Source organism: Caulobacter sp. SRI_014 (assembly GCF_057586315.1).
On the sequence record NZ_JBYCZQ010000005.1, the window covers coordinates 1 to 108,412 of the forward strand.

A 108,412-nucleotide genomic window follows, 5' to 3' on the forward strand; every position below is an offset into this window, starting at 1 on the left:
TCATCGAGCGCGCGGGCTTGCAGGTTATGGAACGACGCGCTAACACTGAACCACATGGTTCAGTTTCAGCAGACCGGCCTCGACGCCTCCTTTGCCGCCCTGTCGGACCCGACCCGGCGCGGGGTGCTGGAGCAGCTTGGCCGGGCGGACGCCTCGATCACCGATCTGGCGGATCGGTTCGACATGACCCTGACGGGCATGAAGAAGCACATCGGGGTGCTGGAGGGGGTTGGCCTCGTCACGACGCGCAAGGTCGGCCGGGTGCGGACCTGCCAGCTGGGCCGGCGGCGGCTGGAAGAGGCCGCGGACTGGATCGACAGCTATCGACGGCTCTGGGACGCCCGCTTCGCGGCCCTGGACGGGATCATTGAAGAACTCAAGGCAAAGGAGAAAGCCGATGGCCGAGAACCAGGCTAGCCAGAATGGCCCCACCAAGATCGAACGGGTTTCGGACACGGAGCTGGTGGTCACCCGCCTGTTCGACGCGCCGGCAAGGCTCGTCTTCCAGGCCTGGTCGACGGCCGAGCTGTTCAAGCGCTGGTGGTCGCCGAGATCGCTGGGGATGCCGATCCTGGCCTGCGAAATGGATGTGCGGACAGGCGGCGGCTACAAGCTGACCTTCGGCCAGGATGAGGCGTCGTCGTTCAGCTTCTACGGCCGGTACCTCGAGGTGATTCCGAACGCCAGGATGGTCTGGACCAACGAGGAAGGCGACGAGGGGGCGGTGACCACCGTGACCTTCGAGGACCGGGGCGATCAGTGCCTGCTGACCTACAGCGACCGCTTCCCCAGCAAGGCGGCGCTGGAGGCCGAACGCGGCGCCGAGGAAGGCCTGCCCGAACAGTTCGAACAACTGGACGAGCTGTTGGGAACACTGGCCTAGGCTGGCTGCCGGGATGACGGGTTATTCTTTCCAGAGACAGATGCGGACCGGGGCGCCAGGCGCGGTCCAGCCTGCCTCGGTCCAGCCGGTCGCCGTCTTGCCGAGGTAGCAGGCCCCGTCTCGCGTCAGGGTCTCGAAGTGCATCGTGCCGTGGGTCGAGCTGACATCGTAGACGCTGTAGCCATACCAGGTTCCGTCCTCGTCCAGGTTCACCGCCACCCAGTAGTCGGCGGATCGCTGCCCGGCGCCGCCGCCGCCGGGATTTTCGTAGTCGATGCCATCCCAGACCTGCCGAGGCCCGTGGAAGCTGAAGGCTCCGCCCTTGTGGATTTCGTAGGAACAGCGCCCGGCAATCAGCATCTTGTCGGCCACCTTCAGCAGGCATCGGCCCCAGGCGTATCCCTTGTGAAGTCGGCGCTCGGCGGCCACTCCGGTCGGTGCGGATACCGTCCCGAGGAGAAGGGCCAGCAAGGTCGCAGCAACGACGGTGATGCGCATAGTCATTCCCACACGAAGATGGTGCGCAGATCGCAGCCTTCGGGGTCCTCACCCTCGTTGAACAGGCGCACGCGGGCGATGGCCCGGCGCTGTTTGGCCGTGAAGGGGGTCCTGGAGGTGAAGTAGGCGGCGCCGTGTTCGCCGTTCCAGATCGCGATCACGTAGCCATCCTCATCCTTCCGCTCGCCGAAGCGGGCGGGCCTGTCGCCGGCCTTCGGCTGCACGATATGGCCGGGCGGCTTGCTGGCCCAGCCGATGCCGAAGACCTCAAGCGAGCCGAAGGCGCCGTCCCAGCGGAAGCGGCCGCCGTGAATGCCGCCACCCAGCGTCGTCACCGTCTCGCCGGCGCTCAGGTCGATGATCGGCGAGTAGCCGCAGAACCGGGCCGGCCCCTTCAGATCGGAGGCTTGCGCCGCCGTGGCGGCCAGCAGGGCCGCGGCGAGCACGATAGCGCGCAGCATCATTGGCCTGTCTCCCGCGCCGCCGTCCGGCATGCTCCACAACAGGACGTTGCGGCGCGCAGGCCCGTCTTGCAAGGTGCGACGCCTGCGGGAGGGGGATTCCATGAGCGCCTTTGAATTCTTCTTCAGCTTCTACGGCCTGTTGCTCGGCCTGTCGGTGGCGGTGCTGGCGACAGGCGCGGCGCGGGCCTTCAAGCACCGCAAGACGCGGCCCGTCGGGTGGCTGACGCCGCTGTTGGCCGTGTTCGTGGCTCTGGATATCGCCACCTTCTGGGAGGCGGCCTGGGTCAACTACCGCGAGCTGCCGTTCAGTTACGGCCTGCTGATCGGCGGGCTGGTCGATGCGGTGGTCTATTTCATCGCCGCCGCCCTGGTGTTTCCCGACGAGACCGACCCGGAAACGCCGCTGGATGACCATTTCTGGGCCCACCGGCGGGCGGCCCTCTGCCTGCTGATCCTGGCCAATCTGATCGGCGTCTGCGGCATGCTGGCGGTCAATCTGACGCGAGAGAACGGTCAGGCCCTGATCTCTGCCTATTCGACCAATATGGCGATCTACATCGTCCTGGTCGGCGTGGCGGCCTGGACGAAGCGCAAGTGGCTGTTCGCGACGGCCATAGGCGCACACATCCTGCTCTACCTCTACATCGCGGTCGTTTCGGTCGTGTCGCCGCCGCCGAGCCATAAGCTGCTGGGCCAGGCGCCGGCTGACAAGCCGGCGGTGAGCAGCCCTTCGACCGGGCCGTAGACCGCCTCCCGGCTGTCGACAAAGCCGGCCAGGCTCAGGCGGTCTGCCGGGATTTGAGGTGTCCCCGGCGCCAGGCGAGCCACAGGGCCGCGCCGCCCACGGCGGTGCAGATGACGACCGCCGGCAACGACGCCTCCGGACCAAACACACCGCCGGTCAGCCAGGCCGGAAGGCCCGGGCGCGCGGTGCTGCTGGCGATCGCAGGCCCAAAGTCACCGCCAGAGACGGCCGCGCCGAACACATAGCCCTGCGTGAAATTCCAGGCCGCGTGAACGCCGATCGAGACCCACAGCCGGCCGGTCAGGGCGTAGAAGGCCGCCAGCATGATGCCGGCCTCGAGCGCGATACAGACGGCGGCGAACACGGTCGCCCCGGGGTTGGGCAGGTGGCCAAAGCCGAACACGGCCGCCGACACCGCCAGGGCCACCCAGGGTCCGAAGGCCCGCCAGACCAGTCGCAGCAGGATGGCCCGGATCATGATCTCCTCGACCACGCCCGATTGAACGGCCCGGCCGACGGCCATCCAGGCCGGGGCCTCACCCGCGCTGCGGATATCGTAGAGGCCGAAGACGGCCATGACGGCCATCACCGCCGCGAACATCAGGGCGCCGATCAGAAGGCCGGCGGCGAGCTCCGGCGCCAGGGGCCGCAAGGCAAGCTCCGACGGCCATCGCCCCTCTGCCAGCAAGACCGCGATCGCGTAGACCGCCAGGCCGATCAGGGCGCCGATGACGTTGGCGGCCAGTTGCAGGGGCTCCGAGGTTTTCGGCCACAGGTGGCCCAGGGCCTCCCCGGCCGACAGCGAGGTCAGGGCGACGAGGAAGACCAGCGCAAGGATCCAGCCGATGGCCCGCAACCAGCGCAGGGGCCCGGGATGCAGGACCCTTCGCTCACCGAGATCCGGCGGATGCCATCCGAGGGGGCCCCTCGGCGCGTGCGCAATGTCGGCGGCCGAGGATTTCGGGCCCATGGAAGTTCTCCGTTGGTGTCGGGGCTCGGGCTATTCCGAGGCGTTGAGGGTCTCGGCGGCGTCCCTGATGCGCGCGCCAAAGGGGCGCCGGTCGAGGGCGGCGATCGCTTCGGCGAGCGCGGCCGAGAGCGGAAAGGACAGTTCGGCGTCCAGCTGGGCCGCGGCGCGGTTGGTGGCGGCCCATTGGCGTTCGAGCGCCGGCAACATGGCGTCGGCCTTGGGGGTGGTGACCACGATCCGCTCGCGGCCATCGGCGCCGGGCTTGAGGGTCACCAGACCCTCGCGGGCCATCTGGGAAACGGACTGGCTGGCGGCGGAGTGGCTGACGCCCATCCCTTGGGCCAAGGTCTTGATCGAGGCGGGCCCATTGCGCAGCAGACCCCGGAGGATCGGGGTGTATCGCGGCCGCCAGGCGAGGCCGGCGGCGGCGTAGGCGGCCTCGACCTCGCTGTCGAGTCGATCCAGCAGGCTCCGAACGAGGGTGCCGAGGGTGGGCAGGGCGTCTGACATGCCGATAATATATAAGTGCTGTTATATCATGTCAATGAAGCCCAGGCGAGCCCTCCGCATCCTCCACCAGGAATTGCGCGAACCCGCGCCGTGGCTCAGCCTCGACCGGAATACCGATGTGATTCGAATCCGGGGGAGCGAAGCATGAAGTGGAAAGTCCTGGCCGCCGCCGCGGCGGCAACCGTCCTGTCGGCATCCATGGCAATGGCCGGGGGTGATCAGCCGGCCGCCGACCAGCCCGATGTCGTCTACACCACCCTGTTCCTGAAGGACGGCCAGCTGCTGGCCAGGCGGAATGTCGTCGGTCAATACGGTCGCACCGTGCGGATCGAGATCCCCGACCTGATGCGCGTTGAGGTTTCGGCGGAGCGGCCTGACGCCAACGCACAATCCTTCACGACCGCCAAGATGGCGCTGTTCAAGGACGGCGCCTGGCAGGCGCCGAAGGTGATGTCGATGCCGGCGACCCTGACCTCGACACCGTCGTTCGAATACTCGGTGGACGGCACGCCCTACCGCTTCGTGGTCATGCCGCGCCAGCTGTCGCCCGCCGCGAACATCGACCAGCCGTAACGCCTTTCGAGCGCCCGATTCCGCGAGCGTCATGGGTCGTCGCCGAGGGACTCCGCCAGACATGCGCGCGCTCATCATCACCACCCTGGCCGCCCTGCTGTGCGCCAGCTGCTCCCCCTCGCCTGAGCCGAAGGCCGAAATGCCGGCGGCGGCGAAGGACGGTGGCACGAGCTACATCGCTTCCATCACCGTTCCCCTGGGGCCGGAAGAGCGGTTGGACGCTTTCAAGATCGACACCTGGGGCGTCGACGTCCTGGCCGTCTGTCACATCCCCGCGGGGTGGACGATCACGGCGGGCCGCAGCGCCGCCCCGAGCGGCGAAATCAGCGGGCAGAGCAGCCATGGGGTGACCTGGCTCTCGGACATGAAGCCGCTGGAGGGGTTGGTTCTGGTAAGCATCCATGGATCGGTTCAGGCGGCGGAGCGGACGGAAGGCCCGACGACCTGGCCGGCGACGTTCAGCGGCAAGGCCAACATCGAGACGGGTGACGATGCGCAGCGCGAGGCGGTGCTGAGCCATGCCAACGTGCAGCTCGTTGCGGCCGACCGCTGCCCCTAGCTTAGGGTTGATGAGGCCCTTGCCCACGCCGCGCTTCGCTCCAGATCACCATTTACGGTGTAAGCAGAAGCGGCGGAGTCATGATCGACACCCTCTTGCGAGCGGCCTACGGGCTGAACATCCTCATCCTGCTGCCTGTGGTCGGCTCGATGCTGGTCGGAGCCAACGGCGTCACTGTCCAGGCCTTTGAGCACAAGGTCGGCGAGTCACCCGGCCTGCGCCTGCTGGTGGCCAGCCTCTGGGCGGCCATCCTGCTCTGTTCCGCCGCCGGCCTCTTTCAGCCCCGCGTCTTCGTCGGCGTGCTGGTCCTGCAGGTGATCTACAAGAGCCTGTATCTGGGGCTGTTCGTCCTGCCACTGGTTCGGGCGCAGGGCTGGAGCGCGGCGCCGCACGGCGTGACCCTCAGCTTCATCGTGATCATCGCCCTCTGGCCGGCCCTCATCTGGGCCGCCTGGGCCCCTCGCTGACCGTCGGAGCCTGCGATGCCCATCATCCCGGTGTACGCCGCCGCCCTGGCGCCGCTGTTTATCCTGCTCTCGACCCGGGTCATCCTTGCCAGACGCGGCCGGCGCCTGGGGTTTGGCAGCGGCGGCGATGAGGACGTTGAACGCAGGATCCGCGTCCACGCGAACTTCGCCGAATATGTGCCGCTGGCGCTCATCCTGCTGTGGATGGCCGAAACCATGGGCGCCGGTCCGGAGTGGCTGCACCTCTTCGGCGCGACCCTCGTCGCCGGCCGGATCGCGCACGCCCTGTTCCTGTCCTTCAAGGCCACGGACGACCTTGGCCGCATCCTCGGCATGACCGGCTCGCACACAGCCATTCTGGGCGGGGCGGGCCTGATCGTCTGGCAGTTGCTCGGGTGACAACACTTCCGGACCGTCGGTAGAGCGCCGCGGCCCGGACCAGATCAGATCCGGGCGATTCGCAGCAGCTTGGGCCGTTCCAGCACCACCGGCAGGCGTTCCAGGCGGTCGATGGCGTCGGTCAGCACCGACTCCGCCACAGCGTGGGTGGTCAGGACGATGGGGACGCCGCCGACATCTTCCACCGGCTTCTGCAGGAAGCTGTCGATGGAGACGCCGCATTCGGCAAGCGTCTCGGAGACGGCGGCGATGACGCCGGCCTTGTCCTCGACGAGCAGGCGCAGATAGGCCTTGCCGACCCGGCGGGTGGGGGCGACCGCCACGAACGGCGGCAGGTCGCCGGCCGGGGCCTGGAAGACCGGGCGTTTGGCGAGCGTCATCACGTCGGCGATGTCGGCGGCGACCGCGGCGGCGGTCGGGCCCGAGCCGGCGCCGGGGCCCTGGATAAAGATGCGGCCGATGCGCGTCCCCTCGATGAACAGGGCGTTGGTGGCGCCGCGGGTCTCGGCCAGGGGATGGCCGAAGGCGACCAGGCTGGGGTGGACGCGGACGGCGACGCCGTCCTCGGTGCGCTCGGTCGAGGCGATCAGGCGGATGCGGTAGCCGAGGTCCTTGGCCATGGCGATGTCGAGCTGTTCGACGCCGTCGATGCCCTCGATCTCGGCGGCGGCGAAGTTGGGGGCGCAGCCGAAGGCCAGGGCGGCCAGGATGGAGATCTTGTGGGCGGCGTCGAAGCCGCCGACGTCGGTGGTCGGGTCGGCCTCGGCATAGCCCATGGCCTGGGCGTCCTTCAGCACGTCGGCGAAGGCGCGGCCTTTCGATTCCATCTCGCTGAGGATGAAGTTGCAGGTGCCGTTGAGGATGCCGGCCAGGGCAGAGACATCGTCGCCGACCATGGCTTCGCGCAGCATCTTCACAGCCGGGGTGCCGCCCATGACAGCGGCCTCGAACAGCAGGGGCACGCCGGCGGCTTCGGCCAGGGCGGCCAGTTCGGCGCCGTGGACGGCGATCAGGGCCTTGTTGGCGGTGACGACGGGCTTGCCGGCCTTGAGGGCCGCCTCGACGGCCGCCTTGGCCGGGCCGTCGGAGCCGCCGATCAGTTCAACGAAGATGTCGATGTCGGGGCTGGCGGCCAGGGCGACCGGGTCGTCGAACCAGGCGAGGCTGGAGATGTCGACCGGCCGATGGCGGGTGCGGTTGCGGGCGCTGACGGCGGTGATGACGGCGCGGTCGCCGGCGGGAGCGAAGTCAGGGCGTTCGGCGAGGAATTCGAGCAGGCCGCCGCCGACAGTGCCGAGGCCGGCAACGCCGACACGCCAGGTTTTCTTAGACACCCCAACCTCCGCTCATCCCGGCGAATGCCGGGACCCAGATGAAACCCGCCCACGCCAGATGATGAATCTGGGTCCCGGCATTCGCCGGGATGAGCGGTTGATAGAAATGGTTCTTCACTGCGCCGCCAGGGCGTTGTGAGCCCGGCCCAGGATTTCCGAAGAGTTCGCCAGGAACTTCTTCACATTGCGCGCCGCCTGGCGGATGCGCTGCTCGTTCTCGACCAGGCCGATGCGGACATAGCCTTCGCCGTATTCGCCAAAGCCCGAGCCGGGCGCCACGGCGACGCCGGCTTCCTCGACCAGAAGTTTGGCGAACAGCATGGAGCCGGCCTCCTTGTACTGCTCGGGGATCGGGGCCCAGGCGAACATCGAGGCGGGCGGGCTGGGGATGTCCCAGCCGGCCTGGGCCATGGACTTCACCAGAACGTCGCGGCGCGATTTGTAGGTGGCGCGGATTTCGTCGACGCAGTCCTGCGGCCCGTTGAGGGCGGCGGCGGCGGCGACCTGGATCGGCGTGAAGGCGCCGTAGTCGAGGTAGGACTTCACCCGGGCGAGAGCCGCGCACATGCGCTCGTTGCCGACCACCATGCCGACCCGCCAGCCGGCCATGGCATAGGTCTTCGACAGGCTGTTGACCTCGACGGCGCAGTCCTTGGCGCCCTCGACCTGCAGCACGCTGGGGGGCGGGTTGTCGTCGAAGTAGATTTCCGAATAGGCGACGTCGCTGATGACCAGCAGGTCGTGCTTTTTCGCGAGGGCGACGGCGTCTCTGTAGAAGTCGAGATCGACCCATTGCGCCGTCGGGTTGGACGGGTAGCTGAGGATCAGGACGGTCGGGGGCGGGACGGAGTTCTTCACCGCGCGGCTGACCCCGGCCAGGTACTCTTCCGGCGACAGGGCCGGGACGTGGCGGATCACGCCGCCGGCCATGATGAAGCCGAAGGCGTGGATCGGATAGGCGGGGTTGGGGCAGATGATGACATCGCCCGGCGCGGTCAGGGCGTTGGCCAGGTTGGCGAAGCCTTCCTTGGAGCCCAAGGTGGCGATGACCTCGGTGTCGGGGTTCAGCTTCACGCCGTAGCGGCGGTCATAGTAGCCGGCCATGGCCCGGCGCAGGCCGATGATGCCCTTCGAAGCGCTGTAGCGGCCGGACTTGGGGTCGCGGGCCGTCTCGATCATCTTGTCGACGATGTGCTTGGGCGTCGGCATGTCGGGGTTGCCCATGCCGAAGTCGATGATGTCGACGCCCTGGCCGCGCAGGCGGGCCTTGATGCGGTTGACCTCTTCGAAGACGTAGGGCGGCAGGCGGCGGATACGGTGGAAATCGGTTGTCATTGGGGCTCGTCGCCGCAAATCGGCGCGTGGGAGCTGAAGTCGCGCATGGATAGCCCACGGAGGGGCCTGTACCAAGCAGGCTCTTGGAAGATTATGCCCCCGACGCCCGTAGTTCCCTACTTCGGCTTCGGGGGCGCCTTAGCTCGCGCCTTGGCGGCGGCGACGAAGCGCTCGGATTCGGCGATTTCCGCGTCTGTCGGCGCCTGCAGGTCGCCGGCGTCGGCCTTGGCCCGGGCGGCGAAGGCGTCGTTGGCGTCGAGGTCCCAGGTTTCCGGGGCCGTGCTGTTGGTGACGTAGAGGGCCTCGGTCTGCTCCTCCTCGACCGCCGCCTTGACGGCTTCGGCGGTCGGCAGGTCGGTCGGCGGGGCCGGGATGGAGGCGAAGGTCGGGAAGTCGTTGGCCGGCCTGGCCAGCACCGCCTCGATCTGTTCCTTGGCCGGCGAGGTCGGGTTGACCGGGACCTCGGCGAACACCTGGCGGCCCGAGGGCGACACACAGGCGGCGAGCGACAGGGCGCCCAGGATCAGGACGGAAGCGCTGATTACGCGCGACAACGGAATGCGGGCTTGGCCGTTCATCTCAAGTCCGGTCATATGCGATGATTGCGGCAAGCGAAAGGGCGACGCCACGCCCTTGCAGGTGAGGAAACGATGCATGGCCGGTGAAGCCAAGGCCCCGACCCGCAAGACAGCCAAGCCGAAGGCGGCCGCCAAACCCAAGGCGGCCCCGAAAGCGGCGAAGGCGAAAGCGGCGCCGGACGACCGGATCCAGGCGGCGCGCGAGGCGACGGCCCCTCCCCCGCCGCCCAAGTCGTCCGCCCCCGAGGCGCCGCAGTTTCCGCCGATTGGCGATCCGGCCGGCTTCATTCCCAAGGAACAGCGCGAGCAGTTCGAGAAGCTGTCGGCGAATCTGGCGCGGGCGGCGATCACGGCTCAGGGGGCCATTGCGGAGGCGGCGCTGCGTCAGGCCGACGCCCCGGCGGCGCTGAACACCGATCCCTTCCATGTGGGGCCGGCCCTGACCCAGGTGATGGGCAAGCTGGCCAGCGAGCCGGACCGCATGCTGCGGGCCCAGGCGGACCTGTTCTCGCGCTATCTCGACCTCTGGCAGAACACGGCCAAGCGGATGGGCGGCGAAACGGTCGAGCCGACCGTCGTCCCGGCCAAGGGTGACAAGCGGTTCAACGATCCCGACTGGGGCGCCCATCCGCTGTTCGACGTGATGAAGCAGTCGTATCTGCTGACCTCGAACTGGCTGAATACCCTGGTGGCCGAGGTCGAGGGGGTCGATCCGCTGGAGAAGCGGCGGGTCGAGTTCTTCATGAAGATGCTGACCGACGCGGTCAGCCCGTCGAACTTCCTGATGAGCAACCCCGCCGCCCTGCGCGAGGTGGTGGCCACCGGCGGCGAGAGCCTGGTGCGCGGCATGGACCAGTTCGCCGGCGACCTGGCCCGCGGCGGCGGCCAGCTGTCGATCAGCCAGACCGACATGGACGAGTTCGTGGTCGGCCAGAACGTCGCCACGGCGCCGGGCAAGGTCGTCTATCAGAACGACATCCTGCAGCTTCTGCAGTTCAATCCGACGACGGACCAGGTGCGGGAGATCCCGCTGCTGCTGTTCACGCCATGGATCAACAAGTTCTACATCACCGACCTGCGCCCCGATAACAGCCTGATCCGCTGGCTGACCGGCCAGGGGTTCAGTGTGTTCGTGACCAGCTGGGTGAACCCGGACGAGAAGCTCGCCGCCAAGACCTTCGAGGACTACCTGGTCGAAGGCATCTACGACGCCACCGCGCAGGTGATGAAGCAGTGCGGGACGGACAGGGTGAACACCGTCGGCTACTGCATCGGCGGCACGCTGCTCAGCTGCGCGCTGGCGCACATGGCCGCCAAGGGTGATGCGCGGATCAATTCGGCGACCTTCTTCGCGGCCCAGCAGGACTTCGCCGAGGCCGGCGACCTGCGGCTGTTCGTCGATGAGGGCTGGCTGAAGGACATCGAGGCCCAGATGGACAAGGCCGGCGGCTTCCTGCCCGGCAAGTCGATGGCCGATACGTTCAATGCCTTGCGCGGCAACGACCTGATCTGGTCGTTCTTCGTCAACAACTACCTGATGGGCAAGGAGCCCAAGCCGTTCGACCTGCTGTTCTGGAACAGCGACCAGACGCGGATGCCCAAGGCGCTGCACCTGTTCTATCTGCGCAACTTCTACAAGGACAACGCGCTGGCGGAGGGGAACCTGACCCTGGCCGGGGTGAAGCTGGACCTGTCGAAGGTGAAGACGCCGATCTATGTGCAGTCGAGCCGCGAGGACCACATCGCGCCGTTCCGCAGCATCTATCGCGGGGCCAAGCTGTTCGGCGGGCCGGTGACGTTCACGATGGCGGGGTCGGGGCACATCGCCGGGGTGATCAACCATCCGGACGCGAAGAAGTACCAGCACTGGACCAACAGCGCCTTGCCGGCGACCGTGGATGAATGGATCGCCGGAGCTCAGGAGCATCCCGGCAGCTGGTGGCCGCACTGGGCGGCTTGGTTGAACGAGCGGTCGGGCGACATGGTCCCGGCGCGGGATCCGACCAAGGGGCCGCTGAAGCCGCTGGAAGATGCGCCGGGGTCGTTTGTGAAGGTGCGGAGCTAAGGCGGCGGCGAAAATCAAGCTCTCCCCCCGCAAGCGGGGGAGGACCGCTTTGGAGCGTCCAGCGACAAAGCAGGAGGGGGGAACCCCCGATGTCAGGAGGAACCTCCCTACCGCCGGTGGGGCCCGCCTCCTGATTTCTCGCCAAGGCTCGAAATCTGTCCTCCCCCCACTTCGCGGGGGGAGAGCTTATATTGCTGATCTCGCTCTTAGAGTTCGAGCCGGAACTTCGGACGTTCCCAGGTGATCTCACCAACCGGCGGAGAGACCCCGGCGTCGGCCGCGCCCATGCGGCGATAGAAGTCGGCCGCCTGGGGGTTCGAACTGATCACCACCGCGCTGGCCCCAAGCGCCCTCGCCCGCTCCGCCATATGCGCGAACAGCCGGCGGCCGACGCCTTTGCCCTGGGCGGCGTTGGCGGTGAAGAAGAGGTCGAGTTCAAGCGTGTCCGGGCCGTGCGGGATCAGTTGGTGGAAGCCCATGACCTCGCCGGCCTCCTCGTCGAGCCAGACTTCGTCGGCCTCGGTGAAGGTCCAGCGCGGGGTGAACTCGGCGATCATCGCGCGCGCCGCCGGCGCCTCGTAGCCGTTGCTGGCCATCATCAGCGCCACCAGCGCCGCGCGGTCGTCCGGCCGGGCGCGGCGGATCATCAGATGTGCAGCGGCTTGCCGAAGGCGTCCAGGGCCGCCTCGTGCATGGCCTCGCTCATGGTCGGGTGCGGGAAGACGGTGTTGAACAGGTCTTCCTCGGTGCCTTCCATGGTCATGGCGATGGTGTAGCCCTGGATCATTTCGGTGACCTCGTGGCCGATCATGTGGGCGCCGAGCAGGGCGCCGGTCTTCGCATCGAACACCGTCTTGGCGAAGCCTTCGGTTTCGCTGGCGGCGATGGCCTTGCCGTTCACCTTGAAGGGGAAGCGGCCGACCTTGACCTCGTAGCCTGCAGCCTTGGCGGCGGCCTCGGTCAGGCCGACGGAAGCAACCTGCGGGTTGGCATAGGTGCAGCCCGGGATCGGGGCGGTGACGGTCGGGACCTTCACGCCGGCGATATGCTCGACGCAGTGGACGCCGTCGTGCATGGCCTTGTGGGCCAGCCAGGGGGCGCCGGCGACATCGCCGATCGCGTAGAGGCCGGGGACGTTGGTGCCGCCGTGCTTGTCGGCGACGACATGGCCGCGGTCGAGCTTGAGGCCCAAGGCTTCGAGGCCCAGATCCTCGGTGTTGGGGGCGATGCCGACGGCGACGATGCAGACCTCGGCCTCGAGGGTCTCGGCCTTGCCGCTGGCCTCGACGGCGACGCTGACGCCGGTCTTGGTCGCGGCGACCTTGGACACCTTGGCGCCGATGCGGAACTTGATGCCCCGCTTTTCGAAGGCCTTCTGGGCGGCCTTGGAGATCTCCTCGTCCTCGACCGGCATGATGCGGTCGACGGCCTCGATCACCGTCACCTCGGCGCCGAGGGCGCGGTAGAAGCTGGCGAACTCGATGCCGATGGCGCCCGAGCCGATGACCACCAGGGTCTTGGGACAGGTCTTGGGGGTCAGGGCTTCGCGGTAGGCCCAGATGGCCTTGCCGTCCGGCACGGCGCCGATGGCCGGGATGGTGCGGGCGCGGGCGCCGGTGGCGAGGATCACGGACTCGGCGGCGACGGTGCGGCTGCCGCCGGCCTTGAGGGCGACCACGACCTTGGGGGCGTCCTGCCCCTTCTCGAGCCTGGCCGTGCCTTCGATAACCTCGATCTTGTACTTCTTCATCAGGAAGGCGACGCCGCTGGCCAGCTGTTTGGCCACACCGCGCGAGCGCTCGACTACCTTGCAGAAGTCGAACGACCGGCCGGTGACCGACAGGCCGTAGGCGTCGAGGTGGCTCAGCTGTTCATAAACCTCGCCGCTCTTGAGCAGGGCCTTGGTCGGGATGCAGCCCCAGTTGAGGCAGATGCCGCCGAGGTTCTCGCGCTCGACGATGGCGGTCTTCAGGCCCAGCTGGCTGGCGCGGATGGCCGCCACGTAGCCGCCGGGGCCAGCGCCGATGACGATGAGATCGAAGTCGCTCACGGGATCACTCCAAAGGTTCAGATGCGCTGGGGACGGCCGATCAGACGATCATCGTCAGCGGGTCTTCGATCAGCGACTTGAACACCTGCAGGAACCTCGCGCCGATGGCCCCGTCGACGACCCGGTGGTCGCAGGTCAGGGTGACGGTCATCACCGTGGCGATGGCCAGCTCGCCGTTCTTGACGACCGGGCGCTGCTCGCCCGCGCCGACACTCATGATGCAGCCCTGCGGCTCGTTGATGATCGAGGCGAAGGACTTGATGCCCATCATGCCCAGGTTCGAGACCGAGAAGGTGCCGCCCTGGAACTCCTCGGGCTTCAGCTTGCGGTCGCGGGCGCGGCCGGCCAGGTCCTTGGCCTCGGTGGCGATCTGGGCCAGGCCCTTGGTGTCGGCCTTGCGGATGATCGGAGTGATCAGGCCGCCGTCGATGGCCACGGCCATGGCGATGTCGGCGTGATGGTGCATGGCGAGGCCTTCGGGCGAGTAGCTCGCGTTGGCTTCGGGCACGCGGGTCAGGGCGACGGCGACGGCCTTGATGACCAGGTCGTTGACCGAAACCTTGACGCCGTCCTTCTCCAGCATGGCGTTGATCTTGGACCGGGCGGCGAGCAGGCCGTCGATCTCCAGGTCGATGGTCAGCGGGAAGTGCGGGATGTCGCGGAAGCTGTCGGTCATCCGGCGGGCGATGGTCTTGCGCATGCCGTCGAGCGGGACGAGGTCGTAGGTGCCTTCCGGGATGCCCAGTTGGGCCAGCGATTGCGGCGCGCGGGCCGGAGCCGCAGCGCCAGCAGCGGCGGGCGCGGCCGAAGGTGCGGCTCCGGGGGCCTTGCCGCGAGCGGCGTCGACGTCGGCCTTGACCACCCGGCCATGCGGGCCGGTGCCCTTCACCGTGGCGAGGTCGAGGCCGGCGGCCTGGGCCAGGCGGCGGGCCAGCGGCGAGGCCATGATACGGTCGCCGGACGCGGTCGCCGGCACGGGGGCCGGAGCCTTGGTCGTCGCGCCGGTCTCACCGGCGGCCTGCACGGGCGCGGCGGGCGGCGGCGCTTCGGCCCTGGGGGCTTCGGCCTTGGGGGCTTCAGCCTTGGGGGCCGGAGCCGGCGCGGGCGCCTCCCCTTCCCCGGCCAGGCGGGCGATGGGGGTGTTCACTTTCACGCCTTCGGTCCCGGCGTCAACCAGGATGGCTTCGACCACGCCTTCGTCGACGGCCTCGACCTCCATGGTCGCCTTGTCGGTCTCGATCTCGGCGATCACGTCGCCGGCCTTGACCGTGTCGCCGGGCTTCACATGCCACTTGGCGAGCGAGCCTTCTTCCATGGTCGGCGACAGGGCGGGCATCAGGATTTCAATGGACATGGCGCGGCTCGTTGTTGGCTCTGCATTGGAACTGGGAAAGGCGCATCAGTAGAGCCTTCCACCGATGGGAACGGGGCGGTCGGGGCCGATCAACATGACCTCGCCGTCGGCGTCTGGCACGCCCAGGGTCAGGACCTCGGACATGAAGGGGCCGATCTGGCGCGGCGGGAAGTTGACCACGGCCAGCACCTGGCGGCCGATCAGGGTCTCGACCGGGTGGTTCTTGACGATCTGGGCCGAGGACTTCTTGACCCCGATGTCGCCGCCGAAGTCGATGCGCAGCTTGATGGCCGGCTTGCGAGCTTCGGGGAAGGGTTCGGCGGCGATGACCTCGCCGACGCGGATGTCGACCTTGAGGAAGTCGTCGAAGGTGATCTCAGGCATGGGCGTCCTCTTCGGAGAGGTGCGCCAGGGAAGCGCCGTGGGCTTCCCAGTTCTGGCCGTCGAAGGCTTCGATCCGCAGGTCGAGGCCCGAGACATCGTCCAGGCAGCGGGCGTTGACCGACCAGCCGTCCGGGTTGGAGCGCGGGCGGTAGAAGGCCTTCACGCCACAGACCTTGCAGAAGGTGTGCTGCGCCACGCCGGTGTTGAAGCTGTAGGTGGTGATGGCGTCTTCGCCGGCGGTCAGGCGGAAGCGGCTCTCCGGCACGATGACGTGCACGAAGCCGACCTTCTGGCACATCGAACAGTTGCAGCTCTGCGCCTCGACGACGGCCGGCAGGGCCGCCTCGAAGCGCACGGCGCCGCAGTGGCAGCCGCCGGCGTGCCAGCTGTGCGCCGCCTGGGTCACTTGTAGCTCACCGCCTTGGCCGCCTTGACGATCTTCTCGACCGACGGCAGCGACAGGGCCTCGAGGTTGGCCGCGTAGGGCAGCGGCACGTCTTCCTGGTGGACGCGCAGCGGCGGGGCGTCGAGGTAGTCGAAGGCGTGCTCGATCACCCGGGCGACGATCTCGGCGCCGACGCCCATCGGGCCCCAGCCCTCTTCTACGCAGACGATGCGGTTGGTCTTCTTGACGCTCTCGACAATGGTCTCGTGGTCGAGCGGACGGATGGTGCGCAGGTCGATGACCTCGGCCTCGATGCCCTCGGCGGCCAGTTCCTCGGCGGCCTTGAGCGCCAGGCCGACCATGCGGCTGTGGGCGGTGATGGTGACGCCCGAGCCCTCGCGGCGGACCTTGGCCTTGCCGATGGGGACGATCCAGTCCTCGACATCGGGGATGTCGAACTCGACGCCGTACATCATCTCATGCTCGAGGAAGACGACGGGGTTGGGATCGCGGATGGCGGCCTTCAGCAGGCCCTTGGCGTCTGCGGCGTCGTAGGGGGCCACGACCTTGAGGCCGGGAACCTGGCCGTACCAGGCGCTGTAGTCCTGGCTGTGCTGGGCGCCGACGCGGGCGGCCGCGCCGTTGGGGCCGCGGAAGACGATCGACGACTTGATCTGGCCGCCCGACATGTAGAGCGTCTTGGCGGCCGAGTTGATGATCTGGTCGATGGCCTGCATGGCGAAGTTCCAGGTCATGAACTCGACGATGGGCTTGAGGCCCGCCATCGCCGCGCCGACGCCGAGGCCCGCGAAGCCATGCTCGGTGATCGGGGTGTCGATGACGCGGCGGTCGCCGAACTCCTGCAGCAGTTCACGGCTGACCTTGTAGGCCCCCTGATACTGGGCGACTTCCTCGCCCATCAGGAAGACCTTGTCGTCGCGCCGCATCTCCTCGGCCATGGCGTCGCGCAGGGCGTCACGGACGGTGATCTTGACCAGCTTGGTCCCGGCCGGGATCTCGGGGTCGCGGAGCTCGACCTTCGGCGTCACCGGCGCTGTCGCTTCGGACTCGGGTTGCGGCTGGGCTTCGGGAGCCGGGGCGGCGGCCTCCTTCGGCGGTTCGGCGGCAGGCGCGGGCGCAGCGCCCTCCTCGCCTTCCAGGCGGGCGATGGGGGTGTTGACCTTGACGTTCTCGGCGCCGGCCTCGACCAGGATGTCGGCGATCACGCCTTCATCGACGGCCTCGACCTCCATGGTCGCCTTGTCGGTCTCGATCTCGGCGATCACGTCGCCGGCCTTGACCATGTCGCCCTTCTTGACGTGCCACTTGGCGAGAGTGCCCTCCTCCATCGTCGGGGAGAGCGCGGGCATGAGGATATCGGTCATTACTCGGCCGCCTCCAGGTAGACGTCGGTGTAGAGTTCGGACGGATCGGGTTCGGGCGAGGTGCGGGCGAATTCGGCGGCCTCGGCGACGATGCGCTTCACCTCCGCGTCGATGGTCTTCAGCTCGTCCTCGGTCACCTTGGCGGCGTCCAGCTTCTCGCGCAGGTGGTCGATGGGGTCGCGGGTCTTCTTGACCTCGTCCACCTCCTCCTTGCTGCGGTACTTGGCCGGGTCGCTCATCGAGTGGCCGCGATAGCGGTAGGTCTTCATCTCGAGGATGTAGGGGCCCTTGCCGCTGCGCGCGTGCTCGGCGGCGCGGGCGCCGGCCTCGGCCACGGCCTCGACATCCATGCCGTCGACTTCCTCGCCCGGGATGCGGAAGGAGATGCCGCGCTTGTGCAGGTGGGTTTCCGACGCCGAGCGCTCGATGCTGGTGCCCATGGCGTACTGGTTGTTCTCGATCATGTAGACGACCGGCAGGTCCCAGAGCTGAGCCATGTTGAAGCTCTCGTAGACCTGGCCCTGGTTGGCCGCGCCGTCGCCGAAGTAGGCGAAGGCGACGTTGCCGTTGGCCTTGTACTTGTTGGCCAGCGCCAGGCCCGTGCCCAGGCTGACCTGGGCGCCGACGATACCGTGGCCGCCGTAGAAGCCGGCCTCGGTCGAGAACATGTGCATCGAGCCGCCCTTGCCCTTGGACGAACCACCGGCCCGGCCGGTCAATTCGGCCATGACTTCGCGGGCGTCCATGCCGGCGGCCAGCATATGGCCGTGGTCGCGGTAGCCGGTGATGATCTGGTCGCCCTTCACGCGGATGGCTTCCATGCCGACGGCGATGGCTTCCTGGCCGATGTAGAGGTGGCAGAAGCCGCCGATCAGGCCCATGCCGTACAGCTGGCCAGCCCGCTCCTCGAAGCGGCGGATCAGCAGCATGTCCTTGTAGTACTTCAGCAGCGTCTCGCGGCTGGTCGTGACACCGGTGTCAGAACCCTTGCCCGATGTCTTGGCCTTAGTCGCCCGCGCCATGCATTTCTCCCAGAACCGTTATCACGGCGGCCTTTTCTTTCCCTCGGCACTAAGCCAGGGCGAAAAGATCGACCCGGCTCAGGGCTGCAGACGGATCACATAATCCCTTGGGTCCGCGAAGCCTAGGACAGAACGCGCACGTTCTTCCAAAAGGTCCCGCGAAAGGCTGCCGTCGCGTAGTAGCCGAGCCCGGGCTTCGAGGTCCATCCTCTCTTGCCGGGTCAGCTTCAGCTTTTCGTGTAACTGCGTCTGTTCGGCCCGCCGCTGATTAGACAATAGCCATCCGAGCTCCCCGGTCAGACCGTGGAACACGAAATACACGATCAGTCCCAGCAGGGTGATCGTCGGCAGGTAGGGGCGGAAACGCGCGAGCATGCGCTGATCAAGATCCTGGTACGCGAAGCACCCGCAGAATCTCATTGTTATGCTTAATGGAATGCTACTCGCGTGTGAGTTCCTGACGGCGGAACATGACGACCGTCCCAACAGTGAACAGGGTCGCCCAGACCGTCAGGCCCAGCAGAGCGAAAAGCGGGTGGGCCGGCTCATGCAACGGGCCGCCGTCGCCGCGCAGCACCTGGGCGGCGAGGTTCGGGAAGGCCAGGATGATTTCTGGCGTGGCGATGCCGGGATGGATCTGCTTGATCGCCAGGCCGATGTATTGGGCGGCGGAGATGAAGACGGGAATCAACAGCCCGGCCATGTTTGATCGCGTGATGATCGAGATCAGCGCCGCCATCGATCCGACCACCATCAGCTCCAGCCAGCCGGCCGCCAGGCCGCGCAGGAGCATCAGCGGCGTGACCCCCTCGCCGAACGGCGCGAAGGGCATCTTCAGCACGGCCCCCTGCACGAGTGTGGCCAGCGTCGAGGCGGCCGCCAGCAGGATGAGGGCGACCAGGGCCAGAATGGCAAAGGCGAGAAACTTGCTGATGATCAGGTTGGCGCGGCTGTTGCGCGGCGCCTGCAGCCGCCAGGTCTCCCAGCGGTAGTCGGCCGCGAACATGGCGCTGACGCCCAGCAATACGAACAGCTGGATCGGAAAGGCGTTGGCCCAGTTGAAGCCGTGGATGATGGCCTGGGCCAGGTTCACCACCTTGGTTGTCGGAACAGCGTTGGCGTTCTTGACCAGCAGGCCGAGCACCGTCTCCAGGAACGACAGGGCGAAGATGAACAGGGCCGGGAAGATCACCCCCCAGAACATCGCCCCCCGGTCGCGCACCATGCGGAAGCGTTCGGCGTTGAAGGCGTCCAGCAGCATGGCTCTAGGTCCCCGTGTGCACGAGATAGGCCCGTTCGAGGTCGCCGCTGATCCAGCGGGCCTCGACGATGTCGACACCGCGGCTGGCCAGAGCGCGGATCAGGTCAGGGGCCTCGGCGCGGGTGACGGCGGCCAGCACATAGCCGCCGTCCGCGGTTCCCCGCTTGCCGAGCACCTCGAGCACGGCGGCCTGCGGCGTGGCCAGCAGGCGAAGCTGTTCCTCGGTCTGGCTGAGGTCCTCGATGGCGGTCAGCTTGCCCTTGGCCAGGAAGGCGACCCGGTTGCAGACCCGCTGGACCTCGTCGAGCTGGTGGCTGGCGAGGATGACGGTGACCCCGTCCTTGTTGGCCAACTCGCGGATCAGACCGCGGATCTCGAGGATGCCCGAGGGGTCCATGCCGCTGGTCGGCTCGTCGAGGATCACGGCCTCAGGCCGGGTGATCAGGGCGGCGGCAAGGCCCAGCCGCTGTTTCATGCCGACGGAGAAGCCCTTGGTCTTGCGGTCCGCCGCCTCGGCGATGCCAACCCTCTCAAGCCAGCCGTTGATGTCGGGCGAGGCGACGCCGCTCTGGGCGCTGAGCATGGTCAGGGTTTCGCGGGCGGTCAGGTAGGGGTGGAAGCGGGGCGTCTCGATCATCGAGCCGATGCGGCGCAGGGCCTTCGGGTCCCCGGCCGGCTGTTCCAGCAGGCGCACTTCGCCGGCGGTCGGATGGATCAGGCCCAGCGCCAGGCGGAACAGGGTCGACTTGCCGGCGCCGTTGGGGCCGAGCACGCCGAACACCCCGCCGCGCGGAATCTCCAGGCTGAAATCGTCCAGCGCCTTGACCGCGCCGGTCCCGGACCCGAACGTCTTGCTTAGGCCGATGGCCTGGAGGGCGAAACTCATGGACGCTCCGAAAGCCATCATCGGCCTGTCGTGACGGGTGACTATGGCCGTGGGGCCGATGAGTCGCCAAGGAGGGCGGAAGATGATGCGGTTGAAGGTCTGGATGACGGTCATCGCCGTGATGGTCGTCAGCGCCTGCGCGACCACGCCGGACACGCCCCCTGCCCCGCGGCCGCTGACCATCCTGATCTCGTTGGACGGCTTCCGGCCCGACTACCTGCACCAGGGAGACAGCCCGACCCTCGACCGGCTGGCCGCCGAAGGCGTGGTGGCGCCGGCCGGCATGCGGCCATCCTTCCCGTCCCTGACCTTTCCCAACCACTACACCCTGGTCACCGGCAAACGACCCGACCACCACGGCATCGTCGGCAACACCATGGACGACCCCGTGCTCGGGAGCTTTGCCCTGAGCAAGAAGGAGGCGGTGACCGACCGCCGTTGGTGGGATCAGGCCGAACCGCTGTGGGTCACCGCCGAGAAGCGTGGGGTCAGGACGGCGACCATGTTCTGGCCGGGCTCGGAGGCCGACATTCAGGGCGTGCGCCCCTGGAAGTGGTCAGTATTCGACCAGAAGATGCCGGGCCCGGACCGGGTCGATGTTCTGCTCGGCTGGCTGGATGATCCCGCCGTGAAGCCGGGGTTCGCCACCCTCTACTTCGACGTGGTCGACACCGCCGGCCACCGCTTCGGCCCCGGCGCGCCGGAGGTCAGGCAGTCGGTGCAGCAGGTCGATGGGGCGATAGCCCGGCTGCTGGAAGGCCTCAAGTCGCGGGGGATCGCCGCCAATCTGGTCATTGTCGCCGACCACGGCATGACGGCGGTGGCGCCGGGAAACACCGTGATCGCCGACGCCGCCGATCCGGGCGCGGTGAAGATGGTCAGCGGCGGGGCGGCGGCGACCTTCGCCCTGATCCCGGGCCAGGAGGGGCGAGGCGAGGCGGCGCTGCTGAGGAAGCACGACCACATGACCTGCTGGCGCAAGCAGGATGTGCCCAGGCGGCTGGGCTTCGGGACCAACCCCCGCATTCCCGCGATCGTCTGCATGGCCCAGTTAGGCTGGTATATCTCCAACGCCGAAATGGCGGCGACCCGCAGGCCGGACACCCGCGTCACCGGCGCCCATGGCTACGACAATGCAGAGCCCGACATGCGGGCCCTGTTCCTGGCCTGGGGACCCAGCGTCAGGCAGGGAACCAGCGTGGAAACCTTCGACAACGTCGACGTCTATCCCCTGCTCGCAAGGATGATCGGCGTTGAGCCGGTCAAAGGCGACGGCAAGCTGCCAGCGGGGGTGCTGCGGTAGTTCCTCCTCCGGGAGGAAGTCACGGGGGCGGAGTTGACATAGTTTCGTTTTGGGTGAAATATTAACTCAAACGACAACAGAAAGCCTTGCCATGGCCTGGACCCGCCCCGCCCTCGTCTCCGCCCTCTGCTATCGGGACCCGCGCGCCGCGCTGAAGTTCCTCGAGGACGCCTTCGGCTTCGAGATCATCCTGCTGATCGAAGACGATCTGGGCAACGTCGGCCACAGCGAGATGCGCTTCGGCAGCGGGGCGGTGATGATCGGCAGCGAATGGACCGACGAGCACAAGAGCCCCGCCTCCATCGGCGGCATGATGACCCAGACCGTCCATGTCCAGCTGGAGCCCGGGGACGGCACGATCGACGCCCACTGCGAACGGGCCCGCAAGGCCGGGGCGCTGATCATCGCCGAGCCAGAGGACCAGTTCTACGGCGACCGCACCTACCGCTGCAAAGACCCCGAGGGTCATATCTGGACCGTCGGTCAGACGGTGCGGACGACCAGCCCCGAGGACTGGCATCGCGACACCGGCCTGAAGGCGACGATCATCAAGGAATGACCGCCGCCGCCAAACTGGACCAGACGCTCGCCGCCCTCGCCGATCCCCATCGGCGCCAGGTCGTCGAGCTGTTGCGCGAGCGGCCGCGGCGGGCAGGTGAACTGGCCGAGGCGGCGGGGCTGACCCCGCCGGCCATGAGCCGGCACCTGAAGACCCTGCGCCAATCTGGCCTGGTAGAAGTGGCTGGCCTGGTCGAGGAAAGCCATCCGGAGTTCGACGCCCGGGTGCGCGTCTATCAGCTGAGGGCCGAACCGATGGTGGATCTGCTGCGCTGGCTGGAACAGACCGAGCGGATGTGGACCGCCCAGCTGGCCGCCTTCAAGGCGCACCTGGAGCAGGACTAGGTGGCCAGCCGGGTCCTGATTTCCGTCCGGGTGAAATCGACGCCCCAGCGCGCCTTCGAGGTTTTCACCCGGGATATTGCCCTCTGGTGGAAGCCCAATCCGGAGTTCGCCTTCACCCCCCGCTCTCCGGGCGTCATGGCCTTCGAGGACCAGACACGGCTGGTCGAGCGCCTGCCCAGCGGCAAGGTGTTCGAGGTCGGCCAGGTGACCGCCTGGGAGCCCGGCGCGCGGCTGGCGTTCGGCTGGCGCCAGGCGACCTTCACGCCAGATCAGGTGACCGATGTCGAGGTGACCTTCGAGGCTGTCGGCGACGAGACCCGGGTCACCGTCGTCCACACCGGCTGGGATAGCGTCCCACGCGAGCATGTCGCCAAGCACGGCATGGAGAACGGCTACTTCCAGAAGCGCCACGGCGACTGGTGGCGTGAGCTGATCGACCGGATGGGAGAAATCGTGTGACCCAGGACGACATTCGCGCGCTGGCCCTCTCCCTGCCGCTGGCCGAGGAGCATCCACACTTCGACCGCGCCTCCTTCCGGGTGAAGGGCAAGATCTTCGCCACCCTGCCGCCGGGGGGCGAGGAGGCGGTTCTGAAGCTGCTGCCCGAGATCAAGGAGAGCCTGCGACAATCGGACCCCGACGCCGTGCGGGCTTTGCCGGGCGGATGGGACAAGGGCGGCTGGACCCTGATCGCCATCGGGTCCATGGATGACGAAAAGCTGGCCGACCTGATCCGCCTCGCCTGGCGGCAGGTCGCGCCCAAGAAGATGCTGGGGGCGGCATGAGCGAACAGGACAGCCTGACGGGCCATCGCCGCAAGGCGGCTGTGCGGTTCATCTTCATCACCGCGACGATCGACATTGTCGCGCTGGGCATCATGATTCCGGTGCTGCCCCACCTGATCAAACAGATGGCCGGCGGCGACTACGCCATGGCCAGCGAGATCAACCTGGCGTTCGCCACCGTCTTCGGCCTGATGCAGTTTTTCTGCGCGCCGGTGCTGGGGCTGCTGTCGGACCGCTTCGGCCGGCGGCCGGTGCTGCTGACGTCGATCTTCGGGCTGGGGATCGACTTCCTGTTCATGGCCTTCGCGCCGACCATCCGCTGGCTGTTCGTCGGCCGTGTGATCAGCGGCGCCACGGCGGCCAGCTTCTCGACCGCCAACGCCTATATCGCCGACGTCACGGCGCCCGAGAACCGCGCCAAGGCCTACGGCATGATGGGCGCGGCCTTCGGCCTCGGCTTCACCCTGGGGCCGGCGCTGGGCGGACTGCTGACCAAGATCGACCTTCGCCTGCCCTTCTTCGTCTGCGCCGGACTGGCGCTGCTCAACTGGCTGTACGGCTATTTCATCCTGCCGGAGTCCCTTCCACCCGAGAAGCGCGAGCCGAAGCTGAACTGGAAGAAGGCCAATCCGATTGGCTCCCTGCAGCTGCTGCGCTCGCACAAGGGCTTGCTGGGCCTGGCCAGCGTCGGCTTCCTGTTCCAGTTGGCCCATGTCGTCCTGCCGGTGATCTTTATCCTCTATGCCGGCTACCGCTACAATTGGGGCCCCGACATCGTGGGCCTCAGCATGCTGGGCACCGGCGTCTCCAACATCATCGTCCAGGCTCTGCTGATCGGGCCCGTGGTCAAGCGGATTGGCGAGCGCGGCGCGCTGCTGCTGGGCCTGGCGAGCGGCGCGGCCGGCTTCGCCATCTTCGGCCTGGCGCCGAACGGCTGGATCTATCTTGCAGGCATTCCGGTCTTTGCTCTGATGGGCTTCACCGGGCCCGGCATGCAGGCCCTGATGACCAGCCGGGTGCCCCCCCATGAGCAGGGCCAGCTGCAGGGCGCCAACGGCGCGATGATGGGCATCGCCGGCATCATCGCGCCGTCGCTGTTCGGGTTCAGCTTCGCCTTCGCGGTCCGGCACAACGATACCCTTCACATGCCGGGCCTGCCGATCCTGATCGCCTCGGCTCTTATGGTCGGCGCCTTCCTGATCGCCCTGCAGGTCGCCAGGCCCGCGCCACCCGCGGAACCCGTGCCGGTCTGACAGCTTCAACGCCTTGATTGCGCCGAAAACCTGCCCTTTCTAGGGGCCGAGGCTTGCCGGATCGAAGATCCGGAAAGCCTCAGACTCTGGATTGGAAAGCCGGTCCGGGCGGCGGAACCGGTTTCCACTTCCGCCTGACCGGCTTTCGAGCGTCGAGACACGTTGGAGACCCATGCGAGCCCTTAAAGTTCTGATCCCGTCCCTGGTTGTTCTGGCCGCCTGTTCGCCGGGTCACGACTCCCAGGCCCAGGGCCTGCCGGAACCGACCCGCGCCGTGCCGGCCAGCGCCGCGGCCATGAAGCAGTCCTTCGCCCCGGTGGTGAAGCGGGCCGCCCCGGCCGTGGTCAACGTCTCCAGCCGCCGCACGGTGCGCCAGCGCGTCGACCCCTTCTGGGAGATGTTCAGCGGCGGCGGGGTGCCGCGCGAACGGGTGCAGCAATCCCTTGGCTCCGGCGCCATCGTCCGCGCCGACGGGGTGATCATCACCAACAACCACAACATCGAAGGCGCCGACGAGGTCATGGTCCAGCTGGCAGACCGTCGGGAGTTCCCGGCCAGGGTGCTGCTGGCCGATCCCCGCGCCGACCTTGCCGTGCTGAAGATCGACGTCGGCAACGAGAAGCTGCCGGTCATCGCCATCGACACCCGCGAAGACCTGCAGGTCGGCGACCTGGTGCTGGCCATCGGCAACCCGTTCGGGGTCGGCCAGACGGTGACCAATGGCATTGTTTCCGCCACGGCGCGGTCCAACCTGGGCATCACCGACTTCGGTTTCTTCATCCAGACCGACGCGGCCATCAATCCGGGCAACTCCGGCGGGCCGCTGGTCGACATGGACGGCGATCTGATCGGGGTGAACACCGCCATCCTGTCGCGCTCGGGCCAGAGTTCGGGCGTCGGCTTCGCGATTCCCGCCAGCATGGCCAAGCAGGTCGTCACCGCCGCCCTCGGCGGCGAGACCGCCGTGGTCCGGCCCTGGCTGGGCGCGCGGGGCCAGACGGTCACGTCCGATATCGCCCACAGCCTCGGCCTCGAAGCCCCGCGCGGGGTGCTGGTCGCCGACGTCTGGCCGGGCGCCGCCGCCGCGCGGGCCGGCCTGCGTCAGGGCGACGTCATCCTCAGCATCGGCGGCGAGGCGGTGAACGACGAGGGCGCGGTCACCTACTTCTTCGGCAACCTCAAGCTTGGCCAGTCGGCGCCGCTGACCATCCTGCGCGATGGCCGCGAGCAGACGATCACCGTCCGCGCCGAGAAGGCCCCGGGCCGGGCCGATGGCGGCCGGACCATCGAGGGCCGCAACCCGCTGCAGGGCGCCTTCGTCGCCGAGCTGACCCCCGCCCTGGCGGACGCTAGGGGGGTCGATCCGTTTGTCGGGCGCGGCGTGGTCGTGCTGCAGGTGGCCCCGGACGGCCTGGCCGCCCGCGTCGGCCTGCGCCCCGGCGACTTCATCCGGGCGGTCAACGGCAAGCAGGTCCGCACCGAGGCCGACCTCGCCCAGGCCACCGCCCAGAACGGCCGCCGCTGGCAGCTGACCATCGAACGCGGCGGCCAGACGATCACCTCGACCTTCGGGCTGTAGGGCTCAGGCCCGGGCGGTTTCGATCGCCCGGGTCATCAAGGCCGCCGCCTGGTCCGGGCCCGTCCCCGCCTCGGCGAGGGCGCGCCAGCTGTGAAAGCTCAGGGCCAGGTGCAGCATCGCCTGCTGCGGGCCTTCGAGCCCCTCGCCCAGCACCGCATGCCAGGCGCCGATGACCGGCCCGTATCGCAGGGCGGCGATCTCCTGGACCGGCGGGTAGTGCTCTGCGTCGCGGAGAACGCAGGCGAGCAGCTGGGCCGAACCCGCATACCAATCGTAGATGGCCCGCAGGGCGACCAGCAGCCGCTCCGATCCCTCGGCGAGGCCGCGCCAGGTCTCGACATCGGGCGGCGGGCTGCGTTCGAGGCTGAGGCCCGAACAGGCCATCAGCAGGCTGCGCTCATCGGGGAAGTGGGCGTAGAGGGTGTTCCGTTGCACCCCCGCCAGCTCGGCCACCATGCTCAGGGTCGCGCGGGCCGGGCCCACCGTGCCGTGCAGTTCCACCGCCGCCTCGACGATCTTCTGCCGGGTCTGGGCCTGCTGTTCGCCGCGGCGTTTGAGGGTGTAGGCGCGGGCCATCTCACATTTCACTAAACATTAATGTGCAGTCATTTTGACGGCGTGCTATTTAACTGCACGTGTGTGTATCGCGAAATGACAACCCCGTCCAAGGAGGAAAACATGGAAACCCGCGTCAATGAGATCGCCGACGGCATCTACCGGCTGTCGACCTTCGTGCCCGGCGTCGGCGGCCCCGCCGGCCTGACCTTCAACCAGTTCCTGGTGGTGGGCGACGAGCCCCTGCTGTTCCACACCGGCCTGCGCCGCATGTTTCCGCTGGTCCATGAGGCCGCCGCGCGTGTGATCGACCCCAGGACCCTGCGCTGGATTTCCTTCGGCCACTACGAAGCCGACGAATGCGGCGCGATGAACGACTGGCTGGCCGCCGCGCCCCATGCCGAGGTCGCCCACGGCCAGACCGGCTGCAACGTCTCCGTGGCCGACATGGCCGACCGCCCGCCCCGGGCCCTGGCCGATGGCGAGGTCATCGACCTGGGCGGCAAACGCGTCCGCTACATCGATACGCCCCACACCCCGCACGGCTGGGACGCCGGCCTGATCCATGAGGAGACCACCGGGACCCTGTTCTGCGGCGACCTCTTCACCCAGCAGGAGGATGTCCCCGCCCTCGTCGAGCGCGACATCGTCGGCCCGGCCATCGCCGCCGAGGACCTGTTCGGCTACTCGGCCCAGAGCCCGGAGATGGGAACGACCCTGCACCGCCTGGCGGCGTTGGCGCCGACCACCCTGGCCCTGATGCACGGACCCTCGTTTCGCGGCGACGGCGCGGCCGCCCTGCACGCCCTGGGCGACGACTACGAGCGCCGGCTGTTGGCGCGGCGGCCGCCGGTCGCCTGACGGCAAAGAAAAAGGGCGGTGGATTGCTCCACCGCCCTCTTCAATTTCAGACTGTTGGCCCGACTATTCGTCGTCGCCGAAGACCTGGACCGGACCGGAGTCCTTGCCCTTTTCCGACGGGTCGCGATCGACGAACTCGATCACGGCCATCGGGGCGTTGTCGCCGTAGCGGAAGCCGGCCTTCAGGACGCGGATGTAGCCGCCCTGACGATCCTTGTAGCGCGGGCCGAGGGTGGCGAAGAGCTTGCCGACCTGTTCGACGTCACGAACAGAGCTGATGGCCTGACGACGGGCGTGCAGGTCGCCGCGCTTGGCCAGGGTGACCAGCTTTTCGACGATCGGGCGCAGTTCCTTGGCCTTCGGCAGGGTCGTCACGATCTGCTCATGCTTGATCAGCGACGCCGACATGTTGGCGAACATGGCGGTGCGGTGGCTGGAAGTGCGGCCCAGTTTGCGGTGCGCGTAACCGTGGCGCATGTCGGTCTCTCCAAAAACTTACCGGCGCCTCTCGGCGGCGGGGGGTCTTACTACAGGATTTAGATCTGGTCTTCGAACTTCTTCGCCAGATCGTCGATGTTTTCCGGCGGCCAGTTGGGCACGTCCATGCCGAGGTGCAGGTTCATGCCCGAGAGCACTTCCTTGATCTCGTTGAGGGACTTGCGGCCGAAGTTCGGGGTGCGGAGCATCTCGGCTTCGGTCTTCTGGATCAGGTCGCCGATGTAGACGATGTTGTCGTTCTTCAGGCAGTTGGCCGAACGGACCGACAGTTCCAGCTCGTCGACCTTCTTCAGCAGGGCCGGGTTGAAGGGCAGGTCGGGCTTGGCTTCGCCATCCGACTTGGCCTTCGGCTCTTCGAAGGTGATGAAGATCTGCAGTTGGTCCTGGATGATGCGGGCGGCGTAGGCCACCGCGTCCACCGGCGACACGGCGCCGTTGGTTTCAACTTCCAGAACCAGCTTGTCATAGTCCAGCGACTGACCCTGGCGGGTCGGCTCGACGCGGTAGGCGACGCGCTTGACCGGCGAGTAGAGGCTGTCGACGGCGATAAGGCCGATCGGGGCGTCTTCCGGACGGTTGCGGTCGGCCGGCACGTAGCCCTTGCCGTTGTTGACCGTGAACTCCATGCGCACCGAGGCGCCTTCGTCCAGGGTGCAGAGCACATGGTCGCCGTTCAGGATCTCGATGTCCGAGGGGACTTCGATCTGGCTGGCGGTCACGGCGCCGGGGCCGGTGGCCTTCAGCGTCATGCGCTTGGGGCCTTCCGAGTGCATGCGGAGGGCCAGCTGCTTGATGTTCAGGACGACGTCGACGACGTCCTCACGGACGCCTTCCATCGAGCTGAACTCGTGGACCACGCCGTCGATCTGAACGGCGGTGACGGCGGCGCCTTGCAGCGACGAGAGAAGAACGCGGCGCAGCGCGTTCCCGAGCGTCACGCCGAAGCCGCGCTCGAGCGGCTCGGCCACCAGACGCGCCTTGCGGTTAGCGTCGGAACCGGTCTCGATCAGCGGCTTTTCCGGGCGGATCAGCTCGTTCCAATTGCGTTCGATCACGGGCGGATATCCTCGAAACACGTGTGCCGGCCCCGCGGACGCGGAGCCGGCCAGTTAAAATCGGTCGCTCGGGTCTTAGACCCGGCGGCGCTTGGGCGGCCGGCAACCGTTGTGCGGGATCGGCGTCACGTCACGGATGGTGGTGATGGTCATGCCGGCGGCCTGCAGAGCGCGCAGGGCCGACTCACGACCGGAACCCGGACCCGAGACGTTCACTTCCAGGGTGCGCACGCCGTGTTCGGCCGCCTTCTTGCCCGCGTCTTCAGCGGCCATCTGGGCGGCGTACGGGGTCGACTTGCGCGAGCCCTTGAAGCCCATCATGCCGGCGCTGGACCAGGAGATGGTGTTCCCCTGGGCGTCGGTGATGGTGATCATGGTGTTGTTGAACGAGGCGTTCACGTGCGCCACGCCCGAGGTAATGTTCTTGCGTTCGCGACGTTTAACGCGAGCCGGTTCCTTGGCCATCAGGGCGCTCTCTTACTTCTTCTTGCCGGCGATCGGCTTGGCCGGACCCTTGCGGGTGCGGGCGTTGGTGTGCGTGCGCTGACCGCGGACCGGCAGGCCCTTGCGGTGACGCAGGCCGCGGTAGCAGGCCAGGTCCATCAGACGCTTGATGTTGACAGCGGTCTCACGACGCAGGTCACCTTCGACGGTGAAGTCCTTGTCGATGGTCTCGCGAATCTGCAGGACCTCGGCGTCGCTCAGGGCGTTGACCCGGCGGCTGTCCTCGATCCCGACCTTGGTCACGATGTCCTTTGCGGACTTCGGGCCGATGCCATGGATATACTGCAGCGCGATAACGACGCGCTTGTTCGACGGAATATTGACGCCTGCGATACGGGCCACGTCTGCTCTCTCTTCAGTTGCACCCAAACGGTGCACGCAAAACGAAACGCCACGCCAACCAGGCTCTCGAAAGAGAGTCGGTGAGAGTCGCGCCATTCGCGGAAACGCAGCGTTATAAGCAACGTTTTGTTTCCGTCAATGCCGGTGGGGAAAGATTCCTTCCCGGCGAAACTTCAGGCCTCGACCTCGTCCAGAGCCGCCGCGATATCCGCGGCCACGCTGTCCATGGTCCCCATGCCGTTCACTTCGCGGACTTTGCCGGCCGCCGTGTAATACGGGACGAGCGGCGCGGTCTGCTTGTTGTAGGCAGCCAGACGGGTGACGAAGGTTTCCGGATTGTCGTCCGGTCGCCCCTGTTGTTCGAATCGCCCGGTCACCCGGGCGAGCAGTTCCGGTTCGTCCACCATCAGGCGGATGACCCGGTCGATTCTCTTGCCGCGCCCCTCGAGCATCGCGTCCAGGGCCTCGGCCTGGGCGACGGTGCGCGGGAAGCCGTCGAAGATGGCGCCGCCGGCGGCCTCGGCCTCGGGCAGGCGCTCCTCGATCAGCGCGATGACCACCTCGTCGGGAACCAGGTCGCCGCGGGCCATGATGCCCTCGACCTTCTGGCCCAGTTCCGACCGGGCGGCGATGGCCGCGCGCAGCATGTCGCCGGTGGACAGCTGGACCATGCCGCGTCCGTCCACCAGCTTCTTGGCCTGGGTGCCCTTGCCGCAGCCGGGCGGCCCGAACAGGATCAGGTTCATCGCTTCGGGCCTCCCCTGCCCTACTTCTTGCCGCCGCGCAGCTTGGACTTCTTGATGAGCCCTTCGTACTGGTGCGCCAGCAGGTGCGACTGGATCTGCGCCACGGTGTCCATGGTCACCGACACGACGATCAGGATCGAGGTGCCGCCCAGCGCCCGCGCGCTGGCCGGAGCGTTCATGAAGCTGACCAGAATCTCCGGAACCAGACAGACAGCGGTGATGTAGGCGGCCCCGATCACGGTCAACCGCGTCAGCACATAGTCCAGGTACTCGGCCGTCCGCTTGCCGGGGCGAATGCCCGGCAGGAAGCCACCATACTTGCGCAGGTTCTCGGCCGTGTCGTCCGGATTGAAGACGATGGAGGTGTAGAAGAAACAGAAAAAGATGATCAGCAGCCCGTAGACGACGATGTAGATCGGCTGACCATGCTGCAGCAGGCGGACCGCTTCCGGCACCCACTGGGCCCAGCCCGGCATGGTGTCCGGCTTCAGGAACCCGGCGGCGGTGGCCGGCAGCAGCAGCAGCGAGCTGGCGAAGATCGGCGGGATGACCCCGGCGGTGTTGATCTTCAGCGGCAGGAACGAGCTTTCGCCGCCCATCATCCGGTTGCCGACCTGGCGCTTGGGATACTGCACCAGCAGGCGGCGCTGCGAGCGCTCCATGAAGACGATGGCGCCGACCACGACGACCGCCAGGCCCGCCAGCAGCAGCAGCAGCATCGGGTTGACCTGGCCGGTGCTGACCTGTTGCAGCAGGTTCCACAGGCTGATCGGCAGGGCGGCGACGATGCCGGCGAAGATGATCAGCGACACGCCGTTGCCGACGCCGCGGCTGGTGATCTGCTCACCCAGCCACATCAGGAACATGGTGCCGCCGGTCAGGCCGACGACGGTCGAGAGAATGAAGATCCAGCCGGGAACGACCGCGACGCCCGAGTTCTGCAGACCAAAAGCGATGGTGGTGGCCTGGAAGATGGCCAGGGCCACCGTCAGATAGCGGGTGTACTGGTTCAGCTGCTTGCGGCCGGCTTCGCCGCCTTCCTTGCGCAGCTTTTCCCACGGCGGATACACCGAGCCCATCAGCTGGACGATGATCGAAGCCGAGATATAGGGCATGACGTTCAGGGCGAAGATGGCCATCCGCTCGACGGCGCCGCCGCTGAACAGGTTGACCATCCCCAGGATGCCCTGGGTCTGCTGCTGGAACGTCTCCTGGAACTTGACCGGGTCGATACCGGGGATCGGGATGTAGGTCCCGACGCGGTAGACGATCAACGCCCAGAGCGTGAACCAGATACGCTTGTGAAGTTCGGTGGCCTTCTGGAAGGCCCCGAAGTTCATGTTGGCTGCTAGCTGTTCGGCGGCCGAGGCCATCGACAATCCCCTGACTCAGATGAGGCCATCAGATAGGGGCGCACGGAGGATTCCGCGACCCCTAATTACTGAAGGACTTATCAGGCTTCGGCTTCAGCCTTGACCGGACGGGTCTGGGTGACGCTGCCGCCGGCCTTTTCCACGGCCGCGACGGCCGAGGGGGTGGCCGCATAGACGGTCAGGTTCAGCTTGGCCTTCAGTTCGCCCTTGCCCAGCAGCTTGATGCCGTCCTTGGCGCGACGGACGATGCCGGAGGCGACCAGGACGTCAGCGTCGATGGCCTTCTTGATGTCGAGCTTGCCGGCCGCGACGGCCTGTTCCAGGCGCCACAGGTTCACTTCGGCGAATTGCTTGGCGAAGGGGTTGTTGAACCCGCGCTTCGGCATACGCATGTGCAGCGGCATCTGGCCGCCTTCGAAACCGGCGATGGCGACGCCCGAGCGCGCCTTCTGACCCTTCACACCGCGACCACCGGTCTTGCCCTTGCCCGAACCCGGGCCGCGGCCGATGCGCATACGGCCCTTGGTGGAGCCTTCGCGGGGAGCGATTTCGTTGAGTTTCGTCATAGTTGCCTCTCCTTGGAGATCTGGCGCCCGGGGCAACCCCGGACTCGGCTGGATGTAAAAATGAGAAAGCGCCCTCCCCTTTCGGGGAAGGCGTTTCGCAGCTCTATAGCGGTCTTAGTCGACCACTTCCACCATGTGGCGGACCTTGAGGATCATGCCACGGACGGAGGGGGTGTCCTCCAGGGTGGAGACGCGGCCCAGCTTGTTCAGCTTCAGGCCGGCCAGGGTGGCGCGTTGGATGGCGTTCCGACGGATCGGGCTGCCGGTCTGGCGGATGGTGACGGTCTTCTTCTCGGCCATGTCTTAGCCCTCGACAGCTTCCGGCGCGGCCGAAGCCCCGTCGGCGCGGCGGCTCAGGACGTCGCTGACCTTCTTGCCGCGCTTGGCGGCGATCTGGCGGGGCGACGACTGCACCTTCAAAGCTTCGAAGGTGGCGCGAACCATGTTGTAGGGGTTTGAGGAGCCGGTCGACTTGCCGACCACGTCCTGAACGCCCAGGGTTTCCAGAACCGCGCGCATCGGACCACCGGCGATGATGCCGGTGCCGGGAGGCGCCGAGCGGACCATCACCTTGCCAGCGCCCCAACGGCCATTGCCGTCGTGGTGCAGGGTCCGGGATTCCCGCAGGGGAACGCGGATCATCGACTTCTTGGCTTCCTCGGTGGCCTTGCGGATGGCTTCCGGCACTTCACGCGCCTTGCCATGACCGAAGCCCACGCGGCCCTTCTGGTCACCGACGACCATCAGAGCGGCGAAGCTGAAGCGACGGCCGCCCTTCACGGTGGCGGCGACGCGGTTGATGTGGACCAGCTTCTCGACGATGTCGCTTTCGGGACCGTCTTCCTGGGGCCGGTCGCGGCGGTCGCGGCGATCACCGCGTTGTTGTTCACGAGCCATGATCGATCCTTAGAAGTTCAGGCCGGCTTCACGCGCGGCGTCAGCCAGCGCCTTGATCCGGCCGTGAAAGATGTGACCGCCACGATCGAAGACGACGTCCTTGACGCCCTTTTCGATGGCGCGCTCGGCGACCAGCTTGCCCACCTTGGCGGCGGCATCCTTGTCGCCGCCCGACTTGCCTTCACCCTCGAGGGTGGAGGCGGCGGCCAGGGTGACGCCGCGCAGGTCGTCGATGACCTGGGCGTAGATGTTCTTCGACGAGCGGAACACCGTGAGGCGCGGACGACCGTTGCCGACCTTCTTGAGGCGGCTGCGGATGCGGGTCGCGCGGCGCTTGGTGATTTCAGAGGGAGAGAGCGGCATGGCTTACTTCTTCTTGCCTTCCTTGCGGCGGACCTTTTCGCCAGCGTAGCGGACGCCCTTGCCCTTGTAGGGCTCCGGCGGACGCAGGCGGCGGATCTTCGAAGCGATTTCACCAACCGCCTGCTTGTCGATCCCGCTGATCGTGATTTCGGTCTGCTTCGGCACGGCGAATGTCACGCCGGCGGGCGGCGGGACGTCGACGTCGTGGCTGAAGCCGAGCTGCAGCGACAGCGCATCACCCTTCAGGGCGGCGCGGTAACCGACGCCGACCAGCTCGAGCTTGCGCTCGAAGCCTTCGGTGACGCCCGTGACCATGTTGCCGACCAGGGTGCGCGACAGACCCCACATCGACCGGGCGCGAGCGGTGTCGTCGCGCGGGGCCAGGGTGAGTTCGCCGTTTTCGTGGGTGATCACGACGTCGTCGATCACCGTCCAGGACAGCTGTCCCTTCGGGCCTTTGACCGAGATCGTCTGACCATCGACCGTGAGAGTCACGGACGACGGGATCGTGATGGGTTTCTTGCCAATCCGGGACATCTTAGTAGACCCTGCAGAGGACTTCGCCGCCAACGTTGGCGTCGCGCGCCGCGTTGTCGGACATGACGCCCTTGGGAGTGGACAGGATCGAGATACCGAGGCCGTTCTTGATCGGCTTCAGGTCCTTGATCGAGCTGTACACGCGGCGGCCGGGCTTGGACACGCGGGCGATTTCCGCGATGACCGGCTGGCCGTCGAAGTACTTCAGCTCGATTTCGAACTCCGGGAAGGCTCCCGGCTTCTCAACCAGCGAATAGCCGCGGATGTAGCCTTCATCGGCCAGGACATCCAGGACGCGCGCGCGGAGCTTCGACGCGGGCGTCGAGACCTTGCCGCGCTTGCGCATGGCGGCGTTCTTGATACGGGCGATCAGATCGCTCAGGGGATCGTTCATCGACATCTGATGGTCCTCACCAGCTCGACTTGACGAGGCCGGGGATCTGGCCAGCGGAGCCAAGCTCCCGCAGCGCGATCCGGCTCATCTTGAGCTTGCGGTAGTAGGCGCGCGGGCGCCCGGTGACTTCGCAACGGTTGCGGATGCGCGTCGCGGAAGAGCTGCGCGGAAGCTTGGCGAGCTTGAGGCGAGCCTCGAAGCGTTCTTCCAGCGGCAGGCTCTCGTCGTTGGCCTGTTTCTTCAGGTCGGCGCGCTTGGCGGCGAGCTGCTTCACGAGGGCCTTGACGGCTTCGTTGCGGTTGACGGCGCTTTTCTTAGCCATGGTTCTTTTCCTTCCCGCTTACGAGGTGAACGGGAATTGGAACTCTTTCAGGAGAGCCTTGGCTTCCTGATCGGTCCGGGCCGTGGTGCAGACGATGATGTCCATGCCCCACATCTGATCGATTTCGTCGTAGTTGATCTCCGGGAACACGATGTGTTCCTTCAGACCCATGGCGTAGTTGCCGCGACCATCGAAGCTCTTGCCGTTGAGGCCACGGAAGTCCTTCACCCGCGGCAGCGCGATGGTGATCAGACGGTCCAGGAACTCATACATGCGGTCGGCCCGCAGGGTCACCTTGGCGCCCACGGTCATGCCTTCGCGCACCTTGAACTGGGCGACGGAGAGACGAGCCTTGGTCGGCATCGGCTTTTGACCGGTGATGGCCGCCAGGTCCTTCATGGCCGCGACGGCCTTCTTGGAGTCGGCAACCGCTTCGCCGATGCCCATGTTCACGACGATCTTGTCGAGCTTGGGGATCTGCATCTCGTTGGTGTAGCCGAACTGCTCCTTCATCACGGCGCGGATGCGCTCGCGATACTCGGACTTCAGCCGGGGCGTATAAGCTTGATCAGCCATTGATCACCTCACCGGTGCTCTTGGCGACGCGCACTTTCTTGTCGCCGTCGATGCGGAAACCGACGCGGGTCGGCTTACCGTTGCCATCGACAATGGCGACGTTGGAAACGTGCAGCGGCGCTTCCTTGTTCTTGATGCCGCCCTGGGGGTCGCCCTGGGTCGGCTTGGTGTGGCGCTGGACCATGTTGATCCCGCCGACGACCAGGCGGCTTTCCTTCGGGAGGACGCGCACGACGTTACCCGTCTTGCCCTTGTCCTTGCCCGTCAGAACGACAACCTTGTCGCCCTTCTTGATCTTCGCGGCCATTACAGGACCTCCGGAGCCAGGCTGATGATCTTCATGTGGTTCTTGGCGCGGAGTTCGCGCGGAACCGGTCCGAAGATCCGGGTGCCGATCGGCTCGGCTTGCTTGTTCACGATGACGGCCGCGTTCTTGTCGAAGCGGATCACCGAACCGTCCTTGCGCTTGATGGCCGAAGACGTGCGAACGACGATGGCTTGCAGCACATCACCCTTCTTCACGCGGCCGCGCGGGATGGCTTCCTTCACGGAGACAACGATCTTGTCACCGACGTGCGCGTAGCGGCGCTTGGCCCCGCCGAGCACCTTGATGCACATGACCCGGCGGGCGCCGGAATTATCGGCGACTTCCAGGTTAGTTTGCATCTGGATCATGGTTCAAACCTTCCAGATTACGCCGAAGCCTTGGGAAGCACTTCCCAGGTCTTCAGCTTGGACTTCGGTGCGCACTCGATGATGCGAGCGACTTCGCCGGCCTTGTAGGCATTGGCTTCGTCATGCGCGTGGTAGTTCTTCGAACGACGAACGGTCTTCTTCAGCACGGGGTGCAGAATGGTCCGCTCGACCTTCACAACAACGGTCTTGTCGCCCTTGTCGGAGACGACGAGGCCTTCGAGAATACGTTTAGGCATCTGTCCTCTCCCTACGCCGCTTGCTTGGTGCGGAGCACGGTCTTGATGCGGGCGATATCCTTGCGGATCTCGTTGACGCGGTGGGTCTTTTCCACCTGGCCGGTCGCCGCCTGGAAGCGCAGGTTGAACTGCTCCTTCTTCAGGTTCAGCAGGCTTTCGGCCAGTTGGTCGGGCGTCATCGCCCGGATTTGATCGATCTTCATCTCTAGTGCTCCGCGCCGACGCCAGCGTCGATACGCGTGACGATGCGGGTCTTGATCGGCAGCTTGGCAGCGCCGAGCTTCAGGGCGTCACGGGCGATATCGTCGGCGACGCCGTCGATTTCGAACATGATCCGGCCGGGGTGAACGCGAGCGGCCCAGTAATCCACGGCGCCCTTGCCCTTACCCATCCGGACTTCAGCCGGCTTGTCGGTGACCGGCAGGTCCGGGAAGATCCGGATCCAGACGCGGCCCTGGCGCTTCATGTGGCGGGTGATCGCGCGGCGGGCCGCTTCGATCTGGCGAGCCGTGATGCGCTCCGGCTCGACGGCCTTCAGGCCGTACGAACCGAAGTTCAGCAGGGTGCCACCCTTGGCGGTGCCGTGGATCCGGCCCTTGAAGGCCTTCCGGTACTTGGTTTTCTTCGGAGACAGCATGTCGTTTAAGCCTCAGCTCCACGGCCGCGGTCGCGACGCGGGCCACGGGGGCCACGGTCGTCACGGTCACGTCCGCCGCCTTCACCGGCGGGGCCCGATTCCGAGGCCAGACGCTTGTCCAGGGCCATGGGATCGTGATCCAGCACTTCGCCTTTGAAGATCCAGGTCTTCACGCCGATGATGCCGTAGGTGGTCTTGGCTTCAGCGAAGCCGTAGTCGATGTCCGCACGCAGGGTGTGCAGCGGAACGCGACCCTCGCGGTACCATTCCATCCGGGCGATTTCAGCGCCACCGAGACGGCCGGCCACGTTGATCCGAACGCCCTTGGCGCCCAGACGCATGGTCGACTGCATCGTGCGCTTCATGGCGCGGCGGAAGGCGACCCGGCGCTCGAGCTGCTGGGCGATGTTCTCGGCCACCAGCTGGGCGTCGGTTTCCGGCTTGCGGATCTCGACGATGTTCAGGTGCACTTCGGCGTTGGTCAGGGCCGACAGGTCCTTGCGGAGCTTGTCGATATCGGCGCCCTTCTTGCCGATGATGACGCCCGGACGGGCGGCATAGATCGTGACCCGGCACTTCTTGTGCGGACGCTCGATGATGATGCGCGAGATACCGGCCTGGTACAGGCGCTTCTTCAGCTCACGACGGACCTTGATGTCTTCGTGCAGGAGACGACCGTACTCGGCGCCGTCGGCGAACCAACGGCTGTCCCAGGTGCGGTTGATGCCGAGGCGAAGCCCGACCGGATTGACTTTCTGACCCATCAGGCGGCCTCACCCAGCTCGCGGACCACGATGGTGATCTCGGAAAACGGTTTCTCGATCCGCGAAGCCCGGCCGCGAGCGCGCGGCGAGAAACGCTTCATGATCAGGTTCTTGCCCACAAACGCTTCGGCGACGACCAGGCTGTCGATGTCGAGGTTGTGGTTGTTCTCGGCGTTGGAGATGGCCGAGTACAGCGCCTTGCGGACGTCCTTGGCGATGCGCTTGTGGCTGAATTCCAGCTCGTTCAGCGCCCGCTGGACCCGGAGGCCGCGGATCGACTGGGCGACCAGGTTCAGCTTGCGGGCCGAGGTGCGCAGGGTGCGCAGCTTGACCATCGCTTCGGTGCCGGGAAGGCGGCGTTGAGTCTTGGGCTTGCTCATCGCTACTTCCTCTTGGCCTTCTTGTCGGCCGCGTGGCCCGGGAAGTTACGCGTGGGCGCAAATTCACCGAACTTCATGCCGACCATGTCTTCCGACACGATCACGGGCACATGCTTCTGGCCGTTGTGCACGCCGAACGTCAGACCGACGAACTGCGGCATGATGGTCGAGCGACGCGACCAGATCTTGATCACGTCCTTGCGGCCGCTGGCTTGGGCCGTATCGGCCTTCTTCAGCAGGTAGCCGTCGACGAACGGACCTTTCCAAACGGAACGGGTCATCTCTAGCGGGCCTTCTTGGCTTTGTGACGGCTACGGATGATGAACTTATCCGTGGCCTTGTTCACGCGGGTCTTGGCGCCCTTGGTCGGCTTACCAGCCGGGGTCACCGGGTGGCGACCGCCGCTGGTGCGGCCTTCGCCGCCGCCGTGGGGGTGGTCGACCGGGTTCATGGCAACGCCGCGAACGTGCGGGCGGAAGCCCATGTGACGAACGCGACCAGCCTTGCCGAGGTTCTGGTTCATGTGGTCCGGGTTTGACACCGAACCGACCGTGGCCATGCAGCTGTCCTGGACCATGCGCAGCTCGCCCGATTGCAGGCGGATCTGGGCGTAGCCGGCGTCACGACCGACCAGCTGGGCGTAGGCGCCAGCCGAACGGGCGATCTGACCGCCCTTGAGGGGCTTCAGCTCGACATTGTGGATGATCGTGCCGATCGGCAGACCGCTCAGGGGAGCGGCGTTGCCGGGCTTCACGTCGACCTTGGCCGAGGCGATGACTTCGTCACCGACCTTGAGGCGCTGCGGAGCCAGGATGTAGCTCAGCTCGCCGTCGGCGTACTTGATCAGGGCGATGAAGGCCGACCGGTTGGGATCGTATTCCATGCGCTCGACCGTCGCCGCGACGTCGAACTTGCGACGCTTGAAGTCGATGATGCGGTACAGGCGCTTGGCGCCGCCGCCGCGGAAGCGGACGGCGATCCGGCCACCGCCGCCACGGCCGCCCTTTTTGGTCAGACCCTCGACGAGGCTCTTTTCCGGGCGACCCTTGTGGAGCTCCGAACGGTCGACCAGCACCAGCTGGCGACGCGACGGAGAGGTCGGTTTGAATTGCTTCAAGGCCATGACTTAGAGCCCCGTGGTGATGTCGATCGACTGGCCTTCGGCCAGGGTCACGATGGCTTTTTTGACGTCGTTGCGACGACCGATCCGACCACGGAAACGCTTGGTCTTGCCCTTGACGTTCAGGGTGTTGACCTTGGTGACCGTGACCTTGAACAGGGCTTCAACGGCGGCGGCGATCTCGTCCTTGGTCGCCGTATCGGCAACGCGGAAGACCACCTTGTTCTGTTCCGACAGGATCGTAGCCTTTTCGGTGATCACCGGGGCCAGGATGGTGTCGTAGTGACGAGCGGTGACGGCCATTACGCGGCTTCCTTCTGATCGGAGAAGCGAGCCGAGATAGCCTCGATCGCCGCCTTGGTCAGAACCAGCTTCTGGCGGCGCAGCACGTCATAGACGTTCAGGCCGGCGTTCGGCAGCACGTCGATGTTCGGAATGTTGCGGGCGGCCAGCTTGAAGTTGGCGTCCACTTCCGGACCGGCGATGACCAGAGCGTTGGTCAGACCCAGGCCGCCCAGGGTGGCGCGCAGAGCGGCCGTCTTGGCTTCGGTCAGGGTGACGTTGTCGAGGATGACCAGCGAACCGTCCTTGGCTTTCGAGGAAAGCGCATGACGGAGAGCGAGGGCGCGGACCTTCTTGTTCAGATCGAACGCATGGCTGCGAACGACCGGACCGTGGGCCTTGGCGCCACCAACGAACTGCGCGGCACGGCGCGAACCGTGACGAGCGCCGCCGGTGCCCTTTTGCTTGTACATCTTCTTCGAGGTCCGGGAGACTTCGTTCCGGACCTGGATCTTGTGGGTCCCGGCGCGGCGCTTGGCCAGCTGCCAGGTCACGACGCGCTGCAGGATGTCGCCGCGGATCTCGCCGATGCCGAAGATGGCGTCGTCGAGGTCAACGGAGCCGGCCTTGCCGCCGTCCAGTTTGATGACGTCGATTTTCATTATTCAGCACCCTCGGCCGACGCTTCGGCGGCCGGAGCCTCTTCAGCGGGGGTTTCAGCGGGAGCGGCGGCGGCTTCCTGGCCGGCCTTGCGGAAGGCGCCGGGGACCGGAGCTTCTTCAGGGCGGGCGGACTTAACCGCGTCGCGGATCTTCACGTAGGAGCCTTCCGAACCGGGAACGGCGCCCTTCACCAGGATCAGGCCGCGCTCGGCGTCCACTTTCCAGACGGTGATGTTCAGGGTGGTGACGGTTTCCTGACCGAGGTGGCCAGCCATCTTCTTGCCCGCGAAGGTCTTGCCCGGGTCCTGCCGTTGACCGGTCGAACCGTGGGCCCGGTGCGAGACCGAGACACCGTGGGTGGCGCGCATGCCGCCGAAGTTCCAGCGCTTCATGGCGCCGGCGAAACCCTTACCGACGGTGATGCCCTGGATGTCGACCTTCTGGCCGGCGACGAAGTGGTCGGCGGTGAACTCCGCGCCCACATCGATCAGAGCGTCTTCGTCGACGCGGAATTCGGTGACGATCCGCTTCGGCTCGACCTGAGCCTTGGCGAAGTGGCCACGCATGGCGTTGGAGGTGTTCTTCGGCTTCTTCGCGCCAGCGCCGAGCTGGAGAGCGACGTAGCCGTCACGGTCCTGGGTCTTGTGACCGGTCACGGTGCAGCCGTCGAGCGACAGAACAGTGACGGGGACGTGCTGGCCGGCTTCGTCGAAGAAGCGGGTCATGCCAAGTTTCTTGGCGATCAATCCGGTACGCATCGGTTCGATCCCCTTACAGCTTGATCTCGACGTCCACACCGGCGGACAGGTCGAGCTTCATGAGCGCGTCCACGGTCTGCGGGGTGGGGTCGACGATATCGAGCACGCGCTTGTGCGTGCGGATTTCAAACTGCTCGCGCGACTTCTTGTCGACGTGGGGCGAGCGGTTCACGGTGAATTTCTCGATCAACGTCGGCAGGGGGATCGGCCCCCGGACGGTCGCGCCGGTCCTCTTGGCCGTATTGACGATCTCGCGCGTGGAATGGTCCAGCACGCGGTGGTCAAAGGCCTTGAGCCGGATGCGGATGTTCTGACGATCCATATCGCTCTTTCATTCCCAACAGACGGCGGCCCGTCCGCGTGATCTCGAACCATTTCAAAGACCAGCCCAAACGCCTCGAAAGACGTCCGGATACGCACAAGTCCGCAAAAAACGAGAGGCTCGCGCTGGTTGCCCGGCGAGAGCCTTTTCAGCCAGAAACCCCGAATGGGTCCCTGGTGTTTCTGCGCACCGCGTCTGCCCAAGGGCACTGCCGGTCCAACAGGAGGCGCGCTAATACCCCTCGAATCCCGGTGCGTCAAGGCTTGTGGGCCGTTTCGCTGAACAGGATCGACGGGCGTCACACGCCGGAGCGGGCTCTATAAAGAGATTCCGGAGGGACACCAGTCGAAACGGCGCGAACCTGGAGAAATACCTGCGCGCCCGGACTCGAAAGCCAACCCTGACGCTCAATATGGGTTGCAATATAGGATTGTCGTGCGACCATCTTCTCGCGAAACGGGAGGATTGCCATGTTGATGAAGAAGCTGGCCATCGGGGCCATGGGGCTGAGCATGTTCTTGCTAGGGCCGGCCGCCGCCTTGGTCACGCCTGAGCTGGCGCGCGCGGATCCCGCCAGCACCTGCGTTACCCAATGTGTAAACCGCTGGGCTGGGGCTCAGGACCAGTGCCGCCGCGCCATGCCTAACCTGCCAACGAACGATCAGCTGATCGACTACGGCAACTGCATGTGGGAGGCCGACTATGTTTTGGGCTCCTGCTTGCTCGGCTGCCCCTAGGGGTAGGCCCAGCAGCGGCTCACAAGCAAAGAAGGGCGCTCCGGCAACGGAGCGCCCTTCCTCTTCAGGCTCAATCGTGAAGGACGATCAGTCCTTCTTCATATCGAACTCGCCGACGTGCACGGCGCCGGAGCCCATGACCGACTTGTCGACCGAGCCGGCCTTGGTCACCCACAGGTCGCCCGAGCCCATGAAGCTGGCGTCGACCTTGGTCGCCTCGCCGGCGAAGCGGACGTCACCCGAACCGGCCACGGAAACATCGACGCTGTCGGCCTTGCCGCCGTAGATGCGGATGTCGCCCGACCCGGCGATGGAGACGTCGAGGTTGCCGTTCAGCGAGGCCATGATGACGTTGCCCGAGCCGGCGATGGAGATGTCGGCCATGCCGGCCACCGCCTTCAGCTTGGTGTCGCCCGATCCGGCGACGCTGAGGTCCAGCCCGCCGACATCACCGGCCAGCACGTCGCCCGAGCCCGCCTGGGCGATGTCCAGCTTTCCGGACACGTTGGCGATGGTCCAGTCGCCGCAGCCGGCGTTGGCGAAGTTCACGCTGTCGGCCCGGCCGATATAGCCCCAGACCGCGCCGGAGGAGCCGACGTCGACGTTTTTGGGCGTGTAGATGACGACTTCCGGCATGTCCTTGTACTTGATCACGCCGACGTCCTTGATCTCGGCGGTGGCGGCTTCGCCCGTGCCCGTGCAGTTGCGGATCTTGTTCCACTTCAGGTCGCCGTCGAGGATGGTCCGCTCACCCTTCTTCTCGACCTTGAGGACGAGGCGGGGATCGTTGGTCTTGACGACCACCTGCACGTCGGTGCGGTCCTGCGGCACGACGGTGACGCGGGCGACGGCGTTCTTGATGACGACGCGGTGTTCACGGTCGCCGGCCGATGCGGCGGTGGCAGTGGCGACGAGCGCCAGGGCGGCGAGCCCGGCAGTGGCGATGAGGCGCATTGGGTTTGTCCCTCCTGAATGGTGAGGGAACGCTAGGACCGACCGTGCGGCAAGGCAGCTTAATTCGAGGTCATGACCAATGTTTCATGTCCGACCTGAAACAAACGAGCGCGTTCCGAGAAGTCGGAACCGGTTCTCGGGACAAACGCGCGACCAAGGAAAAACTACGCCGCCTTCTTGCCCTGGGCCGAAAGCTCGAAGCTGCGCTCGTAGTCCTTGATCAGGTTGGGCGCCAGGTTGGCCTTCTTCATGGCCAGCGACGCCGCCCACAGGGCCGCGCGGGCCGCCGCCGGCGTGTGCTCCATGGCCGCCGGCTTGACGCCGTAGCGACGCAGAACGCCGTTGGCATAGTGGGCGCCGCGCATCAGGCGGGTGCCCCAGGTCTGGAAGTCTAGCGACAGGGAGACATTGAACACCCCCTGGTTCTCCACCCGGTGCGGCGCATACAGCGGCCAGGTCAGGGCCTGGCCCGGCTGCAGTTCAACGACCTGGGCGTCCTGGTCGAACGCCATGCGGTAGGGCAGCTCCTCGGCCTGCACGCGCATGATCACCTTCTCGATCGACGATTGCGGCTGGTGCGCCTCGTCGGTCGGGTAGACCCACAGCTTCTTCACCCCGCGCAGGTGGAACAGCACCACCCCGGCGGCGTCGAAGTGGTAGGGCACCTTGGTCTGCGGCGAGGACAGGATCAGCTGGCCGGTGACCTTGATCGGTTTGACGCCCAGGTCCTCGGCGATGGCGTCGAACTGCGGCTGAATGTGGCTCCACAGCTCCGGATGGGCCTCATGCGCGTCGCGCAGGTTGATCCAGACCCGGCCGCCCTTGATGGCGTCCAGCAGGGTCGCCCCGTCGGCCCGGCCCCGCTCGCCCGTCGCCAGGCTGACCTGGCCCTCGGCGTCGTAGCTGTAGGCGTTGATATCCAGCAGTTCGGCCGGATAGCAGTCCAGCAGCGCCGCCAGGGCCTCATCGGAGGCCAGGCCCGTCTCATGGATCTTGTGATCGTAGACCTTCGGTTGCGACAGCCAGCTCATGGTCTCATCCCGTCAGAGGCAAAGGGTGGAGGCGGCCAGCATCAGGCTGGCGGCAGTCTGGGAGCGGCCGCGGCCGGCCATGGCCTGGGCGGCGACGCTGAGCGCCCGCACCCGGCCGAGCGTCGTGGTCTCGCAGGCGTCGATGGTGGCCCAGCGGCGGCGCACGCTCTGCGCCAGACCTCCTGGGGCAAGACCCGACAACGCGCCGAGGGCCGAGGGGCCGCCGGCATGGCCGACGCCCTCCCAGACCTCGCGGGTCAGATCGCAGAAGTACTTCTTGTAGGCTTCACCCTCGAAGCCGAAGTCGTAGAGGCCGGTCCCCTCCCCGGCCGCGTCGTGCGCCTGCATGGTCGCCATGCTGAGCAGCATGCCCGGCGAGTAGCGAGCCGCGTCCGCCTCATAGGCCGGCAGCCAGAAGTGATAGTGGCCGCCGCCCTTGAGACCCAGCTCATAGGCCATGGGCCGGTCACCGGCGTAAAGCACGGCCAGCCGCGCCCCGAAGTCCAGGCTCTGGTGGGTCAGCAGGGCCCGCAGCATGTCGACGGTCCAGCCGCAGGCGAAGATGTCGTGGCGGCGGGTGCGCTGATACTGCGCCTGCTTCAGCGCAATCAGCCGGTCGAAGTGGCTCAGGTCCCCGGTCGCCGTCTCGACGCGGATCGGCCCGAGGTCCCGCTCGAACGAGCGCCGCGCCCGCTCCTTGTCCTTGAAGAACTTGCTGAACGTCGCCTTGCGTCCAGCGTACCAGCCATCCCAGCCCTGCGAAGCGTCGGCCAGCAGGGTGCGGGCCCGGGTGCGGCCCTCGCTCTCCTGCGCCGGGCCGGTCCAGCCGGTGGCGGTGAAGGTGCGGGCCCCGAGCAGTTCGGCGGCCTGGTCGATGGAGACCGCCAGGTCCGGCCCGGCGATGACCGCGTGATAGTCGTTGAGCGGCGCGCCCAGCGCCTGGGCCGCGCCACCCCGCCGCTGGTGCGGCAGGAAGCCGACCACTGTGCCGTTCCGATGCAGCACGGCCAGCCTGGCTTCCGGCGCGACCTGGCCGGCGACAGCGGTGAAGTCGGGATGGAAGAAGGGCGATTCAAGCGCCGTGTTGCTGGCGGTCCAGCCCAGCCATAGCGAGCGCTCGGCGGGGCTCAAGGCCTCCGTCCCGACGATCTCGACCTGTAGCTGGCGACCCAAAACGAAACCCCTTCAGTCTTTCTGACCGAATTCCCGCAAGCGGTGTGCCAGTTCGCTTTACGGGAGGGGTGACGAAGGTCGGGTTAAGGAACGGGCTATTTCAGCGGGATCTTCGGCAGCAGCGTCCCGTCGGCGGTGTTGTGGTTGATAACGTTGTCGCCGTAGGACCGCACGAAGGCCGTGCTCTCGATGACCACGTCATTGCCGGTGATGGTCAGGCCTCGGATCAGCACCTCGGTGCCGAACACGTCCGCCTTGATGGCCACGCGGTTGTCCGCCAGCGTCGAGCGCACGATGGTCACCTTGGCCGTGCCCGCCGCCTTCACCGCCGCGCCGTTGCCCGGGCCGGCGCCCTTGAAGCCGCGAATGACGGTGTTTTCGATCAGCACCGACTTGGCGGCGACGATGTTGACCCCGTTCAGGCCATCACCCTTGCCCTCGATGATCAGGCCCCGGATGTAGACCACGGCGGTCGGCGAGTTGATGGTAATGCCGTTGGTCAGGCTGGCCAGGATGCCGCCCTCGTTGCCCTCTGCGACGATGCTGATCGACTTGGTGATGGTCACCGCCCCGAACCCGCCTGGATCCAGCACGCTGATCTCGCCGCCGGCGGCTGTCTTCGAGATGGCCCCCGCGAAGGTCTTGCACGGCGCGGTGCGGCTGCACGGATTGACGTCGTCCCCGACCCCGGACACCCAGGTCCGGCTCGCCTGGGCGGCGGCGGGTGAGGCGACGAGCGCGGCGCCCATCAGGGCGGCCACAACGATAAGCAGACGCTTGATCATGGGAAGTCCCTCCAACCGAGACCTCATGAGCGCACATCTTGGGGCCAACGCCAACTCCCGATCCCGGGGACGCCTCCTCAGGGCGCGAACACCTCGATCGCCGCCGGCCGCACGATGAAGTGGGCGGGGGTTTCGGTGACGATGTCGCCGTCGACGTTGATCGGTCGCGGCGTCCGGGTTCGAACGTCGAACTCCACGCATTTTGAGGTCTGGACCTCGGCCCAGAGGCCGTGGCGGCCCTGACGAAAGGCGCCGAACAGGAGGGCAAGCTTCCACACGGCGCGGGGTTCCAGGCTGTAGAGGTCCAGGTGGCCGTCGGCGATGCTGGCCTCTTCGTGAATGATCGAGCCTCCGCCGTAGTGACGCCCGTTGCCGATGGCGACCTGCAGGGTCCTGACGGCGACGGTTTCCTGTCGATTGATGATCTCGGCGTCGAAGGGGCGGGCGGCGAACAGCACCTCCATGGCGCGGATCGCGTAGGCCAGCCGGCCCCAGCGCCGCTTGCTCTCCGCTGTCAGCCCCCGGGCCAGGTCGGCGCTCAGTCCAAGGCTGGCGACATTGAAGAAGGCGTGGCCGTTCACCTCGCCCATGTCGATGCGCTCTGTCCTTCCACGCACGATGATGTCGGCAGCCGCGCTGAGGTCCAGTGGCAGGCCAAGCGTGCGGGCCAGGTCGTTGGCGGTCCCCAGCGGGAGGATGCCCATGGGAAGGCCGGCCTGCAGCAGGCCCCGCGCCGCCGCCGCGATGGTGCCGTCGCCGCCACAGACGATCACGAGGTCGATCTCGGCTGCGCGCCGCACGATATCGGGCGAAACCTCGGCAGGTGAGGTGAACTGCTCGACGGTGACGTCGATGCCGCCGGCGGCGAGCCGCGGGACCAGGCCCAGCGCCTGCGGACCCCTGCGGGCATTGGGATTGACCAGCATGAGGGCGCGGCGACGCGGCGGCGAAGGCGGGGGGTCAACAGTCACAGGCGGCACTGTACAGATTTCCGGCCGCGAGGGCGCTCTCCCCCCGGCGTCGATCCGACAATAGCAAAAGGGCCCGGATTTCTCCGGGCCCTTCGCTTCAGTCAGCCGTGAGGCTGAGAGAGATTACTCGACGATCTTGGCCACGACGCCGGCGCCGACGGTGCGGCCGCCTTCGCGGATGGCGAAGCGCAGGCCCTGGTCCATGGCGATCGGGGTGATCAGCTCGACGTCCAGTTCGGCGTTGTCGCCCGGCATGATCATTTCCACGCCTTCGCGCAGCTTGATGATCCCGGTCACGTCCGTGGTCCGGAAGTAGAACTGCGGACGGTAGTTGGTGAAGAACGGGGTGTGACGGCCGCCCTCTTCCTTGGTCAGGATGTAGGCTTCAGCCATGAACTTGGTGTGCGGGGTGATCGAACCCGGCTTGCACAGAACCTGGCCACGCTCGACGTCTTCACGCTTGGTGCCGCGCAGCAGAACGCCGACGTTGTCGCCCGCTTGACCCTGGTCGAGCAGCTTGCGGAACATTTCGACGCCGGTGCAGGTCGTCTTCTGCAGCGGACGGATGCCGACGATCTCGACTTCCTCGCCAACCTTGACCACACCCTTTTCGATACGGCCGGTGACCACGGTGCCGCGGCCCGAGATCGAGAACACGTCTTCGACCGGCATCAGGAAGGGCAGGTCAACCGGGCGTTCCGGCTGCGGGATGTAGGCGTCAACCGAGGCCATCAGGTCCAGGATGCGCTGTTCGCCGATTTCCGGGGTCTTGCCTTCAACGGCGGCCAGGGCCGAACCCTTGGTGATCGGGATGTCGTCGCCCGGGAACTGGTAGGACGACAGAAGCTCACGAACTTCCATCTCGACGAGCTCGAGCAGCTCTTCGTCATCGACCATGTCGACCTTGTTCATGAACACGACCAGAGCCGGCACGCCGACCTGACGGGCCAGCAGGATGTGCTCGCGGGTCTGGGGCATCGGGCCGTCGGCGGCCGACACCACCAGGATCGCGCCGTCCATCTGGGCGGCGCCGGTGATCATGTTCTTCACATAGTCGGCGTGGCCGGGGCAGTCGACGTGGGCGTAGTGACGGTTGGCCGTCTCGTATTCCACGTGCGCGGTGTTGATGGTGATGCCGCGGGCCTTTTCTTCCGGCGCCGCGTCGATGTCGGCGTAGGACTTGGCGGTCGCGCCGCCCGACTTGGCCAGCACCATGGTGATGGCCGCGGTCAGCGTCGTCTTGCCATGGTCAACGTGACCAATGGTGCCGATGTTGCAGTGCGGCTTGTTACGTTCGAACTTTTCCTTGGCCATCGTCTCTATACCTTCGCGCCGGCGGGCGGGTTTCTGTGATCGGGAACTGGAGCGGGTACCGGGAATCGAACCCGGGTATTCAGCTTGGAAGGCTGCTGTACTACCATTGTACTATACCCGCTTATCCGGCAGGGCGCCGAAACTCCCATTGGTCAGCTTGGAAACCGCTCGTCGCGAAGGAATGCCTGCAGCGCGTGGTGGGGGAAGAAGGACTCGAACCTTCGAAGCTTTCGCAGCGGATTTACAGTCCGCCCCCTTTGCCGCTCGGGACATTCCCCCAGCGCGCATGCAGGCATTTCCTTGGCGGCGCGGCCCCTTCCGTCGTAACGGGAAGAACCAGGGCCCCAAAAGGAGCGCGTCTTATAGTGTCCTCATCCCGGGAACGCAACGACCGGAAACAACCCTTTCGCGGAAACTCGCAAAAGGGCGAAAAGCCAAGCCACACAAGGGGTTCAGGCCGCCCGAGCGGTCCGGACGGCAAGGATTGGCTGTGGGGCGTGCATGCGATCGAGGCCGCTCTGGCGAATCCCGCGCGGGGCAAACCGCGCCGGATCATCGCCACCGCCGACCGCGCCAAACAGCTGAACGCCCGCTTTGGCAAGCTGGAGGTCGAGATCGTCGAGCCGCGTGACATCGACCGCGCCCTGCCCCCCGGCGCCGTGCACAACGGCGTGGCCATGAAGCCCGATCCGCTGCTGCCACTCTCTATAGAGGAGATCGGCGATCCGGCGTCCGGCATGCTGGTCATGCTCGACCAGGTGACCGATCCCCAGAACGTCGGCGCCATCTTCCGCAGCGCCGCCGCGTTCGGGGCAAGGGGCGTCATCCTGCAGGATCGCAATGCCCCGGCCCTGACCGGCGCCCTCGCCAAGGCGGCGGTCGGCGCCGTCGATAAAATTCCGCATGCCTCGGCGGTCAATCTCTCGCGGGCGCTGGAGACTCTGAACGAGATGGGCTGGCGCATCGTCGGCCTGGCCGGGGAAGCGACCCAGACCCTCGAATCCGCCCTCGACGGCTCCCCCACCGTTATTGTCATGGGTTCGGAGGGCGAGGGCCTGCGACGACTGGTCGCCGAACACTGTGACGTGCTGGCCAAAATCCCCATGCCCGGGGGGTTCGAGAGCATAAATGTGTCAAACGCCGCCGCTATCGCACTCTATGAGTGCAGCCGCATTCGCGCTCCGGGGGAAGAGGTTACCCAAAAGTGAATTTTCCCTTTTGACTTCGCCTCAAGGCGTGATTTGCTCCGGCTTCCGTTGCCGGCGAGCGAATTATCGCCGGAGACATATCGCGATGGGTTCGGGGGTTCCGGTGGCGAACAAGTGGTTGATTTCAACGGCATATGCCGTGTCGTGCGTTGCGTTGCTTGGCCTTACCGGCTGCGGCGGTAGCGCCCCCGACGATGGCTACGCTGGTCCAGCGCCGTCGTCCTACGAGGAAAGTCGCCCGACAGGCGAATTGATGGGCGGCAAGCCCACCTCGCCTCCCCCGACCGACGGTCTGGCCGGTGGCCCCGCCGTCCGTGGCATGGCCGCCATCCCCAACCCGGAGAACCTGCCGCTCGAAGAGCGCCGCCGGATCTATGGCAACAAGTACGATCACCTGAAGTACCGCCCCCTGCCCGGCGCCGGCGACTACGCCCAGGCACAGCCCGGCAAAGGCGGCGCGAAGGCCCCGTCCAAGGCCCTGCGCTCCTACCGCAACGCCCAGGGCATCTGGGTGGTCCACAACGACCCCATCGCCAACCCCGAAGACATGACCGCCGCCGAGCGCCGCCGCATCTACGGCAAGCGCTACGCGCCGGGGCCGAAATCGAGCCCCAAGCGCAGCTGGACCGTCTGGAAGCCTAAGGCCAAGGCCGCCCCGAAGGTCGCCGCCGCTCCGGCCGCCAAGGCTCCGCCGCCCAAGGTGGTGGTCGCCAAGCCGGCGCCGCCGAAAGCCGCCGTCGCTCCGGCCAAGCCCAAGGTCGCCGCCGCTCCCGCGCCCAAGCCCGTCGTGAAACCGGCCCCGGCGCCGGCCAAGGTCGCGCCGCCGGTCGTCGCCAAGGCCGCGCCCGCTCCGGCCCCCGTGGCCAAGCCGGTCGTTCCGCCGCCGGTCGCCAAGGCCCCGGCCGCCGCACCTGCCAAGCCGATCGATCCCAAGATGGCCGCCCTGTCGACGGCGGTCAGCGCCGAAGCCATCAAGGGCGCCACCCTGACCGTGCCGGACAGCCTGGCCAAGGGTGAGGAATCCAAGGTCACCCTGGCCCTGCCGGTCAATCTGCTGGACGTCATCCAGTCGGAAGCCGCCAAGCTGGGCCTGACCAAGGCCGCCAGGAAGTCTGAAGTCTCCGCCACCCTGACCGGCGAGGGCTACACGATCACCCCGAACGCCGCCCAGACCCAGGCCCTGAAGAAGGGCGAGGCCGCCACCTTCAACTGGCAGGTCAAGCCGGGCGACGGCGAGAAGACCCCGCTGAAGGCCACCGTCGAAGGGGCCCTCAAGGGCCAGAAGGGCGCGCCGAAGACCTTCTCCATCGCCACCCTCGAGCAGGTGGTCGCCAACACCATCGAAACCGGCAAGTCGCAGGCCAAGAAGCTGGGCTTCAACCTCGACAAGCTGGCCATTCCCGGCCTGAAGCCGATCAAGATCGGCGAGACCGTCATCCCGCCGGGCGCCACCACGGCCGCCATCATCGCCTTCGTCATCGGCCTGATCCTGTTGGCCATGGCCCGCAGCGGCGCCGGTCGCCGGGCCCGCGACGAGCGTCGCCGCAAGTTCCGCACCATGACCGACTACGGCCGCGTCGAGCCGGAAGCGACACCGGAGAAGGATCATTCGGTCAATCCGATGATCGCCGCCGCCGGGGGCGCCGCCGCCGGAGCCGCCGCAGCCATGACCTTCGGGCATCATGACGACGACCACGGCAAGGCCGAGGCGGTGCATGACGACCACGGCGCCGACCATCACAGCGACACCGCGCCGATGACCTTCCACAGCGAAGAGTCGCACGACGCCCACGCGGACCATGGCCATGGCGATCATGGTCATGCGGCCCCGGCCCATGACGACCACGGGCATGGCGCCCACGCCGCGCCGGCCGACCATGGTCACGACGCCCATGCCGCCGCCCCGGCCCCCGACGCGCACGGCCACGACGCCCACGGCCATGACGGCCACGGTCACGACAATCACGGCCACGCCGCCGATGCTCATGGCCATGACGACCGCGGCCACGCGGCTCACGACGATCACCACCATCGCGAACCCGAGCACGCCTGAGGGCAATTCGGGACGCGACCTGAAAAACGTCAGCCGTCGGTCCTTGCAAGGGATCGGCGGCTGACGCATTGAGGGCCCATGTTAGAGAGCATTCTTGGACCCGACCTGGCGAGCGCGGGCGCCGCCCTCCTCCAGGTCCTGATGATCGATCTGGTGCTGGCCGGCGACAACGCCGTCGCCGTCGGCCTGGCCGCCGGCGGCCTGCCGCAGGAACAGCGCAAGAAGGCCATTCTCTACGGCCTGATCGCCGCCGTGGCCCTGCGCATCGGCTTCGCCCTGATCACCGTGCAGCTGCTGGCCGTCATCGGCCTTCTGCTGGCCGGCGGCGTGCTGCTGCTGTGGGTCTGCTGGAAGATGTGGCGCGAGATGCGCGACACCGCATCCGATGGCGAGGAGCAGGCTCAGGCCGCGCTGGACGACGACCCGAACACGGTGCCGCAGGTCAAGCCGGCCAAGTCGTTCAAGTCCGCCTTCATCCAGATCCTCATCGCCGACGTCTCGATGAGCCTGGACAACGTCCTGGCCGTCGCCGGCGCCGCCCGCGAGCACCCGGGCATCATGGTCTTCGGCCTGCTGCTCAGCATCGCCCTGATGGGCGTGGCCGCCACCTGGATCGCCAAGCTGCTGCACAAGCATCGCTGGATCGGCTACGTCGGCCTGGCCATCGTGCTCTACGTGGCCCTGCACATGATCTGGGAAGGCCATCGCGAGGTCGTCGCCCGCACCCGCAACGAGGCGGCGTATAACGCGGTGGTCCCGGGCTTCATGGACATCACCCCCGCCGAGGCGGCCAAGTACCGCCAGGAAGGGCCGCCCAAGGCCCACTAGCCGGCGGGAATATCCACCCGCGATTTGGGCAGGTCCCCGCCCGGCGCCGGCGCGGTCAGCATGGCGAAGGCCAGGGCCAGCGAAGCCACGGCCAGCAACGCCCCCGCTCCGATCGCCGCCCAGGTCGAGTCTTTCGGCAACGGCGGCTTCAGCAGGCCGCGCGCATAAGCGATGGCCTCGGGCTCGATAGCCGTGGGGTGAACGGGCAGCGCGGAATCGGCGGGCATCGGCCAATCATCGCCGCCCGCCCCCGCAAAACAAGTCCCCCATCGGCGCGGCCGGCCCTCTTCCAGTTTTTCGGCGCCGGCTTCAACGAATGCGCCCGTTCCCCTCGCCCATCATCCCCGCTAGAAGCGACCCATGATCCTGGTGATCGATAACTACGACAGCTTCACCTACAACCTCGTCCATTACCTGAACGAGCTTGGGGCCCAGACGCTTGTCCGGCGCAATGATGCGCTGACCGTGCAGGAGGCGCTCGGCCTTCGCCCGGCCGCCATCCTGCTGTCGCCCGGTCCCAAGGCCCCGGCCCAGGCCGGCATCTGCCTGCCCCTGCTGCGCGGCGCCCCGGACGACATGCCCATATTCGGCGTCTGCCTGGGCCACCAGGCCATGGGCGAGGCCTACGGCGGCGATGTGATCCGCGCCAAGTCGATCATGCACGGCAAGACCAGCCCGGTGCTGCACGAGGGGGCCAGCGTCTTCAAGGACCTGCCCAGCCCCTTCACCGCCACCCGCTATCACAGCCTGGCCGTCGACCGCGCGACCCTCCCCGCGGAACTGGAAGTCACCGCCTGGACCGAGGACGGCGAGATCATGGGCCTGGCCCACAGGACCCGCCCCGTGCACGGCGTGCAGTTCCACCCCGAAAGCATCGCCACAAACTGCGGCCACCAGCTGCTGGGCAATTTCCTCGATCTGGCCAATGTGCCCCGAACGGCCATGGTCTAAGAACAGCCGTGGTCTAAGACATGTCCGACGCCTTCAAGCCCCTCCTCGCCCGCCTGGCGGACGGCCAGACCCTGTCGGAATTCGACGCCGAGGAGTTCTTCGCCGCCTGCCTGCGCGGCGAGCCGACCCCGGCCCAGATCGCCGCCGCCGTCACCGCCATCCGCCTGCGCGGCGAGACGGTGGGCGAGCTGACCGCCTGCGCCCGCGCCATGCGCCGCGCCGCCGTCACCCTCGATCATCCCTACGAGGTCGTGGATACCTGCGGCACCGGCGGCGATGGCCTGCACACCTTCAACATCTCCACGGCCAGCGCCCTGGTCGCGGCCGGCGGCGGCCTGAAGATCGCCAAGCACGGCACCCGCGCCCTCAGCTCCAAGTCCGGCTCCTCGGACGTCCTGGCCGCCCTCGGGGTCAAGATCGACGCCGGCCTCGAGCAACAGCGCAAGGCGCTGGACGAGGCCAATATCTGCTTCCTGTTCGCCCCCGCCCACCACGGCGCCATGCGCCACGTGCTGCCGGTCCGGGCGGAGCTGGGCTTCCGCACCATCTTCAATCTGCTGGGTCCGCTATCGAACCCGGCCGGCGCCAAACGCCAGGTGCTGGGCGTCTACGACCCTCGCCTGCTGGAGCCCCTGGCCCGCGTCCTGGGCGCGCTCGGCGCCGAGCGGGCCTGGACCGTCCACGGCTCGGGCATGGATGAGATGACCGTCACCGGCCCCACCATGGTCTGCGAATGGCGCGACGGCGGGGTGCGCAACTTCAACATCACCCCCGACGCGGTAGGCCTCCAGAAGCACAGCCTCGACGAACTGACCGGCGGCACGCCGGAGGTCAACGCCGCCGCCCTGACCCGCCTGCTGGACGGTGAGAAGGGGGCCTACCGCGATGTGGTGCTGCTCAATGCCGCGGCCGCCTTCCTGATCGGCGACAAGGTCGAGACCCTGCGCGAAGGGGTCGAGCTGGCCACCGCCGTCATCGACGACGGTCGCGCCAAGGCCGCCCTGGCCGGCCTGGTCGCCGCGACCCACAGCTGATGGCCGACATTCTCGCGAAGATCGCCGCCTACAAGCGCGAGGACGTCGCCGCCCGCAAGGCCGCCCGGCCGACGGTCGACGCCAGCGGCGCCACGGCCCCGCGCGGATTCCGCAAGGCGCTGGAGGCCAATTCCGGCGACCGCCTGGCCCTGATCGCCGAGATCAAGAAGGCTTCGCCCTCCAAGGGCCTGATCCGCGCCGACTTCGACCCGCCGGCCCTCGCCCGCGCCTATGAGGCCGGCGGCGCCGCCTGCCTGTCGGTCCTCACCGATGGTCCCAGCTTCCAGGGCGACGACGCCTACCTCGTCGCCGCCCGCGCCGAAGTCGCCCTCCCCTGCATCCGCAAGGACTTCCTGGTCGATCCCTGGCAGGTCGCCGAAAGCCGCGCCCTCGGGGCCGACGCCATCCTGGTCATCATGGCGATGATCGACGACGCCCTTGCCGCCGACCTGATGGCCGAGGCCGCCCGCCACGGCATGGACGCCCTGGTCGAGGTCCACGACGAGGCCGAACGCGACCGCGCCCTTGCCCTCGGCGCTACGCTGCTGGGCGTCAACAACCGCGACCTGCGCAGCTTCGTCGTCGACCTCGCCGTCACCGAGCGGCTGGCTGTCGATCTGCCGGCGGACATCCTGCTGGTCACTGAAAGCGGCGTCTTCACCGCCGACGACGCCCACCGCATGGCCCGCGCCGGCGCCCGCGCCATGCTAGTCGGCGAAAGCCTGATGCGGCAGGCGGATGTCACCGCCGCCACCCGCGCCCTGCTGGCCTGAAATAAACTCCGGGCGAAATTCAAGGCCCTGATTTTCCGGGCCTCCGGGCCATCCCGCCGCGTAGGCCGGCGCGATCACAAACAGACCAACAATCCCCGCGCCCGGACCCACGCCTCACCTACGCCGGAGCCTACGCGCCCCGCCGGTCGGCCAACATCAAAGCCACCGCTTCCTCAGTGTTTTCAACGCCTGCCCCCGAGGGCCGCCCATGGCGCCCGCCGATCCCGGCTATAATGGTAAGCCGCTTCGATAGGGCTCAGCCCGCTGCCGCCGTCCGCAGCGGGGCCACGCTCGCGGGCGGCGCCGCGCGCCGCCCCATGGTCCAGTTGCCGCAGACCCGAACCTTCGGGTTCGGCGCCGACCAGATCTCCCCGCTGTCGTCCAGCGCCACCACCCAGATCAGATGATGCTCCTGACCATAGTCGATGACCGCAAACGCATAGCCGTTCCCTTTGTCCTGGACGGTGACGGGCAGGCAGGGATTGAGTTGGGTGAACATGAAGCACGCGGCCGCTGATGGGGACTGATCAACGGCGGAAAATTCCGCTTGTTCCTATGTCGGATGAGCAACGCGGTTAACTTGACATCAAGAAAGAACACCTAGAGAACATCCATATCGTTTGCGATTTGTTCCCACTGAATCGCGCCTGGAGAGCCCGCCCATGCTGACCCGCAAGCAGCACGAACTTCTCATGTTCATCCACGAACGGATCAAGGAATCCGGCGTCTCGCCGTCGTTCGACGAGATGAAGGACGCCCTGGACCTGGCCTCCAAGTCCGGCATCCACCGGCTGATCACCGCCCTCGAGGAGCGCGGCTTCCTGCGCCGCCTGGCCCATCGGGCCCGCGCGCTGGAGGTGGTCAAGCTGCCGCAACAGGCGACCACCTCGGCCCCGGCCGGCGGCCGCCAGACCTTCAAGCCCCAGGTCGTCGAAGGCTCCCGCGCCGCCATGAGCGGGCCCGAGCCGGCCAACGATGTACGCGAGCTGTCGGTGCTTGGCCGCATCGCCGCCGGTGTGCCGATCGACGCCATACAGCACGAACGTTCCGTCATGCCGGTGCCCGAAGCCATGCTGGGCGCCGGTGAACACTATGTCCTGGAAGTCGACGGCGACTCGATGATCGAGGCCGGCATCCTTGACGGCGACTACGTCGTCATCCGCCGCACCGACCAGGCCACCAGCGGCGAGATCGTTGTCGCCCTGGTCGAGGGCGAGACCGCCACCCTGAAGCGCCTGCGCCGCAAGGGGGCCTCCATCGCCCTGGAGGCCGCCAACCCCAAGTACCAGACCCAGATCTACGGCCCCGACCAGGTGGCCGTGCAGGGCAAGCTGGTCGGCCTCATCCGCCGCTATCACTGATAGTCCAGGGGCGCCTGCCGCGTAGCGGCTGCGCCCAGACGATCCGCCAGCCCTGCCCCTGGCGGTAGAGTTCGGCGGAGCCGCCCTTCCTGAAGTCGGCGGCGCTCAGGATCAGGTCGGACCGGCAGCCTTGCGGAGCCTCCGACCGGAACACGACAACCCTGGCCGCGCACAGCTCGGCCAGGGTTTTCTCATCCGGGACCCGGCGCTGATTCCATTGCGCCACCTCCCCCAGGCACCGGCGGCGATTGCAGTCGAAAAGGTCCGGGGAATCCACGTCATCCAGCGTCAACCCGCGCCTGCGGGCCCAGACCTCCAGGGCGAAGCGCCGACTTTCCGGCCGGGCCGGGATGGCCTGCTCGCCCCGACGGATCGCCAGGGCTGAGCCATCGGAGGCGATCCACAGGTCCGGCGGCGCGGGTCTCGGCCAGAGCGCGACGGTCAGCGCCAGGGGGACACCCAACCAGCGGAGGCGTCCCTGCCACAGGCAAAGGATCAGGATGCCGAGGAAGGCGACCGGTAGGGTCCAGGCCGGGCCGCTGGCGACGGTGACCTGCGCACCTGGCGTTTGAGCCGTCTGACCGGCGATGGCCAGCATCAGGTCGATCGACCAGCCGGCTACGGCGAGGAACGGTCCGCCCAAGCCCAGCGGCTCCAGCGCGGCGCCGAGGGCAAGAAAGGGCATCATCACGAAGCTGGATATCGGCGCGACCAGCAGGTTGGCCACCAGTCCATAGGAGGCGACGCGGTTGAAATGGTGCATGGCGAACGGCCCCGTCGCCAGACCGGCGACTAGGCTCATCGCGATGCTGGCTCCGATCCAGACGGCGACCGCCTGCGGAAAGCGGATCCACCAGGGGGTCGAGATCTCCTTCACCGGGTTGGGCAGACGTTCGACCAAGGCCACCAGGGCGGCGGTGGCGGCAAAACTCATCTGGAAGCCGGGCTCGGTCGCGGCCTCTGGATAGAGGATCAGGATGACCATGGCTGCCACGGCCAACGCATCGAGGCTGATGGCCCGCCGGTCGAACAGGACGGCCAGAAAGGCCACACCGGCCGTGATCGCCGCCCGCACAGCCGGCGACGGCGCGCCGGAGACGACAAGGTAGGTGGCCACCGCCGCCATGCCGAGGACGGCAGCGGTCTTCTTGCCGTTGATACGCAGGGCCAGCCAGGGCCAGGCGGCGATCAGCAATCGGGCCAGAGCGAAGGCGAAGCCCCCGACAATGGCCATGTGCAGGCCGGAAATGGAGATGATGTGCGCCAGCCCCGAAGCCCGCATGGCGTCGGTCTGCTCTTTGGTTATCCAGGCCTCGTGGCCGGTGACCATGGCCGCGCCCATGCCGCCGGCGTGCTCGCCCATCTGGTCGACGATGCGCCGAGCCAGGCTCCAGCGCATGGCGTTGACGCCCATCGCCCATCGCAGGGCCAGCGGCGGCTCGGCCAGGGCGATGGCCTGGGGCTGCGACACCGCGAACCCGACGCCGCCGACCCGGTCGAACCAGGCGTCGCGGGCGAAGTCGTACGAGCCGGGGCTGGACGGCGGCGGCGGTGGACCAAGGCCGGCGCGCAGGCGGATGGACTGGCCCGGCCCGACGACCGCACCCTCATCGACGGTCAGGCGGACGCGGTACGGCAGTTCATTTTGCTCGAGGCCCTCGATCCGCGTCGGCGCGATCAGCAGCCGGCCGCCGCTGGAGCCCGGACTGGCGACGTCCAGCACCCAGCCCTCGACCACGGTCGGCTTTTCGAAGTCGGGGGAGACAGGCGCCCGCACCAGCTCGGTGCGGACCTTCCCCGCGACCCCGCCCAGCACCACCAAGGCCGCGAGCCCGGCCAGAAGGAACCAGCCGCCGCCGCGCGTCAGCCGGTTCACGGTCCAGGCTCCCGCGACCGCCGCGACGCCGAGCAGCGCCGCCAGCCACAACGCCGGCTCGCGCGGCAATCCCATATAGGCGGCGGCCCCCAACCCGAAGGCCACCGGCGCCAACAGCCGCCACCGCGTGCGCTGGGCCATCACCTCTTCGAGCAGGGTGGGACCGCCCCGAATCCATGTGCTAAGACGCCCGCCCAATCGAGCGGTCCGAGATCCGATGTCCTCTGCTACCCCCGTTGTCACACGGTTCGCCCCTTCGCCCACCGGCTCGCTCCATATTGGAGGGGCAAGGACGGCGTTGTTCAACTCCCTGTTTGCCCGCCACACCGGCGGCAAGTTCCTGTTGCGCATCGAGGACACCGACCGCGAACGCTCGACCGAGGCCAATGTCCAGGTGATCCTCGACGGCCTCCGCTGGCTGGGCCTGGAGTGGGACGGTGAGCCGATCTTCCAGTTCGCCCGCGCCGACCGTCACCGCGAAGCCGTGCAGCAGCTGATGGACGCCAGCAACGCCTACCGCTGCTGGCTGTCCGGCGAGGAGCTGGAAGCGGCCCGCACCGCCGCCCGCGAGGCCGGCCATGCCCTGCGCTCGCCCTGGCGCGACCGCGAGCCGACCGCCGCCGACCTGGCCAAGCCCCATGTCATCCGCTTCAAGGGCCCCAAGAACGGCGACGTCATCGTCCGCGACCTGGTGCAGGGCGACGTCACCTTCCGCAACCGCGACCTCGACGACCTGATCATCCTGCGCTCGGACGGCGTGCCGACCTACAATCTCGCGGTCATCGTCGATGACCACGACATGGGCGTCACCCACGTCATCCGTGGCGACGACCACCTCAACAACGCCGCCCGCCAGACCCTGATGTACCAGGCGCTGGGTTGGGATGTGCCGCTGTTCGCCCACATCCCGATGATCAACGGCGAGGACGGCGCCAAGCTCTCCAAGCGCCACGGCGCGCAGGCGGTCGGCGAGTTCGCCGACATGGGCTACCTGCCCGAAGCCCTGCGCAACTACCTGGCCCGCCTGGGCTGGAGCCACGGCGACGACGAACTGTTCAGCGATGAGCAGGCAGCCGAATGGTTCGATGTCGCGGATGTGAACAAGGCCGCCGCCCGCCTCGACTGGGCCAAGCTCAACTACGTCAACGCCCACTACATCAAGCTGGCCGACAACGCCCGCCTGGCCGGACTGGTGGCCGAGGTCTTCGCCCGCCGGGGGGCGCCCCTCAGCGTGGCTCAGGTCGCCCGCCTTACCGCCGCCATGCCGGGCCTCAAGGACCGGGGCAAGACCCTGCTGGAACTGGCCGACCAGGCCCTCTTCCTGTTCGCCCAACGCCCTGTTTCCATTGATGAAAAGACCCGCGGCCTGCTGACCGAAGAGACCATCGCGCGCCTGCGCCGGCTGGCCGAAGGCCTGGCCAGACAGAACGACTGGTCGGCCGAGGCGCTCGGCGCCTGGCTCAAGGCCTTCGCCGAATCCGAAGGTGTGGGCTTTGGGAAGATCGGCCCGCCGCTGCGCGGCATCCTCACCGGCGGCGCGCCCTCTCCCGATATGGGCATAACCCTCAGCGTGCTCGGCAAGGAAGAGTCTCTCGGCCGGATCGAGGATGCGCTTTCGCCCGGCAAATGAGGCGCTATAAGGCGTGCCGAACAGACGTTTGCTATCGAGACTGAGAAGGACTGGGAATGGCGGATAAGGCCACGCTGACCATCGGTGACAAGACCATCGAAATGCCGGTCCTCAAGGGGACGACCGGCCCCGACGTGGTGGACGTCCGCAAGTTCTACGCGGAGTCGGACATGTTCACGTTCGACCCCGGCTTCACCTCGACCGCCAGCTGCGAGAGCAAGATCACCTACATCGACGGTGACGCCGGCATCCTGCTGCACCGGGGCTATCCGATCGACCAGCTGGTCGAGAAGTCGAGCTTCCTGGAGGTCTGCTACCTGCTGCTGCACGGCGAGCTGCCCAACGCCGCCGAGTTCGAGAAGTTCGAACACAACATCACCTACCACACGATGTTGCACGCCCAGTTCGACCGCTTCTTCGAGGGCTTCCGCCGCGACGCCCACCCGATGGCGATCATGACCGGCGCGGTCGGCGCCCTGTCGGCCTTCTACGCCGACAGCATCAACGTCGACGACGCCCGCGAGCGCGAGATCAGCGCCCACCGCCTGATCGCCAAGATGCCGACCATCGCGGCCCGCGCCTTCAAGTACCACATGGGCCAGCCCTTCGTGTCGCCGCGCAACAACCTCTCCTACTCGGAGAACTTCCTGCGCATGTGCTTCGCCGTCCCGGCCGAGGACTGGGTGCCGAACCCGATCCTGACCCGCGCCATGGACCGCATCTTCATCCTGCACGCCGACCACGAGCAGAACGCCTCGACCTCGACCGTCCGCCTGGCCGGGTCTTCGGGCGCCCATCCGTTCGCCTGCATCGCCGCCGGCATCGCCTGCCTCTGGGGCCCCAGCCATGGCGGCGCCAACCAGGAAGCCCTCGAGATGCTCGAGGAAATCGGCACCGTCGACAAGATTCCCGAGTTCATCGAAGGGGTTAAGGCCCGCAAGTACAAGCTGATGGGCTTCGGCCACCGCGTGTACAAGAACTTCGACCCGCGGGCGACCGCGATGCAGAAGACCTGCCACGAGGTCCTCGGCGAACTGGGCATCAACGACCCGCTGCTCGAAGTGGCCATGGAGCTGGAGAAGATCGCCCTCTCCGACCCCTACTTCATCGAGCGCAAGCTGTACCCGAACATCGACTTCTATTCGGGCATCACCCTGCGGGCGATGGGCTTCCCCTCGACCATGTTCACCGTGCTGTTCGCCCTGGCCCGCACCGTCGGCTGGATCAGCCAGTGGAAGGAAATGTTCGAGGATCCGGGCCGCAAGATCGGCCGCCCGCGCCAGCTCTACACCGGCGCCACGAACCGCGACTACGTCGCCATCGACAAGCGCTAAGGCATGGCCGGCGCGGTGAGGATCGCTCCCATCGCGCCGCACCAGCTGCCCGGGCTCATCCCGGCGTTGAGCGACATCCTGATCGAAACAGTGCGGCTGGGAGCCAGTGTCGGGTTCCTGGCCCCCTTGTCTCTGGACGAGGCCCAAGGCTTCTGGACGAAGGTCGGCGAGGCGCTGGAGAGCGGCGAGCGTCTGATGTGGGGCGCCTGGGAGGGTGAGACCCTGGTCGGCACGGTGCAGATCGTCGTCGGCATGCCGGACAACCAGCAGCACCGCGTCGACCTGGTGAAGCTGATGACCCACCCGGCCCACCGCGGGAGCGGTCTCGGCGCGGCCCTGACCCTGGCGGCTGAAGCGGAGGCCGCGCGGCTCGGCAAGAGCCTGATCGTTCTGGACACCGTGGCCGACAACCCGGCCCAGCGGCTCTACGAGCGGCTTGGCTACGCGGCGGCCGGGGTGATCCCCGACTACGCCCGCTCCAGCGCCGGCCCGCTGGAGCCGACCTGCATCATGTTCAAACGGCTAGGCGCGTGAGCCGGCGCGGTCTTGCGATCCTCGGCGGCGCTGGCTTCATCGCCATCTTCCTCGCCCTGGTCCCCCTCGTGAGCTGGCTCAACCGCCCCAACCTGCAGCGGCTGGAGACGGCGCGGCGGGTCCTGGCCGAGGCGGGGTATCCGAACGCCCGGCTGTCCGGCTCCCAGCAAGTCAGCAACATGGCGCGCTGCCAGGTGGGTCAGGTGTTCAACAAGGGCCGCGCCTATCGGTGGGACACCAAGACCCACGGCGGTGTCTTCTGCCTGCCGGAAGACGGCCGCCCTCCCCGCATTCTGCTCGACACCATTCGGTTCAAGTAGTCAGGCGGCGCGTTCGGCCAGCAGCTTGAGTACGGCGTCGGCGGCAAGTTCAGCCGGATCGACCGTCGGGCGGCCCATCTTCGCAACGGCCTCGTACTGGGCCGCGATCTGGGCCGTCCGCAGGGATTCGTTGTCCAGCCGGTCGCCGATGGCCGAGGCCAGCATCGGGCCGTTGCAGGCGTTCTGCAGGTACTCGGGCGCGACCATGTCCTGGGCGGCGATGTTGAACATCGTCACCCAGGCCGACTTGAAGACCAGCATGACCAGCCGATAGCTGACCGGACCCAGACGATAGCCAACGACCATGGGACAGCCGGCCAGGGCCAGCTCGGTGGTCACCGTGCCGCTGCAGGCCAGGGCGACCGTGCCGGCGGCGAAGGCGTCGTCCTTCAGCTGGGCGTCCTCCAGGACATGCACCGGGAAGGGCCAGGCGGCGATGCGCTCCTTGACCATGCCGGCCACGGTGGCGGCCAAAGGCATGACGATCTGCAGGTTCGGGCGGTCGGCCTTCAGACGCAGGATCGCGTCCTCGAAGGGCGGAAAGACGTGGCGGATCTCGGCCGGGCGGCTGCCCGGCAGGACCAGAAGGATGGGGTCGGCAGCGTCCGCGCCGATGTGGGCGCGCAGCCGGGCCGGGTCGGCGCCGGAGAAATCACGGATCAGGGTGGGGTTGCCGACCGTGGTGACGGCCAAGCCCTCGCGCTCGAACCAGGGGGCGTCGAAGCCGTGGATGGAGAGCAGGTGGTCGACGGCTTTGGCGAGCGTCTTTGCGCGGCCCGGCCGGCTGGCCCAGACCTGCGGCCCGACGTACTTCACCAGCGGCATCTTGGCGTCGAGTTTGCGCAAGGCATGGGCGACGCGCAGGGTGAAGCCCCAGCTGTCGATCAGGACGGCGATGTCGGGCTTCTCACGCGCCGCCAGAGCCGTTGTCTCGGCCACCCGCCGCTTGACCATCGGCAGGGCGCGGACGCCCTCGATAATGCCCAGAATGGACAGCTGGGCGATGTCGAAGGGGCTCTCGACCCCCTGCGCCGCCATCTTCTCCCCGCCGACCCCGACGAAGCGGACACTATCGCCCAGGCGAGCCTTGAGCGCCCGCGCGAGACCGGCCCCGAGGGAGTCGCCGGACGCCTCCGCGGCGACCAGCATGACCGTCAGGGGCTTGCTCACGGGGCCTTGTGCTCGACGCCGAGCACGAAGAGGCCGAACTCGTCAGCCGTGGCGATGACCGCCTCACGGTCAACGATCAGCAGACGCCCCGCCTCCCCCACCACGCCGGCCAGGCCGGCCTTGGCCGCGCCGCGGATGGTGGCGACGCCGATGGTCGGCAGGTCGACCCGCAATTCCTGGATCGGCTTGGGCGCCTTGGCGATGACGCCCTTGAAGGCGCCCGGCTGGCCGCGCAGGGCCACCGGCAGTTCGGAAACCCGGCGCAGCATGCTGTCGGTGCCCTCCTGGGCCTCCACGGCCAGCACCAGCCCGTTGCAGACGACCGCTCCCTGGCCGACGTCGAGCTGGCCGATGGCCTTGGCGACTTCCAGGGCGCGTTCGATATCTGCCTTGTGCTCAGCCGAGGGACCATGCTTGCCCAGCAGCCCGAGCGGCAGGGTCATGGCCCCCACCGCCTCATGCACGCCCTCGATGATGAAGCCCTCCCTGGAGAACTCCTCCAGCACCCGGCGCAGCAGGGCGTCGTCGCCGTGGCGGGCGGCGGCGATGATGCCCGGCAGGGCGGCCATGCCGCGCATGTCGGGCTTCAGGGCCGTGAAATCAGGGCGTTGGACCAGGCCGGCGAAGCAGACCGCCTCACACTTCTCGCGCTTGAGCACCTTGAAGGTCTTGCCGAGCTCGGCGAGGCCGACCTCTTCGCCGGGATGACCCAGCGTGGCGTCGTCGGCGATGCCCTTCAGGCGGATGACGAAATAGGGCCGACCGGCCTTGCGGCAGTGGTCGGCGATCTCCGCCGGCAGGCCGCCGGCGCCGGCGATCAATCCCAGCTTCTTCAAGGCCTTATGTCTCGCGGCGCGGCAGGCAGAGGGGGCGGTTGGCGTCGACGCGGATGAAATCGAGGATCTCGACCACCTCGGGGATGTCGGAATAGCCCTCGGCCACGTCGTCAAGCCGCTCCTGGAAGGTCCCCTCGTCGGCGAACAACAGGCGGTAGGCGGCCCGCATGGCGCTGATCCGCTCGCGGTCGAAGCCCCGCCGCTTGAGGCCGATCAGGTTCAAGCCCTCCAGATGGGCGTGGTTGCCCCAGACCGAACCGTACGGAATGACGTCCTTGGTGACGATGCCGCCCCCGCCGATGAAGGCCGACCGGCCGATGCGGCTGAACTGGTGAATCGCCGCCAGGCCGCCAAGGAAGACGAAATCCGCCACATCCGCATGGCCGCCAACGGCGACGCTGGGAGCCGCGGTGACCCGGTTGCCGATGATGACGTCGTGGCCGATGTGGACGTTGACCATGAACAGGCAGTCGTCGCCGACGGTGGTAACGCCCCGCCCCATCGCGGTGCCGGTATGGATGGTGACGTTCTCGCGGAAGATGTTGCGCGCTCCGACATCCAGCCGCGTCGGCTCACCCTGGTGACCCAGATGCTGCGGCGGCCCGCCGAGGTTGACGAAGGGATGCATGACGCAGTCTTCGCCCAGCGTCGTGACGCCCTCGAGCACCACATGGCTGCGCAGCTTGCAGCCGGCCCCTAAGGTGACGTCCGGTCCCACGATGCAGAAAGGACCGATCTCAACGCCCTCGCCCAGCTTGGCGCCAGGATCGACGATGGCCGTGGGGTGGATGGCGGTCATCAGCTGACCATGGCCTTCATGGCCGCGAACTCGGCCTCGGCGCAGACCTTGCCGTTCACCAGGGCCTTGCCCTTGAATTTGAAGATGTCGCCGCGAACCCTGGTCACCTCGACATGCATATGCAGCACGTCGCCCGGCCGCACCGGGCTGCGGAAGCGCACGCCGTCGATCGACATGAAGTAGATGACCATGTTGGTGATATCGATATCCATCGACTTGGACATCATGATCGCGCCGGTCTGGGCCAGGGCCTCGACGATCAGCACGCCGGGCATCACCGGGTGGCCGGGGAAATGCCCCTGGAAGAAGGGCTCGTTGAAGGTCACGCATTTGATGCCGACGATCGAGGTGTTGGCCACGAACTGTTCGCAGCGATCGACCAGCAGGAAGGGATAGCGGTGCGGAATCCGCGCCAGGATCTCGGTGATGTCGATATCGCCGCCGGCCATGGCCTGATCTGCCGTCGTCATGACTTGTCTGTCCCCTTTCGGCTGGCCGCCTTGGCGACCCATGCCGTCTCCCTCAAGAACTCCCGGAGCGGGCGCCCCGGATAACCACTCCAGATTTCACCGGCCGGCACGTCACGGATGACGCTGGAGCCACCGCCGATGCTGGCGCCGTCACCGACCGTCACATGGTCGGCCACGCCACCGCGGCCGCCGAATGCCACCCCGTCGCCGATCACCGCGCTGCCGGAAATTCCAACATATGCGGCCATCACGCAGTTGCGCCCGACGCGTGCGTTGTGGGCGATGTGGACGAGGTTGTCGACTTTGGTGTTCTCGCCGACGACGGTGTCGTCATAGGCCCCCCGGTCGACGCAGCTGTGGGCGCCGATGGTCACATTGTCCTGCAGAATGACCCGGCCCATCTGCGGCACATCGACGACGCCCCTGGGCCCGCCGGCCGCACCGAAGCCGGCCTCGCCGATTACCCCGCCGGCATGGATGGCGACGTTGTCGCCCAGCAGGGCGAAACCAACGACGGCGCGCGCGCCGATCCGACAGTCGCGGCCGATGGAAACGCCCGGACCGATGACGGCGCCGGGGCCGAGATGAGTGCCGGCCCCGATCCGCGCGCCGGGACCGATGACGACGCCGGGGCCGATGGTGACGTCCGGCTCGATCACGGCGGTCGGATCGATCCAGTCGCTGGCGGCGGGCTGCAGGATGGGCTGGCACAGCGCCCCGGCGGCCATGGCCCAGGCGGCCTGCGGATGGCGCGTCTCAAGAGCGATACAGCCTGGCGGGACGGCATCGACCAGGTCGGCCGGCACGAAGCAGGCGCCGGCCTTGCTGGCCTGCAGTTCGGCCAGCCATTTTCGGCTGGCAGCGAAGGCGATGGCGGCGCCCGAAGCGCGATTGAGGGGCGCGGCCTCGTCGATCATCAGATCGCCGGCCCCGGAAGCGACCCGGGCGCCGGTCAGCTCGGCCAGCTGTCGGAGCGACAGGGGGCCCAGGGCCTCAAAGAATCGGGAGTCGGGCATGTCTTCCTCGAACGCGGCCCCGAACCGGGGCCCCTGACGCCGGGGAGGCCCATCTGGACCGCCCGGCGTCAAGGAATATCCCGAGTCGCCTCAGTTCGTCGGCTTGGCGGGCGCCGCCGGCAGCGGCCTCGGCGTCGACTCCAGAGTGATCGGGAACTGCTGGATCTTGGCGTTCAGGGCCGTGATCACCTGCGGGGTGATGTCCATGGCCGGGCTGCTCAGGGCAACCGACTCGCGACGGATCAGGATCGAGCAGCCCTTTTGCTGATAGATCTGGACCACGATCGGGTCGACTTCGGTCAGGATTTTGACGCCGGCCTTCTGGGCCGTGGCCTGGTACTCGCGCTTGCGCTGGGCGGCCTTGGTGTCCCAGGCCTTGGCGCGGGTCTTCAGGTCGACGGCGCGCTTTTGCAGGGTCGCCTCGTCGGCGCCCGGGGCGTTCATCGCGGTCTGGATGGCGCCGGCTTCCTTGTTGATCGCCGCTTCTTCGGTCTGCAGCTCGGTGTCGACCTGCTTGGCGATGGCCTCGAGGCGGCCGTCGACGTACTTGCCGACGGTCGAGGAGGTGACCACGGCGTTGACGTCATAGATGCAGAAGCCAGGAATGACGGCGCCATGGGTCACCGGCAGCTGGGCCGGCCTCGGCGGGGCGGCGGCCGGCTTGGGCGGGGTGGTCTGGGCGACAGCCGAGCTCGCGAAAGCCAGAACGGCGACCGCGCCAACAGCGCGGGCCGCGAAGGACTTGATGTGCATGAGAGATCAGAACCTTGTGGAGGTGGAGAACCGGAACGTTTCGGTCTTGTCGTAGTCTTCTTTGGCCAAAACTTGGCTGAAGTCGAAGCGAATGGGTCCCATCGGCGAACGCCAGTGGATCGACAGGCCAGCCGAGGCCCGCAGACCCAGGTCATCGCGGATGTCGGTGTTGAACACGCCCGGAACGGTCTGGCGGTCGATATCGTCCAGCAGGCCGACGGTGCCGACATCGGTGAACAGCGAGGCCTTGATGCCGTACTGCTCGGGCAGGAAGGTCGGGACCGTCAGTTCGGCCGTGCCGATGGCGTAAAGCTTGCCACCCAAGGCGTCGCCACGGTTTGAGCCCGTATCGCGCGGACCGATACCGGCCGTCTCGAAGCCCCGGAAGGTGTTGCCGCCCTTGTAGAAGCGGTCGTTGATCCGGACCGTGTCGCCGCGCCAGCCGGTCGTGTAACCGGCCGAACCCGTGGCGCTGAAGATGAAGTCCTTGTTGAAGCCGTAGTACCATCCGCCGCTGGTTTCGGTACGCAGATAGTTCACGTCACCGCCAAGACCAGCGAGGTCCTGCGACAATTCGACATAGAAGCCGCGGGTCGGCCGTTGCGGGTCGTTCCGGCGGTCCAGGCGAACGGTGTAGCCGAGCGAGGAGGTGATCCGGGCCCCGCGCTGCGCACAGAGCGTGGTCGAGACGGTGCCGGCGTTGCACAGCGAGTCGGCGACATCGACGTTGTCGCTGCGCAGGACGTAGCGCAGGCCCATCGAGGCATTGGACGTCAGCGGGAAGCCGACGCGCAGGTTCATACCCGTCGAGGAGGTGTCGAAGGCCGTCTGCTGGCTGAAATCGTAGCGGTAGGTGTAAAGGTCCACCCCGGCCAACAGGTCCCGGCCCAGGAAGCGCGGCTCGGTGAACGAGAAGTCCACCTGCTGACGCAGCGAACCGACCGACACGCGGGCGCGCAGGTTCTGGCCCCGGCCGCGGAAGTTCCGCTCGGAGATGCCCAGATCGATAATCAGCTGGTCGACCGAGCTGTAGCCGGCGCTGAACGACAGTTCGCCGGTCGGCTGCTCCTCGACCTTGACCCGCAGGCCGGTACGGTCGGGCGCGGTCCCCGGCACTTCCTCGATGTCCACTTCCTTGAAGTAGCCGAGGCCGCGGATCTGGCTCTTGGAGCGGTCGACGTAGACGCGGTTGTAGGCGTCGCCCTCGGACACCAGCATTTCGCGGCGGATGACCGAGTCCAGGGTGCGGTTGTTGCCGACGATGTCGATGCGGTCGATGTAGACGCGCGGGCCTTCACGGACCGAGAAGACCACATCGACGGTCTTGGTCTCGCGGTTGGGCACGTAGCGCGGGCGGACGTCGACGAAGGCGAAGCCGGCGGCGCCGGCCGCGAAGGTCAGGGCGTCGGTCGCCTGTTCGATCTTTTCGTCCTGGTACAGCTCGCCGGCGCGGATCGGCAGCAGCTGCTCCAGCACCGTGCCGTCCAGCTTCTTCAGCTCGGTCTCGACGCTGATCTTGCCGAACTTGTACTTCACGCCCTCTTCGAGCGTGTAGGTGATGACAAAGCCATTCTTGTTCGGAGCCAGCTCGGCCACCGCCGAGACGACGCGGAAGTCGTAGTAGCCGCGGTTGCGGTAGTGCTTGCGCAGCTGTTCCTTGTCGTACTCAAGCCGGTCCGGATCGTAGTTGTCGTTGGTCGACAGGAACTTGTACCAGGCGGTTTCCTTGGTCACGACCACGTCGGCCAGGTCGCCGTCGGAGAACTGTTCGTTGCCCAGGAAGTTGACGTCCAGGACGCCGCTCTTGGGGCCTTCGTTGATTTCGAAGATCAGATCGACGCGCTTCTGCGGCAGCTCGACCACCTTCGGCGTCACGGTCGCCGAGATGCGGCCCGAGCGGCGGTAAAGTTCGATGATGCGCTGGACGTCGGACTGGACCTTGGCGCGGGTGAAGATGCCCCGCGGCCGGATGGTCAGCTCTTCCTTGATCTTGTCGTCCTTGACCGAGGAATTCCCCTCGAAGACCACCTTGTTGATGATCGGGTTCTCGACGACGCGGACGTTCAGGTCGCCGCCCTGCAGGTCGATTTTCACATCGGCGAACAGTTCGGTGCGGAACAGGGTCTTCAGCGCCAGGTCGATTCGCGCCGAATCGACGGCTTCACCGGGCTGGATCGGGATGTAGGAGGCGATGGTCGAGGCTTCGATGCGCTCGTTGCCGATCACGACTATGCGCTGCACCACGCCCTGCTGGCCCTGGGCGTAAGCCGCCACGGGCGCCATCAGGGCCGTGGATCCCATCAGCAGGGCCAGGCTCGTGAGGACGGCGGCGCCGGGGCGTCGAGAATGCATCATGAGGTCTGCCATCAAGGATACGAACGAGCTCACGAGAAGAGGTCGCCCAGGAAATTGAACACACGCAGCCGCTGGAGGTCGTTCCAGGTGGCGAACAACATGAAACCGACGAGCAAGGCAAGACCAAGGCGGTATGAAACGGCCTGGATACGGGCCGGAAGTGGCCGCCGGGCCACGGCTTCGTAGGCGTAGAAAACCAGGTGACCGCCGTCGAGAACCGGCAGCGGCAAGAGGTTCATAAAGCCGATACTGACCGACAGGAAGGCCGCCAGTTCCAACAGGGCCAGAGTACTGCCGCTGATCATGCCGCCGATGGTGGTCGCGCCGTGCGCGCCGGCCTTGGCGACCTTGCCGGAGGTGTCGGCGATGCCGAGCACGCTGCCGATCTGATCGGCCGAGGATTTGCCGGTGATGATGCGGCCGACATAGAAGACCGTGGTCTCGATGACGTTCCAGCTGCGCTCCGCCCCGCGCCCGACCGCCTCGATCGGATTGTAGCGGACCCGCCGATACTCGGCGAAGGGCGGCTTGTAGATGCCCAACTGGCCGATCTTGATGCGGCCGGCCACAGGGTGATCAACTACGCCCTCTACCGGACTGGCCGTGAGTTCGATCCGCTGGCCGCCGCGGTCGATGCCAAAGACGATCGGCGTCCCCGCCCGCATCTGGATGTAGCGCTCAAGCTGGTCGAACCCCCGCACCTTGCGCCCATCGACGCGCTCGACGATGTCGCCGGCCTGGAAGCCGGCGGAGGCCGCCGGTTTGTTGGGCACGACGTCGGTGATTCTGGCCGGCAGCAGGGGTTCGCCGAAGGCCATCAGGAAGCCGGCGAACAGGACGATGGCGAGGACGAAGTTGGCCAGCGGTCCGGCCACGGTGATCCAGGCGCGCTGCCAGATCGGCTTGAACTGGAAGTATTTGGCCTCGGCGCCCGGCCCCTCGGCGGCGACGATGGCCGCCCGCATGCTGTCCAGGTCATCCTGGTCGGGCACGCTGGCCGCATTCTCATCGCCCGCGAAACGCACATAGCCGCCCAACGGCAGCCAGCCGACCCGCCACTGAACCCCGTGCTTGTCGCGCCAGTGCAGAATCGCGCGGCCAAAGCCGATGGAGAATTGGTCGATCTTGGTGCCGACCGAGCGCGCCGCCCAGTAGTGGCCCAGCTCATGCACCACCACGACCAGGGTCAGCACGAACAGGAACGGCACGATGAACAGGAAGAGTGACTGGAGCAACTGCACGGCCACTCCCCTTACGCCGCGCGCGCGGCGGCGAGGCGACTGACGACCTCGGTGGCCACGCGCCGGGCGCTGGCATCGATGATCATGGCCGTCTCCAGTTCGTCGCCCCCCGGCTGACCGCCCAGCTCCCAGCCGCCATTGAGGCGATCCAGGGTATCCTGGACGGACCCGGCAATATCAAGAAACCCGATACGGCGGTCAAGAAACGCCCCGACCGCCACCTCATTAGCAGCATTCATTGCGGCGGGGGCATGGCCACCCATGCGCAGGGCCTCACGGGCGATGGCGATGGCCGGGAATCGCTTGAGGTCGGGCGCTTCGAAGGTCAGCTGGCCGATGGCCGCCAGGTCGAGCGGGGCCGCCGGCCAGGACAGGCGGTCCGGCCAGGCGTAGGCGCATGCAATGGGGCTGCGCATGTCGGGCGGCCCCAGCTGGGCCAGTGTCGATCCGTCCGTGTATTCGACCATCGAATGGATGATGGACTGCGGATGGACGACGATGTCGATCTGGTTCTCCGGGGTGGCGAACAGATAGCTGGCCTCCACCATCTCCAGGCCCTTGTTCATCATGGTCGCCGAATCGACGCTGATCTTGGCGCCCATGCTCCAGTTGGGGTGGGCGACGGCCTGTTCCGGCGTCGCCGCGCGCATGGCCTCATAGGTCCAGGTGCGGAACGGCCCGCCGGAGGCGGTGAGAATCAGCCTGGCGACCTTGTCGCGACAGGCATCCTGCAACACTTGAAATATAGCCGAGTGCTCGGAATCGACGGGGATGACCACGCCCCCTGCCCGGCGCGCGATTTCCAGCACGCCCGGCCCGCCGCAGACCAGGCTCTCCTTGTTGGCCAGCGCCACCACCGCCCCCCGCCGGGCAGCGGCCAGGGTCGGCGCCAGTCCCGCGGCCCCGACGATGGCAGACATTACCCATTCGGCGGGCAGTTCGGCGGCGCCGCTGACCGCCGCGGTCCCGCCGGCCGTCTCGATGCCCGAGCCGGCCAGGCGCTCGCGCAGGACCGGCAGCAGGGTCTCGTCCTCGATCACCGCAAGGCGGGGGCGCCACTTCAGGGCCTGCTCGGCCAGCTTCTCGACATTGCGGCCGGCGGTGAGGGCCAGGATCTCGACCTCCACGCCCGATTCCTCGAACAGGCTCAGGGTCGAGACCCCGATCGAGCCCGTGGAGCCAAGAATGGAGACGGTGCGGCTCATTGGAAGACTTCGAACTGGATCAGGCGGGCGGCGGCCACCACCATGACCGCGAACATCAGCCCGTCGACGCGGTCCAGCACGCCGCCGTGGCCCGGGATGATGCCGCCCGTGTCCTTCACGCCGAACCGGCGCTTGAGCATCGATTCCCACAGGTCGCCGCCCATGGTGGCCAGGCCGGTGAGCAGGCCGATGGAGATGGCCCCCGGATAGCCGATGAACCCGTGCCCGAAGGCGCCGGAGATGGCCAGCACGATGGCCGCGGTCAGCATCGCCCCGAACAGCCCGCCGAAGAAGCCGCTCCAGGTTTTGTTCGGCGAGTAGCGGGGCCACAGCTTGGGCCCCTTGAAAATGTTGCCGAAGATGTAGGCCATGATGTCGGTCCACCAGGTCACGGCGAACAGATAGACGCTCCAGGCCGCGCCCTCGGGCATGTCCCGCAGCCAGACCATGCCGATGCCGGCCGGCGCGATGTAGATGACGCCATAGGCCGCGTCGGGCACATGGGCCGTCAGCCGGAAGGCGACCAGGGTGGTCAGCGCCGACCCGACCAGGATCAGGCCCCAGGTCGCAATCCACCACAGATGGGCGTCGGCCGAGCCGGCCTGGCTGGCCAGGCTGGACAGATGGGCCATGACGATGACGGCGATGACGCTGGCGCCGATGACAAAACCGACGCGGATCGGGGCCGAGGGGGCGACCAGGCGGCCCCATTCGCGGGCCAGCAGGGCGCCGACGATGCAGATCAGCGCCGTATAGGTCCAGCCGCCCAGCCAGACGGCCAGCGCCACCGCCGGGATGATGGCGAAGGCCGAGATCAGACGAACCCGCAGGTTCTTCCAGTCGAAACGCTTAGCCGGTGGCGAGGACGTCATCGGTCGTCACTCCGCCGTAGCGTCGCTCGCGAGAGCGGAATTCCCCAACCGCGGCGGCGAGGTGATCGGGGCCATAGTCGGGCCAGTAGACGTCCTGGAAGACGAGTTCGGCGTAAGCGCATTCCCAGAGAAGGAAGTTGGAGATGCGTCGTTCCCCGCTGGTGCGAACAATAACGTCCGGGGACGGAACGCCGGCCGTGGACAGATGGCTCTCGAACAGTTGCTCGTCCAGGTCTTCGGGGCTGGCCTCGCCTCGGGCCACGGCCTCGGCGAATTTTCGGGCCGCATCAACCAGGTCGGCCTGGCCGCCGTAGTTGAAGGCAACCTGCAGGCGGAAGCGGGTGTTGTGCTCGGTACGCCGCTCGGCCCGCTCTATGATTTCGAGAATGTCGGGTTTCAGGCCCGTGCGGCGCCCCAGAATGCTGATGCGCACCCCTTCCCGCGCCAGCCGGTCAAGATCGCTCTCCACATAGGCCTTGAGCAGGTTCATCAGTTCGCTGACCTCGGTCATCGGCCGGCGCCAGTTCTCGGTCGAGAAGCCGAAGACGGTCAGGGTCGAGACGCCGATGTCCGGGGCTCCCTCGACCGTGCGCCTCAGGGCCTTGACGCCCTCGCGGTGTCCCAGGGTGCGCGGCAGCCCACGGCGTTTTGCCCAGCGGCCGTTGCCGTCCATGATGATGGCGACATGCAGGCCCTCGGCCGGGCTGCCGGCCGGGACATGACCCCGCGGTTGTACGCCATCCTTTGAGGGCATCACTTTCCCTATCCGATCCGGTTCCCGTCGCTCCGGACCATCAAACCTGCATGATCTCTTGTTCCTTGGTTTTCAAGGCTTCGTCGATCTTCTTGACGTGGTCGTCCGTGGCCTTTTGCAGCTCGGTTTCGAACTTCTTCAGCTCGTCTTCGGTCAGCACCGCGGCCTTCTGGGCCTTCTTGGCGTCGTCCATGCCGTCGCGGCGCACATTGCGCACGGCGATCTTCTGCTGCTCGGCGTATTTGCCGGCGATCTTGGCCAGATCCTTGCGGCGCTCTTCAGTCAGCGGCGGGATCGGGATGCGCAGGTTGTTGCCCTCCACGACCGGGTTCAGGCCCAGGCCCGCCGAACGGATGGCCTTCTCAACCGAGACCACGACGCCCTTGTCCCAGATGTTGACGCTGATCGAGCGCGGCTCGGGGACGCTGACCGAAGCGACCGTATTGAGCGGCACGGTGTTGCCGTAGGCTTCGACCATTACCTGGTCGAGCAAGCTGGCGGAGGCGCGGCCGGTGCGCAGGCTGCCGAACTCTTCCTTCAGGGCGGCGACCGCCTTGTCCATTCGGCTGGAGTAGGTCGCGACGACCGGTTTTTCGCCATTGGCCATTTCGAGAGGTCCTTTTCTTGTCGGCGACGATAGCGGACGGGGTTTGAAGACCCGTCAAGACGTCGCGCGGTTCTCGCGTGAACGCGTTTGTATATCAGGAGTCTTCGGTGATCACGGTGTGCACGCCCTGACCGTGCAGGACCTTGAGCAGGTTGCCGCGCTCGCGGATCGAGAAGACCACGATCGGGATCTTGTTCTCACGCATCAGGCTGATGGCGCTGGCGTCCATGACCTTGAGGTCCTGGGAAAGGACGTCGTGATAGCTCAGCCTGTCGTAGCGAGTGGCCGATTTGTCCTTCTTGGGATCGGCCGTGTAGACGCCGTCAACGCTGGTGCCCTTGAACAGGGCGTCGCTCTGCATCTCCGCCGCGCGCAGGGCCGCGCCCGAGTCGGTGGTGAAGAACGGGTTGCCCGTGCCGGCGGCAAAGATCACCACCCTGCCCTTCTGCAAGTGCCGCTGGGCCCGGCGGCGGATCAGAGGCTCACAGACGGTGGGCATGGGGATGGCGGACTGCACCCGGGTCTGGACGCCGATGCGTTCAAGCGCGTCCTGCATCGCCAGGGCGTTCATGACGGTGGCCAGCATGCCCATGTAGTCGGCGCTGGCCCGTTCCATGCCCTTGGCGGCGCCGGCCATGCCGCGGAAGATGTTGCCGCCGCCGATGACGAGCGAGAGTTCGACCCCCGCCTCGACGACCTGTTTGATGTCCTGGGCCACGGCCTCGACCGTGGGCATGTCGATGCCGAAGGCGGTCTCGCCCATCAGCACCTCGCCCGACACCTTCAGAAGCACCTTCTTGTAACGCAGCTTTGTCATGCCGGAGGGCCCTCTCCTGAGTCGGGAAAACTACATAAACCAAGGGCGCCCCCAGCGTCAGCCGGGAGCGCCCTCTTTAGTTCGGTAACAGACGGATCAGTTCCCGCCGGTCATCGAGGCGACTTCAGCGGCGAAGTCCGGCGCATCGGCCTTCTCGACGCCTTCGCCCAGGCCCAGACGGACAAAGCCCTTGATGGTGGCCTTGGCGTCGGCGACCAGCGCCTTGATGGTCTGGTCGGGGTTCATGACGAAGGGCTGCTCGAGCAGCACGACTTCACGCTGGAACTTGGAGATCTGGCCGTCCACGATCTTGGCGATCATGTTTTCCGGACGGCCTTCTTCCTTGGCCTTTTCGGTCAGCACGGCGCGTTCACGCTCAACGGCCGCCGGGTCGAGGTCTTCCGACGACAGCGACAGCGGGTTGGTGGCGGCCACGTGCATGGCGATCTTGCGGCCCAGCTCCTGCAGCTCGGCCTGGTCGCCGTCGCCTTCCAGAGCAACCAGCACGCCTATCTTGCCCAGTTCCGGGGCGACGGCGTTGTGGACGTAGGCCGAGACCGAACCCTTGGCGACGCTGAACTTGGCCGCGCGACGCACGGTCATGTTCTCGCCGATGGTGGCGATCAGGTTGGTGACCATGTCGTTGACGACTTCACCGTCAGCGGTCTTGGCGGCCTTGATGGCCTCCACGTCGCCGTCGGTGGTCAGGGCCACGGCGGCGACCTTGCGGGCGGCGGCCTGGAACAGGTCGTTGCGGGCCACGAAGTCGGTTTCGGCGTTCAGCTCGATGACCGCACCGGTCATGCCGGCGCCGTCCTTTTGCAGGGCCACGGCGACCAGGCCTTCAGCGGCGGCGCGGTCGGCCTTCTTGGCGGCCTTGGAGAGGCCCTTGGAGCGCAGCCAGTCGGTGGCCTGTTCCATGTTGCCGTCGTTCTCAACGAGGGCCTTCTTGCAGTCCATCATGCCGGCGCCGGACTTTTCGCGCAGTTCCTTGACGAGGGCAGCGGTGACTTCCGCCATGTTCAGTCCTCCAGATATTGAGTTCGTATAGGGGTGCAGCCGGACCTGTTGGGGCCCGGCTGTGACAAGGGTTTGAAATCAGACCCTCCGGACCAGCCGGAGGTCCGAAAATCAGTTGGCTTCGTCGGCCGGAGCTTCTTCAGCGGCGGCTTCGGCGACCGGAGCTTCTTCAGCAACGGCTTCCGGGGCAGCGGCTTCAGCGGCCGGGGCTTCTTCAGCGACCGGAGCAGCGGCTTCTTCAGCCACCGGTTCCGGGGTCAGTTCGCGGGCCAGGGTCGGCTCGATCGGGGCGACCGAGGCGCCGAGGTCGACGCCCGAGGCGGCGGCGCCGGCGGCCATGCCGTCGAGGACGGCGTCGGCGATCAGGTCGACGTACAGCTGGATGGCGCGGGCGGCGTCATCGTTGCCCGGGATCGGGAAGGTGATGCCGTCCGGATCGCAGTTGGTGTCCAGGATTGCGATGACTGGGATGTTCAGCTTGCGGGCTTCCTGGATGGCGATCGCTTCCTTGTTGGTGTCGATCACGAACATGATGTCGGGGATGCCGCCCATGTTCTTGATGCCGCCCAGCGACAGTTCCAGCTTGTCCATTTCGCGCTGCAGGCTCAGGCGTTCCTTCTTGCCGCGGCCCTGGCCTTCGCCGCCGAGCAGGCCTTCCAGCTCGCGCAGACGGGCGATCGAGCCCGAGATGGTGCGCCAGTTGGTCAGGGTGCCGCCGAGCCAGCGGTGGTTCACGTAGTACTGGGCGCAGCGCTTGGCGGCTTCGGCCACCGGGTCGGACGCCTGGCGCTTGGTGCCGACGAACAGCACGCGGCCACCGGCGGCGGCGACTTCACGCACCTTCACCAGGGCCTGGTGCAGGAGCGGGATCGACTGCGACAGGTCGATGATGTGGATGTTCGAGCGCGAGCCGAAGATGTAGCGGTCCATCTTCGGGTTCCAGCGGTGCGTCTGGTGGCCGAAGTGGGCGCCGGCTTCGAGGAGCTGGCGCATGGAGAATTCAGGCAGAGCCATGTCTGTATCGGATCCTTTTTCCGGTTGTCGCCTCCGCGGGCAATTCCAGGCAGTTGCCTGGACCGGAACGGATCGGATGGGATGTCTCCCCAACCGGCCCGAACGCCCGCGTGCGTGATGGGCGGGGGAGATAGTCGGAATGGGCGGGAAATGCAAGTCTGACCGCCAATCGGTCCCACAGCCCGGAGGCGGCATGCGCATCGCCCTGATCCTCTGCGCCGTTCTGGCGCTGTCCCCGACGGTTGGCGATGCGCGCGACGGACCGGCCTCCCCGGTCGTACCGGCGGTGATCCGGGCCCCTGACCATGTCCTGCTCTGGGGGGACGAGAAGGTCATGGCGCGGACCCTGGAGCGTCTGGGCTTCAAACTGAAGAAGGGCTCGTCCTTCGAGGGCGCCTTCGGCAGCCATACCATCATGTTCGCGGACTACAGCTTTCTGGAGTTGCTGCACGTCATTGATCGGACCAGGGCCACGAGCCCACGGGCCAGGGACGAGCTGGCTTTCGTGGACCAGGGTCCCGGCGCCAACAGCTTCGCCTTCCAGGTCAGCGGCGCCGATCCCGCCAGGGCTCAGCTGGAAGCCGCCGGCTTCAAGGTCGGCGCCATCGAGGGCGACACCCACGATCCGGACGGGCCCGATGGGCCCAGACCCGTGCAGCCGGCCAGCTGGCGGGACTTCCACTTCGCCGTCCCGCCGCTGCATGGCGCCGAGATCTTCTTCATCGAGTATGCGCCGGAAGAGCCCTTAAGCGCCGAGGCCCTGGCCAGCTTCCAGGCCCGCGTCGCTCACCCGAACACGGCCAGATCCCTGTCGGCCATCTGGATCGCCGTCGCCGACCCGGCGGCGGAGGCGGCCGTCTACCGGCGTATGGGTTTCAAGGTCATCGAGGGCTCCCCCTGGACCGTCGAGGTCGGCCCAGGCCGCATCCTGCTGGTCCGGCTGGGCGTCGCGCCGACAGGTCGGCGCCAAGGCCCCAGGATCGTCGGCCTGAGCGTGGCCGTCGCCGACCTGGCGGCCGCCGAACGCCATGTACGGGAGGCCTATCCGACAACAGGCCCGCGCTATGACGGGACCCTGGGCGCCTCGGTCCGCAGCCCGACGGAGGACACCCTCGGCCTGTTCATCGAGTTTCACGCCGGGGCGGCGAAGCCCTAGACGTCTTCCAGATAGGCCACGCCCGGCGCGGTCTTCAGCGCCCCGCGCAGTGACGCATCCAGCGAATAGAACCCCGGCAGCTTCATCTCGATCTCGCGCCCGCCGCCGATGCCGGCGACCAGGATGACCTCGCCGCCGCGCTGTGACGCCGCCCGGGTCAGCCGCTGCTTGAGGCTGTCGATCTCGGCCGATCCGGACGAGATGTGCACGCGCAGGCCGGCGGCGACCGCCTCGATGGACTGGTCGACCGGCTCGGCGTCGTCGCCGAAGAAGCGGACCTCGCCGTCCTTGGCCTTGGCCCGCACGCGGATGACCACGGCCTTGCCCGGCTCCAGCACATCGCGGCATTTGCGCAAGGATTCCGGCGGGAACAGCACCTCGTATTCGCCGGTCGGGTCCGACATCGAGACGAAGGCAAACTTGTCGCCGCTCTGGCTGGCCCGTTCCTGGCGGCGGCGTACGATGCCGGCCATCTTGAAGGCGTCGCGGCCGGCCTCGGCTTCCGGCAGGGCGTCCTGAAGAAGGGTCACGCGCCGACGCTGCAGCACCTTGACCATGTCCTCCAGCGGGTGGCCGGTCAGGTAGAAGCCGACAGCGGCCAGCTCCTCGTCCAGCCGGCGGATCTGGTCCCAGGGCTCGACCTTGGGCAGGCGCGGCCGGGAGGCCTCCGACTGATCGCCGCCGAACAGGCTGACCTGGGATGAGGCGCGGTCGGCGGCCAGACTCTGGCCATGAGCGATCAGCACATCGGCCGCGGCGACGATCTGGCCCCGGCTGGGATGGATGCTGTCGAAGGCGCCCGCCCGCGCCAGGCCTTCCAGCGCCCGCTTGTTGACCTGTTTGGGATCAAGCCGCTCGACGACGTCGAAGATGTCCTTGAACGGGCCGCCCTCATTACGCACCTCGACCAGGTGCTCCATGGCCGACAGGCCGACATTGCGCACCGCGCCCAGGGCATAGAGCACCTCGCCGTCTTCGACCTCGAAGTCGGCGCCCGAGCGGTTTACGTCCGGAGCCCGCACAGGCACGCCCGAACGGCGGGCGTCCTGATAGAAGACCGCCAGCTTGTCGGTGTTGGAGATATCGAGACTCATGGAGGCGGCCATGAACTCGACCGGCGCGTTCGCCTTCAACCAGGCCGTCTGGTAGCTGATCAGCGCGTAGGCGGCGGCGTGGGACTTGTTGAAGCCGTAGCCGGCGAACTTCTCGACCAGATCGAAGATCGACCTGGCCTGGTTCGGATCGACCCCCTTCGTCTCTGCGCCGGCCACGAAACGGACCTTCTGGGCGGCCATTTCCTCGGGCTTCTTCTTGCCCATGGCGCGGCGCAGAAGGTCGGCGTCGCCCAGGCTGTAGCCGGCCAGGATCTGGGCGATCTGCATCACCTGTTCCTGGTAGACGACGATGCCGTAGGTCTCCTTCAGCACCGACTCCAGGGTCGGGTGCAGGTAGTCGATGGGCTTTCGACCGAACTTGCAGTCGACGAAGCTGTCGATGTTGTCCATCGGCCCCGGCCGATAGAGCGAGATGATGGCGGTGACTTCTTCCAGCGATCCGGGCCGCAGCTTGCGCAGGGTGTCGCGCATGCCCTGGCTTTCCAGCTGGAACACCCCGACCGTCTGGCCCGAACTCATCAGCTCGTAGGAGGCGGCGTCGTCGATCGCCAGAGCGTCGATATCGATGGCCGCCCCACGCTTGGCCATGTGCTTGAGGGCCCGGTCGATGACCGTCAGGGTCTTGAGGCCCAGGAAGTCGAACTTCACCAGCCCGGCGCTTTCGACCCACTTCATGTTGAACTGGGTGGCCGGCAGGTCCGAGCGCGGGTCCTTGTACAGCGGCGTCAGCTCGACCAGTGGCCGGTCGCCGATGACCACCCCGGCAGCGTGGGTCGAGGCGTTGCGGTAGAGACCCTCCAGCCGCAAGGCGACGTTCAGGCACATGGCGACCTGCTCGTCCTCGTCGCGGGCCTGTTTGAGGCGCGGCTCGATCTCGATGGCCTGGGCCAGGGTCGTGGGGTTGGCCGGGTTGTTGGGGATCATCTTGGCCAGACGATCCACCAGCCCCAGCGACAGCTGCATCACCCGGCCGACGTCGCGGACCACGGCGCGGGCCTGCAGCGTGCCGAAGGTGATGATCTGGGCGACCTTGTCGTCGCCGTACTTCTGCTGAACGTAGGTGATCACCTCGCCCCGGCGTTCCTGGCAGAAGTCGATATCGAAGTCGGGCATCGAGACCCGCTCCGGATTGAGGAAGCGCTCGAACAGCAGGCCGAACCGCAGGGGATCCAGCCCCGTGATGGTCAGCGACCAGGCGACCAGCGAGCCGGCGCCCGACCCCCGTCCCGGCCCCACGGGAATGCCGTGGGCCTTGGCCCATTTGATGAAGTCCGACACGATCAGGAAGTAGCCGGAGAACCCCATCTGCTGGATGATCCCGACCTCGAACTCGAGACGGGCCCAGTACTCGTCCTCGGGGGCCGCCAGCTCGACCGAGGCCAGCCGGGCTTTCAGGCCCTCGCGCGCCTGGTGGGCCAGTTCGTCCGCCTCGCTACGGCCGGCCCCGGTATCGAACCTCGGCAGGATCGGATCGCGCTTCTTGACCATGAAGGCGCAGCGCCGTGCGATCTCCAGCGTCTGGTCGCAGGCCTCGGGCAGATCACTGAACAGGGCCCGCATCTCGGCGGCGGTCTTGAAATAGTGTTCGGCCGTCACCCGCCGCCGTTCATCCTGGCCGACGAAGGCCCCGTCGGAGATGCATAGCAGGGCGTCGTGCGCCTCATGCATCGACCTGTCGGGATAGTAGACGTCGTTGGTCGCGACCAGCGGCACGTCGTTGGCATAGGCCCAGGCCACAAGGCCCGGCTCGGCCGCCGCCTGCTGCGGCAGGCCATGACGTTGCAGTTCGACGTAGAAGCGATCCCCGAACACCGCGTGCATCGCGGCCAGGGCCTTGTCGCCGTCCGGGGTCTTGCCGGCTGCGAACAGGGGGTCGATCGGACCGTCCGTGCCGCCCGACAGCAGGATCAGTCCCTCGCTGTGGGCCGCCACCTTGCTCCAGGACACCGAGGGTTCGGACACCGCGTCGATGTCCAGGTAGGCCGACGAGCTGAGTTCGGAGAGGTTTAGATAGCCCCGCTCGTTCTGGGCGATCAGGGTAATGGTCGGCGTCCGCGCCCAGCGTTCGGGCGGCCCCTCGCCGATGCCGGTGACCGGCAGGGCGCAGGCCACCAGCGGCTGCACACCCGCCTCCTTGGCGGCGACGGAAAATTCGAGGGCGCCGAACAGGTTGGCCCGGTCGGCGATGCCGATGGCCGGCATGCCCTCCGCGGCGGCCAGCTTCGGCGTCTTGTCGGCCTTGATGGCCCCCTCGAGCAGGCTATAGGCCGAGCGCACCCGCAAATGGACAAAGCCGTTCGCCAGATCCGCCATTTGCCTACGTCAACCTCCGCCTACTGCGGGTTCATCCTTAAGACCGACTCAGGCCGCGACATAGGCCAGCGAGCACATCATCCACACAAAGCTGACCACAGACGCCAGAGCGAGGGTTTCGCGAGCAATTCTGGCCATTCGAGCCTCCCCGGTTCAAGTTCCGGGTTTGTTCTTATTCCCGTTTTGTTCCACAGGCAAGCGTAAAGTGGAACAGCCTGTTGGCGGGCTGTGGAGGGGATCGGGGAGGTCCTGCGCCCTCCCCTTCAGCCTAGAACAGCCAGCCGTCCTTCGGAGGTTCGGCGGGCATCGGAACCGGCAGGCCAATGAAGTCGGCGGCGCTCAGCGACGAGGCCTGCACCCCGGTCAGGGTGACTGAACCGCCATCCGAGAAGATCACCTTGGCCCCGGCCGCCAGTTGCACGATCGAGCTGTAGCCGCCGTAGGCGCTGACATCGATGCGGTCCACGCCATCCTGGAAGTCGGCGATGGTGTTGGTCGTCCCGTCGCCGGGCGCCAGGACGAAGATGTCCGCGCCTGCGCCGCCGGTCAGGGTGTCCTGCCCCGCGCCGCCGATGAGAACATCGTCGCCGTCGCCGCCGTTGAGCTTGTCATTGCCCAGGCCCCCTTCGAGCCGGTCATTGCCGCCCAGCCCGTTGAGGGTGTCGTTGCCGTCCAGGCCCTGCAGGGTGTCGAACCGGTCGTCGCCGTTCAGAGTGTTTGCCCCGGCGGTGCCGACCAGGGTCCGCTCGGACCCCGCCGGCGGCGAAGGCGGTGGTGGCGGGGGCGGCGGCGCCGGCAGGCCGTGGAAGCTGGCAGCCGTGATAGCTCCGGCGTTAATCCCGACCAGCCGCAGTCCGACGCCGGTGGCGGCATCGATCATGACCACCGTGTCGGCGCCGCTCTGGGTAATGCTGTCGTACTTGGCGAAGCTGCCGACACCGATCTTGTCCAGTCCGACCTGGAAGTCGGCGACGATGTCGATGCCGCCGCCGACATCGCCGTAAAACAGGTCACCGCCGGCCCCGCCGATCAGATAATCGCGCCCGACGCCGCCATGCAGCTGGTCGCTGCCGTTGCCGCCGTTCAGCAGGTCGTCGCCGCCGAGGCCGTAGAGATCGTCGTTGCCGCCCAGCGCCTTGATGTAATCGCGCACGCCGGTCCCGAAGTGGGCCTCGGTGATTTCCTCGCCCGTGGTGACGACATATGGATCGGGCTGCGTCACGGCGAAGCCCTGGTAACTGGGATCGCCCAGCGCCGACAGACCCAGGCCCTGCAGGCGCAGGCTTTGGCCCGGGCCCAGCAGGACGACCGTGTCGGACCCGTCGAGATAGGTCCCGACGAAGAGGGCTTCATCGATGGCGATCTTGTCCTGGCCGACCGTGAAGTCGGTGACGAGATCCTCGCCGCTGCCGGCGCCGCCGACGAACAGGTCGTTGCCCGTCCCGCCGGTCAACCGGTCGATACCGGCTCCGCCGGCCAGCACGTCATTGCCGTCGCCGCCCTGCAGCAGGTCGTCGCCGCCCTCGCCGGTCAGGGTATCGACCCCGCCCAGTCCCTGGATCTGATCAGCCGCCGCGGCGCCGTGGATGATCTCGCCGGCGCTGGTCCCGACGATCAGGTTGTAGCCCGGCTCTGCCGGCGGCCCAGGCGGCGGCGGCGGGGGAGGTGGCGGCGGAGGTGGCGGAGGCGGCGGCGGGCTGACGCCGGTGATGAAGTCGGCCGCGCTCAGCTGCGAGACGTTGATCCCGGTCAGCGTGACGTAGCCGCCATCGGCGAAGATCACCTTGGCGCCCGCCGCCAGCTGGCTGATCGAGCTGTAGACGCCGCCGTATCCGGAGATATCGATCTTATCTACGCCGTCCTGGAAGTCGGCGATGGTGTTGGCCCCGTCGCCGGTGGCCAGCATGAAGACATCGGCGCCGGCGCCACCGGTCAGGGTGTCCTGACCCGCGCCGCCGACCAGCACGTCGTCGCCGTCACCACCGAACAGCTTGTCGGCCCCTGTCCCGCCCTCGAGGCGGTCGGAACCACCCAGGCCGTTGAGCGTGTCGTTGCCGTCCAGACCCTGGATCAGGTCCCAGCGATCATCGCCGTTCAAGGTGTTGGCGCTCGCATTGCCGGTCAGCGTCCGCTCGGACCCCGGCCCCGCGGGAGGTGGCGGCGGCGGGGGCGGGGGAGGCGGCGGCGGCGGAGGTGGCGGCGGGGGCAGCAGGCCCACGAAGCTGGCGTCGGAAAGACCGGCGGCCTGCACGCCTACCAGCCGGAAGCTCATGCCGGTTCCGACCGTGACGATGGCGTCGGCGCCGTCCTGGGTCGCGGCCCAGGGCCCCATGCTGTTTAGGTGGATGTGGTCGGACCCGACCGTGAAGTCGGTGATGGTGTCGTTCCCACCGCCGGTCAGGGCCATGAAGGTGTCGGACCCGGAGCCGCCGGTCAGGATGTCGTCGCCGAAGTCGCCCCACAGGTAGTCGTCGCCGTCGCCGCCGATGAGCAGGTCGTCATTGTCGTTGCCCATCAGATTGTCGCTGCCGCCGAGCCCCCGAAGCTCGTCGCGGGCGTCCAGGCCCATCAGGGTATCGCCGGCGTCGGTGCCGCTCTGCAGCACGTAGATCGGCGGCGGAGGGGGTGGAGGCGGAGGGGGTGGAGGGGGCGGCGGAGGCGGAGGGGGGCTGGTCCCGGTGATGAAGCTGGCGGCGGTCAGTTGGCTGGCCTGAATCCCGGTCAGGGTCACTGTGCTGCCGTCGGAAAGGGACACCCTTGCTCCGCCCGCCAGTTGGCTGATGGCGGCGTAGCCACCGAAGGCCGTCAGATCGATCTTGTCCACGCCAAGCTGGAAGTCGGCGATGGTGTTGGTCGTCCCGTCGCCCAGCCCCATGACGAAGGTGTCCGCGCCGGCTCCGCCGGTCAGGGTGTCCTGGCCCGCGCCACCGATCAGCAGGTCGTCTCCGTCGCCGCCGTTCAGCTTGTCGGCGCCGATGCCGCCTTCAAGACGGTCGGAGCCGCCCAGGCCGTTCAGCGTGTCGTTGCCGTCGAGGCCAAGGAGGGTTTCCCACAGCTCGGTGCCGTTCAGGATGTTGGCGGCGACAGTGCCGGTGATGGTTCCCTGCGATCCCGGCGCGGTCGGCCCGGGCGGGGGCGGCGCAACGGGCGGCGGCAGCGGCGGCGGCGGGCTGGTCAGGCCACGGAAGTTGCCGGCCGTCAGGGTATGGGCCTGAACATTCAGCAGCCGCACGGTGACGCCGGCGGCGATGGTCAGGTCGGCATGGGCGCCCGCCTGGACGACCGACTGGTAGTTGCCGAAGGCGGTCAGGTCGATCTGATCGATCCCGACCTCGAAGTCGGTGATGGTGTCCGCGCCTGAGAAGCTATCGAAGACGAACCGGTCAGCGCCGGTCCCGCCGGTCAGATTGTCGGCCGCCGCGCCACCGCTGAGGATGTCGTCGCCATCCTCGCCCCAAAGGCTGTCGGCGTCGTCGCCGCCGTTCATGGTGTCCTTGCCGATACCACCGCGCAGCTGGTCCAGGCCGCCGTCACCGTTGACGACGTCGTCGCCGTCTCCGCCCCACAGCTGGTCGCCGCCGCCGTGGCCGTTGATGCCGTCGGCGCCGGCCTCGCCGTACAGCAGATCATCGCCCAGATTGCCGGTCAGGACGTCGTTGTCGTCGCCGCCGCGCAGCTCGTCGTTGCCGTCACCGCCATGCAGGTTGTCGTCGCCGGCCAGTCCGTGGATGACATCGTTTCCGCCCTCGCCGGCCATGAGCTGGGCGGTGTAGTTCCCCGTCATCGTGTTGTTGAGACCGTTGCCGTACAGCGACTGGCTGATGCCAAGGGCGACGAGGTTCTCGACGTTGTCGGGCAGGGACAGGTAGTTGATGGCGGTGCCGAGGGTGTCGTTCCCCTCCCCGGCCAGTTCGACGACGATGTCGCCGGTGACCACGTTGTAGTAGTCGTCGCCGATCCCGCCGGCCAGCTGGTCGATATCCGTGTCGGCCCCGGCGATGAGCTCGTCGTTGCCCGCCCCGCCGATCAGGTCGTCCATCCCGGCGCCGCCGAAGATCTGGTCGTCGCCGTCGCCGCCTTCCAGCTGGTCGGCGCCGCCGAGCCCTTGCAGGATGTCATTACCGCCCAATCCGCGCAGGACGTCGTCCCAGGCGTCGCCCGTCAGGGTCTCGCCCAGCGCCGTGCCGTCGAGCACGACGGTCGGGGGCGCCACCCGGCCGATGAAATTGTTGTCGTTGAAACTGCCGGTCCAGCCGACCACCCGCAGCGTCACGCCGCCGGCGAAGGTGAACAGGCTGTCGCCGCCGGTCTGGACCAGGGTGGTCCAGTAGCCGAAGGCGGAGATGTCGATCTTGTCGTCGACCCAGACCCAGCTGGTAATCCGGTCGGCGCCGCCGCCGACCTCGACGACATAGACGTCCTTGCCGTCGCCGCCGTTCAGGACATCGTTTCCGGCCCCGCCGCGCAGGGTGTCGTTGCCCTGCAGACCGACCAGGCTGTCGGTTCCATCACCGCCTTCGAGGACGTCGTCACCGCCATTGCCGTTCAGGGTGTCGTCGCCGCCGAGGCCGCGCAGGGTGTCGTTGCCGGTGTCGCCGTTGAGGGTGTCGTTGCCGCTCGTGCCGAGGATCGGCTCCGAATAGCCGACGAAGCTGTTCAGGGTCAGCGCTGTCGCCTGGATGTTGCGCAGCAGGACCGTCTCACCTCCGGCGAAGGTCAGCAGGGTGTCGGCCCCGGACTGGGTCTTGCTGACGAACAGGCCCGTCGCGCTGATATCCATCCGGTCGGCGCCGAGGGCGAAGTCGGTGATGGTGTCGCCGCCGCCACTCAGGCTGACGTGGAAGATGTCTTGTCCGTCGCCGCCGGTCAGGGTGTCGTTGCCGGCCAGGCCGAACAGCGTGTCGTCACTGCCGCCGCCGCGCAGGTCGTTGGCGGCGTCGTTGCCGACGATGAGGTCGGAGCCGGAGCCACCGATGGCGTTCTCGATGACCGCGCCGATGGCGACGGCGATGTTGCCGCGCATGCCGCCGACATTGGAGAAGGCGCCCTGTTGCAGGTCGATGACCTGCTGCTGGACGTAGCCCGAGAAGTCGAAAGTATCGATGCCGCCGGCGTCCCAGACGGCGAAGATGAGTGGGCCGTTGGCGGCGCTGAACCAGGCGCGGCCGGCGTTGGCGTTGAAGCCGTAGGTCGTGTCGCCGGTGCGGGTGGTCGTGTTGGCGCCGTACAGGCGCTGGGCCGCCGCAATGTCGTGCAGCATGGTGGTGGCGGGATAGTTCACGCCGTAGTCGGCGCCGGTCTCCGTCTCCCAGAAGTAGGACATCACCGTGTACTGGTTACTGTCCTGCAGGTACTCGGCGCTGCCGGCGTAGGTGGGGTCTCCGCCGTTGTAGTCGCCCGGGTGATCCAGGCCGATGGCGTGGCCGATCTCGTGAACCAGGGTCAGGAACCCGTAGCCGCCGAGCGTAAGGTTGAAGTTGCTGGTCTCGGTGGCATTGACCCAGACGTCGCCGGAGGTCTCATCGTCGAACGGCGAGACAGCCGGATTGCCCGAGTCCGGCATATAGGCGAAGGCCGCCGCGCCGTCGTTGGCGTCGCTGTAGTTGGCGAAGCGGATGGCCCCGGTGTTGGAATAGCCACTGACGATGTTGAAAGAGATGCCTGCGACATCGGACCAGGCGCTCAGCGCCTGGGTGGCGGCGGTGATCTGCGAGGCGCTGAACCTGGAGAAGCCGACAATGCCCTCGCCGAGGGCATAGCCCGGCCGGGTGTTGAGGAAGCTGACCGAGACGCTGACCGGCGTGCCGAGCACGCCCTGACCGTTCCAGGAGAGATTGTCGCGGGTCAGCTGCTCCGCCGCCTGGGCGACGCTGAAGGACGGCTTGCTCAGGAACTGGGCATCGCCCGAGACCCCGGCCAGGAACCGGGCGCCGGGAATGGCGCCGCCGACCAGCGGGAGCGGGTCGAACACCAGGCTGGGACGGGCGACCTTGACCGCCATGACGTCGTCGCCATCGACACGGGAAATCGGCTCTTCGAGCGGCGGGCCGCGCGTGGGGAGGGCTTCGACCTCGGGTCTCACATCGTCGCGCTCGACCTCGAAGTCATCGAACCGGAGCTGATCTTCAAAGGTCACGGAACATCCCCCAACACGCAACTGTGGGGAGACCCTAGGAGGGGGCTATCGCGAAAGCAACCCGAACCGGGTGTTACGCTTCGTCGCCATTCATCGGCGGATTGTGCAGGGCGACGATGTCTTCCAGCTCGGCCCGGCGGATGGCCCGGGTGACGTTCAGCCGAACCAGAATGGTGTTGGCCCCGAAGCTCTTCTTGGCCTTGTCCCAGCCGGAATGGACACCCTTGTGCAGGCATTCGGTCTCGCCGGCGAAGACCACCTGGCGCTCGGCGCCCTTCAACTTGACGAACAGGTAGTTGGCCCCGGTCGGAGAGATCGGCCCCTCGCCCTCCAGCGGCTGGTAGCGGTAGCCATGGCCTGACTGGCCTTCGAACTCATACAGATGGGCCATGCACGCCTCCCGACTACGGAACGTTTCTATGGCCTTGTTTGCATGGCGAAATCTGGGCGCGCGGGCGCCGGTCAGAGGGCGCCGCTGACCCTTGTTCGTGACGGTTGACAGCGACACGCGACATTTGTAGCGTACTCGTGACGTGAGACGAGGCCGCCCGATGAATCAACCCCCATCCGACACCGAGCTCGAGATTCTCAAGGTCTTCTGGCGCGACGGCGCGGCCAGCGCCCGCGAGATCCAGGCCGCCCTGCCCGAGGCGCTCGACTGGACCGCCTCGACTACCCGCACAGTGCTTGAGCGCATGAGGGCAAAGGGATTGCTGGTGCGGCGATCGGTCCACGGCCTGGCGGTCTATGAGGCGGCCCAGGCCAAGGCCGACATCCTCGGCGGCGTGCTGCGCCGGGTGATGCGCCAGGTGCTCGAGGTCGAGGGTCCATTGCCCGCCGCCGCCTTCGCCGGCAGCGCCATTCTTTCGCCCGACGAACTGCGTGACCTCGAGGCCCTGCTCAACGCCGAGGAGGACAAGTGATGAACGGCGTCACCCTCACCCTGCTGATCCTCGGGTCCACCCTGCCGATGAGCGCGCTCGGCCTCGCCGCCGGTCTGCTGGTCGAGCGGATCACCGGCGCGCCGCGCCTGCGCGAGCGGGTCTGGAGCCTCAGCCTGCTGGCTCCGGTCCTGGCCGTGGTCGCGGTCGTCCTGATCTCGCCACATCTGTCGAAGCCCGCACCGCCGGCGACCCCGGTCGCCGCCGCCGCCGACCAGACGACCAGCAGCGTCGTACTCACCACCCCCACGGCGGTCGATCCGCTGCAAACCGCGAGCGATCTCGTCGTCCTGCTCGGCCCCGTACTGCTGCTCAGCGTCATTCTGCTGGGCATGGTGGTCGCCGTGGCCCTGCTCGTCCGTGGCCATGTCCTGCTGGGCCAGCTTCTCGCCGCCGCCAGGCCGCTGGACGACAGCGCCCTGTCGGCCGATCTCGACCGCCAGGCCGCCGCCCTCAAGGTCCGCAGCCCCAGCCTGAAGGCCTCCGACCGGGCCGGCAGCCCGTTGCTGGCCGGGCTGCTCAAGCCCGCCATCGTCATTCCCAAAGCCCTCACCGCCCTGCCTACCCCGCGTCTGGCGCTGATCTGCGGCCACGAGCTGGCCCACCTCAAGCGCGGCGACAATCCGCGCGCCTGGGCCGAGGGCCTGCTGCTTGCGGTCATGTGGTTCAATCCCTTCATGGGCATGATCCACGCCCGATTGAACGCCGCCCGCGAGGAACATTGCGACGCCATCGCCCTGGCCCAGGCCGACACAGCCGCTCGCCGCGCTTACGCCGAAACCCTCATTGAAACGCTCCGCCTCAGCGCCGGTCCGGAGCCGCAGTCCGCATTCATCGGCGCCGGAAGGAAGACCGCCATGCGCCTGAAGGCCATCCTCAAGCCTCACGCCCCCGCCGGCCTTGGCGCCCGCGCCGGCGTCATCGCGATCGGCGCCGTCCTGGCCCTTAGTGTCGGAGGCGGCGCCGTCGCCCTGGCCATGCAGGCTGCGCCCCAGAAGGCGCTCGTCGGGCGGGCGTCCAGCTGGCAGCAGTCCTCGCAGGATAATGCCCTGTCGCCCAAGGGCATGATCTCAATCGCCGCCGACAGCATGGAAAAGCAGGATGGCGTCACCTACTGGCGCGGTCGCCCGGCCATCAGCCTGCGGGCGGCCACCGGAGATCCCAAACGTGACGCCGAGCTGGCTCTGGTCCGCTTCCTGATCAACGGCAAACCGGCGCCGGAGGGCTTCACGCCCAACAGCCTGGACGCCGATGACATTGGCCTGATCAAAGTTCGCGGCACGAACAAGGACGGCTCTGGTCCGGCGATCATCGACATCGTCCTGGCCCCCGACTCCCCACCAGAACCGCCGGCTCCGCCGACCGCGCCGGCCCCGGAGGCGCCGCCGCCCCCGCCAGAACCGCCCGAGCCGGCGACCCCGATGGTAGCGCCGACCCCGCCCATCGCGCCGACTCCGCCTACTCCGGTCGGTCGCATGGCCCCGCTTGCGCCCGCCGCGCCCGTCGCCCGCCTGGCCCCACTTCCGCCGACCCCGCCTCCGGCGCCCCCGGCCCCGCCCGCGCCGCCGCAGCCGGTCATCTCCCGCCCCGTGTTTGACGCCCGGCCGACCGGCGCCGACGTCGCCGCCGTCTATCCCCGCAATGCGCTCAACGCCAGGATCTCGGGTCGGGTGCTGCTGATGTGCAAGACGACGGACGTCGGCCTGCTGGTCGACTGCACCACCCGCAATGAAACCCCGGCCGGCAACGGCTTTGCGGAGGCAGCTCTGAAGCTCGCGCCCAAATTTCGTCTACGCCCCACGCCGGACGGAAAGCCGCTCGGCAATGGCGCTGTCGGCATTCCGATCCAATTCACCGCTCCTGCAGTAGATGGCCAGGTGGCTCGGCGTATCGCTTACCGCGACGCTGCGGCGCAGGGGCTAAAGGCGTCTTGCCGGTCGCGGGATGCAATCGCCCAACAGTATTGCTCGATGATGCTCTTCTCTGCCAATGACGAGCGGACCGTCTGTATCGGCGACAATGAACGTTCCGAAGAGGTCTACCGCCGGGGCGTCGCGGCCCTGAACCGCCTGTCGGACTTGGAGGCGACCAACGAGCGCCTTGCGAAGCGGGCCATGCAGCAGGCTTTCCCCTGCCGCGCCTGATTAGAACCGCCGCTCTTCCAGGTGGCCGTCCTTGAGGGCGAACACCCGGTCCATGTAGCGGGCCAGCTCCAGGTTATGGGTCGCGATCAGGGCGGCGACGCCCTGGTCGCGAACCGCGTCGTGCAGGGTCTGGAAGACGCTGGCGGCGGTGTCCGGGTCGAGGTTGCCCGTCGGCTCGTCGGCCAGCAGCAGCTTGGGCTCATTGGTCAGGGCGCGGGCGATGGCCACCCGCTGCTGCTCGCCGCCCGACAGCTGGGCCGGCTGGTGGTCGAGGCGTTCCGACAGGCCCATGCTGGCCAGCAGGCTCTCGGCCCGCGCCTGGGTCCAGGCCTTGTCGCGGCCCTGGATCAGGGCCGGCAGGGCGACGTTCTCCAGCGCCGTGAACTCCGGCAGCAGATGGTGGAACTGGTAGACGAAACCGATGCTGGCCAGCCGCAGCAGGGTGCGCGGCCGGTCGCCGAGTTTGGTGCAGTCCTGGCCGGCGATGAACACCTGGCCCTCGGTCGGATGCTCCAGCAGACCGGCCGCATGCAGCAGTGACGACTTGCCCGAACCCGATGGCCCGATCAGCCCGACGATCTCGCCCGGCATGACGTCGAGATCGACGCCCTTCAGCACCTCCAGCGGGCCGGAGCCGGCTTCGTAGGTGCGTTTGACGCCGCGCAGGCTGAGGGTCGGGCTACTCATAGCGAAGCGCCTCGACGGGATCGAGACTGGCGGCCCGCAGGGCCGGCGGCAGGGTGGCGATGAAGCTGACCAGCAGCGACACCCCGACGATCAGCGCCACCTCGGGCCATTCGATGCGGGCCGGGATGTGGGTCAGGAAATAGACGTCGGCGTTGAACACGCTGGTCCCGGTCACCCATTCGACGAACTTCTGGATCGACTGGATGTTCATGCAGAACAGCACGCCAAGGATCAGCCCGGCCAGGGTGCCCGCTACCCCGACGCTGGCCCCGGCCATGAAGAAGATGCGCAGCACCGCGTTCTTGGTCGCCCCCATGGTGCGCAGGATGGCGATGTCGCGGCTCTTGTTCTTAACCAGCATGATCAGGCCCGAGACGATGTTGATCGCCGCGATGATGACGATGCAGAACAGGATGAAGCGCATCACGGTGCGTTCGACCTGCAGGGCGTTGAAGAAGCTCTGGTTCTTCTCGGTCCAGTCGCTGACGCTGGCCCCGGGGCCGGCGGCCTGGCGGATGGCCGGCTTCATCTCGGCGGCGGCGTCGGGGTCGTCCAGCTTGACCTCGAGGACATCGACGCTGCCCTCCTTGCCGAAGAACAGCTGGGCCTGCTCCAGCGGCATGTAGGCGAAGGCCTGGTCGTACTCGCTCATGCCGACGCTGAAGACGCCGCCGACAGTGTAGTCCTTCTGGTTGGCCGACATGCCGAAGGCCGAGGGCGAGCTGGAGGCCGCCACAAGGGTCACCGCATCGCCGGGCCCGACGCCCAGCTGCATGGCCAGCCGGTCGCCCAGCAGGATCAGATCGCCGCCGTACTCGCCCTGGCCGTAGCCCTCGATAGAGCCGCCGGGCTTGATGGACTTGGAGACGAGCGGCGTCGCTTCCAGGTCCTTGCGGCTGACCCCGCGCACGATGGCGCCGCCGGCCTGGCCGCGGCCGACGATCATCACCTGGCCCTCGATCATCGGGGTGACCTGGGAAACGCCGGGCAGATTGCGGATCCGCTGCACCACCCCGTCGCGCTCGGCGTCGGAAAGGGGAAGCGCGCCAACCACATAGGCGTGGCCGTTGAAGCCGAGGATCTTGTCGAGCAGCTCGGTGCGGAAGCCGTTCATGACGCTCATGACGACGATCAGCACCAGCACCGCCGCCCCGATGCCGACGAAGGCGAGGATGGAGATCAGGGCCACGCCCGCGTCCTGCCGACGGGCCCGCAGGTAGCGGCCGGCGACGGCGCGCTCCCACATCCCGAACGGCGCGGCCTTGGCCCCGGCTTTGCTCACCCTAGGCGAGCCCGGCCAGGACGGCGTCGAGCGAGGCGACCGAGCGTTCGCCCGTGGCGCGCACCTTCACTTCCACATTGCCCTCCGCGATGGACTTGGGCCCCACGACGATCTGCCGGGGGATGCCGATGAGGTCCATCGTTGCAAATTTCGCGCCCGCCCGCTCGTCGCGGTCGTCGTAGAGCACGGCCTTGCCGGCCGCCTTGGCGGCGGCGTAGGCCTTTTCACAGGCCGCGTCGCAGGCCGCGTCGCCGGACTTCAGGTTGATGATCCCCAGGTCGTAGGGGGCCACCGCGTCCGGCCAGATGATGCCGTTCTCGTCGTGGCTGGCCTCGATGATGGCGCCCAGCAGGCGCGAGACGCCGACGCCGTAGCTGCCCATGTGGACGGGCGCGTTGGAGCCGTCGGGGCCGGCGACGTTGGCCTTCATCGGCTTGGAGTACTTCTCGCCGAAATAGAAGATGTGGCCGACCTCGATGCCGCGGGCCGACAGCTGCTTGTCGGCGGGGACGGCGTTGAAGGCCGCCTCGTCGTGCATCTCTTCGGTCGCCGCGTAGAGGGCGGTGCGCTGGTCCACGAGGGGTTGGAGATCGCCGTCGAAATCGACGTCCGCGCCGGGCGCGCCCATCTCGACCAGGTCCTTGTGGCAGAACACCTGGGACTCGCCAGTGTCGGCCAGGACGATGAACTCGTGGGAAAGATCGCCGCCGATCGGGCCGGTGTCGGCCTTCATCGGCACGGCCTTCAGGCCCATGCGGGCGAAGGTGTTGAGGTAGGCGACGAACATGCGGTTGTAGGACTTGCGGGCATCGGCCTCGTTGAGGTCGAAGCTGTAGGCGTCCTTCATCAGGAACTCGCGGCCGCGCATGACGCCGAAGCGGGGGCGGCGCTCGTCGCGGAACTTCCACTGGATGTTGTAGAGGTTGAGCGGCAGGTCCTTGTAGCTCTTCACCGAGGCCCGGAAGATGTCAGTGACGACTTCCTCGGCCGTGGGCCCGTAGAGCAGGTCGCGCTTGTGGCGGTCGGTGATGCGCAGCATCTCGTCGCCATAGGCCTCGTAGCGGCCCGACTCGCGCCACAGGTCGGCGAGCTGCAGAGTCGGCATCAACAGTTCGATGGCGCCGGCGCGGTCCATTTCCTCACGGACGATCTGCTCGATCTTCTTCAGCACCCGCAGGCCCAGCGGCAGCCAGGCGTAGATGCCGGCGGCCTCCTGCCGGATCATGCCGGCGCGCAGCATCAGCTGGTGGGAGACGATCTGGACGTCGGCGGGCACTTCCTTGAGTACCGGCAGGAAAAAGCGCGACAGGCGCATGGCAACCCCGTTGAGAATTCGGCGCTGACTTAGCCGGTGGGGGGTCTGATTGGCAATGTGACCGGGCGAAAAGAAGGCCGCCGGGTCAAACCCAGGCGGCCTCCAAGTCAATCGTCGGGGAACATACGCCACGGAACACTGCGGGCGAGGCCCGCTCTCCGAGACCTGAGAATGCACGCCATGCCGCCTCGATCGCAGCAGGGATGAGCGATCAGCCCCCGCAATCGCCGATGTGCCTAGAGATTGCGCAGCCGCGGCGCGAGCTGGCGCCGCAAACCTGTGCAGTCAGTTCCAGTGGGCCAGCGATGGCATCGGGATCCAGCCGAACTTCAGCGCCGCCATCAGGATGATCCAGAGGATGGCCGACACCCAGGTGGTAGTGATGAACTTCTTCTTGAGGTTGGGATTGACCGGCGCGCCGGGGTCGCCACCGTCGGTCACCTTGATGCCGCTCTCGTGGTAGCTGCGGCTGCCCAGCGGCAGGATGACGAACAGGGTCGTCCACCAGATGGTCAGGTAGACGGCGAACATGGTCAGCGGACCCATCAGTGGTGATCCCCCTTGGGCGTTTCCATCAGCTCGACCAGCATCCCGCCCATGTCCTTGGGGTGGATGAAGATCACCGGCGTACCATGCGCCCCGATGCGCGGTTCGCCCAGCACCGTCGCGCCCTTGGCCTTCATGTCGTCGCGGGCGGCGATGATGTCCTCGACCTCGAAACAGATGTGGTGCTGGCCGCCCTTGGGGTTCTTGGCCAGGAAGCCGTGGATCGGGGATGCCTCGCCGTAGGGCTCGATCAGCTCGATCTGGCTGTTGGGCAGGTTGACGAAACAGACCCAGACGCCCTGCTCCGGCATGGCCCATTTGTCGGTGATCGAGGTCGCGCCGAGCACGTCGCGGTACATCTTCACCGCTTCGTCGATGGAGGGGGTGGCGACGCCGACGTGGTTGAGTTTGCCGATCATGGGGAGTCCTGCCTGGATGATGCGGGGCTGTCGTACACCGGATGGCGCGGCGTCTCCAGCGTGACGGAGCGGCAGCGGGGCCGGCTGGAGGGTGGTTTATCGAAGCGGAACCATTGTAGCACGGCGCGGCGCAGGGAAAGTGGGAATTTTCGCCTATTTTTCAGCGGTTTATGACCAACTTCGGACCGACAAACGACCGCTGGAAAGCCGACATTCGACCGCCCTGAAACCACCCTCTATCCTCGCAGCGTTGCGGGACCGCGCACGGGGCCGAATTTGGGACCCGGAATTTTACCCGGAGAAAATTCTAGAAGTGGATCGGCCTGGCCCGGAAGACCGGCAGGCCAATCAGCAGCAACCCGGCGAGGTAACCGCCGAGGTGGGCTTCCCAGGCGATGCCGCCGTAGCTCATCTGGCCGGACATCAGGGCGGGCAGCAGGACGATGGCCATGATCACCAGATTGCTGACGATGGCCGACCCAGTCTGGCGGGCGACCTGGCGGGAGAAGATCGGGACGAGGCTGCCGTTCGGTCCCAGGCGGGCGCTGGCGCCCCAGAGGCCGAAGATCGCGCCGGACGCGCCGATCATCGGGACGGCGCTGGACGGGTGGATGGCGAGATACACCGCGTCGCCGATCAGGCCGCAGAGGACATAGAAGGCAAGGTAGATGCCGAGCGCACTGGGCTGGCGGCCGAAGCGCAGGGCGACGATGGGGCCCAGCTGCGCCAGGGCCAGCATGTTGAAGATCAGGTGGGCGATGCCGGCGTGCAGGAACATGCTGCTGAACGGCGTCCACCAGCGGCCCTCGGCCAGGGCGGCGGCGGAGAGGCCGCCCCAGTCGATGCCGATGTTGCCGTCGCCCTCCAGCAGCCGCCAGATCTGCCAGACGGCGGCCAGCAGGATGGCGACGGTGACCACGATGTTGGGCCAGGCCAGTTTCCACAGCTCGCCGGGACCAAGGCGGCGTTCCAGACGCGGCGGCGGCTCAGCGGGCGGCGGCGCGTTCGACCAGGGTCCGGTGGGATCGCTCATCAGATGCGCAGCACCACGGCTTCGACCACCGGCTTGCGCTCCCAGATGCGATAGGCGGCCTTCTTGACCACCCGGCAGATGGCCTGCTCGACGATCTCGTCGAAGGCGCGGTCCTCGCCGGGGATCTTGCGGATCGCCTGTTCGGCCTCGTCGGCCAGGTCGTCGAGCGCGTCATCGAGGGGGTATTCCTCGTCGCCGGGCAGGCCCAGCGCGCGGACTTGCGGGCCGCTAACGAGCTTGCCCTTGTCGTCGAGGACGACGGAGACGGTCAGGGCGCCGTTGAAGGCGGCGTGGCGGCGCTGCTTGAGAGCGTCGCCGTTCTCGGGCGTCAGCACGCCGGCGTCGACGTAGAGGCGGCCGGACGGCACCTCGTCGATGATCGACGGGTGGCCGGGCGCCAGCCTGACCATGTCGCCGTTGCGCGGCGTCACCGTCATTGGCACCTGCAGGTCCTTGGCCAGGGCGGCGTGTTCCAGCAGGTGGCGGCGCTCGCCATGGGTCGGGACGGCGATCTGCGGCCGGGCCCACTGGTACATCTGCTTGAGTTCGTCGCGGCAAGGGTGGCCGCTGACGTGGATGCCCGGGTGGTCGCGCTCGGTGTAGAGGCGGACGCCCCGGTCCGAGAGGCCGTTCTGCAGGGCGCGGATCGGCACCTCGTTGCCGGGGATCACCCGGCTGGAGAAGATGACGTGGTCGCCGTTGCCCAGGGTGATGTGGGGATGGGTGCCCGAGGCAATGCGCGACAGGGCGGCGCGCGGCTCGCCCTGGCTGCCGGTGCAGAGGTAGAGGATGCTGCTCTCGGGGAAGTAGCCGGCTTCCTTTTCGCTGACGAACTCGGCCACACCCTTCATCAGCCCGACCGACTTGGCGGCGGCGGCCATGCGGTGCATCGAGCGGCCGACCAGGCAGACACGGCGCCCGGCGTCCTCGGCGGCCCGGATGACGGTGTCCATGCGGGCGACGTTTGAGGCGAAACAGCCGACGGCGATCTTGCCCTTGAGCGAGCCGATCAGCTTGGTCATCGCCACGCGGACCTCGCCTTCGGAGCCGGCGAAGCCGTCCACGAAGACGTTGGTGCTGTCGCAGACCATGGCCAGCACGCCCTCGTCGCCGAGGCGGCGGATGGCGGCCGCGTCGGTGACGGCGCCCAGCAGCGGGTCCGGATCGATCTTCCAGTCGCCGGTGTGCAGGATGGTGCCGAGCGGCGTGCGGATCGCCAGGCCGTTGGGCTCCGGGATCGAGTGGGTCAGGGTGATCAGTTCGAGCTCGAAGGGGCCGAGCTCGATGGAGCCGCCGAGGGCGACTTCGGTGATGTGAACCTCGTCGAGGATGCCCTTCTCGCGCAGCTTCTCGCGCAGCAGGAAGGCGGTGAAGGGCGTGGCGTAGACCGGCGCCTTCAGTCGCGGCCACAGCCAGGCGACGGCGCCGATGTGGTCCTCATGGGCGTGGGTCAGGACGATGCCGAGGATGTCGTCGGCATAGGCCTCGATGTACTCGGGATCGGGCAGGATGACCTCGACGCCGGGCGTCGTCTGGTCGCCGAAGGTGATGCCGAGGTCGACGACGATCCACTTGCGGTCCTCTTCCGGCCCGTAGCCGTAGAGATTGAAGTTCATGCCGATTTCGTTGGAGCCCCCCAGCGGCAGGAAAATGAGTTCATCGCTGGCGTGAGGCGTAGGCATGACGGTCAAGTGGTGTTCCTGCGGTGGATTTCCAGCAGACCCCGGATCGTGAGGTCGCCGTCGAAGATGTCGATGGTGTCGGTGGCGCCCTCGAACAGCGAGAAGACCCCGCCTGTGGCGACAACCGTCAGATGGCCGCCGCGTTCCTCCTTGATGCGCCGGACCAGCCCTTCGATGAGGCCGATGTAGCCCCAGAAGACGCCCGACTGCATGGCGGTGACGGTGTCGGTGCCGACCACGCGGTTGCGTTCGGGCCGCTGGATTGCGATCCGGGGCAGCTTGGCCGCGGCCTCGTGCAGCGCCTGCATGGAGAGGTTGATGCCGGGGGCGATGACTCCGCCCTCGAAGCCCCCGTCGGCCCCGATGACGTCGAAGGTGGTGGCGGTGCCGCTGTCGATGACGATCAGCGGGCCCGGATAGGCGATGTGCGCCCCGATGGCGTTGACCAGGCGGTCGGCGCCGGCCTCGGAGGGTTTGTCGATGCGCACTGGGATGCCCAGCTCGGCGTTCTCGCCGATGACCAGCGGCTCGACGTGCAGATAGCGGCGGGAAAGATTGCGCAGGTTGAACAGCGACTGCGGCACGACGCTGGATATGATGCAGCTGGTCAGGGCCCCCAGGCTCATGCCCGACATGGCCAGGAGCTGGGCCAGCCACACGGCGTATTCATCAGCCGTGCGCGTGCTCTCGGTGGCGGTGCGCCACTGGGCGATCCAGTCCGACCCGTCATGTACGGCGAAGAGGGTGTTGGTGTTGCCCTGTTCGATGGCCAGCAGCATTCAGCGGTCTCCGAAAAACACGTCGCCCGCCGTGATGCGGCGCAGCATGCCGTCTGGCAAGCGCAGTCTGAGCGATCCGTCGGTATCGAGGCCCTCGGCGACGCCCTCGAGGGTCTCATTGCCCAGCCGCGCGACGCAGGGCTCGCCCAGGCCATGGGCCCGGCGGGTCCAGGCGTCGGCGATGGCGGGAAAGCCCAGGCGGTCCCAGACCGCCTGCCAGCGGGCGAAGGCCTCGGCCAGGACGTTGAGCGCGTCCAGCGGCCTGGGCGGCGGGCCGGTCATGTGGGCGGCAAAGGTGGTGGCCGGGCGTTCGGGATTTTCGGGAGCTTCGGCAAGGTTCACGCCGATGCCGACCGCCAGCCATAGACCCCCGAGCGGTGACGGCCCGGATTCGATGAGGACGCCGCTGGTCTTCTTGCCCCCGATCAGCGGATCGTTGGGCCATTTCAGGGTGACCAGGCTGGCCGGGACATAGGCGTCGGCCAGGTCGGCGACGGCCAGGGCGGCGACAAAGCTGATCTGCGCCGCCTCGGCCGGCGGGCGCTGGGTGGTGAGCAGCAGGGTGGCGGCGAGGTTGCTCCCCTGCCCTGTTTCCCAGTTGCGGCCCCGACGGCCGCGCCCGGCGGTCTGGCGCCCTGCGGTCAGCCAGACCGGCCCCATCTCGCCGGCCTCGGCGCGGCGGCGGGCCTCGGCGTTGGTGGAGTCGATCTCGTCGTAGGCGACAATGGGCGGGAGAGTCACGCAGTCGCCTCCAGCCAGCGGGCGCAGAGGTCGGAGAAGGCGTCGGCCTTGGCGGCCACGGCAGCGGCGTCCGCGAAGACGACGACACCGCGATCCGGCGCGGGCCATCTGGCCAGCCTGGCGGGATCGGCGACGGCGAACCCGGCGGCGTCCTTCACCTTGGCGCCACGATGCAGGACGACGCGGACGCCGCCCTTGCGCTCGATGCCCAGGGTGATGCGGTCGTCATCGCCGAGCGCGAAGCTCGGCGCGTTCCACTTGATCCGCTCGGTCAGCTGTGGCCCGGCCAAGGCGATGAGCCCGCGCAGGGCGTCGACGGTAGCCAGATTGGCCGGGTCGAGCCCGGCCCTGAAGGTCTCGACGGAGGAGATCGCCTACCCCAGCGCCGCCGCCGCGGCCTTGGCCAGCGGCTCGAGCCAGATCAGCGCCACGATGCAGACCGGGAAGCTGAACAGGGCGCCCAGGATGCCGATCGTGCGGGCCTCCAGCGGCGGCTTCTCGGTGGCGCCCGGCGAGGGGTCCATCCACATGACCTTGATCAGGCGCAGGTAGTAGAAGGCGGCGACGACGCTGCCGACCAGGCCGAGAACGGCGGCCCAGGCCATGTAGGCGTTGGGGCCGGGCGCGACCCAGGGGCTGGGACCGGCGGCCCCGATGGCCGCCTGGAAGACGAAGATCTTGGCCCAGAAGCCGGCGAACGGCGGCAGGCCCAGCGCCGACAGGGACAGGGCGGTAATGCCCAGGGCCAGGCCCGGACGTTCCTTCACCAGACCGGCCATGTCGTCGATGGTTTCCATCGGCCTTCCGTCCCGCTGCAGGGCGCAGAGGATGGCGAAGAAGCCGGTCACGTCGACCATGTAGAGGACCATGAACAGCAGCATGGCCGAGGTCCCGGCCTGGCCGCCGGCGGCCAGGCCCAGCAGGGCGTAACCGATGTTGGCGATGGAGCTGTAGGCCCACAGGCGCTTCAGATTGCGCTGCGCCAGGCCCGCGAAGGCGCCGACGAAGATCGACATCATGGCGATGGCGACGATGACCTGGCGCCATTCAGCCAGAGCCGTGCCGAAAGCGTCGTTCAACACCCGGGCCAGGAGGACCATGGCGGCCAGCTTGGGCGCGGCCGAGAAGAAGCCGACGATGGGGGTCGGGGCGCCCTCGTAGACGTCCGGCGTCCACATGTGGAACGGCGCGGCCGAGACCTTGAAGGCGATGCCGCAGATCAGGAAGACCAGGCCGAACAGCCCACCCGCCCCTGCCCCGCCCGCCTTCACCGCCTCGGCGATGACCGGGAACTGGGTGGAGCCGGCGAAGCCGTAGATCAGCGAGGCGCCGTAGAGCAGCAGGCCCGACGACAGGGCGCCAAGCACGAAGTACTTGAGGCCGGCTTCCGAGCCCTTGGCGTCGTCGCGGCGGAAGGCGGCGAGGACGTAGAGGGCCAGCGAATGCAGTTCGATGCCCATGTAGAGGCTGATCAGGTCGCCGGCCGAGGCCATGACGCCCATGCCGAGGGCGGCCAGCAGCATCAGCACCGTCAGTTCAAACTTGGCCTCGCCGCGCCGTGCCAGCCAGCGGTCGGTCAGCAGGATCGAGACGGCGGTGAAGCCGTAGATGAAGACCTTGGCGAAGGCCGAGATCGGGTCGGCGATCAGCCCACCGGCGAAGGCCGTGCCATGCGGCCCGACCATTGCCAGCCAGGCGGCGGCGATCAGCGACAGGATGGCGACGCCGTTGAACAGCGCGGTGGCCTTGCCCTGGAAGGCGCCCCAGACCAGCAGCGCGCAGGACGAGGCCATCAGGACCACTTCGGGCCAGGCGAGAGAGAGGGAGCTCATGAACATGGCGTGACCCCTACCCGCCCGTCGCGGCGCGGTAAGCGCCGACCAGCGCGTCAACCGAGGCGCCGGTGTATTGGAAGATGCTGTGCGGATAGACCCCGAGGAACAGGGTCGAGACGATCAGCGGCACGAAGATGGCGACCTCGCGCCAGTCCAGGTCGGTGATGTTGGCCAGCTGCGGATTGGTGATCTCGCCGAACATCACGCGCCGGTACAGGGTCAGCGCGTACATGGCCGAGAGGATGACGCCGGTGGCGGCCAGCAGGGCCGTCCAGGTCGAGGCCTGGTAGGTGCCGGTCATGGTCATGATCTCGCCGACGAAGCCGCTGGTGCCGGGCAGGCCGACGTTACCCATGGTGAACAGCAGGAACACCGCCGCATACCAGGGCATGCGCTGGGTCAGGCCGCCGTAGAAGGCGATCTCGCGGGTGTGCATGCGGTCATAGACGACGCCGACGCAGAGGAACAATGCGCCGGAGATCACCCCGTGGCTGATCATCTGATAGATGGCGCCCTGCACCCCGACATCGTTGCCGCTGAAGATGCCCATGGTCACGAAGCCCATGTGGGCCACCGAGCTGTAGGCGATCAGCTTCTTGATGTCGGTCTGCCGGAAGGCGACCAGCGAGGTGTAGATGATGGCGATGGCCGACAGGCCGAAGACCAGCGGGGTCCAGACCTCCGACGCCTGCGGGAACATCGGCAGGGAGAAGCGCAGGAAGCCGTAGCCGCCGAGCTTCAGCAGGATGCCGGCCAGGATGACCGAACCGGCGGTCGGCGCCTCCACGTGGGCGTCGGGCAGCCAGGTGTGGACCGGCCACATCGGCATCTTGACCGCGAACGAGGCGAAGAAGGCCAGCCACAGCCAGGTCTGCAGCATCGGGTCGAACTTGTAGTTCATCAGTTCGGGGATCGAGCTGGTGCCCGAAATCCCGATCATGGCCAGCACCGCGGCCAGCATCAGCACCCCGCCCAGCAGGGTGTAGAGGAAGAACTTGAAGGCCGCGTAGATGCGCCGCTTGCCGCCCCAGATGCCGATGATCAGGAACATCGGCACCAGGCCGAATTCGAAGAACATGTAGAAGAGGATCAGGTCGAGGGCGGTGAAGACGCCGATGACCAGCACTTCCAGCACCAGGAAGGCGATCATGTATTCCGGCACCCGGTTCTCGATCGACTTCCACGAGGCCGCGATGCAGAGCGGCAGCAGGAAGGTCGTCAGGATGACGAACAGGATGGAGATCCCGTCGACGCCCATCCGGTAGTGCAAGCCCGCGAACAGCGGGAAGTCCTCGAGGAACTGGAAGCCCGGATCGCCGGCGTTGTACTGGGCCAGCATCAGCAGGCTCAGCGCGAACGTCACGACCGTGGTGGTCAGGGTGATCCAGCGTGCGGCGTTGTCCACGGCCGGGCCGGTGCGGCCGGTCAGGCGCAGGCCGAGGATGGCGAGGACGCCGACCAGCGGCGAGAAGGTGATGAGGGAGAGAATGCCGGTCATGGTCCTGGCCTACCCTCGGAACTGGAACAGGGCGTAGGTCAGCAGACCCGCGATGCCCAGCAGCATGACGAAGGCGTAGTGATAGACATAGCCGGTCTGCAGCCGGCCCGTGCCCTTGCCGACCGCGAGCGAGACGGCGGAAACGCCATCCGGACCCAGGCCGTCGATGATCTTCTGATCCCCGCCCTTCCAGAACAGGTCGCCGAGGAACCGGGCGCCGCGCACGAAGGTGGCGTCATACAGCTCGTCGAAGAACCACTTGTTGTAGAGGAAGCGCCAGAGCGGACCTTCCTGGGCGGCCAGGCGCGCGCCCATGCCTTCCTTCAGGATGTAGACATAGACGGCGACCAGGAAGCCGATGGCGGTGACCACCAGCGGCGCCCACAGCACCCAGCCCGGCGCATTGTGCATCTCGTGCAGGATGTGGTTGGTCGAGGCGTTGAAGATCGAGCCGTGCCAGAACTCTTCCTGGTGATGGCCGACGAAGTTTTCGACAAAGAAATAGCCGGCCGCGATGGCGCCGATGGCCAGCAGCCCGAGCGGGACCAGCATGGGCAGCGGCGACTCGTGCGGCTTGTGATCATGGCCGTGGCCATGGTCGTCGTGCGCGTGCGCATCGGGCAGCGGCTCGTCGTGGGTTTCGAGCTGGGCGGGGCTGGCGTGGTCGTCATGGCCATGCGCATCGGCGTGGCCATGGCCGTGGTCGGCATGGGCCCATTTGGGCGTGCCGTGGAAGGTCATGAAGGCCAGGCGCCAGCTGTAGAAGCTGGTCAGGCAGGCGGCCAGCAGGCTGACCACGAAGGCGAACTGGGCGGCCGGATTATGCAGGCCGGCGGCCCAGCTGGCCTCGATGATGCTGTCCTTGGAGTAGAAGCCGGCGAAGCCCAGGTGCAGGTTGGGCAGGCCGACGCCGGTGATGGCCAGGGTGCCGATGGTCATCACCGCATAGGTGAAGGGCAGGTACTTCCACAGCCCGCCCATCTTCCGCATGTCCTGCTCGTGGTGCATCCCGTGGATCACCGAGCCGGCGCCGAGGAACAGCAGGGCCTTGAAGAAGGCGTGGGTGAACAGGTGGAACATCGCCGCCTGGTAGGCGCCGACGCCGGCCGCGAAGAACATGTAGCCGAGCTGCGAACAGGTCGAATAGGCGATGACCCGCTTGATGTCGTTCTGGGCCAGACCGACGGTCGCGGCGAACAGGGCGGTGACCGCGCCGATCACGGTGACGACGGTCTTGGCGCCGTCGGCGTACTCGAACATCGGGCTCAGCAGGCAGACCATGTAGACGCCGGCGGTGACCATGGTCGCCGCGTGGATCAGGGCCGAGACCGGGGTCGGGCCCTCCATGGCGTCGGGCAGCCAGGTGTGCAGGAAGAACTGGGCCGACTTGCCCATGGCGCCGATGAACAGCAGGAAACAGGCCAGATCGAGGGCGCTGAACTCGGTGTTGAGGAACACCCAGGTCTTGCCGGTCCAGCTGCCGGCTTCCGGGAAGATTTCGGCGAACTCGATCGAGCCGAACATCCAGAAGCAGGTCATGATGCCGAGCGCGAAGCCGAAGTCGCCGACCCGGTTGACCACGAAGGCCTTGATGGCGGCGGCGGACGCAGTGGGCTTCTTGTACCAGAAGCCGATCAGCAGATAGCTGGCCAGGCCCACGCCTTCCCAGCCGAAGAACAGCTGCATGAAGTCGGCGGCGGTGACCAGCGCCAGCATGGCGAAGGTGAACAGCGACAGATAGGCGAAGAACCGCGGACGGCTGTCGTCCTCGGCCATGTAGCCCCAGCTGTAGAGGTGGACGAGGCTGGAGACGCTGGTCACCACGATCAGCATGACCGCGCTCAGCGTATCGATACGGATCGACCAGGCCGACTGGAAGTCGCCGACGTTGATGAACGGCAGCAGCTTGACGGTGAAGTCCTGCCAGTCGCCCAGGGCGACGCCGAAGAAGGTGGTCCAGGCCAGGGCGCAGGAGAGGAACAGCAGGCCGGTGGTGACCGCCTGGCTGGCGACGTTGCCGATCCGGCGGCCGCTCAGGCCGGCGATGGCCGCGCCGAGCAGCGGGCCGAACAGCAGGATGGTGACGAGAAGCTCGTGAGACATGGGTGCGATCAGCCCTTCATCACCGAGGCGTCGTCGACCGCGATATCACCGCGGTTACGGAAGAAGGTCACCAGGATGGCCAGGCCGACGGCGGCCTCGGCCGCGGCGACGGTCAGCACGAACATGGCGTAGATCTGGCCCACGACGTCGTGCAGGTAGACCGAGAAGGCCACCAGATTGATGTTCACGGCCAGCAGGATCAGCTCGATCGACATCAGGATGACGATGATGTTCTTGCGGTTCACGAAGATGCCGAACACCCCGATGGTGAACAGGATCGCCGCCAGCGTGAGGTAGTGGGTGAGGCCGATCATTCGCCTTCCCCTTCTTTTCCAAAATTGGCGCCGGGTTTGATGTCGACGATGGTCATGCCGCTCTTGGGACCACGCCGGTTCTGGGCGGCGATGTTCTGGCGCTTGACGCCCGGCTTGTGGCGCAGGGTCAGGACGATGGCCCCGATCATGGCGACCAGAAGCACCAGGCCGGCAGCCTGGAAGAAGTAGACGTAGTCGGTGTAGAGCACCCGCCCGATGGTCTCGGCGTTGGAGATGTCCGGCGCGCTGGCCATCGGGCCGCTGACCTTGCTGGCCGCGCCCTTGGTGGCGATGCTGATCGCCACGACGATCATCTCGAGGGTCAGGATGCCGGCCACGATCAGGCCGAAGGGCAGGTACTGGGCGAAGCCCTGGCGCAGCGACTTGAAGTCGACGTCGAGCATCATGACGACGAACAGGAACAGCACCGCCACCGCGCCGACGTAGACCACGACCAGCAGCATCGCGAGGAATTCAGCGCCAATCAGCACGAACAGACCGGCCGCGCTGAAGAAGGCGGTGATCAGGAACAGCACCGAGTGCACGGGGTTGCGCGCCGACACCACGGCAAACGCCGCCAGCACCGTCACCGTCGCCATCAGATAGAAGGCTATCGCCTGCAGGCCCATGTGGCCCTCATCCCTTCTTCAAACTTCGAAATCACCGTCGGAATCGTGCGCAGCCTCTTAACGATAGGCCGCGTCCAACTCCAGATTCTTGGCGATCTCGCGCTCCCAACGGTCGCCGTTATCGAGCAGCCGTTCCTTGTCGTAGTAGAGCTCTTCACGGGTTTCCGTGGCGAACTCGGTGTTGGGTCCCTCGACGATGGCGTCCACCGGGCAGGCCTCCTGGCACAGGCCGCAGTAGATGCATTTGACCATGTCGATGTCGTAGCGGGTCGTGCGCCGGCTGCCGTCCTCACGGGGCTCGGCCTCGATGTAGATGGCCTGGGCCGGGCAGATGGCCTCGCACAGCTTGCAGGCGATGCAGCGTTCCTCGCCCGAGGGATAGCGGCGCAGGGCGTGCTCACCCCGGAAGCGCGGCGACTGGGGCCCGCGTTCATTGGGGTAGATCACCGTCTTCTTGGGCGCGAGCATGTACTTCATGGCCAGCGCGAAGGCGCCGATGAAGTCCAGCAGGGCGAACCCTTTGATGGTCTGGGCCAGGCGGCTCATTGAGCCTTCTCCTTGGGGGTAATGACGCACTGGTAGTTGGACAGCTGGTAGGTGTCGCCGCCATCGCCGAAGGGGCGCACCGTGCCGCCGGCCTCGACGCACTTGTCCTTGGCCCGCTTCAGCTCGTCATAGGTCACCAGCCCACGACCCAGCGCATAGCTGCCCGGGTTGGCGTCCGGCTGCGTGGCGCAGGCGCTTAAGCAGACCAGGGGAAGAAGCAGGGCGGCCCGCATCAGGCGTGTCCCGTGTAGACGCGGTAGGCCGCGACCAGGACCACGGCGATCAGCGATGTCGGCAGGAAGATCTTCCAGCCCAGGCGCATCAGCTGGTCATAGCGATAGCGGGGCACGATGGCCTTCACCATGGCGAACAGGAAGAACATGAAGATGGTCTTGGCGAAGAACACCAGGAACAGCAGGAAGCTGACCAGGGTCGAGTTCCAGCCGTCCATGAAGTCGGTCGGGAAGCCGGGCTGCCATCCGCCGAAGAAGAGGATGGTGAACAGCGAGCACATCAGGACGATATTGGCGTACTCGCCGATCATGAACAGCAGGTACGGGGTCGAGCTGTATTCGACCTGATAGCCGGCCACGAGTTCCGACTCCGCCTCGGGCAGGTCGAAGGGCGGGCGGTTGGTCTCGGCCAGGGCCGAGATGAAGAAGATCACCGCCATCGGGATCATCACCATGGCCAGGGGCAGGTTCTTCAGGCCGCCGCCGAAGACGTTCCAGTTCCAGATCCAGCCTTCCTGCATCTCGGTGATCTGCGTCAGGCTCATGGTGTTGGCCAGCAGGATCACCGTGATGATCACGAAGCCGATGGACACCTCGTAGGAGACCATCTGGGCCGCCGAGCGCAGCGAGCCGAGGAAGGGATACTTCGAGTTGGACGCCCAACCGCCCATGATGATCCCGTACACCCCCATCGAGCTGATGGCGAAGATGTAGAGGATGGCCGGGTTGATCGGCGCGATCACCCAGCCCGGCGCCAGCGGCACCACCGCCCAGGCCCCGAAGGCCAGGACGAAGGTCAGGATCGGTGCGATCAGGAAGACCGTCTTGTCGGCCCCGGCCGGGATGACGATTTCCTTCAGCAGGAACTTCAGGAAGTCGGCGAAGGACTGGAACAGGCCGAAGGGGCCGACCACGTTGGGCCCCTTGCGCATCTGCACGCCGGCCCAGACCTTGCGGTCGCCCCACAGCAGGAAGGCGAGGCTGAGCAGGATCCAGACCAGCACGGCCAGGATCTGGCCCGTGTGCAGCAGGAACCAGCCGATGCCGTGCGACCAGTAGTCGGGTGTCGTGGTCACGGGCTACTCCGCAGCCATCTTCGCGGCGCCGGAGGCCAGGGCCGCGCATTCGGCCATGGTCACGCTGGCGCGCGCGATCGGGTTGGTCAGGTGGAAGGCCTCGACGGCGCTGGTCAGCGGCGCGTCGGAGACATCCCCGGCGGCGCCGAGGCCGCTGAGGTCGAAGCTGGTGGCGACCGAGCCGGGCGCATAGTCGATCTGGCCGAAGGTCGGGTGATCGGCGAACAGCTTTGCTCTCAGGGCGTCCAGGCTGTCGTACGGCAGGGTCTTGCCGACCCGGTCCGACAGCGCCCGGATGATCGCCCAGTCCTCGCGGGCCTCGCCCTTCGGGAACACGGCGCGTTCACCCATCTGCACCCGGCCCTCGGTGTTGACGTAGAGGCCGTTCTTTTCGGTATAGGCGGCGCCGGGCAGGATCACGTCCGCCTTGTGCGCGCCCCGGTCGCCATGGCTGCCCAGATAGACGGTGAAGGCGCCCGAAGCGGAGGCCTCGCACTCGTCCGCGCCGAGCAGGAACAGGACGTCCAGCGCGCCGGGCTTCAGCATCTCGCGAGTGGAGAGGCCGCCCTCGCCGGGGACAAAGCCCATGTCGAGGCCGCCGACGCGGGCGGCGGCGCTGTGCAGCACGTTCCAGCCGTTCCAGCCGTCACGCACCACGTTGAAGCTCTTGGCCACCCCAGCCAGCGCCTTGAGCACCGCCGCGCCGTCTTCGCGGGC

The 108,412-nt window shown here is 67.2% G+C and carries 123 protein-coding genes and 2 tRNA genes (1 of these 125 cut by a window edge); 31 read left to right on the forward strand and 94 right to left on the reverse strand.

The window, feature by feature from the left end:
- Positions 1–54 precede the first annotated feature (54 nt).
- Positions 55–417, forward strand: a complete 363-nt coding sequence (locus tag AC2YG9_RS12660; protein WP_487298337.1) for an ArsR/SmtB family transcription factor — start codon at positions 55–57, stop codon at positions 415–417.
- Entirely contained in the window at positions 398–883 is a 486-nt protein-coding gene (locus tag AC2YG9_RS12665; protein WP_487298338.1) for an SRPBCC family protein, read from the forward strand. Before AC2YG9_RS12660 ends, AC2YG9_RS12665 begins: the two co-directional genes overlap by 20 nt.
- A gap of 21 nt (positions 884–904) precedes the next feature.
- Here AC2YG9_RS12665 and AC2YG9_RS12670 read toward each other — a convergent pair whose 3' ends face one another.
- The gene (locus AC2YG9_RS12670) at positions 905–1,381 is read right to left on the reverse strand and encodes a hypothetical protein (protein WP_487298339.1); all 477 of its coding nucleotides are present in this window, start codon (positions 1,379–1,381) and stop codon (positions 905–907) included.
- A 2-nt stretch (positions 1,382–1,383) separates the two neighbouring features.
- Positions 1,384–1,845, reverse strand: coding sequence for a hypothetical protein (locus tag AC2YG9_RS12675; RefSeq protein ID WP_487298340.1), 462 nt, complete (start codon positions 1,843–1,845; stop codon positions 1,384–1,386).
- 100 nt (positions 1,846–1,945) lie between these two features.
- Between AC2YG9_RS12675 and AC2YG9_RS12680 the strand changes: the two genes are divergently transcribed.
- Positions 1,946–2,590 (forward strand): hypothetical protein, encoded by a 645-nt coding sequence (locus tag AC2YG9_RS12680; RefSeq protein WP_487298341.1) that lies wholly within the window; start codon positions 1,946–1,948, stop codon positions 2,588–2,590.
- 34 nt (positions 2,591–2,624) lie between these two features.
- Here the strand turns inward: AC2YG9_RS12680 and AC2YG9_RS12685 are convergent, their stop codons facing one another.
- Together AC2YG9_RS12685 and AC2YG9_RS12690 are read right to left on the reverse strand one after the other, a co-directional pair.
- Positions 2,625–3,560 carry a CPBP family intramembrane glutamic endopeptidase gene (locus AC2YG9_RS12685; RefSeq protein WP_487298342.1) on the reverse strand — a complete coding sequence of 312 codons (936 nt, stop codon included), beginning with the start codon at positions 3,558–3,560 and terminating at the stop codon, positions 2,625–2,627.
- A 30-nt stretch (positions 3,561–3,590) separates the two neighbouring features.
- The gene (locus AC2YG9_RS12690; RefSeq protein ID WP_487298343.1) at positions 3,591–4,070 is read right to left on the reverse strand and encodes a MarR family winged helix-turn-helix transcriptional regulator; all 480 of its coding nucleotides are present in this window, start codon (positions 4,068–4,070) and stop codon (positions 3,591–3,593) included.
- 144 nt (positions 4,071–4,214) lie between these two features.
- Between AC2YG9_RS12690 and AC2YG9_RS12695 the strand changes: the two genes are divergently transcribed.
- The 4 genes from AC2YG9_RS12695 to AC2YG9_RS12710 all read left to right on the forward strand — a co-directional run bounded on the left by AC2YG9_RS12695 (position 4,215) and on the right by AC2YG9_RS12710 (position 6,068).
- Positions 4,215–4,643, forward strand: a complete 429-nt coding sequence (locus AC2YG9_RS12695) for a hypothetical protein (RefSeq protein ID WP_487298344.1) — start codon at positions 4,215–4,217, stop codon at positions 4,641–4,643.
- A gap of 61 nt (positions 4,644–4,704) precedes the next feature.
- Positions 4,705–5,202, forward strand: coding sequence for a hypothetical protein (locus tag AC2YG9_RS12700; protein WP_487298345.1), 498 nt, complete (start codon positions 4,705–4,707; stop codon positions 5,200–5,202).
- Between the two features lie 80 nt (positions 5,203–5,282).
- Positions 5,283–5,669, forward strand: coding sequence for a hypothetical protein (locus AC2YG9_RS12705; protein WP_487298346.1), 387 nt, complete (start codon positions 5,283–5,285; stop codon positions 5,667–5,669).
- Positions 5,670–5,684: 15 nt separating this feature from the next.
- A complete protein-coding gene (locus AC2YG9_RS12710) occupies positions 5,685–6,068 on the forward strand; it encodes an MAPEG family protein (RefSeq protein WP_487298347.1) in 384 nt (127 codons plus the stop codon).
- Between the two features lie 44 nt (positions 6,069–6,112).
- Here AC2YG9_RS12710 and AC2YG9_RS12715 read toward each other — a convergent pair whose 3' ends face one another.
- From AC2YG9_RS12715 to AC2YG9_RS12725, 3 genes are all read right to left on the reverse strand, one after another.
- The gene (locus AC2YG9_RS12715; protein ID WP_487298348.1) at positions 6,113–7,402 is read right to left on the reverse strand and encodes a homoserine dehydrogenase; all 1,290 of its coding nucleotides are present in this window, start codon (positions 7,400–7,402) and stop codon (positions 6,113–6,115) included.
- Between the two features lie 114 nt (positions 7,403–7,516).
- Positions 7,517–8,737 carry an LL-diaminopimelate aminotransferase gene (locus AC2YG9_RS12720; RefSeq protein WP_487298349.1) on the reverse strand — a complete coding sequence of 407 codons (1,221 nt, stop codon included), beginning with the start codon at positions 8,735–8,737 and terminating at the stop codon, positions 7,517–7,519.
- A 116-nt stretch (positions 8,738–8,853) separates the two neighbouring features.
- Entirely contained in the window at positions 8,854–9,315 is a 462-nt protein-coding gene (locus AC2YG9_RS12725) for a hypothetical protein (RefSeq protein WP_487298350.1), read from the reverse strand.
- Between the two features lie 76 nt (positions 9,316–9,391).
- Here AC2YG9_RS12725 and phaC point away from each other — a divergent pair, with 76 nt between their 5' ends.
- Positions 9,392–11,380 carry a class I poly(R)-hydroxyalkanoic acid synthase gene (gene phaC, locus AC2YG9_RS12730; protein ID WP_487298351.1) on the forward strand — a complete coding sequence of 663 codons (1,989 nt, stop codon included), beginning with the start codon at positions 9,392–9,394 and terminating at the stop codon, positions 11,378–11,380.
- A 206-nt stretch (positions 11,381–11,586) separates the two neighbouring features.
- Here phaC and AC2YG9_RS12735 read toward each other — a convergent pair whose 3' ends face one another.
- From AC2YG9_RS12735 to AC2YG9_RS12780, 10 genes are all read right to left on the reverse strand, one after another.
- A complete protein-coding gene (locus tag AC2YG9_RS12735; protein ID WP_487298352.1) occupies positions 11,587–12,027 on the reverse strand; it encodes a GNAT family N-acetyltransferase in 441 nt (146 codons plus the stop codon).
- Positions 12,027–13,430 carry a dihydrolipoyl dehydrogenase gene (lpdA, locus tag AC2YG9_RS12740; protein WP_487298353.1) on the reverse strand — a complete coding sequence of 468 codons (1,404 nt, stop codon included), beginning with the start codon at positions 13,428–13,430 and terminating at the stop codon, positions 12,027–12,029. Before lpdA ends, AC2YG9_RS12735 begins: the two co-directional genes overlap by 1 nt.
- Positions 13,431–13,470: 40 nt before the next feature.
- On the reverse strand, positions 13,471–14,784 hold the full coding sequence (locus tag AC2YG9_RS12745; protein ID WP_487298354.1) for a pyruvate dehydrogenase complex dihydrolipoamide acetyltransferase: 1,314 nt from the start codon (positions 14,782–14,784) through the stop codon (positions 13,471–13,473).
- A gap of 45 nt (positions 14,785–14,829) precedes the next feature.
- Complete coding sequence (locus AC2YG9_RS12750) at positions 14,830–15,168, reverse strand: tRNA-binding protein (RefSeq protein ID WP_487298355.1); 339 nt, start codon at positions 15,166–15,168, stop codon at positions 14,830–14,832.
- Positions 15,161–15,574: a GFA family protein gene (locus AC2YG9_RS12755; protein ID WP_487298356.1), complete on the reverse strand. Its 414-nt coding sequence runs from the start codon at positions 15,572–15,574 to the stop codon at positions 15,161–15,163. The genes AC2YG9_RS12750 and AC2YG9_RS12755 overlap by 8 nt, the downstream gene beginning before the upstream one ends.
- Positions 15,571–16,938, reverse strand: a complete 1,368-nt coding sequence (locus tag AC2YG9_RS12760) for a pyruvate dehydrogenase complex E1 component subunit beta (protein WP_487298357.1) — start codon at positions 16,936–16,938, stop codon at positions 15,571–15,573. The genes AC2YG9_RS12755 and AC2YG9_RS12760 overlap by 4 nt, the downstream gene beginning before the upstream one ends.
- Entirely contained in the window at positions 16,938–17,960 is a 1,023-nt protein-coding gene (gene pdhA, locus AC2YG9_RS12765; protein WP_487298358.1) for a pyruvate dehydrogenase (acetyl-transferring) E1 component subunit alpha, read from the reverse strand. Before pdhA ends, AC2YG9_RS12760 begins: the two co-directional genes overlap by 1 nt.
- 78 nt (positions 17,961–18,038) lie before the next feature.
- Entirely contained in the window at positions 18,039–18,335 is a 297-nt protein-coding gene (locus AC2YG9_RS12770; protein ID WP_487298359.1) for an FtsB family cell division protein, read from the reverse strand.
- Between the two features lie 64 nt (positions 18,336–18,399).
- Positions 18,400–19,221, reverse strand: coding sequence for a DUF2705 family protein (locus tag AC2YG9_RS12775; protein WP_487298360.1), 822 nt, complete (start codon positions 19,219–19,221; stop codon positions 18,400–18,402).
- 4 nt (positions 19,222–19,225) lie between these two features.
- Positions 19,226–20,107 (reverse strand): ABC transporter ATP-binding protein, encoded by an 882-nt coding sequence (locus AC2YG9_RS12780; protein ID WP_487298361.1) that lies wholly within the window; start codon positions 20,105–20,107, stop codon positions 19,226–19,228.
- 82 nt (positions 20,108–20,189) lie between these two features.
- On the opposite strand from AC2YG9_RS12780, the gene AC2YG9_RS12785 reads away from it, so the two are divergent.
- The 7 genes from AC2YG9_RS12785 to AC2YG9_RS12815 all read left to right on the forward strand — a co-directional run bounded on the left by AC2YG9_RS12785 (position 20,190) and on the right by AC2YG9_RS12815 (position 25,930).
- On the forward strand, positions 20,190–21,410 hold the full coding sequence (locus AC2YG9_RS12785; protein WP_487298362.1) for an alkaline phosphatase family protein: 1,221 nt from the start codon (positions 20,190–20,192) through the stop codon (positions 21,408–21,410).
- Positions 21,411–21,501: 91 nt separating this feature from the next.
- On the forward strand, positions 21,502–21,969 hold the full coding sequence (locus tag AC2YG9_RS12790) for a VOC family protein (protein ID WP_487298363.1): 468 nt from the start codon (positions 21,502–21,504) through the stop codon (positions 21,967–21,969).
- The gene (locus AC2YG9_RS12795; RefSeq protein ID WP_487298364.1) at positions 21,966–22,313 is read left to right on the forward strand and encodes an ArsR/SmtB family transcription factor; all 348 of its coding nucleotides are present in this window, start codon (positions 21,966–21,968) and stop codon (positions 22,311–22,313) included. Before AC2YG9_RS12790 ends, AC2YG9_RS12795 begins: the two co-directional genes overlap by 4 nt.
- The gene (locus tag AC2YG9_RS12800) at positions 22,314–22,772 is read left to right on the forward strand and encodes an SRPBCC domain-containing protein (protein WP_487298365.1); all 459 of its coding nucleotides are present in this window, start codon (positions 22,314–22,316) and stop codon (positions 22,770–22,772) included.
- Entirely contained in the window at positions 22,769–23,098 is a 330-nt protein-coding gene (locus tag AC2YG9_RS12805; RefSeq protein ID WP_487298366.1) for an MmcQ/YjbR family DNA-binding protein, read from the forward strand. The genes AC2YG9_RS12800 and AC2YG9_RS12805 overlap by 4 nt, the downstream gene beginning before the upstream one ends.
- The gene (locus tag AC2YG9_RS12810) at positions 23,095–24,351 is read left to right on the forward strand and encodes a TCR/Tet family MFS transporter (RefSeq protein ID WP_487298367.1); all 1,257 of its coding nucleotides are present in this window, start codon (positions 23,095–23,097) and stop codon (positions 24,349–24,351) included. The genes AC2YG9_RS12805 and AC2YG9_RS12810 overlap by 4 nt, the downstream gene beginning before the upstream one ends.
- Before the next feature lie 172 nt (positions 24,352–24,523).
- Complete coding sequence (locus AC2YG9_RS12815) at positions 24,524–25,930, forward strand: DegQ family serine endoprotease (RefSeq protein ID WP_487298368.1); 1,407 nt, start codon at positions 24,524–24,526, stop codon at positions 25,928–25,930.
- Positions 25,931–25,933: 3 nt separating this feature from the next.
- On the opposite strand, the gene AC2YG9_RS12820 is transcribed toward AC2YG9_RS12815, so the two are convergent.
- Positions 25,934–26,506, reverse strand: a complete 573-nt coding sequence (locus tag AC2YG9_RS12820) for a TetR/AcrR family transcriptional regulator (protein ID WP_487298369.1) — start codon at positions 26,504–26,506, stop codon at positions 25,934–25,936.
- 102 nt (positions 26,507–26,608) lie between these two features.
- Between AC2YG9_RS12820 and AC2YG9_RS12825 the strand changes: the two genes are divergently transcribed.
- On the forward strand, positions 26,609–27,346 hold the full coding sequence (locus AC2YG9_RS12825) for an oxygen-binding di-iron domain-containing protein (RefSeq protein ID WP_487298370.1): 738 nt from the start codon (positions 26,609–26,611) through the stop codon (positions 27,344–27,346).
- A 63-nt stretch (positions 27,347–27,409) separates the two neighbouring features.
- On the opposite strand, the gene rplQ is transcribed toward AC2YG9_RS12825, so the two are convergent.
- From rplQ to rpsJ, 27 genes are all read right to left on the reverse strand, one after another.
- Positions 27,410–27,823 (reverse strand): 50S ribosomal protein L17, encoded by a 414-nt coding sequence (gene rplQ / locus AC2YG9_RS12830; RefSeq protein ID WP_487298371.1) that lies wholly within the window; start codon positions 27,821–27,823, stop codon positions 27,410–27,412.
- A 59-nt stretch (positions 27,824–27,882) separates the two neighbouring features.
- Complete coding sequence (locus AC2YG9_RS12835; RefSeq protein WP_487298372.1) at positions 27,883–28,899, reverse strand: DNA-directed RNA polymerase subunit alpha; 1,017 nt, start codon at positions 28,897–28,899, stop codon at positions 27,883–27,885.
- 75 nt (positions 28,900–28,974) lie between these two features.
- Positions 28,975–29,364, reverse strand: coding sequence for a 30S ribosomal protein S11 (gene rpsK, locus AC2YG9_RS12840; RefSeq protein ID WP_271068555.1), 390 nt, complete (start codon positions 29,362–29,364; stop codon positions 28,975–28,977).
- 12 nt (positions 29,365–29,376) lie between these two features.
- Positions 29,377–29,745, reverse strand: a complete 369-nt coding sequence (gene rpsM, locus AC2YG9_RS12845; protein WP_487298373.1) for a 30S ribosomal protein S13 — start codon at positions 29,743–29,745, stop codon at positions 29,377–29,379.
- Between the two features lie 173 nt (positions 29,746–29,918).
- Positions 29,919–30,491: an adenylate kinase gene (locus tag AC2YG9_RS12850; protein ID WP_487298374.1), complete on the reverse strand. Its 573-nt coding sequence runs from the start codon at positions 30,489–30,491 to the stop codon at positions 29,919–29,921.
- 20 nt (positions 30,492–30,511) lie between these two features.
- Positions 30,512–31,864, reverse strand: coding sequence for a preprotein translocase subunit SecY (gene secY / locus AC2YG9_RS12855; protein ID WP_487298375.1), 1,353 nt, complete (start codon positions 31,862–31,864; stop codon positions 30,512–30,514).
- Positions 31,865–31,944: 80 nt separating this feature from the next.
- Positions 31,945–32,430 (reverse strand): 50S ribosomal protein L15, encoded by a 486-nt coding sequence (gene rplO / locus AC2YG9_RS12860; RefSeq protein ID WP_487298376.1) that lies wholly within the window; start codon positions 32,428–32,430, stop codon positions 31,945–31,947.
- A gap of 114 nt (positions 32,431–32,544) precedes the next feature.
- Complete coding sequence (gene rpmD, locus AC2YG9_RS12865; RefSeq protein ID WP_487298377.1) at positions 32,545–32,730, reverse strand: 50S ribosomal protein L30; 186 nt, start codon at positions 32,728–32,730, stop codon at positions 32,545–32,547.
- 3 nt (positions 32,731–32,733) lie between these two features.
- On the reverse strand, positions 32,734–33,327 hold the full coding sequence (gene rpsE / locus AC2YG9_RS12870; protein WP_271068549.1) for a 30S ribosomal protein S5: 594 nt from the start codon (positions 33,325–33,327) through the stop codon (positions 32,734–32,736).
- A 9-nt stretch (positions 33,328–33,336) separates the two neighbouring features.
- Positions 33,337–33,690: a 50S ribosomal protein L18 gene (gene rplR, locus AC2YG9_RS12875; RefSeq protein ID WP_487298378.1), complete on the reverse strand. Its 354-nt coding sequence runs from the start codon at positions 33,688–33,690 to the stop codon at positions 33,337–33,339.
- 3 nt (positions 33,691–33,693) lie between these two features.
- The gene (rplF, locus tag AC2YG9_RS12880; protein WP_487298379.1) at positions 33,694–34,227 is read right to left on the reverse strand and encodes a 50S ribosomal protein L6; all 534 of its coding nucleotides are present in this window, start codon (positions 34,225–34,227) and stop codon (positions 33,694–33,696) included.
- Between the two features lies 1 nt (position 34,228).
- A complete protein-coding gene (gene rpsH / locus AC2YG9_RS12885; protein WP_487298380.1) occupies positions 34,229–34,627 on the reverse strand; it encodes a 30S ribosomal protein S8 in 399 nt (132 codons plus the stop codon).
- Positions 34,628–34,637: 10 nt separating this feature from the next.
- Positions 34,638–34,943: a 30S ribosomal protein S14 gene (gene rpsN, locus AC2YG9_RS12890; RefSeq protein ID WP_271068545.1), complete on the reverse strand. Its 306-nt coding sequence runs from the start codon at positions 34,941–34,943 to the stop codon at positions 34,638–34,640.
- 18 nt (positions 34,944–34,961) lie between these two features.
- Positions 34,962–35,519: a 50S ribosomal protein L5 gene (rplE, locus tag AC2YG9_RS12895; protein WP_487298381.1), complete on the reverse strand. Its 558-nt coding sequence runs from the start codon at positions 35,517–35,519 to the stop codon at positions 34,962–34,964.
- On the reverse strand, positions 35,512–35,826 hold the full coding sequence (rplX, locus tag AC2YG9_RS12900; RefSeq protein WP_487298382.1) for a 50S ribosomal protein L24: 315 nt from the start codon (positions 35,824–35,826) through the stop codon (positions 35,512–35,514). The genes rplE and rplX overlap by 8 nt, the downstream gene beginning before the upstream one ends.
- Positions 35,826–36,194 (reverse strand): 50S ribosomal protein L14, encoded by a 369-nt coding sequence (rplN, locus tag AC2YG9_RS12905; RefSeq protein ID WP_487298383.1) that lies wholly within the window; start codon positions 36,192–36,194, stop codon positions 35,826–35,828. The genes rplX and rplN overlap by 1 nt, the downstream gene beginning before the upstream one ends.
- A 17-nt stretch (positions 36,195–36,211) precedes the next feature.
- The gene (gene rpsQ / locus AC2YG9_RS12910; RefSeq protein ID WP_487298384.1) at positions 36,212–36,451 is read right to left on the reverse strand and encodes a 30S ribosomal protein S17; all 240 of its coding nucleotides are present in this window, start codon (positions 36,449–36,451) and stop codon (positions 36,212–36,214) included.
- An 11-nt stretch (positions 36,452–36,462) separates the two neighbouring features.
- Entirely contained in the window at positions 36,463–36,654 is a 192-nt protein-coding gene (gene rpmC / locus AC2YG9_RS12915) for a 50S ribosomal protein L29 (protein ID WP_271068541.1), read from the reverse strand.
- A gap of 2 nt (positions 36,655–36,656) precedes the next feature.
- Positions 36,657–37,088, reverse strand: coding sequence for a 50S ribosomal protein L16 (gene rplP / locus AC2YG9_RS12920; RefSeq protein WP_271068540.1), 432 nt, complete (start codon positions 37,086–37,088; stop codon positions 36,657–36,659).
- A gap of 5 nt (positions 37,089–37,093) precedes the next feature.
- Positions 37,094–37,852 carry a 30S ribosomal protein S3 gene (rpsC, locus tag AC2YG9_RS12925; protein WP_487298385.1) on the reverse strand — a complete coding sequence of 253 codons (759 nt, stop codon included), beginning with the start codon at positions 37,850–37,852 and terminating at the stop codon, positions 37,094–37,096.
- On the reverse strand, positions 37,852–38,232 hold the full coding sequence (gene rplV, locus AC2YG9_RS12930) for a 50S ribosomal protein L22 (RefSeq protein WP_487298386.1): 381 nt from the start codon (positions 38,230–38,232) through the stop codon (positions 37,852–37,854). Before rplV ends, rpsC begins: the two co-directional genes overlap by 1 nt.
- Before the next feature lie 2 nt (positions 38,233–38,234).
- On the reverse strand, positions 38,235–38,513 hold the full coding sequence (rpsS, locus tag AC2YG9_RS12935) for a 30S ribosomal protein S19 (protein WP_271068537.1): 279 nt from the start codon (positions 38,511–38,513) through the stop codon (positions 38,235–38,237).
- Positions 38,514–38,515: 2 nt separating this feature from the next.
- Positions 38,516–39,355: a 50S ribosomal protein L2 gene (rplB, locus tag AC2YG9_RS12940; RefSeq protein ID WP_487298387.1), complete on the reverse strand. Its 840-nt coding sequence runs from the start codon at positions 39,353–39,355 to the stop codon at positions 38,516–38,518.
- Between the two features lie 3 nt (positions 39,356–39,358).
- Positions 39,359–39,655 carry a 50S ribosomal protein L23 gene (locus AC2YG9_RS12945; protein WP_487298388.1) on the reverse strand — a complete coding sequence of 99 codons (297 nt, stop codon included), beginning with the start codon at positions 39,653–39,655 and terminating at the stop codon, positions 39,359–39,361.
- Positions 39,655–40,296, reverse strand: coding sequence for a 50S ribosomal protein L4 (rplD, locus tag AC2YG9_RS12950; RefSeq protein ID WP_487298389.1), 642 nt, complete (start codon positions 40,294–40,296; stop codon positions 39,655–39,657). Before rplD ends, AC2YG9_RS12945 begins: the two co-directional genes overlap by 1 nt.
- Complete coding sequence (gene rplC / locus AC2YG9_RS12955) at positions 40,296–41,054, reverse strand: 50S ribosomal protein L3 (RefSeq protein WP_487298390.1); 759 nt, start codon at positions 41,052–41,054, stop codon at positions 40,296–40,298. The genes rplD and rplC overlap by 1 nt, the downstream gene beginning before the upstream one ends.
- Positions 41,055–41,067: 13 nt before the next feature.
- The gene (gene rpsJ / locus AC2YG9_RS12960; protein ID WP_004616952.1) at positions 41,068–41,376 is read right to left on the reverse strand and encodes a 30S ribosomal protein S10; all 309 of its coding nucleotides are present in this window, start codon (positions 41,374–41,376) and stop codon (positions 41,068–41,070) included.
- Between the two features lie 476 nt (positions 41,377–41,852).
- On the opposite strand from rpsJ, the gene AC2YG9_RS12965 reads away from it, so the two are divergent.
- Positions 41,853–42,113, forward strand: coding sequence for a hypothetical protein (locus tag AC2YG9_RS12965; protein ID WP_487298391.1), 261 nt, complete (start codon positions 41,853–41,855; stop codon positions 42,111–42,113).
- A gap of 87 nt (positions 42,114–42,200) precedes the next feature.
- Here the strand turns inward: AC2YG9_RS12965 and AC2YG9_RS12970 are convergent, their stop codons facing one another.
- The 8 genes from AC2YG9_RS12970 to AC2YG9_RS13005 form a co-directional block, all read right to left on the reverse strand.
- The gene (locus AC2YG9_RS12970) at positions 42,201–43,067 is read right to left on the reverse strand and encodes a GIN domain-containing protein (RefSeq protein ID WP_487298392.1); all 867 of its coding nucleotides are present in this window, start codon (positions 43,065–43,067) and stop codon (positions 42,201–42,203) included.
- A gap of 164 nt (positions 43,068–43,231) precedes the next feature.
- Positions 43,232–44,098: a transcriptional regulator gene (locus AC2YG9_RS12975; RefSeq protein ID WP_487298393.1), complete on the reverse strand. Its 867-nt coding sequence runs from the start codon at positions 44,096–44,098 to the stop codon at positions 43,232–43,234.
- Between the two features lie 12 nt (positions 44,099–44,110).
- Positions 44,111–45,271, reverse strand: coding sequence for a GNAT family N-acetyltransferase (locus tag AC2YG9_RS12980; protein ID WP_487298394.1), 1,161 nt, complete (start codon positions 45,269–45,271; stop codon positions 44,111–44,113).
- A gap of 95 nt (positions 45,272–45,366) precedes the next feature.
- On the reverse strand, positions 45,367–46,056 hold the full coding sequence (locus tag AC2YG9_RS12985; protein ID WP_487298395.1) for a right-handed parallel beta-helix repeat-containing protein: 690 nt from the start codon (positions 46,054–46,056) through the stop codon (positions 45,367–45,369).
- A 77-nt stretch (positions 46,057–46,133) separates the two neighbouring features.
- Positions 46,134–47,027, reverse strand: a complete 894-nt coding sequence (locus AC2YG9_RS12990) for a lipid kinase (protein ID WP_487298396.1) — start codon at positions 47,025–47,027, stop codon at positions 46,134–46,136.
- 123 nt (positions 47,028–47,150) lie between these two features.
- Complete coding sequence (gene tuf / locus AC2YG9_RS12995; RefSeq protein ID WP_487296206.1) at positions 47,151–48,341, reverse strand: elongation factor Tu; 1,191 nt, start codon at positions 48,339–48,341, stop codon at positions 47,151–47,153.
- 47 nt (positions 48,342–48,388) lie between these two features.
- Positions 48,389–48,462: transfer RNA gene (locus tag AC2YG9_RS13000), tRNA-Gly, on the reverse strand.
- A 74-nt stretch (positions 48,463–48,536) separates the two neighbouring features.
- A tRNA-Tyr gene (locus AC2YG9_RS13005) sits at positions 48,537–48,620 on the reverse strand.
- An 86-nt stretch (positions 48,621–48,706) separates the two neighbouring features.
- Here AC2YG9_RS13005 and rlmB point away from each other — a divergent pair.
- The 3 genes from rlmB to AC2YG9_RS13020 all read left to right on the forward strand — a co-directional run bounded on the left by rlmB (position 48,707) and on the right by AC2YG9_RS13020 (position 52,430).
- Complete coding sequence (gene rlmB / locus AC2YG9_RS13010; protein ID WP_487298397.1) at positions 48,707–49,549, forward strand: 23S rRNA (guanosine(2251)-2'-O)-methyltransferase RlmB; 843 nt, start codon at positions 48,707–48,709, stop codon at positions 49,547–49,549.
- A 253-nt stretch (positions 49,550–49,802) separates the two neighbouring features.
- A complete protein-coding gene (locus AC2YG9_RS13015) occupies positions 49,803–51,602 on the forward strand; it encodes a hypothetical protein (protein ID WP_487298398.1) in 1,800 nt (599 codons plus the stop codon).
- Positions 51,603–51,680: 78 nt separating this feature from the next.
- Positions 51,681–52,430 (forward strand): TerC family protein, encoded by a 750-nt coding sequence (locus AC2YG9_RS13020; protein WP_487298399.1) that lies wholly within the window; start codon positions 51,681–51,683, stop codon positions 52,428–52,430.
- On the opposite strand, the gene AC2YG9_RS13025 is transcribed toward AC2YG9_RS13020, so the two are convergent.
- Positions 52,427–52,657 (reverse strand): hypothetical protein, encoded by a 231-nt coding sequence (locus AC2YG9_RS13025; protein ID WP_487298400.1) that lies wholly within the window; start codon positions 52,655–52,657, stop codon positions 52,427–52,429. The two genes, AC2YG9_RS13020 and AC2YG9_RS13025, sit on opposite strands and share 4 nt — an antisense overlap.
- 133 nt (positions 52,658–52,790) lie before the next feature.
- Here AC2YG9_RS13025 and AC2YG9_RS13030 point away from each other — a divergent pair, with 133 nt between their 5' ends.
- Genes AC2YG9_RS13030 through trpC form a run of 3 tightly spaced genes read left to right on the forward strand, consistent with a single transcriptional unit; the run spans position 52,791 to position 55,188 of the window.
- Positions 52,791–53,381 carry an anthranilate synthase component II gene (locus AC2YG9_RS13030; protein WP_487298401.1) on the forward strand — a complete coding sequence of 197 codons (591 nt, stop codon included), beginning with the start codon at positions 52,791–52,793 and terminating at the stop codon, positions 53,379–53,381.
- Positions 53,382–53,401: 20 nt separating this feature from the next.
- Positions 53,402–54,415 carry an anthranilate phosphoribosyltransferase gene (gene trpD, locus AC2YG9_RS13035; protein WP_487298402.1) on the forward strand — a complete coding sequence of 338 codons (1,014 nt, stop codon included), beginning with the start codon at positions 53,402–53,404 and terminating at the stop codon, positions 54,413–54,415.
- Positions 54,415–55,188 (forward strand): indole-3-glycerol phosphate synthase TrpC, encoded by a 774-nt coding sequence (trpC, locus tag AC2YG9_RS13040; protein ID WP_487298403.1) that lies wholly within the window; start codon positions 54,415–54,417, stop codon positions 55,186–55,188. The genes trpD and trpC overlap by 1 nt, the downstream gene beginning before the upstream one ends.
- 256 nt (positions 55,189–55,444) lie before the next feature.
- On the opposite strand, the gene AC2YG9_RS13045 is transcribed toward trpC, so the two are convergent.
- Positions 55,445–55,687: a hypothetical protein gene (locus tag AC2YG9_RS13045; protein ID WP_487298404.1), complete on the reverse strand. Its 243-nt coding sequence runs from the start codon at positions 55,685–55,687 to the stop codon at positions 55,445–55,447.
- Between the two features lie 163 nt (positions 55,688–55,850).
- On the opposite strand from AC2YG9_RS13045, the gene lexA reads away from it, so the two are divergent.
- Positions 55,851–56,549 carry a transcriptional repressor LexA gene (gene lexA / locus AC2YG9_RS13050; protein ID WP_487298405.1) on the forward strand — a complete coding sequence of 233 codons (699 nt, stop codon included), beginning with the start codon at positions 55,851–55,853 and terminating at the stop codon, positions 56,547–56,549.
- On the opposite strand, the gene AC2YG9_RS13055 is transcribed toward lexA, so the two are convergent.
- Positions 56,530–58,566, reverse strand: coding sequence for a ComEC/Rec2 family competence protein (locus tag AC2YG9_RS13055; RefSeq protein WP_487298406.1), 2,037 nt, complete (start codon positions 58,564–58,566; stop codon positions 56,530–56,532). The genes lexA and AC2YG9_RS13055 overlap by 20 nt on opposite strands.
- Before the next feature lie 76 nt (positions 58,567–58,642).
- Here AC2YG9_RS13055 and gltX point away from each other — a divergent pair, with 76 nt between their 5' ends.
- The 4 genes from gltX to AC2YG9_RS13075 are packed head-to-tail and all read left to right on the forward strand — an operon-like array spanning position 58,643 to position 62,243.
- On the forward strand, positions 58,643–60,055 hold the full coding sequence (gene gltX, locus AC2YG9_RS13060) for a glutamate--tRNA ligase (RefSeq protein WP_487298407.1): 1,413 nt from the start codon (positions 58,643–58,645) through the stop codon (positions 60,053–60,055).
- 56 nt (positions 60,056–60,111) lie between these two features.
- Positions 60,112–61,389 carry a citrate synthase gene (gene gltA, locus AC2YG9_RS13065; RefSeq protein ID WP_487298408.1) on the forward strand — a complete coding sequence of 426 codons (1,278 nt, stop codon included), beginning with the start codon at positions 60,112–60,114 and terminating at the stop codon, positions 61,387–61,389.
- A 3-nt stretch (positions 61,390–61,392) separates the two neighbouring features.
- Positions 61,393–61,923 carry a GNAT family N-acetyltransferase gene (locus AC2YG9_RS13070; protein WP_487298409.1) on the forward strand — a complete coding sequence of 177 codons (531 nt, stop codon included), beginning with the start codon at positions 61,393–61,395 and terminating at the stop codon, positions 61,921–61,923.
- Entirely contained in the window at positions 61,920–62,243 is a 324-nt protein-coding gene (locus AC2YG9_RS13075) for a hypothetical protein (protein ID WP_487298410.1), read from the forward strand. Before AC2YG9_RS13070 ends, AC2YG9_RS13075 begins: the two co-directional genes overlap by 4 nt.
- Here the strand turns inward: AC2YG9_RS13075 and lpxB are convergent, their stop codons facing one another.
- The 15 genes from lpxB to rpsB all read right to left on the reverse strand — a co-directional run bounded on the left by lpxB (position 62,244) and on the right by rpsB (position 77,172).
- The gene (gene lpxB / locus AC2YG9_RS13080) at positions 62,244–63,413 is read right to left on the reverse strand and encodes a lipid-A-disaccharide synthase (RefSeq protein WP_487298411.1); all 1,170 of its coding nucleotides are present in this window, start codon (positions 63,411–63,413) and stop codon (positions 62,244–62,246) included.
- Positions 63,410–64,249, reverse strand: coding sequence for a UDP-2,3-diacylglucosamine diphosphatase (gene lpxI / locus AC2YG9_RS13085; protein ID WP_487298412.1), 840 nt, complete (start codon positions 64,247–64,249; stop codon positions 63,410–63,412). Before lpxI ends, lpxB begins: the two co-directional genes overlap by 4 nt.
- 4 nt (positions 64,250–64,253) lie before the next feature.
- Entirely contained in the window at positions 64,254–65,048 is a 795-nt protein-coding gene (gene lpxA / locus AC2YG9_RS13090) for an acyl-ACP--UDP-N-acetylglucosamine O-acyltransferase (RefSeq protein WP_487298413.1), read from the reverse strand.
- On the reverse strand, positions 65,048–65,518 hold the full coding sequence (fabZ, locus tag AC2YG9_RS13095) for a 3-hydroxyacyl-ACP dehydratase FabZ (RefSeq protein ID WP_487298414.1): 471 nt from the start codon (positions 65,516–65,518) through the stop codon (positions 65,048–65,050). The genes lpxA and fabZ overlap by 1 nt, the downstream gene beginning before the upstream one ends.
- Entirely contained in the window at positions 65,515–66,534 is a 1,020-nt protein-coding gene (lpxD, locus tag AC2YG9_RS13100) for a UDP-3-O-(3-hydroxymyristoyl)glucosamine N-acyltransferase (RefSeq protein WP_487298415.1), read from the reverse strand. Before lpxD ends, fabZ begins: the two co-directional genes overlap by 4 nt.
- Positions 66,535–66,624: 90 nt before the next feature.
- The gene (locus AC2YG9_RS13105) at positions 66,625–67,287 is read right to left on the reverse strand and encodes an OmpH family outer membrane protein (RefSeq protein WP_487298416.1); all 663 of its coding nucleotides are present in this window, start codon (positions 67,285–67,287) and stop codon (positions 66,625–66,627) included.
- Between the two features lie 6 nt (positions 67,288–67,293).
- Positions 67,294–69,639, reverse strand: coding sequence for an outer membrane protein assembly factor BamA (gene bamA / locus AC2YG9_RS13110; RefSeq protein WP_487298417.1), 2,346 nt, complete (start codon positions 69,637–69,639; stop codon positions 67,294–67,296).
- A 32-nt stretch (positions 69,640–69,671) separates the two neighbouring features.
- Positions 69,672–70,883, reverse strand: coding sequence for a M50 family metallopeptidase (locus AC2YG9_RS13115; protein ID WP_487298418.1), 1,212 nt, complete (start codon positions 70,881–70,883; stop codon positions 69,672–69,674).
- 11 nt (positions 70,884–70,894) lie between these two features.
- Positions 70,895–72,088, reverse strand: coding sequence for a 1-deoxy-D-xylulose-5-phosphate reductoisomerase (dxr, locus tag AC2YG9_RS13120; RefSeq protein WP_487298419.1), 1,194 nt, complete (start codon positions 72,086–72,088; stop codon positions 70,895–70,897).
- Positions 72,085–72,960 (reverse strand): phosphatidate cytidylyltransferase, encoded by an 876-nt coding sequence (locus tag AC2YG9_RS13125; protein ID WP_487298420.1) that lies wholly within the window; start codon positions 72,958–72,960, stop codon positions 72,085–72,087. The genes dxr and AC2YG9_RS13125 overlap by 4 nt, the downstream gene beginning before the upstream one ends.
- Positions 72,938–73,714, reverse strand: coding sequence for a polyprenyl diphosphate synthase (gene uppS, locus AC2YG9_RS13130; RefSeq protein ID WP_487298421.1), 777 nt, complete (start codon positions 73,712–73,714; stop codon positions 72,938–72,940). Before uppS ends, AC2YG9_RS13125 begins: the two co-directional genes overlap by 23 nt.
- Before the next feature lie 40 nt (positions 73,715–73,754).
- Positions 73,755–74,321 carry a ribosome recycling factor gene (gene frr, locus AC2YG9_RS13135; RefSeq protein ID WP_487298422.1) on the reverse strand — a complete coding sequence of 189 codons (567 nt, stop codon included), beginning with the start codon at positions 74,319–74,321 and terminating at the stop codon, positions 73,755–73,757.
- Between the two features lie 94 nt (positions 74,322–74,415).
- Positions 74,416–75,138, reverse strand: coding sequence for a UMP kinase (pyrH, locus tag AC2YG9_RS13140; RefSeq protein ID WP_487298423.1), 723 nt, complete (start codon positions 75,136–75,138; stop codon positions 74,416–74,418).
- 96 nt (positions 75,139–75,234) lie between these two features.
- Positions 75,235–76,158 carry a translation elongation factor Ts gene (tsf, locus tag AC2YG9_RS13145; protein WP_487298424.1) on the reverse strand — a complete coding sequence of 308 codons (924 nt, stop codon included), beginning with the start codon at positions 76,156–76,158 and terminating at the stop codon, positions 75,235–75,237.
- Between the two features lie 111 nt (positions 76,159–76,269).
- Entirely contained in the window at positions 76,270–77,172 is a 903-nt protein-coding gene (gene rpsB / locus AC2YG9_RS13150; RefSeq protein WP_487298425.1) for a 30S ribosomal protein S2, read from the reverse strand.
- A gap of 193 nt (positions 77,173–77,365) precedes the next feature.
- Here rpsB and AC2YG9_RS13155 point away from each other — a divergent pair, with 193 nt between their 5' ends.
- The gene (locus AC2YG9_RS13155; protein ID WP_487298426.1) at positions 77,366–78,328 is read left to right on the forward strand and encodes a VOC family protein; all 963 of its coding nucleotides are present in this window, start codon (positions 77,366–77,368) and stop codon (positions 78,326–78,328) included.
- On the opposite strand, the gene dnaE is transcribed toward AC2YG9_RS13155, so the two are convergent.
- The 4 genes from dnaE to AC2YG9_RS13175 all read right to left on the reverse strand — a co-directional run bounded on the left by dnaE (position 78,325) and on the right by AC2YG9_RS13175 (position 88,283).
- Positions 78,325–81,756: a DNA polymerase III subunit alpha gene (gene dnaE / locus AC2YG9_RS13160; RefSeq protein WP_487298427.1), complete on the reverse strand. Its 3,432-nt coding sequence runs from the start codon at positions 81,754–81,756 to the stop codon at positions 78,325–78,327. The two genes, AC2YG9_RS13155 and dnaE, sit on opposite strands and share 4 nt — an antisense overlap.
- A gap of 48 nt (positions 81,757–81,804) precedes the next feature.
- On the reverse strand, positions 81,805–81,894 hold the full coding sequence (gene sidA, locus AC2YG9_RS13165; protein WP_487298428.1) for a cell division inhibitor SidA: 90 nt from the start codon (positions 81,892–81,894) through the stop codon (positions 81,805–81,807).
- Between the two features lie 130 nt (positions 81,895–82,024).
- Entirely contained in the window at positions 82,025–87,892 is a 5,868-nt protein-coding gene (locus AC2YG9_RS13170) for a M10 family metallopeptidase C-terminal domain-containing protein (protein WP_487298429.1), read from the reverse strand.
- A 73-nt stretch (positions 87,893–87,965) separates the two neighbouring features.
- Entirely contained in the window at positions 87,966–88,283 is a 318-nt protein-coding gene (locus tag AC2YG9_RS13175) for a hypothetical protein (RefSeq protein ID WP_487298430.1), read from the reverse strand.
- 160 nt (positions 88,284–88,443) lie between these two features.
- On the opposite strand from AC2YG9_RS13175, the gene AC2YG9_RS13180 reads away from it, so the two are divergent.
- Both AC2YG9_RS13180 and AC2YG9_RS13185 read left to right on the forward strand, forming a co-directional pair.
- Positions 88,444–88,815: a BlaI/MecI/CopY family transcriptional regulator gene (locus AC2YG9_RS13180; RefSeq protein WP_487298431.1), complete on the forward strand. Its 372-nt coding sequence runs from the start codon at positions 88,444–88,446 to the stop codon at positions 88,813–88,815.
- The gene (locus tag AC2YG9_RS13185) at positions 88,815–90,977 is read left to right on the forward strand and encodes a M56 family metallopeptidase (RefSeq protein ID WP_487298432.1); all 2,163 of its coding nucleotides are present in this window, start codon (positions 88,815–88,817) and stop codon (positions 90,975–90,977) included. Before AC2YG9_RS13180 ends, AC2YG9_RS13185 begins: the two co-directional genes overlap by 1 nt.
- On the opposite strand, the gene AC2YG9_RS13190 is transcribed toward AC2YG9_RS13185, so the two are convergent.
- The 19 genes from AC2YG9_RS13190 to nuoG all read right to left on the reverse strand — a co-directional run.
- Positions 90,978–91,664, reverse strand: a complete 687-nt coding sequence (locus AC2YG9_RS13190; protein ID WP_487298433.1) for an ABC transporter ATP-binding protein — start codon at positions 91,662–91,664, stop codon at positions 90,978–90,980. It abuts the gene before it with no gap.
- Positions 91,657–92,910 carry a lipoprotein-releasing ABC transporter permease subunit gene (locus AC2YG9_RS13195; RefSeq protein ID WP_487298598.1) on the reverse strand — a complete coding sequence of 418 codons (1,254 nt, stop codon included), beginning with the start codon at positions 92,908–92,910 and terminating at the stop codon, positions 91,657–91,659. Before AC2YG9_RS13195 ends, AC2YG9_RS13190 begins: the two co-directional genes overlap by 8 nt.
- A gap of 37 nt (positions 92,911–92,947) precedes the next feature.
- The gene (gene proS / locus AC2YG9_RS13200) at positions 92,948–94,261 is read right to left on the reverse strand and encodes a proline--tRNA ligase (protein WP_487298434.1); all 1,314 of its coding nucleotides are present in this window, start codon (positions 94,259–94,261) and stop codon (positions 92,948–92,950) included.
- Between the two features lie 285 nt (positions 94,262–94,546).
- Positions 94,547–94,807 (reverse strand): DUF1467 family protein, encoded by a 261-nt coding sequence (locus AC2YG9_RS13205; protein ID WP_487298435.1) that lies wholly within the window; start codon positions 94,805–94,807, stop codon positions 94,547–94,549.
- Complete coding sequence (mce, locus tag AC2YG9_RS13210; protein WP_487298436.1) at positions 94,807–95,226, reverse strand: methylmalonyl-CoA epimerase; 420 nt, start codon at positions 95,224–95,226, stop codon at positions 94,807–94,809. The genes AC2YG9_RS13205 and mce overlap by 1 nt, the downstream gene beginning before the upstream one ends.
- A gap of 307 nt (positions 95,227–95,533) precedes the next feature.
- A complete protein-coding gene (locus AC2YG9_RS13215) occupies positions 95,534–96,259 on the reverse strand; it encodes a rhomboid family intramembrane serine protease (protein WP_487298437.1) in 726 nt (241 codons plus the stop codon).
- Positions 96,259–97,941 carry a ribonuclease J gene (locus AC2YG9_RS13220; protein WP_487298438.1) on the reverse strand — a complete coding sequence of 561 codons (1,683 nt, stop codon included), beginning with the start codon at positions 97,939–97,941 and terminating at the stop codon, positions 96,259–96,261. The genes AC2YG9_RS13215 and AC2YG9_RS13220 overlap by 1 nt, the downstream gene beginning before the upstream one ends.
- Before the next feature lie 5 nt (positions 97,942–97,946).
- Positions 97,947–98,720 carry a type III pantothenate kinase gene (locus tag AC2YG9_RS13225; protein WP_487298439.1) on the reverse strand — a complete coding sequence of 258 codons (774 nt, stop codon included), beginning with the start codon at positions 98,718–98,720 and terminating at the stop codon, positions 97,947–97,949.
- Positions 98,721–99,479: a biotin--[acetyl-CoA-carboxylase] ligase gene (locus tag AC2YG9_RS13230; RefSeq protein ID WP_487298599.1), complete on the reverse strand. Its 759-nt coding sequence runs from the start codon at positions 99,477–99,479 to the stop codon at positions 98,721–98,723. It abuts the gene before it with no gap.
- Positions 99,458–99,832 carry a DUF1801 domain-containing protein gene (locus tag AC2YG9_RS13235; protein WP_487298600.1) on the reverse strand — a complete coding sequence of 125 codons (375 nt, stop codon included), beginning with the start codon at positions 99,830–99,832 and terminating at the stop codon, positions 99,458–99,460. Before AC2YG9_RS13235 ends, AC2YG9_RS13230 begins: the two co-directional genes overlap by 22 nt.
- Positions 99,833–99,835: 3 nt before the next feature.
- Positions 99,836–101,299: an NADH-quinone oxidoreductase subunit NuoN gene (nuoN, locus tag AC2YG9_RS13240; RefSeq protein ID WP_487298440.1), complete on the reverse strand. Its 1,464-nt coding sequence runs from the start codon at positions 101,297–101,299 to the stop codon at positions 99,836–99,838.
- Positions 101,300–101,309: 10 nt separating this feature from the next.
- Complete coding sequence (locus tag AC2YG9_RS13245) at positions 101,310–102,794, reverse strand: NADH-quinone oxidoreductase subunit M (RefSeq protein WP_487298441.1); 1,485 nt, start codon at positions 102,792–102,794, stop codon at positions 101,310–101,312.
- Between the two features lie 9 nt (positions 102,795–102,803).
- Positions 102,804–104,897 (reverse strand): NADH-quinone oxidoreductase subunit L, encoded by a 2,094-nt coding sequence (nuoL, locus tag AC2YG9_RS13250; protein ID WP_487298442.1) that lies wholly within the window; start codon positions 104,895–104,897, stop codon positions 102,804–102,806.
- A gap of 8 nt (positions 104,898–104,905) precedes the next feature.
- Complete coding sequence (gene nuoK / locus AC2YG9_RS13255; protein ID WP_487298443.1) at positions 104,906–105,211, reverse strand: NADH-quinone oxidoreductase subunit NuoK; 306 nt, start codon at positions 105,209–105,211, stop codon at positions 104,906–104,908.
- Complete coding sequence (locus AC2YG9_RS13260) at positions 105,208–105,840, reverse strand: NADH-quinone oxidoreductase subunit J (RefSeq protein ID WP_487298444.1); 633 nt, start codon at positions 105,838–105,840, stop codon at positions 105,208–105,210. Before AC2YG9_RS13260 ends, nuoK begins: the two co-directional genes overlap by 4 nt.
- A 57-nt stretch (positions 105,841–105,897) precedes the next feature.
- A complete protein-coding gene (gene nuoI, locus AC2YG9_RS13265; RefSeq protein ID WP_487298445.1) occupies positions 105,898–106,386 on the reverse strand; it encodes an NADH-quinone oxidoreductase subunit NuoI in 489 nt (162 codons plus the stop codon).
- Positions 106,383–106,619, reverse strand: a complete 237-nt coding sequence (locus AC2YG9_RS13270) for a hypothetical protein (protein WP_487298446.1) — start codon at positions 106,617–106,619, stop codon at positions 106,383–106,385. The genes nuoI and AC2YG9_RS13270 overlap by 4 nt, the downstream gene beginning before the upstream one ends.
- Positions 106,619–107,695: an NADH-quinone oxidoreductase subunit NuoH gene (nuoH, locus tag AC2YG9_RS13275; protein ID WP_487298447.1), complete on the reverse strand. Its 1,077-nt coding sequence runs from the start codon at positions 107,693–107,695 to the stop codon at positions 106,619–106,621. The genes AC2YG9_RS13270 and nuoH overlap by 1 nt, the downstream gene beginning before the upstream one ends.
- A gap of 3 nt (positions 107,696–107,698) precedes the next feature.
- Positions 107,699–108,412, reverse strand: the final stretch of a protein-coding gene (nuoG, locus tag AC2YG9_RS13280; protein ID WP_487298448.1) for an NADH-quinone oxidoreductase subunit NuoG. 1,347 nt of this gene lie beyond the right edge of the window; only the last 714 of its 2,061 coding nucleotides appear in the window; the start codon falls outside the window, past its right edge; the stop codon is at positions 107,699–107,701.

Coding starts and splice junctions, on each gene's coding strand:
- rplD (WP_487298389.1), bottom strand. CDS start 40,296: ATGAAAATCGACGTCATCAAACTGGACGGCGGCAAGGCCGGCTCCGTT.
- AC2YG9_RS13180 (WP_487298431.1), top strand. CDS start 88,444: ATGAATCAACCCCCATCCGACACCGAGCTCGAGATTCTCAAGGTCTTC.
- sidA (WP_487298428.1), bottom strand. CDS start 81,894: ATGGCCAGAATTGCTCGCGAAACCCTCGCTCTGGCGTCTGTGGTCAGC.
- rpsQ (WP_487298384.1), bottom strand. CDS start 36,451: ATGCCTAAACGTATTCTCGAAGGCCTCGTCGTCTCCGACAAGGGCGAC.
- rpsJ (WP_004616952.1), bottom strand. CDS start 41,376: ATGGATCGTCAGAACATCCGCATCCGGCTCAAGGCCTTTGACCACCGC.
- lexA (WP_487298405.1), top strand. CDS start 55,851: ATGCTGACCCGCAAGCAGCACGAACTTCTCATGTTCATCCACGAACGG.
- frr (WP_487298422.1), bottom strand. CDS start 74,321: ATGGCCAATGGCGAAAAACCGGTCGTCGCGACCTACTCCAGCCGAATG.
- AC2YG9_RS12660 (WP_487298337.1), top strand. CDS start 55: ATGGTTCAGTTTCAGCAGACCGGCCTCGACGCCTCCTTTGCCGCCCTG.
- AC2YG9_RS13195 (WP_487298598.1), bottom strand. CDS start 92,910: ATGTGGGAGCGCGCCGTCGCCGGCCGCTACCTGCGGGCCCGTCGGCAG.
- gltA (WP_487298408.1), top strand. CDS start 60,112: ATGGCGGATAAGGCCACGCTGACCATCGGTGACAAGACCATCGAAATG.
- AC2YG9_RS12685 (WP_487298342.1), bottom strand. CDS start 3,560: ATGGGCCCGAAATCCTCGGCCGCCGACATTGCGCACGCGCCGAGGGGC.
- AC2YG9_RS13070 (WP_487298409.1), top strand. CDS start 61,393: ATGGCCGGCGCGGTGAGGATCGCTCCCATCGCGCCGCACCAGCTGCCC.
- AC2YG9_RS13030 (WP_487298401.1), top strand. CDS start 52,791: ATGATCCTGGTGATCGATAACTACGACAGCTTCACCTACAACCTCGTC.
- nuoK (WP_487298443.1), bottom strand. CDS start 105,211: ATGATCGGCCTCACCCACTACCTCACGCTGGCGGCGATCCTGTTCACC.
- AC2YG9_RS12750 (WP_487298355.1), bottom strand. CDS start 15,168: ATGCCTGAGATCACCTTCGACGACTTCCTCAAGGTCGACATCCGCGTC.
- rpsH (WP_487298380.1), bottom strand. CDS start 34,627: ATGTCGATGAACGATCCCCTGAGCGATCTGATCGCCCGTATCAAGAAC.
- rplN (WP_487298383.1), bottom strand. CDS start 36,194: ATGATCCAGATGCAAACTAACCTGGAAGTCGCCGATAATTCCGGCGCC.
- rpmD (WP_487298377.1), bottom strand. CDS start 32,730: ATGGCCGAGAAGAAGACCGTCACCATCCGCCAGACCGGCAGCCCGATC.
- pyrH (WP_487298423.1), bottom strand. CDS start 75,138: ATGACAAAGCTGCGTTACAAGAAGGTGCTTCTGAAGGTGTCGGGCGAG.
- AC2YG9_RS13260 (WP_487298444.1), bottom strand. CDS start 105,840: ATGGGCCTGCAGGCGATAGCCTTCTATCTGATGGCGACGGTGACGGTG.
- AC2YG9_RS12850 (WP_487298374.1), bottom strand. CDS start 30,491: ATGAACCTGATCCTGTTCGGGCCGCCCGGCTGCGGCAAGGGCACCCAG.
- nuoN (WP_487298440.1), bottom strand. CDS start 101,299: ATGTTCATGAGCTCCCTCTCTCTCGCCTGGCCCGAAGTGGTCCTGATG.
- secY (WP_487298375.1), bottom strand. CDS start 31,864: ATGGCCTCGGCCGCCGAACAGCTAGCAGCCAACATGAACTTCGGGGCC.
- AC2YG9_RS12735 (WP_487298352.1), bottom strand. CDS start 12,027: ATGATCCGCCGCGCCCGGCCGGACGACCGCGCGGCGCTGGTGGCGCTG.
- AC2YG9_RS12815 (WP_487298368.1), top strand. CDS start 24,524: ATGCGAGCCCTTAAAGTTCTGATCCCGTCCCTGGTTGTTCTGGCCGCC.
- rpsE (WP_271068549.1), bottom strand. CDS start 33,327: ATGGCTCGTGAACAACAACGCGGTGATCGCCGCGACCGCCGCGACCGG.
- AC2YG9_RS13185 (WP_487298432.1), top strand. CDS start 88,815: ATGAACGGCGTCACCCTCACCCTGCTGATCCTCGGGTCCACCCTGCCG.
- pdhA (WP_487298358.1), bottom strand. CDS start 17,960: ATGGCGCGGGCGACTAAGGCCAAGACATCGGGCAAGGGTTCTGACACC.
- gltX (WP_487298407.1), top strand. CDS start 58,643: ATGTCCTCTGCTACCCCCGTTGTCACACGGTTCGCCCCTTCGCCCACC.
- tuf (WP_487296206.1), bottom strand. CDS start 48,341: ATGGCCAAGGAAAAGTTCGAACGTAACAAGCCGCACTGCAACATCGGC.
- AC2YG9_RS13225 (WP_487298439.1), bottom strand. CDS start 98,720: ATGCTGCTGGCCATCGAACAGGGCAACACCAACACCCTCTTCGCCGTA.
- AC2YG9_RS13125 (WP_487298420.1), bottom strand. CDS start 72,960: ATGACGTCCTCGCCACCGGCTAAGCGTTTCGACTGGAAGAACCTGCGG.
- AC2YG9_RS12970 (WP_487298392.1), bottom strand. CDS start 43,067: ATGCGCCTCATCGCCACTGCCGGGCTCGCCGCCCTGGCGCTCGTCGCC.
- AC2YG9_RS13270 (WP_487298446.1), bottom strand. CDS start 106,619: ATGCGGGCCGCCCTGCTTCTTCCCCTGGTCTGCTTAAGCGCCTGCGCC.
- AC2YG9_RS12825 (WP_487298370.1), top strand. CDS start 26,609: ATGGAAACCCGCGTCAATGAGATCGCCGACGGCATCTACCGGCTGTCG.
- AC2YG9_RS13190 (WP_487298433.1), bottom strand. CDS start 91,664: ATGAGTAGCCCGACCCTCAGCCTGCGCGGCGTCAAACGCACCTACGAA.
- AC2YG9_RS12760 (WP_487298357.1), bottom strand. CDS start 16,938: ATGACCGATATCCTCATGCCCGCGCTCTCCCCGACGATGGAGGAGGGC.
- rpsB (WP_487298425.1), bottom strand. CDS start 77,172: ATGGCTCTGCCTGAATTCTCCATGCGCCAGCTCCTCGAAGCCGGCGCC.
- AC2YG9_RS12965 (WP_487298391.1), top strand. CDS start 41,853: ATGAAGAAGCTGGCCATCGGGGCCATGGGGCTGAGCATGTTCTTGCTA.
- dnaE (WP_487298427.1), bottom strand. CDS start 81,756: ATGGCGGATCTGGCGAACGGCTTTGTCCATTTGCGGGTGCGCTCGGCC.
- rpsN (WP_271068545.1), bottom strand. CDS start 34,943: ATGGCTAAGAAAAGCGCCGTCAACCGCAACGAAGCCGTCAAGGCCCTC.
- bamA (WP_487298417.1), bottom strand. CDS start 69,639: ATGCATTCTCGACGCCCCGGCGCCGCCGTCCTCACGAGCCTGGCCCTG.
- AC2YG9_RS12695 (WP_487298344.1), top strand. CDS start 4,215: ATGAAGTGGAAAGTCCTGGCCGCCGCCGCGGCGGCAACCGTCCTGTCG.
- rpsS (WP_271068537.1), bottom strand. CDS start 38,513: ATGACCCGTTCCGTTTGGAAAGGTCCGTTCGTCGACGGCTACCTGCTG.
- nuoI (WP_487298445.1), bottom strand. CDS start 106,386: ATGAGCCGCCTGGCCCAGACCATCAAAGGGTTCGCCCTGCTGGACTTC.
- rplE (WP_487298381.1), bottom strand. CDS start 35,519: ATGGCTGATCAAGCTTATACGCCCCGGCTGAAGTCCGAGTATCGCGAG.
- AC2YG9_RS12720 (WP_487298349.1), bottom strand. CDS start 8,737: ATGACAACCGATTTCCACCGTATCCGCCGCCTGCCGCCCTACGTCTTC.
- AC2YG9_RS12680 (WP_487298341.1), top strand. CDS start 1,946: ATGAGCGCCTTTGAATTCTTCTTCAGCTTCTACGGCCTGTTGCTCGGC.
- proS (WP_487298434.1), bottom strand. CDS start 94,261: ATGCGCCTGTCGCGCTTTTTCCTGCCGGTACTCAAGGAAGTGCCCGCC.
- rplR (WP_487298378.1), bottom strand. CDS start 33,690: ATGCCGCTCTCTCCCTCTGAAATCACCAAGCGCCGCGCGACCCGCATC.
- AC2YG9_RS13025 (WP_487298400.1), bottom strand. CDS start 52,657: ATGCCCGCCGATTCCGCGCTGCCCGTTCACCCCACGGCTATCGAGCCC.
- lpxA (WP_487298413.1), bottom strand. CDS start 65,048: ATGACCGCCATCCACCCCACGGCCATCGTCGATCCTGGCGCCAAGCTG.
- AC2YG9_RS12670 (WP_487298339.1), bottom strand. CDS start 1,381: ATGCGCATCACCGTCGTTGCTGCGACCTTGCTGGCCCTTCTCCTCGGG.
- trpD (WP_487298402.1), top strand. CDS start 53,402: ATGTCCGACGCCTTCAAGCCCCTCCTCGCCCGCCTGGCGGACGGCCAG.
- AC2YG9_RS12665 (WP_487298338.1), top strand. CDS start 398: ATGGCCGAGAACCAGGCTAGCCAGAATGGCCCCACCAAGATCGAACGG.
- AC2YG9_RS13175 (WP_487298430.1), bottom strand. CDS start 88,283: ATGGCCCATCTGTATGAGTTCGAAGGCCAGTCAGGCCATGGCTACCGC.
- lpxD (WP_487298415.1), bottom strand. CDS start 66,534: ATGCCCGACTCCCGATTCTTTGAGGCCCTGGGCCCCCTGTCGCTCCGA.
- AC2YG9_RS12790 (WP_487298363.1), top strand. CDS start 21,502: ATGGCCTGGACCCGCCCCGCCCTCGTCTCCGCCCTCTGCTATCGGGAC.
- AC2YG9_RS13215 (WP_487298437.1), bottom strand. CDS start 96,259: ATGAGCGATCCCACCGGACCCTGGTCGAACGCGCCGCCGCCCGCTGAG.
- rpsC (WP_487298385.1), bottom strand. CDS start 37,852: ATGGGTCAGAAAGTCAATCCGGTCGGGCTTCGCCTCGGCATCAACCGC.
- uppS (WP_487298421.1), bottom strand. CDS start 73,714: ATGCCCTCAAAGGATGGCGTACAACCGCGGGGTCATGTCCCGGCCGGC.
- rpsK (WP_271068555.1), bottom strand. CDS start 29,364: ATGGCCAAGGAACCGGCTCGCGTTAAACGTCGCGAACGCAAGAACATT.
- AC2YG9_RS13220 (WP_487298438.1), bottom strand. CDS start 97,941: ATGCCTACGCCTCACGCCAGCGATGAACTCATTTTCCTGCCGCTGGGG.
- AC2YG9_RS12690 (WP_487298343.1), bottom strand. CDS start 4,070: ATGTCAGACGCCCTGCCCACCCTCGGCACCCTCGTTCGGAGCCTGCTG.
- rplO (WP_487298376.1), bottom strand. CDS start 32,430: ATGACGAAACTCAACGAAATCGCTCCCCGCGAAGGCTCCACCAAGGGC.
- AC2YG9_RS12700 (WP_487298345.1), top strand. CDS start 4,705: ATGCGCGCGCTCATCATCACCACCCTGGCCGCCCTGCTGTGCGCCAGC.
- AC2YG9_RS12705 (WP_487298346.1), top strand. CDS start 5,283: ATGATCGACACCCTCTTGCGAGCGGCCTACGGGCTGAACATCCTCATC.
- fabZ (WP_487298414.1), bottom strand. CDS start 65,518: ATGACGACGGCAGATCAGGCCATGGCCGGCGGCGATATCGACATCACC.
- AC2YG9_RS12975 (WP_487298393.1), bottom strand. CDS start 44,098: ATGAGCTGGCTGTCGCAACCGAAGGTCTACGATCACAAGATCCATGAG.
- rpmC (WP_271068541.1), bottom strand. CDS start 36,654: ATGAAGATCGATCAAATCCGGGCGATGACGCCCGACCAACTGGCCGAA.
- AC2YG9_RS13045 (WP_487298404.1), bottom strand. CDS start 55,687: ATGTTCACCCAACTCAATCCCTGCCTGCCCGTCACCGTCCAGGACAAA.
- rplV (WP_487298386.1), bottom strand. CDS start 38,232: ATGAGCAAGCCCAAGACTCAACGCCGCCTTCCCGGCACCGAAGCGATG.
- AC2YG9_RS12785 (WP_487298362.1), top strand. CDS start 20,190: ATGATGCGGTTGAAGGTCTGGATGACGGTCATCGCCGTGATGGTCGTC.
- rplF (WP_487298379.1), bottom strand. CDS start 34,227: ATGTCCCGGATTGGCAAGAAACCCATCACGATCCCGTCGTCCGTGACT.
- AC2YG9_RS12675 (WP_487298340.1), bottom strand. CDS start 1,845: ATGATGCTGCGCGCTATCGTGCTCGCCGCGGCCCTGCTGGCCGCCACG.
- AC2YG9_RS12775 (WP_487298360.1), bottom strand. CDS start 19,221: ATGCTGCTGGACGCCTTCAACGCCGAACGCTTCCGCATGGTGCGCGAC.
- AC2YG9_RS13105 (WP_487298416.1), bottom strand. CDS start 67,287: ATGCACATCAAGTCCTTCGCGGCCCGCGCTGTTGGCGCGGTCGCCGTT.
- rplC (WP_487298390.1), bottom strand. CDS start 41,054: ATGCGTACCGGATTGATCGCCAAGAAACTTGGCATGACCCGCTTCTTC.
- AC2YG9_RS12770 (WP_487298359.1), bottom strand. CDS start 18,335: ATGCTCGCGCGTTTCCGCCCCTACCTGCCGACGATCACCCTGCTGGGA.
- AC2YG9_RS13015 (WP_487298398.1), top strand. CDS start 49,803: ATGGGCGGCAAGCCCACCTCGCCTCCCCCGACCGACGGTCTGGCCGGT.
- phaC (WP_487298351.1), top strand. CDS start 9,392: ATGGCCGGTGAAGCCAAGGCCCCGACCCGCAAGACAGCCAAGCCGAAG.
- dxr (WP_487298419.1), bottom strand. CDS start 72,088: ATGAGCCGCACCGTCTCCATTCTTGGCTCCACGGGCTCGATCGGGGTC.
- mce (WP_487298436.1), bottom strand. CDS start 95,226: ATGATCGGCAAACTCAACCACGTCGGCGTCGCCACCCCCTCCATCGAC.
- AC2YG9_RS12820 (WP_487298369.1), bottom strand. CDS start 26,506: ATGGCCCGCGCCTACACCCTCAAACGCCGCGGCGAACAGCAGGCCCAG.
- AC2YG9_RS13205 (WP_487298435.1), bottom strand. CDS start 94,807: ATGGGTCCGCTGACCATGTTCGCCGTCTACCTGACCATCTGGTGGACG.
- AC2YG9_RS12780 (WP_487298361.1), bottom strand. CDS start 20,107: ATGAGTTTCGCCCTCCAGGCCATCGGCCTAAGCAAGACGTTCGGGTCC.
- rplP (WP_271068540.1), bottom strand. CDS start 37,088: ATGCTGTCTCCGAAGAAAACCAAGTACCGGAAGGCCTTCAAGGGCCGG.
- AC2YG9_RS13245 (WP_487298441.1), bottom strand. CDS start 102,794: ATGACCGGCATTCTCTCCCTCATCACCTTCTCGCCGCTGGTCGGCGTC.
- AC2YG9_RS12945 (WP_487298388.1), bottom strand. CDS start 39,655: ATGGCCGTCACCGCTCGTCACTACGACACCATCCTGGCCCCGGTGATC.
- nuoL (WP_487298442.1), bottom strand. CDS start 104,897: ATGTCTCACGAGCTTCTCGTCACCATCCTGCTGTTCGGCCCGCTGCTC.
- AC2YG9_RS13020 (WP_487298399.1), top strand. CDS start 51,681: ATGTTAGAGAGCATTCTTGGACCCGACCTGGCGAGCGCGGGCGCCGCC.
- trpC (WP_487298403.1), top strand. CDS start 54,415: ATGGCCGACATTCTCGCGAAGATCGCCGCCTACAAGCGCGAGGACGTC.
- AC2YG9_RS12710 (WP_487298347.1), top strand. CDS start 5,685: ATGCCCATCATCCCGGTGTACGCCGCCGCCCTGGCGCCGCTGTTTATC.
- AC2YG9_RS12725 (WP_487298350.1), bottom strand. CDS start 9,315: ATGAACGGCCAAGCCCGCATTCCGTTGTCGCGCGTAATCAGCGCTTCC.
- AC2YG9_RS13155 (WP_487298426.1), top strand. CDS start 77,366: ATGCGCATCGCCCTGATCCTCTGCGCCGTTCTGGCGCTGTCCCCGACG.
- AC2YG9_RS12795 (WP_487298364.1), top strand. CDS start 21,966: ATGACCGCCGCCGCCAAACTGGACCAGACGCTCGCCGCCCTCGCCGAT.
- AC2YG9_RS12810 (WP_487298367.1), top strand. CDS start 23,095: ATGAGCGAACAGGACAGCCTGACGGGCCATCGCCGCAAGGCGGCTGTG.
- rplQ (WP_487298371.1), bottom strand. CDS start 27,823: ATGCGCCACGGTTACGCGCACCGCAAACTGGGCCGCACTTCCAGCCAC.
- AC2YG9_RS12745 (WP_487298354.1), bottom strand. CDS start 14,784: ATGTCCATTGAAATCCTGATGCCCGCCCTGTCGCCGACCATGGAAGAA.
- rplB (WP_487298387.1), bottom strand. CDS start 39,355: ATGGCCTTGAAGCAATTCAAACCGACCTCTCCGTCGCGTCGCCAGCTG.
- AC2YG9_RS13055 (WP_487298406.1), bottom strand. CDS start 58,566: ATGGCCCAGCGCACGCGGTGGCGGCTGTTGGCGCCGGTGGCCTTCGGG.
- rplX (WP_487298382.1), bottom strand. CDS start 35,826: ATGGCCGCGAAGATCAAGAAGGGCGACAAGGTTGTCGTTCTGACGGGC.
- AC2YG9_RS12985 (WP_487298395.1), bottom strand. CDS start 46,056: ATGATCAAGCGTCTGCTTATCGTTGTGGCCGCCCTGATGGGCGCCGCG.
- tsf (WP_487298424.1), bottom strand. CDS start 76,158: ATGGCGGAAGTCACCGCTGCCCTCGTCAAGGAACTGCGCGAAAAGTCC.